This window comes from Nonomuraea sp. NPDC001831, from assembly GCF_042892035.1.
Classification (GTDB): Bacteria; Actinomycetota; Actinomycetes; order Streptosporangiales; family Streptosporangiaceae; genus Nonomuraea.
In genome coordinates this window covers 110,567-222,576 of record NZ_JBIATU010000010.1, presented here as the reverse complement: position 1 = coordinate 222,576, position 112,010 = coordinate 110,567, and the positions used below count along the sequence as shown (strand labels likewise).

The window sequence follows — 112,010 nt, the reverse complement described above, 5'->3', positions numbered from 1 at the left end:
CCCGCGAGGGCGCCGCCCGGCTGTCCACCACCGAGGACGGCGGCCTGTTCAACCGCCGCAAGGACGGCGCCGGCGACATCGGCGAGGGCGAGGGCCACATGCGCTGGCGGCGCCTGCTGAGCCGCTGGTTCACGGCCAGGAAGATGGAGGTCTGGCGCCCCCGCGTCCAGGCCATGGCCGAGGACCTCCTCGACTCCATGCTGGCCAAGGGCTCCCCGGGCAACCTGTCGTCCGGCCTGGCCCTGCCCCTGCCGGTACGGGTCATCTGCGCGCTGGTCGGCGCGCCGAGCTCGGACCAGGACAAGTTCGCGCACTGGTCGCGCACGATGCTGACCCTGACCCGCAACACGCAGGAGGAGGTCGACACGGCCTACCGGGAGTTCAACGCGTACGTGTCGGACCTGATCGACCGCAACCGCGCCGACCCCGGCGACGACCTGCTCAGCGAGCTGACCCAGATCACCGACGCCGAGGACGGCAGGCTCAGCCAGGACGAGCTCATCGCCACCGTGCGCGGGCTGCTGCTGGCCGGGCACGAGACCACGTCCAACATGATCGCCATCATGACGGCGATGCTGCTGTCCGACCGGCAGCGCTACGAGGCCGTGATCGACGACCCCGACCTGATCCCGGGCACCGTGGAGGAGGTCCTGCGGCTGGACAGCACGTTGTCGGCCATCGGCGGCGTGCCCCGGTTCATCACCGAGGACGTCGAGCTGAGCGAGATCACCGTGCCCGCCGGCAGCACGCTGATCCCCAACATCCCGGCCGCCAACCGCGACCCGGCCAAGTTCGCCGACCCCGACCGGTTCGACCCGCGCCGGGAGAACAGCAGCCAGCACCTCACCTTCGGCGCCGGCCGCCACTACTGCCTCGGCCAGCCGCTGGCCAGGCTGGAGCTGCAGGTCGTCCTGGGCCTGCTGGCGCGGCGGCTGCCCGGCCTGCGGCTCCGGGACGACCCCGCCGAGCTGCGGCTGCGCACGGGCGGCTTGTCCGGCGGCCTCCAGGACGTGTGGGTCACCTGGTGACCCCCTGACCTCGGCCGGCGGCATGGGATAGCGTTCGGGGACGGTGGTGGAAACGAGATCGAGGACCGGTCATGGACGTCAGTACGGCGGTCGCCGCGCCGTCTCCCCGCTCGATCCGGGCCAAGGACAGGATCATGCAGACCGCGGAGCGGCTCTACGCCGAGCACGGCTTCGCGCACGTGTCGATCAGGATGATCCGCGAGGCCGCGGGCCAGCGGAACAAGTCCGCCGTCCAATACCACTTCAGCACCCGTGACGAGCTGATCCACGCGATCCTGTCCCGTCACGCGGCCGCCGTCGACCGGCACCGCCTGCCGATGGTGGCCGCGCTGGAGACGTCGGGCGAGGTGTCGCTGCGCGACTGGATCACGTGCGCGATCGCGCCGAGCATCGAGCACCACATCGAGCTGGGCACCCCGTCCTGGTACGGGCGGTTCCTCGCCCAGGCCGTCGTGGAGCCGTCCCTGCGCGAGTACACGGCGCGGGTGACGTTGAGCACGCCCTCGTTCCGCCGGCTGGAGCTGCTGCGCCCGCCGTCGATGCGCGACCGGGAGCGCCAGCTGTCCGAGCGGCAGGCGGCGATGATCCGGCTGCTCGTCGTGCACATGAGCGCCGAGCTGGAGGCCGACCTGGCGGCCGGCCACGCCGCCGCCGGTTCAGTCGAAGAATCCTGGCGGGCCCTGGGCGAACATCTTGTCACCGCCGTCTGCGGACTCAGCGGGGCCCTGCTGCCTTAGCGCGTCCCTGTCCGGCACGCGTACGATCTCCCCGCCGGTGCCGCGAGGGGTGCCGTAGTGGCGGACCGCCTGGTAGTACAGCTTGGCCAGCGCGTTGCAGCTCGGCTGACGGAAGAGCGAGTACTGGGTGCACACCTGCTTGAGGTCGAAGTAGAACGCCTTGTCGATGTGCTCCTTGTTCGCCGGGAAGTCGCCGACGGCCTGGTAGTTCCGGTAGCCGAAGTCGTGTCGCCGGCACGGGATCGAGAAGTCGAAGCCGAGCGGCTGGTCGGGGCTGCTCGTACAGCCGTCGCTCGACCAGTCGAAGTCGAAGTCGGCCCACGACCCCTGGTCGGCCCAGGCGTCCCGCCAGGCCTCGGCGCTGGACGCGGTGGGCTGCGTGAACCCCGAGAGCGCGGCGAGCTTCTCCTCCAGCGTCACCGCCTGGGCCGGCGGCGCGACCGCGAGAACGGCGACCAGCGAGAGAGCGAGCGGGACCGGCGCCCCGAGAGCCCGTCTGACCATGGGAACCTGCCTGTTTCGACCGGGACGGGAACATGTCATGGTCAGGTTCGCCCGCCGGCCCGCCGCGGCCCGGGAATTCCGGGAAAACCAGTGGCAAAGGTCGTGTCCGGTTTCTGATGCGAGCCGCGCGGGCGGCCGTTCGGCCTTCAGGTGCGGACGTCAGCCCAGGCCGTCGGCGTGGTTCATCTCCTCCGCCCGGGCCAGCGCCTCGGCCAGGGGCGGGACGTCCCAGACCGTGCGTTCGGCGTCCGTGGTGACGGGGTCGACGCGGTAGAGGGACCAGCGGCCGCCGATGTCGACGTACTGGGTGCCGTACCGCTGGGGCAGGCCCATCTGCAGCAACCACCGGTCGAGGGCCGAGGCGGCCAGCCTGCGGGCGGGCCGGCAACCGGCGCCGGCCGCCCGCCGCGCCAGCTCGAAGGCCAGGTGGTAGTGCTCGGCCAGCCCGCCGTGCTGCATCACCGCGGCCAGGTGGTAGTAGTCGCCCGGCGAGCGCACCTCTCCGGCCGCGAACTTCTCCATGCAGCGTGCCCGCCGGGCCAGGCCGCGCTCGCCGCCGCTGCCGTCCCCGTCGCCGGGCACGCCGTCGCGCCGGTCGTCCTGGTCGCGTTCGAACAAGTCACGCAGCTCCGGGTCGCCGGGCGCCTCGACGTCGGGGTCGGCGATCTTGGCGAGGATTTCCGGAAGGCTGAACATTTGGCTGCGCGGCGCGGCCGACCATCTGCGCGCCGCTCGCGCGCGGCTCTTTCCAGTACGGTTATCCGCCACGTCTGCCAGCGTGCCGGGACAACCCGGGGCGCGCAAGACGGCGCCACGCCGCAATATAGGGAAAATGTAGGGCCGTCGCCCGTTGACGCTTTATTGGGCCGGGGCGATGATGGCCGCGAAAGGGGCGCTTGCGCCTCCGCCGGAAATGGGGGAATGCGTGACCCTGCTTAAGGATGCGAATACTCGACACCCCGGGGCGCCTGCCGGCGTACCCGCCGAGCGCCGGAACATGGCCGTGAACTGCGGATTCTTGGCGGGTGGTGGCAGGGGCTGAGCAGATGAGGCCAGCGCCCGGCGCCACGGCGCTCCTTCGCGCCGGCCGCCCCGAGTTCGCCGCCGATTTCCGGGCGCATGAATTCATGCCCTTCGGCCCGGAGGTCCCGTCCATTGACTCGGGGTGGTGCGGAATTCTAGAACGGTCATCGCCGGGAAGCGTTTCCGATGCGGTCGGCGATAACGCGCGGCGGATGCCGGTCGCGATATTACGCATAAGTCGCACAGGCAAATGGACCGGGGGCGAGGAAGCGCCTGGCATTCCGGGACCGCCGCCCGCCGGCGGCGCGGCATGAGTGATCTCGTCGCCTCCGCCGCGGAGGCCCTGCGCGCGCTCGACGAGGCGCTGCTCTGCCTGCTGAAGGCGCTCCCGCCCGAGGACCCCGGCGCGCGGGCGGAGCTGCGGGCCGAACTTGAACGGGCGGGCGTCACGGACGAGGTCGCCGGCCGCTGCCTGCGCGTCCTGCGGATGGTCCTTTCCGGCGAGCACGCGCGCCCGAGCGACTGGATCGGGGTGACGGCGGTGTTCCAGTGCGGATTCTGCGGCTCGACGCCCGACCCCGCCGATCTCGTCGTCGGCAAGTCGGTCTCGCTCTGCCTGGGCTGCGCGCTGCTGGCGACGGCCGGGGCGATGCGGGGCGAGCGGGAGCCGGTGGAGCGGCCGTGCGCGTTCTGCGGCGCGCGGGCCGTGCCCGCCCACCTGGGCGCCGACGGGGACAGGACGGTCTGCCGCGCCTGCGGCGAGCTGGTGCTCTACATCATCGCCAGCAAGAAGCGCGCCGACTGACGCCCGGGGGACGGCGGGGCGGCCGTCAGCCGCCCTGGGTGTAGATCGTCCGCCATCGTGAGCACCGGCCGACGGGCCGCGCGCCGTTGCCGCGGCACACCTGCGCCCGGATCTGCAGCGCGCCGCCGACGTTCTTGCGGAAGGAGCCGGTGCCCGGCAGGCAGTTGTAGACGCCGTGCGTGCGCCAGCGGCCGTTGCTCGCGCTCTGGTACCTGATCAGCACCCACGAGCAGTCCTTGCCGCGGTCGTCGTCGAGGGTGCCGGTCACGGCCAGCCCCGACTGGCCGGCCACGACCTTGCCCCGGGCGGTCGCCAGGCCGTCGGTGGAGTGCAGGGCGCCCCACCTCCAGCTCGCGGGATCGGCGGCGGTGTCGGCGGCGGCCGCCGTGCTCAGCGCGGTCAGCGTGAGGACGGCGGCGCCCAGGGCGGTCAGGACGCGGGTCGGAAGATGGTTCGTCACCGGTCCAGGACTACCGGCCGGTACTTGTGGCCGACTTGGAAGCGGGCTGAGGCGTCAGAGTGCGGGGCAGCGGGCGGGGGCGGTGCCGTAGGCGTACCGGAGGAAGTCGACCAGGTAGGCCGACCAGGCGTTCCAGTCGTGGCCGCCCCTGCTGTAGCAGTAGCGGTGGCCGACGCCGAGGCCGGTCAGCGTGGCGTCGAACTCGCTCGCGTACGCGCCGAGGATCGGCTCGCTGACGCCTGCGGCGTCGTCGCTCGCCCTGGTGTCGTAGCCGCACGCGGCGGGGGCGGGCTCGGTGCCGTCCGGGACGCGCGGGAGGCTCGCGCAGCCGCCGGCGTACAGGGCCAGCCGGCCGTCATAGGGGGCGTACCTGCCCTGGGTGACCAGGTCGGCGGGGTTGGCGGCGGGCCAGTCGTCGACCGTGCGGCCGTGGAAGACCGTGGTGGTGTGCGGGCCGAACAGCGTGTCCAGGCGGTAGCGGCGCTGCACCTCCTGGTCGAGGACGGGCAGCGGGCTGCCGTTGTCGTACTTGTTGACGCGGAACTCGCCCAGGTCGGTCAGCTCGATCGCGGCGCCCGACTGCCACATGGAGTCGGAGATCGTGCGCTGGGCGGGCCGGGCGCGCAGGTCGATGCCGGGCGAGAACGCGCCGATCACCGAGAAGACGTCGGGGTGCGCGGCCGCGTACCGCAGCGTGCCGTAGCCGCCCATGGACAGGCCCGCCAGGCCGCGTCCTGACCGGTCGGCGACGGTGTTGAAGTTGGCGTCGATCCACGGGATGAGCTGGTCGATGTGGTACGTCTCCCACTTCGGGGCGAAATATCCGTCCGTCCGGCCGGCCCAGTCCGCGTACCAGCCGGTCATCCCGCCGGTCGGCATCACCACGATGCCGTCGAAGGAGCCCGCGGTGCGGACGAGGGAGACCAGGTCGGCCTTGGTGGTCCACGAGTCGTAGTTGTCGCCGCCGCCGTTGAGCAGGTAGAGCGCCCGGTAGGGGGTGGCGCGCGAGGGGTCGTAGTCCTTCGGCAGGTAGACGCGGACGGTGATCGGGCGCGACAGCGGGTCGATGACCGGGGTGCCGCCGGACGCCTGGAAGATCGCCGTCGAGGTCATCGTGACGTCCCGCAGCTCCGAGCCGTCGCTCTGCGGGCGACGTCGTACGTCGACGCAGGTGATGCCATGGCCGTCGGGCCGGGGCAGCACGGCCGCGCACCCGGCCGACTGGGTGGCCGACTGGGTGGTCGCCGCCTGCGCCACCCCTGTGCCTGCGAACGTGCCTGCGAAGATCAGTAATCCGGCAAGGGCGGACGTGAACCGCATCGCTCTCCTTCGGTTCGGGCTCCCGACCGCCCCAACTTACGGGGGGACCGGCGGCCGGCGCGTCAACCGCCGGACCGAAGGAGGTCAACTTCTGCCGTACGTTCCCAGCTCCTGCCGTACGGCTCAGCTTCTGCTGTACCCCTCAGTGGAGGTGCGCGGCCGTCCAGCAGTCGGGCGTGCCCGATCTGCCGCACGTCGTCAGCCCGCGCAGGACCCCGGCCAGGTACGCCGTCCGGGCGTTGCCGGGGTCGTTGGACTCCTGGCGGGGGTCGGTGACGGTGTTGTAGTACTCGGGTTTCGGGTCGTTCGCGTACTCGACGTACAGCTCGCCCGCGGTCCGTACGGCGTTGTAGGTGGGCGGTTGCGCGTTGCCGTGCCTCAGCCGGTCGGCGTCGGGGTCGGGCCTGCCGGGCGTCCGGGGGTCGGGCTTGACGTGCTCGACCAGCGCCGCCTGCCGCCAGTCCGCGACCTGCCGGCCCTGGATGAGGGGGAGCAGGCTGCGGCCGTCCCGGCTGTCGCGGATCGCCGGGGCGATGCCGGCCATGTCGAGGAAGGTCGCGAACAGGTCCACGTTCTGGGCGATGGCGCCGCTCACCAGCCGGTTGCGCTCTCCGGTGACCGGCCGCCTGACCAGCAGCGGGACCCGTACGTCGTGGTCGTAGGCGGTGGACTTGCCGCGGACCAGGCGGTGCTGGCCGAGGTGGAAGCCGTTGTCGCTGGCGAACACGACGTAGGTGTTGCGGCGCTCCGGCTCGGTGAGCGTGGACAACACCCGTCCCACCATGTCGTCGACCGACTGGACCATGCGGATCCGGTCACGGAAGTCCTCGCGCAGCTCCTCGGCGCGCTTCGCCTCGATCGGGGCCCGGCGGACCCAGGAGGGCTTGTCGGCGGTGTCCTCGTCGAAGGAGGGCAGGGCGGTCACGTCGATGCCGGCGCAGTCGGGGCCGCCGCAGTCGCCGTGCGGGAACTCGCCGTCCGGGAAGCGGTCCTTCGGACGGTCGCGCGGCGCGGGCGGGAAACGCGGCTCGGTGTCGCCGGGCCTGACGTCCACCCGGTTGTGCGGGGAGAAGGGCGAGACCTGGAGGAAGAACGGCTTGCCGGGGGCGTGCTCGCGGGAGCGCTCGATGAAGCCGGTCGCCCGCTGGGCCAGCTCGTCGACCAGGTAGTCGCCCCTGGAGGGGGCGATCGGGCGCCGGTCGCCCGACTCCTCCCTGATGTAGCGGGTGAGCTGGTACCTGAACTCGTTGTAGCCGCCGCCCGCGGAGACGTGCCATTCGTCCCAGCCGTCCGGCACCTGGTAGCCGGGGCGGGCCGGGTACTCGTTGATGTACTTGCCCAGGTAGCCCGTGCGGTAGCCGACCTGGTGGAGGGGGACGGCGTAGGTGCGGCCCTCGTGCCGGGCGAACGCCTCGTAGCCGCCGCGGTCGTAGCCCTGGTTGGTCCGTACGCCGGTGTTGTGGGGGAACAGGCCGGTGAACATCGAGGCGCGGGAGGGGCAGCAGAGCGAGTCGGACACGTAGTAGTCGGTGAACGTGGTGCCGCCCTCGGCGAGCCCGCGGACCGTGTCCATGTAGGGCAGCAGGTCGGCGGACAGGTCGTCCACCAGGAAGAAGATGATGTTCGGCCGGGCCGGCGGGGTGTCGGCGGACGCCGGGGGCGTGGGGGAGGCGATGAGCAGAGCGAGGAGGGCGGCCACCGCCGCAGCCACACATCTCCTGATATTTCGGGACAACGACATGACTGCCTCGTAAGCGGTGGTAGGAGAGCAACGGCGCTGCCCACTAATACCAGACAAACTACCCACAAAGCACAAAACCTCCCACACCCACCCCACCCATCACCGCAGCTCAGCAGCCTCGGGCGCGAAGAGCGAAGGGGACGGAGGGGGAAAGGCCCGGAGGGCGCGGAGGGCGCGGAGGGCGCGGAGGGCGCGGAGGGCGCGGAGGGTGCGGAGGGCGCGGAGGGCGCGGAGGGCGCGGAGGGCGCGGAGGGCGCGGAGGGCGCCAAGGGTGCTGAGGGGGGAGGGGTGGATGAGCGCGGGAGGCGCAGAAGGCGGAGGGTGCAGAAGCCGAGGGTCGCCGAAGGCGAAGGGATGTGAGCGCGGGGATGTCAAGGTGGGCTCGCGAAGGGCGGGGGGTGCTTTCCGGTCCTCGGTCCCCGCCTTCGGCCCATGGTTCAGGCGCCCGGTCCTGGCTCTAGGCGTCCGACCTCGGGCTTCGGCTTCCGGCGCTGGCCTCGAATTCGCTGCGCGTCTGTGGTCGCCGTTCCGGGGTGGGGTGGGTCAGGGGGGAGGATGCGGGTCAGGGTTTCCTGGACGGTGGTGCGGACGGTGGCCGGGTCGTCCAGGTCGAAGCCCACCACGAGGCCGTCCCTGACCAGGAGGAGGATGTCGGCGGTGCGTTCGGCGTCGGCGTGGCCGTCGGCGGCCAGGAGGTCGCGGTACAGGTCGCGGTGCCAGCGCCGGTGCTCGGCGATGGCCTGCCGTACGGGATGCGCCGGGTCCGGGTACTCGGCCGCCGTGTTGACGAACGGGCAGCCGCGGTAACCCGGGCCGGACCCGAACTCGCACATGAACGCGAAGACGGCCGTCAGCGTCTCCCGGGGTGAGTCAGCGCGCAGCGTGTCGACCATGGCCCGCTGCATCGAGCCCTGCTCGACGATGTACGCCCGGACCAGCTCGTCCTTGCTCGGGAAGTGGTGGTAGAAGGTCGCCTTCGCGACGCCCGCCGCCGCGATGATCCGGTCGATCCCCACCGAGTGCACGCCCTCGGCGTAGAACAGCCGCGCCGCGGTCTCCAGGACCCGGGCGCGGGCCGGGCTCGGGCGGGGTTCCTTCACCGTCTCTGCGCTCACCCCTTGACGCTACCAGACAGACCTGTCTAGTCTCAGGCTCAACGAACTAGACAGACAGGTCTGTCTGGTAGAGCGAAGGGCAACCGGTCATGAGCATGTACACCGCCATCGCCACCTCGGCGGGCCGCGACGGGCGCGCGGTCTCCTCCGACGGCAGGCTGGACGTCAAGCTGGCCCTGCAGAAGGAGCTGGGCGGCGACGGCGAGGGCACCAACCCCGAGCAGCTCTTCGCCGCCGGCTACGCCGCCTGTTTCGCCTCGGCCATGCGGCTGGTGGCCGGGCGGAAGCGGATCGACGTCTCCGATGCCGCCGTCACGGCGGAGATCGGCCTGTCGCCCAACGGCGCGGGCGGGTTCCAGCTCGACGCCACGCTCCGCGTCGAGCTGCCCGACGACATCGCCCCAGAGGTCGCCCGCGAGCTGGTCGAGGCCACCCATCTGGTCTGTCCGTACTCCAACGCCACCCGCGGCAACATCCCGGTCAACCTGATCGTCGAGTGACGCAATCTGCCTCCCCGGAAGATCGGCCGGAGGTAGAGACGAGAGACTTGAAGTGTGACATGTTACATGCCATGCGAATCACTCTCTCCGCGGCGGCCGCCCTCCTGGCGATCGCCGCGCTCGGCGTCCCTTCCGTCTCCGCCGCGGCGGCGGAGACCGCGGCGCCGCCCGCGAAGAAGATGAGCAGGGAGATCTCCCCGCTCAGCCCGCAGCAACGCGAGCAGGCGGCGCTGCGCAGGCAGGCCGTCGAAGGCGTCTTATCCCCGGACGCGGCGGCGGCCAAGGCGCGGCCTGGCCGCTCGGCCAAGGTCGGCCACCGCTACGTCGAGCTCGCCCAGGAGCGCAAGGACCAGGTCTTCGTCGTCCTGGCCGAGTTCGGCGACAAGGTGGACAACGAGACGAAGATCGACGGCCAGATCAAGTACGGCGGTCAGCCCGGCCCCCGCCACAACACGATCCCCGACCCGCGCGGCACCGACGACAACCACACCCTCTGGCGTCCCGACTTCGACCGCGCCTCCTACACGAAGTCCTACTTCGCCACCGGCGGCAACTCCCTGCGCGACTACTACCGCCTCCAGTCCTCCGGCCGCTACGACCTCGACGGCTACGTCAGCGACTGGGTACGCGTGCCGTACAACGAGGCCCGCTACGGCAGCGACCGGTGCGCCCCCGAGGAGGGCGGCATCTGCTGGAACAACTGGGACCTGGTCCGCGACTCGGCCAACGCCTGGTACGAGGCCGAGAAGGCCAAGGGCAGGACGGTGGAGCAGATCCGCGCAGAACTGGCCAAGTACGACGTCTGGGACCGCTACGACCACGACAACGACGGCGACTTCGACGAGCCCGACGGCTACCTGGACCACTACCAGGTCGTGCACGCCGGCGTGGACGAGACCTGGGGCGGCGGCGCGCAGGGCGCCGACGCCGTCTGGGCCCACCGCTACTTCGCCTACTGGCCCGAGCGCGGCCAGGCCGGCCCCGAGGGCAACCGCAACGGCGGCACCCAGATCGGCGACACCGGCATCTGGGTCGGCGACTACCTGACGGTCGGCGAGAACAGCGGCGTCGGCCTGACCGCCCACGAGTTCGGCCACGACCTGGGCCTGCCCGACCTGTACGCGGGCGGCGGCGACAACTCGGTCAACTTCTGGTCGCTGATGTCGTCCGGCTCCTACCTGAGCTCGCGGACCGGCCCGCTCGGCGAGTACGCCGGCGACCTGGACGCCTGGAGCAAGCTCCAGCTCGGCTGGCTGGCCTACGACCGGGCCCGCGCCGCCACCCCCTCCACGCACACCCTCGGCGTCGGCTCCTACAACACCCGTGATCCGCAGGCGCTCGTGGTGGACCTGCCGGCGCGCGAGATCAGCACCCCCCTGGGCCGGCCGTACCAGGGGGAGTGGCAGTGGTGGAGCGGCAAGGGCGACAACCTCGAGCAGACGCTCACCCGGCAGATCGACCTCTCCCGGGCCACGGAGCCGACGCTCAGGGCGCACGCGGCCTACGCGATCGAGCAGGGCTACGACTTCCTGTACGCCGAGGTCTCCCGCGACGGCGCGGCCTGGACGCCGGTCGGGCAGCCGCTCACCGGCAGCTCGGACTGGCGGGAGATCGCCTACGATCTGAGCCCGTACGCGGGCGGCAGGATCTGGTTCCGCTTCCGCTACTCGACCGACTCCAACACCTCCGAGTCCGGCTTCCGGCTGGACGACGTCCAGGTGCCCGGCGTGTTCGCCGACGACGTCGAGCAGGGCGAGGGCGAGTGGACGGCGGTGGGCTTCGCCCGCAGCGGAGAGGTAGGCGTGCAGCGCTTCTCCCGGGCCTACCTCGCCGAGAACCGGCGGTACACCGGGTACAACGCCTACCTGCGGACCGGGCCGTACAACTTCGGGTGGACCGGCAGCCAGCGGGTCGAGCACTACCCGTACCAGCAGGGCGTGCTCATCTGGCTCTGGGACGCCTGGTACGGCGACAACACCACCCGCGACCACCCCGGCGAGGGCATGATCCTGCCCGTCGACGCCCGGCCCGAGCCGCTGCGCTGGGCCAGTGGGGCGGCGGCCGGGGCGCGGCTCCAGGTGTTCGACGCGCCGTTCGGCAATGCCCGCACGGACCGGCTGCGGCTGCACTCGGCGGGCGTTCCCGCCGTGTTCCCGGCGCGTCCGGGCGTCCCGGTGTTCGACGACCACCGGGGCGTCTACTGGCACCCCGATCTGCCGCAGCTCGGGGTGAAGGTGCCCGACACCGGCACCCGGATCGCCGTCCTGCGTGACGGGGAACGCGCGCTCGTGCGCGTCTCGGCCTCCTGACGGCGGCCGCGGCCCGCGCGCGGGGACGCGGGCCGCAGGTCGATGGGCGTTTACGACCGTTTTAGGCGGTTCGGGGCAGGGTTGTGGTGTTGTATCCCATGGAGAGGAAAGACCATGACCTCTGGGCCTGACGGATTCGGCAAGGCGGAGACCCTGGAGCACGAACCGCCCAGGCGCCGATTCCCCCGCTCCGTACTGCTCGCCGCGACCACCGCGGTCGTCCTGGCCACCGGCGCCGGCGTGGCCGCCGCCTCGGCGCTCTCGCCGGCGCCGTCGCCGTCGCCCACCGGCACGCCCCCGCCCGCGGCGAGCCCGTCGGCCGTCCCGTCGGGCTCGCCGTCCGACAAGGGACGCGGCTGGGGGCGCGGGTTCGGCGGCCCGCCCGTCCACGGCGAGTTCGTCGTGCCCGACGGGCAGGGCGCGTACGTGACGGTGGCCACCCAGTACGGCGACGTCACCGCCGTCGGCCAGAACTCCGTCACGGTCAAGAGCGCGGACGGCTACACCAAGGAGTACGCCGTCGACGCCGGCACCCGGATCAACCGCGACCAGGGCATCGACGCGATCAAGACCGGCCAGAAGGTCATGGTCAGCGCCAAGGTCACCGGCGGCACGGCCACCGCCGTCACCGTCCACGACGTGACCGCCCGCGACGGCCGCGGCCGGCACCCCCACGGCGACGACCGCTGGGACGACCGGAACGGCGACAGGAACGGCGACTGGCACGGCGACAAGGGCGGCCCCCGGCACGGCGACCACCGGCCCACGCCGTCACCCAGCGCCACCTCCTGAGGGACGCCGACCGAGCTCGTGCGATTATCCTCCCCGTATATACCCTCGGTATATAGTGCGGGAGCATGAGCGTTCCTCTTGCGCTGCTCGGACTCCTTGAGCGGGAGCCGAGCCACGGCTACGACCTGAAGCGCGACTACGACACCTATTTCGGCCGCGGCAAGTCCCTGCCCTTCGGCCAGGTGTACTCCACCCTCGGCCGGCTGGCCAGGGACGGCAAGGTCACCGCCGGGGAGAGCGAGCCCGGCGACGGCCCCGAGCGCAAGCGCTACGCGATCACCCCCGTCGGCGCGCGTGAGGTCGAGGCGTGGCTGAGCGAGCCGGTCGCGGCCGAGCCGTACCTGCAGACCGTGCTGTTCACCAAGGTCGTGCTGGCGCTGATGCTGGGCCGCGACGCGGCGGCCTACCTCGACCTCCAGCGCGCCACCCACCTGCGGCGCATGCGCGAGTTCGCGCAGATCAAGCGGGGGGACTCGCTCGCCGACGCGCTGCTCGCCGACCACGGCATGTTCCACCTGGAAGCCGACCTGCGCTGGATCGACGTCACGCAGGCGCGGCTGGACGCGCTGGCCGAGCTGGTGCGGGGGTCGTCGTGATCCTGGAGGCCCGCGGGATCAGCCGCTCCTTCGGCCGCACCCCGGCGCTGCGGGAGGCGAGCCTGGAGGTGGCGGCCGGCGAGATCGTGGCGGTCATGGGCCCGAGCGGCTCGGGCAAGTCGACGTTGCTGCACTGCCTGGCCGGGATCTTCACCCCCGACAGCGGCGAGGTGTGGTTCGACGGCAGCCGCCTGGACACCATGAGCGACGACCGCCGCACCCGGCTGCGGCGCACCGCGTTCGGCTTCGTGTTCCAGTTCGGGCAGCTCGTGCCGGAGCTCACCGCGGCCGACAACGTCGCCCTGCCGCTGCTGCTCGCGCGTACCGGGCGCAAGGAGGCGTACCGGCGGGCGGCGGGCTGGCTGGAGCGGCTGGAGCTGGCCGAGCTGGGCGGGCGGCGCATCGGCGAGCTGTCCGGCGGGCAGGCGCAGCGGGTGGCGATCGCCAGGGCGCTGGTGACCGGGCCGCGGGTGTTGTTCGCCGACGAGCCGACCGGCTCGCTCGACTCGCTGACCGGCGAGCACGTCATGGAACTGCTGGTCGGCCTGGCGCGCGAGGAGGGCACGACCGTGCTCGTGGTGACCCACGACGCCCGCGTCGCCTCCTGCGCCGACCGGGAGGTCATCGTCCGCGACGGCCGGCTCACCGACCCCTTCGCCGGTCAGGTCGTACGGTGATCGCCCTCGGCCTGCGGCTGTCGCTGGCCGGAGGCAGGGAGGCGGCCGCCCGGCTCGCGCTGATCGTCGCGGGCGTGGCGGTCGGCGTGACGGTGCTGCTGGCCACGCTCTCCCTGTTCAACGCCTTCCAGACGGCCGGCGAGCGCACCTGCTGGGAGTGCACCCGCGGCACCGCCCCCAGCGGCTGGGCCCTCGACGCCACCGCCACCGGCGCCCTGTGGAACTACCACGAGGACTACTACGCCGGACGCCCGATCAGGCGGCTCGACGCCGCCGCGCTCGGCGGTCAGGCTCCCGTCGTCCCCGGGCTGTCGCGCATGCCCGCGCCCGGCCAGTACTACGTCTCCCCGGCGCTGGCCGGGCTGCTGGACTCGGCGCCGCGCGCGCAGCTCGCCGACCGCTTCCCCGGCACGAGGGCAGGGACGATCGGCCGCGCCGCGCTCACCGGCCCCGACGACCTGACCATCGTGATCGGCCGCACGCCCGAGCAGGTCGCCGCCCTGCTCGGCACCCGGCAGGTCGACACGACGGCCGACGAGCCCGCCGTCGACGGCGACGCCGACGTCTACCACTTCGGGTTCGCGATCGCGGCCGTCGGGCTGCTGCTGCCGCTGCTGGTGCTGGTCAACACCGCCACCCGGCTGGCCGCCGCCCGCCGCGAGGCGCGCTTCGCCGCGATCCGGCTGGTGGGCGGCACGTCCCGGCAGGTCAACCTGTTCGCCGCGGTGGACTCCGCGCTCGGCGCGCTGACCGGCACGCTCGCCGGGATCGTGCTCTTCCTCCTGGTACGTCCCGCCGTCGCCGGCATCCGCGTCACCGGCTCCCGGTTCTTCCCCGACACGGTGACCCTGGCCGCCTGGCAGTACGCGGCCGTGCTCGCCGGCGTCCCGCTGCTGGCCGGGGTGAGCGCGCTGTGGTCGCTGCGCCGGGTCCGGATCTCGCCGCTGGGCGCGCTCAGGAAGGGCGCCCCACGGCCGCCGCGCGCCTGGCGGGCGATCCCGCTGCTGGCCGGGCTGGCGCTGTTCGCGGTGCCGATGTTCCAGACCGACGACCGCAAGCCGGACGCCGGGCCGGCCTCGGCGGGCCTGGCGCTGATCATGATCGGGCTCATCCTGGCCGGCCCCTGGCTGACGATGCTGGCCGCCCGCCTGGCTGCCCGGCTGACCGGCGGAGCGGCGACGCTGCTGGCCGCCCGGCGGCTGGCCGCCGACCCGAAGGCCGCCTTCAGGTCGGTGAGCGGGCTCGTCCTCGCGGTGTTCATCGGGACGGCGATCGCCGGGATCGTGCCCGCCGTGGTGGACGGCCAGCGGGCGGTGGCCGGCGGCACGCTGTCCGGCGTGCTGCGCGCCCCGCTCGGCGACCTCGGCGGCGGCGGGTTGTCGCCGCGGGCCGGGGCCGAGCTGGTGGCCCGGCTGCGCGCGTATCCGGGCGTCGGCGTGCTGCCGATCCACGCCGCGAAGGAGGAGGCGGAGAACCGGGTGATCGACCCCGAGCGGCCGCCGCCGCCCCGCGCGGTCGTCGAGTGCGCCGACCTGGCCCGCTTCCCGGCGCTCGGGCAGTGCCCACCGGGCGCGCGGGCGGTCGCCGGACGGTTCGACCGGGTGGTGGAGGCAGACAACCCGCTCACCATCGACAAGCTGATCCCCCTCGCCGGGCCCGACAGCGAGCCGGTCTCCGCCGACGGGCTCAACCTGGCCTCCGTGCTGGTCACCATGGCCGACCCGGCGACGCTGGAGGAGATCCGCACCCTGCTGGCCGGGCAGAGCACCGGCCCGCCGATGACGTTCGACGAGGTCGCCCAGGTCCGGGCGGCGCTCTACACGCAGGCCGAGAACGTCGCGCTGGCCATGGTCGCGCTGACGCTGCTCGCCGGCGGCTGCAGCCTGCTGGTGGCGGTCGGCGGCGGACTGGTGGAACGCCGCCAGCCGTTCACGCTGCTGCGGCTGGCCGGCACGCCCGGCCGCACCCTGGGCGCGGTCGTGCTGCTGGAGTCGGCGTTGCCGCTCGTCCTGGCGGCCGTCGTGGCGGCCGGGGCCGGGTTCGGGGTGGCGGCGCCGTTCATCGACGCCCTCGCCATGAAGGGGGCCTCCCTGGCGATGCCGGGGCCCGCCTACTTCGCCGGCGTCGGCGGCGGGCTGGTGGCCTCCCTGCTGGTGATCTCGACCGTCCTGCCGCTGCTGCGGCGCATGACCTCGCCCGACAACGCGCGTTTCGAATAGGAGCCCCATGAAGCTGCGAGCGTCCTGCGCGGCGATCGTGCTCGCCGTGCTCGCCGGCCTGCTCACGGCCCCGCCTGCCCGGCCGGCCGCGGCCGCCGCCGGCCGCTACTCGGCCGAGATCCGGCGCACCGAGTACGGCATCCCGCACGTGTCCGCCAAGGACCACGGCGGCCTCGGCTTCGGCTACGGGTACGCCTTCGCCCAGGACAACCTGTGCGTGCTGGCCTCGTGGGTGGTGACGTTGCGCGGCGAACGATCCCGCCACTTCGGCCCGCGGGCCCTGTCCGACGACCCGGTGCGCCCGGTCGCCAACCTCACCAGCGACCTCTACCACCGCAGCGTCGCCGACTCCGGCGTCGTCCGGCGGTTGCTGGCCAGGCCCGCCCCCGTCGGGCCGAGCGCGGAGCTGCGCGAGCTGGTCGACGGGTACGTGGCCGGCTACAACCGCTACCTCGACGACACCGGCGTGGCGAACCTGCCCGACCCCACCTGCCGCGGCAAGTCGTGGGTCGGCCCGATCACCGCCGACGACGTCTGGGCCAACCTCCTCGACCTCGGCCGCATGTCGGGCAGCTCGGCGCTCAAGGAGGCCATCGTCGGCGGCGGCGACGACGGGGACGACGGCCCGCGCCGCGCCCCCGGCAGCAACGGCTGGGCGCTGGGCCGCGAGGCCACCCGCGACGGCCACGGCATGCTGCTGGCCGACCCGCACTTCCCGTGGAACGGCGTCCGCCGTTTCTACCAGGTGCAGCTCACCATCCCCGGCGTGCTGGACGTCGCCGGCGGCAGCCTGTACGGCACCCCCGTCGTGCAGATCGGCCACAACAGGACCGTTGCCTGGACCCACACCGTCTCCCACGCCCAGCGGTTCACCCTCTACCGGCTCCGACTGGCGCAGGGCGACCCGACCACCTACCTGGTCGACGGCCGGCCCGAGCCGATGGGCCGCCAGGAGGTCGTGGTCCCGCTCCAGGACGGCACCCTCGTCTCGCGCACCCTGTTCACCTCCCGCTACGGCCCGGTGCTGGCCGCCGGGCGCGGCGAGGAGTACGCGTACGCGCTGGCCGACGTCAACGCCGCCAACCTGCGGGCGGCCGACGAGTGGCTGGCGATGGCCAAGGCCGGCGACCTGCGCGGGCTGCGCGCCGCCCAGGACGCCCACCAGGGCCTGCCGTTCGTCTACACGCTGGCCACGGACGTCGGGGGGACGGCGTCCTTCGCCGACGCCTCCGTCGTCCCGCACGTCACCGACGCCCAGGCCCGCCGGTGCGCCAAGCCGTCGCCCGACCCGTCGATCGACGCCTTCGTCCTGGACGGCTCGACCTCGGCGTGCCTGTGGGGCAAGGACGCCGACGCCGTCGTGCCGGGCATCTTCGGCCCCGGCAACCAGCCCGGCCTGACCCGCGCCGACTACGTCGCCAACTCCAACAACAGCCCGTGGATGACGAACCCGGCCGCGCCGCTGACCGGCTACGACCAGGTCTGGGGCACCGTACGGACCGACGTGGAGCTGCGGCCCCGGGTCAGCCTGGACATGATCGACCGGCGGCTCAAGGGCGCCGACGGGCTCGGCGCGCCCGGCTTCACCCTGGAGACGCTCCAAGCCACCGCGCGCAGCAAGCGCAACCTCGGCTTCGAGCTCATGCGCACGGACCTGAAGGCGTTGTGCCGGGAGCGACGCGAGCTGCGGGCCTCCTCGGGGGAGCGGGTCGACGTACGGGACGCCTGCCGGACCCTGACCCGCTGGGACGGGCGCGCCACCCTGGACGGCGAGGGGGCCGTGTTGTGGCGGCGGTTCTTCGACGGGCTGCAGGCCCCCGTCAAGCCCGGAGAGCCGCCGCAGAGCTGGTGGCGGGTGCCGTTCGACCCCGCCCGCCCGCTCACCACGCCGCGCGGGCTCAAGCGGGACGACCCCGCCGTGCGGCGCGCCCTGGCCGACGCCGTGCTGTTCTTCCGCGACAACCGCCTGCCCCTGACCCTGACCACCGGCCAGGCCCAGCACTACGCGTCGGTCCCGATCCCCGGCTGCACCGAGGGGGAGGGCTGCTTCGACCGCGTCCGCAACTCCGGCCCGCTCGGCAAGGACGGCCGCTACCCCGACGTGAACACCGGCTCCAGCTTCATGATGGCCGTCGAGCTCACCCCGGACGGGCCGCGCACCCGCACCGTCCTGACCTACTCCCTGTCCGCCGACCCGAGCTCCCCCCACCACACCGACCAGACCGCCCTGTTCTCCCGGGGAGGCTGGGTCACGGAACGCTTCACCGACGCCGAGATCCGCTCCGACCCGCAACTGAACGTCACCACCGTGACCGGCTGACCAGCTTGTGGCGGCGGGGTTCTGGCCCTATTGTCACCCTTCGTGAAACCCCTCATGATCTTGACGATGGCGGGCGTGCTCACGGCCTCCCTGGCCGGCACGGCCGCCGCCGAGAGTGCGGCCTACCCGGTCAAGCACCCCAAGCTGATCGCCAACCCCCTCTACGAGGCGGGCCCGCTGCCCACGACCACCTGCGCCGAGCCGCGGGTCAAGCGCCACAACGTCAAGCAGGCCCGCGCCTACGTGGACGCCGTCATCGCCTGCCTGGAGACCACCTGGCAGCAGCACCTGACCGCGGCGGGGCTGCCGTACGCGCCGGTGAAGGTGCGGCACATGGACCGCATCCCCAAGAGCTACTGCGGCATCGCGGGGAGCAACGAAGCGTCGCAGGCGTGGTACTGCGACAAGACCCGCACGCTGGCCTTCCAGATCGGCAAGGACTGGACCGACGACCCGAGCGACCTGTGGCTGCTCCACACGACCGCCTCGATGTACGGCTACCACGTGCAGAACCTCGTCGGGGTCGCCGACGCCTACGACGTGATCACGTACCGCGGCAAGGCCGAGGAGCGTGAGCAGGACCGGCGCAATCATCTTCAGGTGGCCTGCCTGTCCGGCGCGTTCATCAAGAGCGTCTGGCCCCTGGAGGGCAGGTCGAAGAAGGACTGGGGCTACTTCCTCACCCTTCCCAACGGGGACAAGGAGGGCAAGTACAGCTCGTACGGCAAGAGCGCCACCATCCGCTCCTGGATCAAGCAAGGCTTCGCCACCGGCGACCCGGGCTCCTGCAACACCTGGGCGGCTGCCTCCTCCAAGGTGCTCTGAGCGCCCTCCCGCAGTGCCCGTGACCAGGTGTCATGCCGGTGACCGGGGGCATGACCTGGGCAAGGGCATCTCGGGGGGTGGGGTGGGCGGACAGCGGCCGGAGGGCGGCGCGTACGGCGGAGACCTGGGGCCGTTCGGTGCCGAGAAGCTCCGGCGGCTGCAGGCGAGCCTGACGCAGATCGAGGATCTGCACGGCCGGATGGCGCGCCTGCTGGAGGCCGTCCTCGCGATCAGTTCCGAGCTGGAGCTGAACGCGGCCCTCCGCACCATCGTGGAGGTCTCGGCCGACCTGGTGGACGCTCAGTACGGCGCCCTCGGCGTGCTCAACGACGAGGGCGAGTTCGCCGACCTGTTCACCTACGGCGTCGCCGAAGACGTGCACGACGCCATCGGCCGCCTGCCGACCAGCCACGGCCTGCTCCAGGAGCTGATGGCCCGGCCGCGGCCGCTGCGCGTGGACGACGTGCTCGCCCACCCCAGCTTCCGCGAGTACCCTCCCGGCCATCCGGTGATGCACACCCTGCTCGGCACGCCGATCCTGGTCCGCGGCACCGTGTACGGCAACCTGTACTTCGCCGACAAACGGTCGGGCCTGCCGTTCACCGGCGACGACGAGCGGATCGTCGCGGCGCTGGCCAGCGCGGCCGGCGTCGCCATCGAGAACGCCCGCCTCTACGAGCGCATCCGCCGCAACACCGAGGAGTTCCAGCGCAGCCTGCTCCCGTCGCTGCCCGACCTGAACGGCCTGTGGGCCTGCGCCCGCTACCTGCCCTCCAGCACCGTCCCGCGCATCGGCGGCGACTGGTACGACGCGATCGTCCTGCCCGACGGCGTGCCCTGCCTGATGGTCGGCGACGTGATGGGCCACGACCTGCGCTCGGCCACCGTCATGAGCCAGATCAGCAACATGTTGCGGGTGCTCGCCTACGAGCACTGCGAGCCGCCGTCCCACATCCTGCGCCGCCTCGACGAGATCCTGCACGCCCTGCACGGCGGCCCGATGGCGACGGTGCTGCTGGCCCGCCTGGAGGAGTACGGCGGCACCGACTGGCGGCTGAGGTGGGCCACCGCCGGGCACCTGCCCCCGCTGCTGCTCCCCGTCGAGGGCCCCGCCCGCTACCTGCGGGCCGAGGGCGGCCACCCCCTCGGCGTCACCCCCGACCTGCCCCGGCCCGACCACGAGCAGGTCATCCCGGCCGGGTCCACGCTGCTGCTCTACACCGACGGGCTCGTCGAGGACCCCGCGCACGGCCTCGACCGGGGCATGGAGAGCCTGATCCGCACCGCCTCCCGGCTGCGCCACCTGCCCCTGGAGGAGATGTGCGAGCTGCTGCTCGTGCACCGGGGCGAGGGCTTCACCGACGACGTCGCGCTGCTGGCCCTGCGGCTCGGCGAACCGGCCGACCTGCACGTCGGCTGACCGGCCCGGCCGCCTGCCCGATGGCCAGATATGACAGATAACTGTCGTTGCGGACATTCCGCCAGTTCGGTGAGAATCGGGTCATGCCCGCTGCTCACCGCGTCGTCATCGCGCTCTTCCCGGACGTCGACCTGCTCGACGTCACCGGCCCGGCCGAGGTGTTCGCCCTGGCCAACCGGGTCGCCGGTCGCGCCCTGTACGACGTGCGGCTGGCCGGGCCCCAGGGCGGCCAGGTCACCACGTCCGCCGGGGTGCGGCTGGTCGCCGACCTGACGTTCGACGAGGTCGGCGACCAGGTGGACACCCTGGTGGTGCCCGGCGCGGTGACCGTCACGCCCGACGGGCCACGCGCCCTGACGGACGCCGAGGTGGTCGCCTGGGTACGGCGGACCGCTCCGGGCGCCCGCCGGGTGGCCTCGGTGTGCGTCGGCGCGCACATCCTGGCCGAGGCCGGCCTCCTGGACGGCCTGACCGCCACCACCCACTGGTCCACCGCCGGGCAACTGGCCGCCGACCACCCCCGGGTCACCGTCGATCCCGACCCGATCTTCCTGCGCTCCAGCGGCCGCATCTGGACGGGCGCGGGCATCAGCGCCTGCCTCGACCTGACCCTCGCGCTGGTGGCCGAGGACCACGGCGAGGAGACGGCCCTCGCGGTGGCCCGCGAACTGGTCGTCTACCTCAAGCGCCAGGGCGGCCAGAGCCAGTTCAGCGTCCCGCTGACCCGGGCCGCCTCGGGCCGCCGCGACATCGACGACCTGCGCCTGTGGATCGCCGAGCACCTCGCCGAGGAGCTGACGACGGTCGAGCTGGCGGCGCGGATGGGGCTGAGCCAGCGCCAGTTCACCCGGGTGTTCCGGCAGCAGACCGGCTTCACCCCGGCCGCGTACGTCGAATCGGCGCGTGTCGAGGTGGCGCGCCGGCTGCTGGAGACCACCGACCTGCCGCTGCCCCGGGTGGCCGCCGACAGCGGGCTCGGCTCGGTGGAGACCCTGCACCGCGCCTTCCGCCGCCGTCTGGGCACCGGCCCCGGCACCTACCGCCGCCGTTTCCACACGGTGGCCTGATCCCGCATCTGCCTGCGTGCGCCGTCCGAGCCGGGCGGCGGCGCGAGCCTGCCCGAAAGGAAATCCCTGCCATGAGCAGCACCGTCTCGCCCACTCTGCGCCAGGTCGTCGGACTGCCGGCCGAGCCCGCCCGGCTGGCCGACTCGACCCTCGTGCTTATCGACTACCAGAACACCTACCGCACCGGCGTCATGGCCCTGCCGGACGCCGACCGGGCCCTCGCGGCCGGCGCCCGCCTGCTGGAGCGCGCCCGCGCCGCCGGTGCCCGCGTCGTGCACGTCGTCAACGACGGCGGCCCCGGCAGCCCGTACGACGTCCGCGCCGAGATCGGGGCGATCAGCGCGCCGGTCGCGCCGCGCGACGGGGAGCCGGTGGTGGTCAAGACGTTCCCCGACGCCTTCCACCAGACCGGGCTTCAGGACGTCCTGGAGGGCCTGGCGGCCGGGCCCGACCTGGTCCTGGCGGGGTTCATGACCCACATGTGCGTCACCTTCACCGCCCAGGGGGCCTTCCGGCTGGGCTACCGCCCCACGGTCGTCGCCGACGCCTGCGCCACCCGAACCCTGGCCGGCCCCGGCGGCGCGCCGCTGGCCGCCGACGTGCTGCACGAGGCCGCCCTGACGACGATCGGCGACCTGTTCGGCCTGGTGGTCCCCACGACCGACGCCCTGCCCGCCTGACCGTCCCCGTTCTGGCCCGGTCCCGGCCCGGTCCTGGCCCGGTCCCGTGGCGGTTCGGGGCCGGGCGGGCGGTCGCGGAGTCAGCCGGTGGCCGGGCGGCGGCGGCCGGCGACCAGGCGGTCGGCCGGCGTCCGGTGACGCGCGGCGGGGGCGGAGTCGGGCTGCCGGTCGGCGGTGCGCCCAGTGGTTCGCCCAGTGGTGGGCCCAGCGGTGGGCCCGGTGGTGGGCCCGGTGGTGGGCCCGGTGGTGGCCGCCAGGCGGTCGGCGGGCTGGTCCGTCGTGCGGCGCTCGTCCTGGTCCGTGGCGGGCCGGTCGTCGGCCCGCTCGGCCAGCAGACGGCGCAGTTCGCGGCGGCGGGCCAGCCTGCGGCCGATCCCGGCGGCGATCAGGAAGGCGCCGAAGATGAACGCGGCGGCGGTGGCCGCCCCCGCGGCGAACAGCTCCAGGTCGCCCACCCGGAAGGTGACGCCCATCAGCGTCAGCGCGGCGGTGGCGGTGGTCGTCGTCTGGGTGAACAGGACGACCACGGCGGCCGACCCGGCGACCATGAGCAGCAGGCCGAGCAGGACCATGGTTCTCACTCTCCTCGAACGTCGGCGATCACGTTTCATTGCCGCTGCCCAGCATTTCTTTACTCATGTATGGGCATGCGTCCGGCGTCGAAGAAATGGCCGCGCATTCGCATCCGGAATGGCCGCGCGGAGCACCGCTAATTGCTTCGCGAAAAAATCCGCATTGAGCAGCGGCGCTGCGCCCGGCGGGCAGGTCACGGGGTTTGTCGGCCGGTGGGCAGGGGAGAGCGGACCAAGAAGGGAAGTGATAGCAGTGAAAGTGGACACTTTCCGGCTCCTGGCGAACTCCGCAGGAGAAACGGTCGTTCTGCATCCGGCCGGGGACCTTGACCTGCACACCGCCGGCGCCATCGAGGATTGGGCGACCGGCTATCTTGACGGCACGCCGGCCGCCGTCACTTTGATCGATCTGTCCGACGTCGGCTTCATGGATTCGGCCGGACTCGGCGCGCTGATCGGCGCGTGGAAACGCATCACCGCCACGGGACGGACGGTGATGGTCGCCGCGCCGACCCCGCAACCGGCCAGACTGATGCGGATCACCGGCCTGGAAGGGCGTCTCGGCGTACGCGCCACCGTCGCCGAGGCGCTGGAGGAGATCATTCCCAGACGGACGCACGCGCCCGCCTAGGCGGCGTCCGTCCGGAGCGTGCGCGGCGTCAGCCGTCACTCGCCTTGGCGTAGTCGGCGGCGCCGCCCGCGAAGTCGTACAGGACGACCTGTTCGTCCCCGACCACCCAGGCGTCGTGTCCGGGCGGGCAGACGAAGACCTCGCCCGGCCCCGCCTCGGCCTCGGTGCCGTCGTCCATGCGCAGGCGCATCCGGCCCGAGACCACGAAGCCGTTGTGGTGCACCTGGCAGGACGACGTGCCGGCGATCGGCCTGACGGACTCCGACCACCGCCATCCCGGCTCGAACGTGGCGACCCCGAACGTCAGGCCGCTCAGCTCGCAGATCTCCAGGTGGCCCTTCGGGAAGTCCCGCCGCTCGTCGGGCTTGTCGATGCTCTTGACCTCGATCACGTGGCTCACCCCCTCGTCAGCTACCTTCTTACGCTGAATTGTCCATACCGAGGGGTTGGCCAGGGCAAATATCCCTTTGTGGGGACGGGTACGGCCCGCGAACGGGGCCGTACCCGTGTCGTGCGGGCTATCCGGCCCAGGGCAGCGAGTCGGACGGCCACGCCCGCTTCGTCTGCTTCCTGAACGTCTCCTCAGGCGTGCCCACGGCGCAGCGGGTGCCCTGCGGCGGAACCTTCAGGTCGATGAGGTACTGGTCGATGATGTCGGTCTGGCACTTGTCCTTGCCGTAGATGCGGTGACCCCAGCCCTCGTACGTGAGCAGCACGGCCTTCGAGCCGAGCTGGCGGTTGACGTTGGCCGCCCAGATCCACGGCGTGGCCGGGTCGTGGATGGAGTTGCCGAGCAGCAGCGGGGCCTGGCCGGTGTACCGCAGCGAGTGCGGCGGGTTGACGGGGGCGCCCGAGTTCATGCAGATGGGCAGGTCGTCGGTCGGGTACGGGTGGTACTTCGTGTCCGGCGCCAGCAGGCCGGCGGTACGCATGAGTGCGGCGTACTCGGCGTAGCTGTTCACCTTGAGGTTGTAGTCCTGGCAGAGGATCCGGGTCGGCAGTTCGGCGACGTCGCCCTCCACCGGGCCCCGGCCGGGCAGCGGGGGCACCCATTCGGGGGCCGGGCCGCCGTTCAGCCAGTTGATCACTTCGCTCAGCGTGCGCCAGTCGGGACCCTCGTTGCCCAGCGCGGCGTTGTAGATGACCTGCAGCTCGGTCATCCGCTGACCGGTGCTGGGGTAGACCAGCTCGCCGCGGCGGGCCTTGTCCAGCAGGCTCTTCCAGATCGCGCGGATGTCGCGGCCGTTCAGCACGCAGCTGGTGTCCTGCTGGCACCAGCCGACGAACTGGTCGAAGCCGTCCTCGACGGCCAGGGCCTCGGTGGCGAAGAAGCCCTTCACGCCGAGGCTGTGGTCCATGTTGCTGTCGAGGGCGAGCGCCCGGATGCGGCCGGGGAACAGCTCGGCGTACATCTGGCCGATCAGGGTGCCGTACGAGATGCCGTAGTAGGTGAGCTTCTCCTCGCCGAGGGCGGCGCGGAGGGCGTCCATGTCACGGGCCACGGAGACGGAGTCCACGTGGTCGTAGAGCGGGCCGGTACGGGCCCGGCAGTCCGGGTGCAGCTTCTTGGTGAAGGCGTTCCAGGCGTCGAAGTCGGCCTGGCTGCGCATGACGGTCGGCGGCATCTGGTTGTAGACCGACGCCGAGCAGATGACCGGGTGGCTGCGGCCCACGCCGCGCGGGTCGAAGCCGACGATGTCGAACCGCTGCTGCAGTTCCTCGGTGTAGGACCCGGGAGCGCCGTAGACGGCCTCCACGCCGGACCCGCCAGGGCCGCCGGGGTTGATCACCAGCGAGCCGACCCTGGCGGCCGGGTCGGTGGCCTTGCGCCGGGCGACCGCGAGGTCGATCGAGGGCCCGCTCGGCTGGGCCCAGTCGATGGGCACGGTGAGCTTGCCGCACTCGGCGCTGGGCTCCTCCTCGCAGGGCGCCCAGGTGATGGCGTTCGTCGTGGTCGTGGCGGGTTTCGCGGTCGTCGCCGCGTTGGCCGCCGGAACCGGGATCAAGGTCGCCAGCGCAACGAAGGCGGTGGCGAACAGTGGGAGTCTTCTCCGCAAAATGGGGCTCCAATCAACGGCCGGTGCGCCCCCCGTGGGCATCCGGCCGAGCTTGATCATCGCGGTTTATGGATGGAAATGACGGCAAGATCGGAAATTTCCTCAAAGTCGCCCGAGTGCTCTGTGCGCTACGAGCCCTCCGCCGAACCGGCGGGTCACCCGATCCGGTAGGCGCGGATCACCGTCTGCTCCACGGTGTTGCCCCCGGTGTCGGCGGCGCGGGCGCGTAGGGAGACGAAGCCCGCCCCGGCCGGGTGGCGCAGCCGTACGGCGCCGCCCGCGACCTTCGCCGCCCGCCAGGTGCGGCCGTCGTCGTAGGAGACCTCCACGGCCAGTTCCCGCACCGCCCCCGCCTGCCCGCGCACGGACACCGGCACCGCGAACGCCCGGCCGGCGGGCGCGCCGCTCGCCGGGTCCAGCGCGGGCGAGAAGGCGACGACCGGCAGCGGCAGCGCGCCGTCCCGGCCACCGGCCGAGCGGAACGTCCAGGCGACCGCCGTACGGGTGGAGAGCAGCTCAGGGCCGCGCTCGGCCGCCGTCTCCAGCCGGTAGGCCGCCTCCCCGGCCGGCACGCCGAACCGCGCCCCCAGAGCGGGCTCCTCCGCCACCAGCTCGCCGTCGCGGTAGAGGGCGGTCCGCGCGCCGGACACGCTCGACATCCCCGGATGACCGGCCCCGTCGGCGTACAGCGCGGGGAATGCGGAGATCACGTCACCCGCGCGGGAGACGGGAGGAGTGCCGTCCTCGGTGACCGGCGCGGGACCGAAGACGCCGCGGTTCCAGGTCTCGTCGTAGGCGTGTCCCGCCTCGTACCTGCGGGGGGTCGAGATCAGGTCGCCTCCCCACGTCGAGCCCATCTCCGTGTAGACGTTCTGCCAGCGGAGGCCGCCGCCGGTGTTGACGTACTCGGTGTGCGTGAAGGGGGGCCGGAAGTCGGTCACGAACATGATGCCGAAGAACCGTCCCTCCGCGGGCCAGGCGGCGCTCGCGGCGCTCGCGTCCGTGCCGGCCGCCGGCGCGCCGTAGTCCCTGCGGATCGTGGCCAGGTCCGCGCGCCCGACCCGGCGGCTGAAGCCGGTCGGCACCTGGCCCTGGACGAACCACGCCAGCCGGTACGCCTGAGCGCTGCCCGCCAGGTCGCCGTCCGGGCCCGGCACCGCCCACTGGCCGGCGACCCTGGTCAGCAGGTCGTACCGGCCGGACCCGACCTGCGCGGTGCGGATGCCGGGCGCGGCGTCGAACATGGTGGCCTCCGCGCCCAGGTAGTAGGGGAAGCCGTCGAGCGTGCGGCCGCCGTAGGTCACCTCGGTCATCAGGTGCCTGGCCGCCGGGTCGGGCGGCGCGATGGACACCGGCCGCGCCCGAGCCGGGTCCAGCCGCAGGGACTGATCCCGGTCCAGGCGCAGGCCGGGATGGACGAGCATGGTCAGACCTTCGCCGTCGGTGGTCCGGCTGTCGACGACGTAGGTGCCCTTGGCCAGCCGCAGCGTGACCCTGCCGCCCGCCTGGACGGTGACCGGGTTCCAGTCCTTGCGGGCGACGTCGGTCCGGTAGAGGGTGGTCAGCGCGTCGGCGGCGCCCGGCCGGTCGAGGGTCAGGTCGTAGCTCTCGACCTCCTTGACCACGGCGAGCGGCGTGCTCACGGTCGTGCCGTCCTCGGCGGTGGCCTCCAGGTAGCCGCCGAGCGGCCCGTCGGCCGCGTCGCCGCGGGTGTCGGCGGTGACGGTCGCCTCCGCCCGGCCGCCGGCGGGGACGGTCAGCGTGCCGGGCGACACCGCGAACACGTCCGCGCCGGCCCGCGCCGACAGGCGCAGCGTCACCGGCTCAGGGCCGTCGTTGCGGTAGGCGAGCTTCCTGGTGACCGGCTGGTCGTCGTCGTGCGGCCAGGCGAGCACGCCGAAGCTGACCGACGCGGGGGAGGCGGTCACCGTCTGGCCGATCGCGCGGCCCACGTCGAGGCGGCCCGCACCCTGGGCGTAGATCCCGGTGCCGGGCTGCGGCCGGGCGGAGGCCATGAGGGCCGCCTTGAGCTGCTCGGGCGTCCAGTCCGGGCGCAGCCCGGCCAGGATCGCGGCCGATCCCGCCGCGTGCGGGGCCGCCATGGAGGTGCCCGACATCTCGACGTACGGGCCGTCGCCGGGGGAGTCCTCGCCACGCGCGGCGCGGATGGCGACGCCCGGCGCGGTGAGGTCGGGCTTCAACGCCGAGTCGCCCGCGCGGGGACCGGCGCTGGAGAAGACGGCCAGGCGGTCGGCACGGTCCACCGCGCCGACCGACAGGGCCGCGTCCGCGGTGGAGGGCGAGGAGACGGTGCCCGGCTTGCCGTAGTTCCCGGCGGCCACGACGAACAGCACGCCGTACCGCTCGGTCAGCGTCCGGACGGCCTCCTCCAACGGGTCCAGGCCGGGGACGTCCGGCGAGCCGAGGCTGAGGTTGGCCACCTTGGCCCCCTGCTCGGCGGCCCACTGCATGCCGGCCAGGATCGCCGACTCCGCGCACCAGCGGTCGGCGCACACCTTGGCGTCCAGGAGGGTGGCGCCCGGCGCGACACCGCGGTAACGCTCGCCGGTCCCGGCGATGGTCGAGGCCACATGGGTGCCGTGCCCGGTGAGGTCGGCCGCGGTGTCCGTGCCGGTGAAGTTCCGGCGGGCCGCCACCTTGCCGGCCAGGTCGGGATGGGTGTCGTCGATGCCGGAGTCCAGGACGGCGACCTTCACCCCGGCGCCCGTGTAGCCCTTCTCCCAGGCGGCGGGGGCGCCGATCTGCTTGACGCTGCCGTCCAGCGACAGGGTCGCCCGGCCGTCGAGCCAGATCTTCCCCGTGCCGGAGGTGAGCGAGGCCCTGAGGTCCGGCCAGGAGCCGGCGGCGGCGTCGAAGCGTACGGCGGCGCCGTTCACGGCGGGCAGGTCGCGGGTCACCGCCATGCCATGGGCGGCCAGGCCCGGCCGGCGGGCGGCGTCCGGGCCCGCGACGATGAGGGGCAGGGCGCCGGGGGCGTACTCCAGCAGGGTCGTCACGTCGAACAGGCGGGGGTCGAGCCGGCCGGCGGCCAGCAGGGGGACGGCGTCGCCCGGGACGACGCGGAGCCGGTCGCCGATCTTCTCCGTGCTGAAGACGACGCCCGCACGGCCCTTGCCCGGCGCGACGCGCACGCCGTCGGCGACGAGGCTCACCCGGTCTCCCGTGATCAGCGTCACGGTACGGGCGGGGCCGCCCGGCGGGGCCGGCAGGCCGGAGGGGACGGCTCCGAGGAGGGCGATGGTCAGCGAGACCGCTGTCGTTCTGAGGATCACATGTCTTCTTGGCGGAATGCCCGCCCCCTCTTCACGGGCTGAGAGGGCGTGAAGAAGGACGGGCGCTCCCGCCAAGTAGGGGTGTGACACAAACCATGACGGTCGAGGACGAGCAGGCGATCGCCGAGTCCCTGCGCCTCCCCGAGAGGTTCGGGGTGCTCTACGACCGCTACTTTCCCGAGATCCACCGGTACGTCGCCGGCCGCCTCGGCACCCAGGCCGCCGACGACCTCACGGCGGAGATCTTCCTGGCCGCCTTCCACGGCCGGGCCGGCTTCGACTCCGGCCGTGGGGTGGTCCGCGGCTGGCTGTACGGCATCGCCACCAACGTCGTCGCCCAGCACCGCCGGAGCGAGCTGCGCCGGTTGCAGGCGATGCAACGGGCCCCGGAAGGGACGCTCACCGGCGAACAGGCCGAGGACGGGCACGAGGACCTGGTCGCCGGACGGCTGGCGGCGGCGGGCGTCAAGGACGACCTGGTGGCGGCCCTGCAGGCGATGCCGGACGCCGACCGCGACGTCCTGCTGCTGCTGGCGCTGGCCGACCTGAGCTACCAGGAGATCGGCCAGGCCCTCGACATCCCCTCGGGAACGGTCGGTTCCCGGCTGAACCGCATCAGAAGGAAGCTTCGCGCCGCCCTGGGCGGCGTCAATCCCCTGCTTGGAGACTCCCGTGGCTGACCTGAACCAGGACCTGACCCTGATCCGCGACCTCTACGCGGCCCCGCCCCCCACCCCCGAGGTGCTGGCCGACGGCCGGGCCCGCCTCGCCGAGGCCTACGCCTCCTCCATGGACGCCGGCGTCCGCCGGGAGGAGCAGCGGCCCCCGCTGCGGGCGCTGCCGGACGGCGGGAGGGCCCGGCGGCGCTGGCCGCTCGTGGGGGCGAGCCTGGCCGGGGCGGCCGCCGTCACCGTGGCCGCCACCTTCCTCACCGCACCCTCGACGCCTTCGACACCCGCGACACCCGTGGCGTCCGCGGCGCCCGCCCGGCTCTCGGCCGGTGAGATCCTGCTGGCCGCCGCCGGCTCGGTCACCCCCGACGCGGGCGACGGCGCGTACTGGAGGCGCGACGGCGTCGCCGGCCGGTACGAACGCGCGCCCGGCGGCCACTACACCCTCAAGACCAGCCGCTCGATCGAGCTCTGGCTCCCCAAGGCGGCCGGCCGCCCCACCTGGGTGATCCGCCAGGACCTCGGCGCCGAGCCGGCGACGCCCGAGGACGAGACGGCCTGGCGCGCCGCCGGCTCACCCCGGACCTGGACCCTGAGCCGGGGCACGCCCCCGGTGAAGCTGCAGGCCGGCCCCGGGGAGCGCGACGCCGTACGCGACGACAGCGGCAAGACCCTCACCCTGCTCGGCACGCCCATGACGCCCGCCACCCTGAACGCCCTGCCGACCACCCCGGAGGCGCTGCGCGACACCCTCGAACGCCTCGTGTCCAAGGGGTACGGCAAGGAGCGGGTGGACATGAACGCCCAGCTGTTCGAGACCGGCGTGCGGCTCGTCATGAACTTCCCGACCTCTCCGGAGGTGCGGGCGGCGACGTACCGCATGCTGGCCGCGCTCCCGGGGGCGAGCGCGGAGAGCGAGGCCACCGACCCGCTCGGCCGCAAGGGCCAGGCGGTCAGCCGGCCGGCCGGGCCGGGCGAGCGGTACCGTTTCGTCGTGGACACCGCCACCGGCCTGCCGCTGGCCCTGGAGTCGACGATCGGCCAGGACCGCTCGTACGAGGCGATCAGGACGGCCGCCTGGACCGACGAGGAGCCCCGGCTCCCGGCCCTGCGCCGCGACATGAACCGCTGACCCCGCCGTTCAGCGGGCGCGCGGGGCCGGCGGGACCCCGGTCAGCGGGTGCACAGGGCGGTGTCGAAGGCGGCGATCAGGAGGTCGCGGGCCTTGCCGCCGTTGGCCGAGCCCGTGGTGTAGACGGTGACCGCGCGGCCCGCGCGGTCGCGGCCGCTGAAGGTGGACACGCCCGGGACGTCGCCGCCGTGCCCCCACAACTTCCCGCCGCAGCTCAGCGGGATCTCCATGACGCCGTAGCCGTACCGGGCGCCCTTGGGCCAGCCGGGCCGGTCGATGTCGACGTACGAACCGGACGTGACGGACTGCGCCCGCCAGAACGTGTTCAGGTCGCGCGGCGTCGAGACCAGCCCGCCGCTGGCGCCGAACGCGTGGCCGGGCAGCCGGGTCAGGTCGACGACGCCGTCCTTGGGACGCAGCGGGTGCACGCCGTAGGTGTGCGCGTGCGGCCCGCGGATGCCGGTCTCGCCCTCGGCCGGCCAGTACGTGTCCCGCATGCCCAGCGGTCTCAGCACCAGGTCGCGGCTGACCGCGCGGAAGTCGCGGCCGGTCACCGCCTGCGCGACCAGGCCGAGGACCAGGTAGTTGGTGTTGGAGTAGGCGAACCGGCCGCGGGGCGTCGGTTCGAGGGAGAGGGCCAGCTTGAGCAGGTCCTGCTTGCCGATCTTCGACCAGTCGGCGGCGGGGGTGAAGTCCGGCAGGCCGCTGGTCTGCTGCAGGAGCATCTTCACGGTGATGTCCCGTCCGTCGATGCCCTTGCCGCGGACGACCCCCGGCAGGTACGTCTCGACCGGCTCGTCCAGGTTCACCTTGCCCTGGCCGGCCAGCTTGAGCACGGTGGCCGCGATGATCGACTTGCTCACGCTGGCGATCCTGAACCGGCCGTCCGCGCCGGGCATGGGCTGCTTGGTGCCGCGCCGCGCGGTGCCGGAGACGACCGTCGTGGTCCGGCCGTCCGGGTGGCGGACGTAGGCCACGGCGCCGGGCACGTCGGGGGAGGCGGTGAGGGCGTCCAGCCGCGACTGCAACGACGGCGCGCGCTCGGCGGCGAACGCCGGGGCCACCGGTGCGAGCGCCAGCGGGACGATCACGAGCAGGGCGAGTGCGCGCCGGGCGGCGGAGGAAGGCATCGGGACTCCTTGTCGCGTCGATCAAGCTCTGTCCCGACTGTGGCGAATCAGCGGCTTCGGCACAGTCACGGCACCACCCACCCTCGTGCGGGGGTTGTCCCTACCGCCCGGCGCGTGCGTCGCCCGCTACCCGCCGGGGCGGGCGATGGCCAGGACGTGGCCGACGAGGGCGGCGTTGTCCTCGGCCGGGCCGCCGTCCGGGGCGAGCAGCGTGTCCTCCAGGCCGATCCGGGTCGCCAGGCCCCGCCGTACGGCCTCCGCCACGAGCGGCCACGTCGCCGGCCCCTCACCGTGCAGCAGGCGGGGGGCCGGCGACCCGTCCAGACGGTCGAGAATGGCCGCGGCCCGGGGGATCGCCTCCTCGGCCGGCGCGTCGATCACCTCGACGAGGATGCGCGTCATCCGCCCGGCCAGCCCCGAGGCGGTCAGCGTCGCGGCGTCGGCCGGCGTCCACACCCCCGCCTCGACCCCGATCCCCGCCGCCAGCAACGTCCGCGCCAGCTCGCCGAACCCCGGCTCCGACAGGTTCACCGACGCGAAGTCCGGACGGGCGCCGGCGGGCAGCTCCGCCCAGGCGGTCACCGCGTCCAGGCGGGCCGCGGCGTCGCCACCCGTGATCCACAGGCCGGTGGACACGCCCACGGGCAGCCCCGGCGCCGCCGCCCTGACGGCCGACGTCGCCGCCTCGACGTCGGCGGCGGCCAGCGACTCGCGTCCCGTCGCGTCCCGCGGATGGAGGTGCACCGCCCCCGCCCCCGCCCGCCGCACGGCTACGGCGTCGGCGGCCAGCTCGGCGGGCGTCAGGGGCAGCCGGGGGTGCTCGTCGGCCGCCCGGCTTCCGTTCAGACACGCTTTGATGAACATGAGCCCCATCCTTACCCGCGCGAACCGGGCTCAGGCGCGGCGTCGGGCGGGCCCGGTTCAGCAGGCGGAGCCGGGGCGGCGGCGGTTCAGTGGGCGGCGTCCAGGCGGGCGCGCTGGTCGTCGGTCAGCTCCAGGTCCACGGCGGCCAGGTTCTCCTCGAGCTGGGCCACCGACGACGCCCCGACCAGCGGGATCACCGGGAACGCCGAGCCGATCTGCCAGGCCAGCACGACCTGGTTCATGCTCGCCCCGCACTCCTTCGCGACCTCGCGCAGCACCGCCATGCGGGCCGGGGTGCCGGGGTGGTCGTAGTCCGGCGGCACCGGCTTGTCCTGCCGGGTGTAGGCCCCGCCGAGCAGCGGCGAGTAGGCGACCAGGGTGAGGGCGGGCTCGGCGCGCAGGTAGCTCAGCAGCTCGGCGCCGGCGTGGCCGAGGCTGCCGTCCTGGAAGATCGACTCCGGCATGTCGAAGCGCGGGCGCAGCAGGCTGTGCTGGTACTGCAGCACCTCGTAACCGGCCACCCCCGACGCGGCGGCCAGCGCGCGGGCCCGCTCCACCCGCCAGATCGCGTGGTTGCTCACCCCGAGCAGGCCGACCGTGCCCTCGGCCACCAGGGCGCCGAAGCCCTCGACGGTCTCGGCCACCTCCACCGAGCGGTCCTCGATGTGGGCGTAGAGCAGGTCGATGCGGTCCACGCCGAGGCGTTCGCGGCTGCGCTCGGCCGACTCCCTGATGATCTTGGCGGACAGGCCCTCGGCGTTGTCGACGTAGCTGGTGCCCGGCGTGAGCGGCCGCGCGCCCAGCTTGGTGGCGATCACGATCTCGTCCCCGGCGCCGCTGCTGCGCCGCCAGCGGCCGAGCAGCTCCTCGCTCTGCCCGCCCTGGCCGCCGTCCACCCAGAAGGCGTAGTTGTCGGACGTGTCGATGAACGTCCCGCCGGCCTCGGCGTAGCGGTCGAGGATGGCGAACGACGTCTTCTCGTCGGTCACCGAGCCGAACAACATCGCCCCGAGGGCGAGCACGCTCACCTCGCGGCGGGTGTCCGGGTTCGTGCCGATCGTCCGGTACTTCATGCTGTTCTCCCCAGTTCGTCACGTTCTGTACGAGGCCCCGGAACGGGAGTCTGGGGGCTGGAGCGAACTCCAGGTCAAGCCGGACCGGCTGTCTTCTTGAAATTAGATCATTTCTCTAGAAAAATGCTCTGATATGTCGATCATGGTGGTGACCGGCGGCAACCGGGGCATCGGGTACGCGGTGTGCGAACGGCTGGCCGGCGACGGGCACAAGGTGCTGCTGGTCGCGCGGGACGCGGAGCGGGGCCGGCAGGCCGCCGCGCGGATCGGGGGCGACGTCCAGGCCGTGGCGGGCGACCTCAGCACGGCCGAGTCGGTCCGGCGGCTGGCCGGCGACCTGCTGGACCGCTGCCCGCGCATCGACGTGCTGGTCCACAACGCCGGCCTGTGGCCCGCCCGCCGCGTCCTGACCGAGGACGGGCTGGAGGAGTCGTTCGCGGTCAACCACCTGGCGCCGTTTTTGCTCAACCACCTGCTGGAGGACCGGCTCGGACGCGTCGTGCAGGTCACCGCCGGCCTGTACGCCAAGGGCCGGGCCGAACCCGGACGCACGGCCGTGGGCGCCGCCTTCTCGCCGATGCGCACGTACGCGGACACCAAGCTGTGCAACCTGCTGACCGTGCCCCTGTTCGCCGACCGCTGGCGGACGGCCGGGATCACGATCGACGCCGTGCACCCCGGCGTCATCCGCACCGGGCTCGGCGACCGCCGCGGCCCGCTCGGCTGGCTGCTCAAGGCCGCCAAGCGCAGCTGGGCCGCGCCCGAGGAAGGCGCGCGGCACGTCGTCTCCCTGGCCGCGGCTCCCGGCACCGGCCGGTACTTCGACCAGGACCGCGAGGTCCCGTTGCAGGGCCCGGCGCTGGACGCCGGCCTGGCCCGGCGCGTCTGGGACGAGGCCGAGGCGCTGGCCGGGGTGCGATGACCCGGCACCGGCGCAGCGAGGAGACCGTGCGCAGGCTCCTGGACACCGCCCTGGAGGTCTACCCGGCCGACTTCACCCTCCGGGCGGTGACCACGCGCAGCGGCGTCAGCATGGGCAGCGTCTACCACCACTTCGGCAGCCTCGAAGGGCTGGCCGCCGCGCTGTACGGCCGGTGCATGGACGAGCTGCTCGACACGCTGGTCACCGTCACCGAGGAGACCGCCGACGCCCGTGACGGCGTGCGCCGCGCGGTGACGGCCTACCTCGGCTTCACCGCCTCGCACCCGGACAAGGCCCGCTTCATCCACGCGGCGCCGTACGCGCTGGACCTCGGCCCGTACGCCGAGCGCATCGCCGCGGCCAAGGCGTCCCGGCTGGCCCGGCTGAACGCCTGGATGGGCGCGCGCATGGCGGAGGGGGCGGTGGCGCGGCTGCCGGCGGCGCAGGTGGAGATGCTGCTGATCGGGCCGGTGGCCGAGGTGAGCAGACGGTGGCTGGCGGGCGCGCCGGACATCGACCTGGACGAGGCGGCCCGCGTCCTGCCCGACCGCATCTGGTTGTCGCTCAGCGGTTGAGCGGCCGGTCGCCTGTGGGGGGACGCCTCCCGGCGGCGGGGGGTTCGCGGCCCGAAGGAAGCAGCTCGGTGGGCGGCGTTCCGGGCCGCGTGGAGGCTCCTCGACGGTGGGCGATTCCGGGCCGGTGGAGGTTCCTCGGCGGTGGGCGATTCCGGGCCGCGTGGAGGCTCCTCGGCGGCAGGGTCTGAAGTGGTCGCCGGTATGATGGGGGCGGCTTCCCGTGCCGGGAGCCGCGGCGGTGGGGCCCGCCGCCTCCCGCCGTCCGGGGGTAACCGCGGTGTCGCCGCCAACCGTCCCTGCCAGAGATGTGCCACGCTCATGTGCTGGTAGGAGATGCCTCATGACCCAAGCCCGTCCCCACGACCCTGAACCCGGACCCGGCCTCGGACCCGGACCCGGCCGCGTGCACGCCGCCGAGGGGTTGGAGATCGCCGGCGCGCATGCCGCCGGCGGCGTCGGCGGCGTCGGGGGTGCGCAGGTCGATCCGCGGGCCGCGGTCGATCCCGACGTCGACCTCCACGTGCCCGCCCAGCGCGGCGAGCTGGCCCGCGCCCCGGTCGCCACGCTGGCCGTCATCGCGGCCGGCGGCGTGCTGGGCGCGCTCGCCCGCTACGCCGTCCTGACCGCCTTCCCGGTGCCGCCCGGCGGGTTCGCCTGGCCGACGCTGGCCGTCAACGTCACCGGCTGCCTGCTGATCGGGCTGCTGATGGTGGCCATCACCGAGGTCTGGCAGGCCCATCCGCTCACCCGGCCGTTCCTGGGGGTGGGGGTGCTGGGCGGGTTCACCACGTTCTCCACCTCCATCGCCGACGCCCAAGGGGCGCTGGCCGCGGGGCAGCCGCGCACGGCGCTCGCCTACCTGGCGGTCACGCTGGTCGCGGCCCTGGTGGCGGTCTTCCTGGGCCAGACGCTCGGCCGCGCACTGTTCAGCCGGTTCGCCACTGCCGCCGACACGATTCCCGCCGAGACCGCCCCCGACCAGGCCACTCGCGACCAGGGCGCTCCTGACCAGGGCGCTCCTGACCAGGGCGCTCCTGACCAGGGCGCTCCTGACCAGGGCGCTCCCGACCAGGCCGTTCCTGGCCAGGCCGGGCGGGCTCCGCGCGGTGGGAGGCGTCCGTGATGACGTTGCTGCTGGTGGTGGTGGGCGCCGCCGTGGGGGCGCCGGCCCGCTACCTGATCGACCGCGCCGTCCAGGCCCGGCACGACAGCCTGTTCCCGTGGGGCACCTTCACCGTGAACGTGACCGGGTCGGCGCTGCTCGGCTTCCTGCTGGCGCTGCCCGCCGCCGGCGGAGTCCAGGCGCTCCTGGGCACGGGCCTGTGCGGAGCGCTGACCACGTACTCCACCTTCGGTTACGAGACGTTGCGGCTGCTGCAGAACGGCGCCCGCACCTACGCCGTCCTCAACGCCGTGGCCGGCGTCGCGGCCGGCCTCGGAGCGGCCTGGTGCGGCATCGCCCTCGCCCAGGCGATCATCCCGTGATCCGCCCCGGGAGCTCGACGGCGAGCGGCCGGCGCGTTTGACGATCACTCGACAGGAAAGCTGAACGAGGCCGGCGTACCCCTTTCCGACCTCCGACAGACGAGACGATCATGCTTGTGGAGTTCGAGCTGCGCTGTCCCATCAGCGCTGATCTGGCCTTCATCCGCGACCTGGTGCGCATCCACGGCCACCACAGCGGATTGTCCGGCGAGCGGCTGGAGGACCTGGTGCTCGCGGTGAACGAGGCCGTCACCAATGTCCTCGACCATGGCGGTTCGGCCGGCCTGGTCACCGCGACCCGGGACCCGATCGGCGTCTGCGTGGAGATCCTGGACACCGCGGGCCGCCTGACCCCCGACCACCTCGGCGCCGCGGGCGTCGACCCGACCGCATCTCAGGGGTTCGGCCTGTGGGTGATCCAGCAGTTGTGCGACTCGGTCGCGCTGGAGTGCACCGGCCTCGGCTCGCGGCTGCGCCTGCGCATGCTGGTGCCCGCGGAGACCCCCGGCGCCGCCGATCGCCGTCTCAGCAGCACCATGGCCGGCGGCGCCTTCCCCTGGTCCTAGCCCGGACGGCGCCGGCCCGGCACGTTGCCGGGTACACGAAGTCGGCATGTCAGTAATCATCCGATAACGTAGTGTGATGATGGCTGATCGGGGCGACATCGGACACCGGCCGGACGGCTCCGGTTCCGGCGCCCAGCCGGCGGAGTGGCTGCTGCGGGCGGCCTTCGACGGCACGGGCATGGGCATCTACCTCACCGATCTCGCCGGCCGCATCACGTGGGTCAACCCGGGCGCGGCGGCCCTGCTCGGCTTCACCGCCGACGAGCTGCGCGGCGCCGACGCGCACCGGACGCTGCACCGCCGCCTCGACGGCAGCCTCCCGCCCCGCTCCGGCTGCGAGCTGGTGACGGTGTGCCGGGAGGACCGGCACGTACGCAGCGAGTTCGCCACCTTCGCCACCGCGGGCGGCCGGCTGCTCCCGGTCGCCTGGCTGGCCTCGCCCCTCCACCACGACGGCGAGCCGGCCGGCGTCGTGGTGGTCTTCATCGACGTCGTCGAACGCCTCGACGCGGCCGGCCGGCAGGCCGAAGAGCTCGTCCGCGCCCAGAAGCTGACCGAGCAGTTCCGCCTGCTGACCGAGATCAGCACCGTCCTCACCCAGACGCTGGACGTGCGCGAGGCGATGACGCGGCTCGGCCGGCTGCTGGTGCCGCGCCTGGCCGACTGGGCGGCGGTGGACATGTTCCTCGGGCCGCGCGAGCTGCGTCGCCTGGCCATGGCCTGCGCCGGGGCCGCGCCGGTTGACCCCTCGTGGTTCGCCGAGCTGCCGTCGTTGCCGAAGGGCCCCTCGCGGTCGGCGCTGGTCCGGGTGCTGCGCGGGGAGCAGGCTCTGCTGCTGGGCCCCGAGCAGATCGCCGCGCCGCCCGACGGGCCGCTGGCCGCCGCCCACGACTCCCTGTTCAACGTGCTGGGCGGCTCGTCGGCGATCGTGGCGCCGCTGCGTACGCCGCGCCGCGTGCTGGGCGCGCTGACGGTGGCGCGCACCGACCCGGCGCGGCCGTACACGGAGGCCGACGTGGAGCTGGTGGCCGACATCGCCCGCACCGCGGCGCTGGCCGCCGACAACGCCTGCCTGTTCGGCCAGCAGCGCGACATCGTCGACACCATGCAGCGCCACCTGCTGACCGCGCTGCCCCAGGTCGATCACCTCCAGCTCGCCGCCCGCTACCTGGCGGCCCCGGCCGGCTCTCAGGTGGGCGGCGACTGGTACGACGCGTTCGTGCTCCCCGACGGCGTCACCGCGCTGGCCATCGGCGACGTCGCCGGCCACGACCTGGAGGCCGCCGGGCAGATGGCCCAGCTCCGCAACATGCTGCGCGCCCTGGCCTGCGACCACAAGGAGTCGCCCAGCCTGATCCTCGACCGGCTCAACAAGGTCATGGCCGTGGCCGGCGACGCCCTCACGGCCTCGGCCATCCTGGCCAGGATCGAGCCGCCCCAGCCGGAAGGCGACCCGGACACGCGGATGCTGCGCTGGGCCAGCGCCGGCCACCTGCCGCCGCTGCTGGTCACCGCGCAGGGGCAGGCCCGCTACCTGGAGGAGGGCCAGTCGCTGCTGCTGGGCGTGCATCTCGACGACGTGACCCGCCACGACGCCCTGGCGCCGCTGCCGCCGGGCAGCACGCTGCTGCTCTACACCGACGGGCTGGTCGAGGTGCCCGGCGTCAACCTGGACAACAGCCTGGCCCGGCTGCGCCGGCACGCCGCGACGCTGGCCCGCCGCCCGCTCCAGGACTTCTGCGAGCAGGTGCTGGCGCTGGCGCCGTCGCCGCGTACAGACGACATCGCGCTGCTCGCCCTGCGTCTGCCGCCGCCCGGGCAGTAGGACGGAAGCCGCCTCCGGGGCGGGGCCGGTCAGGGGCGCTCAGGGAGCGGTGAGCGCGGCGTCGATCGCCGGGCCGTGGCGCTCCAGCCACGCCTCGCGCCGGTTGATCAGGTCGCCGACGCCCTCCTCCCACATCCGGGCCCAGCCGCCGCCCCGCTCCTCGGCGATCTGCCGCATCGAGAACCACGACCGCCGGGTACGCAGCACGGCCACCTCGACCAGGCGCGAACGGTCGACGCCGGACATCCCGTACGCGTCGGCGAGCAGCCGGCAGCGGCGCGGCACGTCCAGCCCGCGCAGCGGCGGGTCGGCGTCGGCGGGGTCGGCCAGCGGCGCCCAGTACACCATCGCGCTCATCAGCTCCTCCACCCGGGTGGACGGCCTGGCGATGTCGAAGTCGATCAGCGCGGCCGCCACACCGTCGCGGAACACGATGTTGTCCGGCGTGTAGTCCAGGTGCCCGACCAGTTCCGGCGGGTACGGCGGCGCGGGCGGCATGCCCGGCGGCTCGGTGAACCCGAAGTCCGCCCGCACGCCGTCGGGCGGGACGAACCCCGCCACGGCCTCGTGGTAGGCCCGGATCAGCCGGCCCACGGACGCCAGCCGCTCCTCGTCGGCCAGCCACGCGGGCCGCGGCTGCCCGGCGACCTCCCCGGGCACGAAGGTCAGCACCTCGCGGCCGGCGGCGTCGATGCCGAGGAACCGCGGCGCGCCCGCGAACCCGGCCTCCTCCAGGTGCCCCAGCAGGGCGTGGACCAGCGGGGCGTTGGGCCCCACGGTGCGGCGCACGGTGTCGCCGACGCGTACGACGCCTTCGGTGACGTCGCCGCCGGTGAGCGGGATCTCGGGTTGCGGGTCGGCGGGCTCGGCGTAGGTGACGGAGCTCATGACGTCCTGGGGTGGTGAGGAAGTGGGCCGGTCATGATGTCAGGCGTGGGCGGCGGAGGGAAATCGTCCACGCCGGGCCGGAGGAGGATCTGCCGCACGATCTCCGCGACGGCGGCCGGGTGGGTGAGGTGCGGGTGGTGCCCGGCCCCCGGGATGACCGTCGCGGGGACGGGGCTGTCGGTCAGCGGGTCCAGCTCGCCCGCCACGAGGTGCACGGGCACGGGCCCGCCGAGCAGCGTGCGGAGGGCGGCGCGCTCGGCGGGGCGGTGCGCGGCGCGCAGCACGCGGGCGGTGCGCCTGGCGACCCCGGGACGCCGGAGTCCGGCTGCGGCGCTCGCGACCGCCCGCCGCGCGTCCTCGGGCGGGGACGCCGGGCCGAGGAGGGTGGCCGCGAGCCGGTCGGGCCCCATCCTGCCGAGGACGGGGGCCGCGAGGAGCAGGGTGAGCGCGGACGGCCGGCGCTGGAGGAAGTACGGCGACAGCAGGATCAGGGCGGCGATCCGGCCGGGATGGGCGGCGGCGTACCGCAGCGCCGGGGCGGCGGCGGCCGAGTGCGCGACGATCACCGGACGGGTGCGCACGGGCGCCAGCAACTCGGCCAGCCAGTCCGACGCCGCGGCCCCGGCGGGCGAGGACCGCCCCAGCCCCGGCAGATCGGCGACGAGCGCGGGAAACCGATCCGAAGCGGGGAACCCGGCGACGAGCCCGGGGAAGTGGCCCGCGGCGGTTCCGGAGCGGGCCGCGGGCGGGGCGCTGTCCAGTTCGTCGAGCACGCCGTGCCAGGAGTCGCCGTCGAGCGGCAGCCCGTGCAGCAGCACCAGCCGCGGCGACGTACGCTCACCCGCCACGTACGTGCGCGACCCCGCCACGCTGTGGAAACCCCCGGGACGTGCGGCCGGAGCGGCCCCGAAGCGGTCGGCGACCAGCCGGTCGGCCCAGCGGCGCAACGCGTCCTCCACGGGTGGCCGCCGGAGCCCCGCGGACGCGGCGACCCGGTCGGCCGAGCCGGTGTCGTACCGGTCCTCGGTCAGGAAGCCCAGCGTCTCGGGCTCGGCGCCGGTCAGCGCGGACGGCAGGCGGCGGATCACGCCCACCGGCACGCGGATGCGCGGCGCGCGTACGCCGAGGTGGTCCGCGAGCAGCCGGATCAGGTCGTGCAGATCGGGCGTGGCGGGATCGAGCACCCAGTGCAGGCCGCCCGGCTCGGGATCGTGTTCGGGCACGGCGGCCATGAACCGGGCGAAATCGTCCACCGTCACCACCGGGACGAACGTACGGGCGCCGCCCGGCAGCGCGGGCAGCCGCCCCGCCCACAGGTCGCGGACCAGTGAGGCCGGCCCGACGTACTGGCCGGCCTCGCCGGTCAGCGAATGGCCGATGACGCTGCTCGGGTTCACCACGGTCAGCGGCACGCCGAGCCGGGCCGCGGCGACCCGTACGGCGGCGTCCCCCTCGGCCTTGGAGCCCTCGTACGCCCCTTTGTCCCGGTACAGGGCCGCCAGTTCGGCCGCCGGCAGCGGATGGCGCGGCCGCGGGTCCAGCCCGACGCGGTAGCCCGACACGTGCACCAGCCGGCGCAGCGCGGGCCGGGCGGCGGCCCAGTTCAGCACATTGAGCGCGCCTTCGACGTTGACCGTCCTGGCCTCCTCGCGTTCCATGCCGAAGCGGTAGACGCCGGCGGCGTTGAACACGTCCCGCACGCCCGCCGCCCCTTCGGCGGGCCCGCTCAGCCCCAGGCCGGGCCCGGGCGTGACGTCGCCCTCGACGACGGTGAGCCGCGTGCCGGGCACGCCGCGCTCGCGCAGCCAGCGGCCGAGCCCGCCGTCCGCGCGGCGGACGACGGCCGTCACGGCGCGGCCCTGTTCCAGCAGGTGCAGGACCGTCCATCTGCCGATGAAGCCGGTCGCGCCGAACACCACGGCGTCTTCCATGACTCTTCCTCTCTAGACCGATCTACATATTCTGCGGGCGTGAAAAACCGCCCGCTCAGGCCAGCAGCCTGACGACCTGGCGGCGGACCCGTTCGACGGGCAGCCGGGAACGGCTCGCGCGGGCCAGCAGCAGCGCGCCCTCGATCAGCGCGAGCACGGTCGCCGCCAGATCGTCGGCCGTGTCGCGCCGGTCGCCGGCCATGTCGTGCTCGTCGGCCTGCGGGGCGTCGGCCTGCGGGGCGTCGGGCTGCGGGACGTCGGGCTGCGGGGCGTCGGCCGCGGCAAGCGCGTCGGCGCGCAGGGCGTCGGCCAGTCTGCGCTGCCAGCCCTCGTAGATGCCGGCGCAGACGCGTTGGAGTTGCTCGTTGGAGGAGGAGACCTCCAGGGCCACGGTCGCCACCGGGCAGCCCTTGGCGTACCCGGCCGCCACCATCCTGTCGGCCAGCGCGTCGAGGACGGCCGGCACGAGGTCACGGGCGCTCGGCAGCGTGCCGGCCAGATCGTCGATCATGGCGTCGACCTCGCGCCCGGCGGCGGCGAGCGCCTCGCCCACCAGCTGGTCCTTGCCGCCGGGGAAGTGGTGGTAGAGCGACCCGCGCGGCGCGCCGGCCACCGCCAGCACCTCGTTGAGGCCGGTGCCGTGGCTGCCCTGGGCCTCCACCAGCGTGCGGGCCGCCGCGACGATGCGCGCCCGTGTCTCGTCCCCCTTGACCGCCATGCGGCACACACTAGACCGGTCTGCATATTCCTGTCCAACGGCCGCGGGCGGTGGACCGGCCGCCCGACGTCGCAAGGGGCGGCCGGTCCCGTGGGTCAGGCGGCTTCGTGCCTGCGCTGGCAGTTGATGCAGAACCGGGCCAGCGGCCGGATCTTGAGCCGTTCGAACGGGATGCCCGCCTCGCAGTGCGAGCAGCGGCCGTACGAGCCGGCCGTCAGCCGGTCGCGGGCCTCGGTGAGCTCGGCGATGGCCCGGTCGGCGGTGGCCAGGGAGGCCAGCAGCTCCTGCCAGGTGTCGTCCGCGCCGTTGCCGTCCTGGGCCGCGGCCTGCAGGCCCAGCAGGTGACGGCTGCGCCGCTCCAGCTGCTCGTCGATGTCCTGGCGCAGGGACTGGAGCTGCACGGTGCTCAGGTGGTCGGTCATGGTGGTTTCCTTTCCGCGCGGTGATTGCGGGGGTTCAGAGGGCGATGACGGGCGCCGCGGGGCGCAGGCACAGCCGCAGCAGGCCGCGGACGGTGGCGTGCTGCGGCTCAGGCGCGGCGTTGATCCGCGTGCGAAGGGCGGTGTGCAGGCGATCCAGCAGCCGCGTCTGGAGCGCGCCCCCGCCGGTGACGGTCAGGCCGTTGTCGCGGACGGCCGGGCGGAGGTGGGCCGGCTGGCGGCGCAGCAGGCCCGCGGTCATCTCCACGACGCCGTCCAGCGCGTCCGGCAGCAGGCCCTCGCTGGTCGTGGCGCTGAGCTGGAGCGCCGCCGCGTCGCTGACCGCGCCGCCGCTGACGACGACGGCCTCGACGATGCCCGCCCCGACGTCCAGCAGCAGGTACGGCCCCGGCCCCGCGACGTCCAGACCGGCGCCGGCGGCGGCGGCCAGCGGCGCCTCGACCAGCGTCACCTGGCAGCCGGCCGCCTCGGCGACGGTCGCGCGCACCGCCTGGCGGTCACTGCCCGTCGCGGCCCTCGGCACCGCGGCCATCACGTGCTCCAGCGGCCGGCCGCCGGCCAGCCAGGCGTCCTGCAGCACGAGATGCACCAGCCGCAGGCAGGCGCCCGGGTCGACGACCATGCCCCGGCGGATCGGGCGGACCGGGACCCCGGCCGCGCTCTCCGGCGACGGGACGACGACCGCCGAGGGACGGTCGGCGATGGCGAACCCGTCCAGGGACAGCGAACGGGTGCGTGAGGTGCCCAGATCGAGCACCACGTGGGCGCGGTGCACCGCGGATGTTCGCGGTGAGTGTTCGTGGACTGATCCGGCGTCGGACATGACGATGATCGGCTCCTTGCTCTGACGCGGAGAACTCGTACGCGAAAGACGAGAGAAAAGGGCGCATCCCGCACGCGGGCACGCCACGACGGCGGCCTCCGGCCGTACCGGAACGCGCGGAACCCGCGGGCGGCCGGGCAACGCGTGGACCCGGCCGTGCTGGGGCCGGGCGCGACGACCGGCCCCGCGGCGCGCAAGGCGGGCCGGGAGGCGGCGACTCGTGAAGAGGGAGGGAGCTAGATCAGCGGCGGGCTGCGCGAGCCCGCGGTGCGGTGCCCGACCTGCTGCGGGTCGCGGATCGCGGCCGCGTCGGAACCGGGCGCGGGAAGCAGCGCGAGGTGGGCGGCCTCGGCGTGCCGCGCGCCGCGCAGCGGCGGCCACAACGACAACACGTGGTGTTCACGGCCGCTGGACGCCTGGGGCGGCAGGCTCGGCATCCGGTCGCCGCTCTTGTCCGGGGTCCATTCGTGGCCGGCGGACAGAGGGCGCGGGGTCGTCTGGTCGTCGGCGTAGGAAGGGCTGGCGACCAGCAGGGACAGCAGAACCAGGCCCACCACGCAGCACAGCGCGATGGGGCCTCGTGGCGCTCTGCACGGTCCCGTCATAAGGCCGACCATAGCCCAGCCGGTGAGAAAAGGCATTACCGTCCGGTTTCCCGTCCCGACGGCACGGCGCGCGGTCGGCGGTGAGGCGGGGCAGGGGCGTCCGGAGGGACTTCCGGTGCTGGTGGGGGCCGCAGCGGCGGGGAAGTGCGGCACGTGCGGAGGCGGGGGCGTGCGGGGGAGTGCGGCACGTGCGGAGGCGTGGCGTGCGGGGCGGGGGCGTGCGGGGGAGTGCGGGGCGGGGGCTGCAGGGCGGGGTTCGCCGGGACAGGGGCGCGTGGCCGGTCGCCGGACCGGGAGCCGGTCTTCGTCCGGACGGCCGATGTGCGCATGTCGCCGGGAACCCCGCCGTTCAGCGTGCTGGTGTGTCAGCGGGAACTTCGCCGCGGGTCATTTAGAACCCGTCGAAGTTCTCGCCCCACTCGCCCCAGTCGTCGTCCTCGTTGTGGTCGTCGTCGTGGCCATGGTCGTCGCGGCCGTGGTCGTCGTCGTGGCGGTCCGGCTTGTGGACGGAGCGGCCGGGAGGGCCTTCCGGACCACGCGGGCCCTGGGGACCACGCGGGCCCACGCGGTGGTGGTGGTCGTGGTCGTGGTCGTGGTCGTGGTGGTGACCGCCGCCCCACCAGCCGCCCCAACGCGGGCCCCACCAGCGAGGACCGCAGTGACGCCAGCCGCAGCCGCCCCGGAGGACCGGCTTCTCATCGGCTGGGCTCTGATACGACGCCGTGCCGGCCGTGCTGGCCTGGGCGGCCGGCATCTGGCCGCCACCAAGCAGCAGGCACGCGCTCGTGGCGAGCACGGCCGCCGGCTTCTTCATCATTGATTTCATCGCGCTTTCCGTTCAGAAGTTTCCAGAACCGCCGCGGGACTTCTCGACTGCCGTCGGTCTCCGGCATGAGCAGTCTTACCCGCGCATTGAGTTCGGAGTTCTGACAAGACAGGCATGAGCTCCTAAAGCTTGACCAGATTTACCAGGCCCTTACAGCCGACTTGTCCAGTTTTATTGCGACAAGAAGCGGTGGTGTCGCTTTACTGTGACTCGATCATTCCCTAGCACTGTCGCCCCGAAAATGCGGCGCTGCCGGGAACATGCGCTCCGGGCGGCCGGCGCCGCGGGCGCGGGGGTGCCGGTTTGGCCGGACGTCCGCTATCGTCACTGTCGTACTTCAACTAGACAGTGAGGTTGAGTGTGACGGAACGTACGGACGTGCGGCTGGAACTGCTGACCGGCGAGCAGGCGCTCGCGCGCCGGGCGGAGCTGATCGACCTCTACCGCGAGGTGTTCACCGGGCCGCCGTGGAACGAGGGGGAGGGCGAGGTGGCCGAGTTCGGCGTCCGGTTCGCCGCCGACGCCGCCCGACCCCGTTTCCGCGCGGTGCTGGCCGTGGACGACGCGGGCCCGTGCGGGTTCGGGACGGCCTGGCCGACGGAGACCCCGCTGCCGCGGACCCGCAGCTACGGCAAGGTGCTCGCGGCGCTCGGCCCGGACGGGGTGGCCCGGATGCTGGCCGGCGCGCTCCAGGTGGACGAACTGGCGGTGGCTCCACGCGCCCGCGGCCGCGGTCTGGCGGGACGCATTCTGGACCTTCTGTGCGGCGAATCCCGAAGCTGGCTGCTGACCTCCGTGAACGCCCCCGACGCCATTCGCCTGTACGAGCGTCTGGGGTGGCGACGGGCGGGCGAGAACGAGGGAATTGTGGTATTCATCAAGCCCGAGTAACCACGAACTTTCACGCAATCTCTGGACTAGTACCGATATCCAGAACAAAACCACCCCGATATCGAATAAGCCAGACATCACCCCCAAGAAACCCGAACCACCCACCGCGCCCCAGCGACATAACCCCCAAACGCCCCCACCCCACCCGCCCTTCACGCCGCCTCCCGCCCCACCCCGATCCGGCCGTGACGGGGGCTGCCTCCCGGACGCCCGGTCTGTCATGATCGACTGGGATGAGCGTGCAGGCGTTACAGGCGACGGACCCACCCGAGATCGGCGGCCACCGGCTGCTCGGGCGCCTCGGCGCGGGCGGCATGGGCGTCGTGTACCTGGCCAGGAGCCGCCGCCTGGGCCTGGTGGCCATCAAGGTCATCAAGCACGACCCGGCCGACCCCGAGGCCATGGAACGGTTCCGCCGCGAGGCCGCCACCCTGCGCGGCCTGCGCAGCCCGTACGTGGCGCCGCTGGTGGACGCCCGGGTGACGGCGCCGCCGTACTGGCTGGCGACGGCGTACGTGCGAGGGCCGACGTTGTTGCGGGCGGTTGCGGAACGGGGGCCGTTGCCGGCGGAGCTGTGCCGTCGGTTGCTCGCCGGGCTGGCCGCCGCCCTGGCCGACGTGCACCGGCACGGCGTGCAGCACCGCGACCTCAAGCCGCACAACGTCATCCTGTCGCCGCAGGGCCCGCGGCTGATCGACTTCGGCATCGCGCGGGCCCCCGGTCAGAGCACGATCACGACGTCGGGGGAGATCGTCGGCACGCCCGGCTACATCGCTCCCGAGGCCGTACGTCAGGAGCCCGTCACGGCGGCGGCGGACGTCTTCGCACTGGCCGGCACGATCGCCTACGCCGCCACCGGCCGTCCGCCGTTCGGGCGCGGCGAGCCGATGGCGGTGCTCTACAGCAGCCTGAACGCCGACATCGACGTGGACGGCGTCGAGCCCGCGCTCGCCGGCCTGATCCGCTCGTGCGCCGCACGCGACCCGGCGGAGCGGATCACGTCCGACCGGGCGGCGGCCCTCGCCGGAAGCGCCATGGGCCCGCTGTCCTGGGCCGCGGACGCGGAGTACCAGGCCCTGGTCGCCGAAACCGGCCCCACCGAAGACGAACCGGCCGAGAGCGCCCCCAAGAGACACGACCCCGCTGAGGGCGACCCGTCCGAGGGCGACCCCGCCAAGCACAACCCGGCCGAGGGCGACCACGCCGAGGACAAGGCGGCCAAGGGCGACCCGGTCGAGGGCGGCCTCACTGGGGCGACGCGGCCCGCGCGGGCGGCCTGGCCGGGTCGCGCGCTGGCGGCCGGGGCCGTTCTGCTGGCCCTGGGCGTGACGGCCGCCGTCCTGTTGCCCCGGCTCACCACGCCCACGACCACCTCCACCTCCACCCCCACCCCCACCGCGAAGGGCGGCCCGGCGGCCGTCCGGGCGACCGTGGCGGAGGTTCCCGCAACCGTGGTGGTCACCCAGCCGCCGCCCGGCCCCGCCCCCACGGGCCCCGTCCGGTGGCAGGCGGTGCACGGCCCCCGGTGCGCGGCCGAGTGGTTCTACGCCGATCCCGCCTGGCGTCCCGTAACCGGCGGATGGAAGGGCGACGGCTGCGTGGGCGCGGCGCTGGCGCTGCGGGTCGGGAACGAGCCGGCCCACTTCAACCAGGTCGTCAACTGGTACTTCGACACCCGCGGCGGCGCCCGCTGCACGATCGACGTGCACATCCCCGACGACCCCCGCTCGTCCGGCCTGGCCTTCTACCACCTGGACGACGACGACACCGACCCGCCGCACCTCGGCCCGCCGGTGACCGTGGACCAGCGCGCCTTCCGGGGGCGCTGGGCCCCGCTCGGCACCTGGCGGGTGCCGGCCCCGGGCCGGCTCACCGTCCTGGTCGGCAACCAGCCCGTCACGGCCGACGACACCCACGAGGTGACGGTCTCCGCGGCCCGCGCCCGTTGTCACTGGTGACCCCGCGACGCGGGCCGACGGTTCAGCGCAGGGTTCAGCGCGGGGTCCAGCGCGGGGTCCAGCGCGGGGTCCAGCGCGGGGTCCAGCGCGGGGTCCAGCGCGGGGTCCAGCGCGGGGTCCAGCGCGGGGTTCAGCGCGGGGTCCAGCGCGGGGTTCAGCGCGGGGTCCAGCGCGGAGTTCAGCGCAGGGTTCTGCCGAGGGTGCCCTGCTCGGGGTAGGAGTACCGGACGCGCAGCACGAGCTTGGCCTTGCGCGGCTGGCTGCCGGCGTAGGCCAGCAGGCCCGAGAAGAAGTCGAGGCCGTCGGCGTTCACCCCGACCTCCACGCAGCCGTGGCTGTACCCCTTGTGCGAGTTGTGCAGGTAGAAGCCGCCACGCCCGTACATGTTCCCCTGGATCGGGGTGAGCCGGACGCGGAAGGTGCCCCAGTCGGGGAAGACCGGGCCGTTGCCGCCCACGGGCAGGAACTGGATGCCCTCCCCGGGATTGGAGACGGCCTTGTCGCCCCGCCGGTTCGCCGCCTCGACGGAGTTCTGCCGGGGATCGACGTGGGTGAAGAACGTGTACAGACCCTCCGGCAGCGGGCCGTGGTCCTTGCTGTTCTGCATGGTGCCGATCTGGTGTCCCACCAGGCCGGACGTGGCCGCGTACAGCAGCGTGCCGGAGCCCTGGAGTGAGGCGGGCATGGATCTGCGCCAGTACAGGAACTTGCCGGTGTAGACCAGGTCGGCCTGGTCGTCGGTGGGGTCGCGGACGTCGAGGTCGAACCGGCCGAGCGTGCGCAGGGCGCCCGTCCGGGGCACCTCTATGGCCTCGAACCGGCCCGATCCGGGCGTCCTGCCGGTCAGCGCGAACACCCGGTAGGAGCCCTGCGGGCCGTAGGAGGCCCGGGTCTCCTCCAGGAACACCAGGCCGGAGGTGTGGTGGAAGAGCACGCCGTGCACGTTGTCGTCGGGCTGCTCGCCCTTCCACATCATCGGCTGGGTCTCCTCGCCGACGGTGAGGGAGATCCGGGAGACCCGGTCGTTCTGGCTTCTCTGGAAGCAGAAGTACGTCATCGGGCCGTCCGCCGCCCTACGAGATCGTCGCGAGGTTGGACGTGAGCGCGATGTCGGTGCCGGACGACGGCGTGTACTCGTGCCACTCGGCGATGAGCGCCCCCTTCTCGCCCGGCTGCAGGATCGGCACGGGGGCCTGCGTGCCGCGGTGGGCGAAGCTCAGCCGCTCGACCGTGAGGTGGGTGGCGTCCGGGATGGCGACGACGAGCTGGGCCTCCTGGACGCGGCGGTCGTCCTCGGCGTCCAGCACGACCGGCAGGCCGACGACGAACGCCGAGCTGTTGCCGACCTTGATGTTCACCGGGTTCGGGCTCGGCGCCAGGTCCGACGAGGACGTGGTGAAGGCGGCGTCCTGGAGCCGGGCGGCCGCCCGTTCGGGGTTGGCGGGCGGGATGCCGGGATAGTTCCGGTCGTCGTAGGCCGCGATCTCCTGCGCGATCGTCAGGTACGGCGCCGGGATCGGCGCGCCGACCGCGCCCCCCTCGGCGAAGCGCATCCACTCCTCCTCCCAGCCCTTGCGCACGGTCAGGACGATCCGCGCGCTGCCGGCCCGCAGGAACGCCTGCCTGGTCGGGTCCGGGTGCCGCAACTGCCGGACGAACGGCCAGCTCGGCGGGACGTCCCAGAAGTAGGAGTAGAGGAACGTCACCACGTTCTCCCACTCGATCGCCTGGTTGATGAAGCGCACCAGGTCCTCGTGCCGGCGCAGCAGCGTCCACTGCTCGGCGCTGAGCCCGAGGCTCGGCCCGTCGAAGCCGATGCCGTGCTGGAGGTCGACGTGCGCGGCCAGGAAGGCGGCCAGGACGTCGGCGGGCATGAAGTCGAAGTCGCTGCCGAGGATGAACCGCAGGACGCACTTCATGATCTCGTCGCTCTCCTCGCGCCGCAGCGTCAGGGTGTCGACGTTCGCCAGCTTGTCCTCGATGGCCGCGATGCGCGCGGCGATGTCCTCCTGCTCGGCGAAGTACCTGGTCTGGGCGGCGTTGTAGAGGGTGTTCCAGACGTCGGTGCGCCACTGCTCGACGGCCTCGTCCGTGAGGTCGAGGCGCACGCCGAGCCCGACGAACACCCGCTCGGAGTGGTGGAAGAAGAACGTGATCTTGTGGCGGCCGGTGAAGCCGCGCATGTAGGGCGTGGCGCCGTCGAAGGACATGATCCGGTGGTCGCGGATGATGAGCGCGTCCGACAGGTTGCGCCACGTCGGCTCCGAGCGGGCCCCGATGACGTCGAAGTTCATCTTGTCGTCGGAGTCGTCCTTGCCGACCTGCGCGTCCAGCATGATCTCCCGGATGTGCGTGCCGCCGGGCACGTCGAACTCCAGGTCCAGGAACCACCAGTTCCCGTCGGTGTTGACGTGCGAGCTGACGGTCAGCGGCGTCGGCGCCTCGGGGTGCGGCCGGACGGTCACGCCGTGCCGGTCGGCCAGCCACTGGTACTTCGGGACGCCGGTCGGCGACGGGTGGCCGTCCTGGTCGACCAGTTCCGTGGTGATGTCGGCGTGCTTGACCGGGAACTCGAAGGGGCCCTGCTGCGAGCGCAGCAGTTCCAGCTCCGCGTACGCCCGCCGCATCGACGCCCCCGGCTCGGGGACCGCGATGTCGTACGTCAGGCGCAGCCCGTACCGGTAGAGCCGGACCCGCCACTTGCGCATCAGGCTGAAGTAGTCGATCCGGACGGGGTCGTTGCCGGTGTTCCTCAGCACCCGGGTCGAGGTCTCCTCCGACCCCGTCACGGTGGTGGTGGAGATGGTCACCTTGTGCTCGCGGCGGGAGCGCGAGGACGCCTTCTGCGTGGTGGCGCGGGCGTGCTTGATGCTCTCAGCGGCCGAGGCCGACTCCGAGCCCTGCGCGGTGAACCCGGTGGTGCTCGAACCGGAGATGATCGGGATGCCGCCCTGGACCGTGCCGGTGATGTTGAACTGGTTGGAGTGCTGGCTCTGCGACGACGTCGACTGCGACAGGTCGGTGTTGTCGGTCACGCCCGTCTCGCTGACCTCCTCCAGCGAGTCGGTGACGATGGTGGTGAACTCCTTCGAGGTGACCGACCACTCCTTGTGCGTGACCGCGGTCACCTCGCCGGGCGCGAGCGGGATGGTCGAGACGAGCTCGCCGCGCTGGATGCCGACCGGCACCATCTCGATGCGTTCCAGGTTGAGCATGCCGATGGGCGGCGCGGCGGTGTTGACCGCCAGGCCGCGCAGGGCCACCGCGGCGGTGTTGAGCGCCTGCGCGGCCCGGCCGGCCGCCTCCCGGGCGCCCGCGCCCTCCGCCTCGCGCAGGCGCTCGGCGCGCAGCTCGACGAGCGTCCCGGCGAACAGCGCCAGCTCGGCGGCCGGCACCCGCGCCAGCGCGGCGGGGTCGGGACGCAGCGCCGCGACGGGCTGCTCCTCGAAGCGCCTGAGCAGGTCGAACGCCTCGGCGGAGACGCCTTCCGGGTCGTCCCCGGCCCGGAGGCGGTCACGGACCGCGTCGGTGTCGCCGGGGGCCAGCGCGAGCTGCCGGACCGCCCCCAGCTTGACGATGCCCCCGCCCGCGCCCCCGCCGCCGGGTGCGTCGTCGTGCGCGCTGGGCACCCGCAGCGGGACGAGCGTGCCCTTCAGCACCTCCCGCGCCGAGTTGTCCAGCACCGGCGCGGCCGGCGGGGACGGCGGCCCCGCGGCCGCCGCGCTGTGGATGTCTGCCATGGTCGTCCCCCCTCGTGGATGAGCTGTGCCGCCATGGTGCGGGCGGGCGGCGGGGGACGGCATGAGTAAGGGCTACTCAGAAAAAGGCGGCCCGCGCCTCCGCCGAGATGGCCGTCGGGGGCGCGGGCCGTGCACCGGATCTTGTCAGGTGCGGCGCCCGCGCAGCAGGCGAATGGTGATCGCCGCGCCGAGCAGGACCACGGCGCCCACGACCCAGGGCAGGGGGGTGCCCTCGGGGCCGGGGACGCCGTAGCCGCCCGCGTAGCCGTCCCTGGCATAGGAGCTGCCGGGGAGCTTGGCGGCGTAGCGCTGCTGCGCCAGCCGCCGGTAGTCGGCCACGGGCACGCCCGCCCGGCCCACCGACTGCGCTGCCTCGTCGTTGAGCGGCACGACCGTGCCGTCGCGCAGGGCGTACCAGGCGTTGAGCTGCGGCTCGCGGAACACGGTGCCGGTCTGGCCCGCGTACCGCTGTTCGTCGCCGCCGCTGGCGATGTTGCTGACCACCCACGTTCCCCGGCGGTCGCGGGTGGTCCAGACGGAGGCGGTCTGCCCGTCCGGCGCGGTGGCGCCGGTGGCGAGGAAGGCGAAGCGGGCGATCTCCGCCGACCGTCCGCTCACGAAGTCCGGGTTGAGGTCGTTGACGGCGACCGTCGGGCCGTCGACCCGCGCCGCCACCGGCGCCAGGCTGGTCTGCCTGCCCTGGCCGGCGAAGAAGCGGCCGACCGTGTCGCCGGCGCCCGCGGCCGCGGCACGGGCGGCGTCGACGTCGGCCTGGGTGGGCGCGCCGGGGTCGGCCAGCGCCGGGCTCGGGACCCACAGGAACAGCGCGGTCAGGGCCGCGACCGCTGCGAAGAGCTTCATGTCGATGGCCTCCCTCACGCGCCGATGTAGTCGAGCGAGTGGGTCCAGAAGAACGAGGAGTTGGAGACGTAGTAGTTGTAGGTGGACCAGTTGTAGCGGGTGCTGGACGGCCACGGGTTGCTCCAGTACACGTACGACGAGGTCTTGTCGTAGCCGTAGATGACCTCCATGTGGCCGCCGCCGCTGGTCCACTGGATGCGGGCCATGATCGGGCGTTGGGCGTCGATCTCCCGGACGATGGCGGCGTAGGTCAGGTAGTCGTAGACGTACACGCCGGGGTTGATGCCGATCTGGCGGAAGGCGGTCTGGTCGTTGCCGAGGGTGGCCTGGTTGTTCGGGCAGCTGGTGTTGACGCCGCGGTTGAAGGCCAGGTTGCAGAACTGGTTCTGGCTGTAGGAGTACCCGTAGTAGGCGGCGACGGAGTTGCCCGTCGCGGCCCAGCACCAGTTGGAGTACTGCTGCGACTGCTGGGTGAAGTTCAGCTTGTACGAGGTCGCGGCCTCGGCCGGGGGGCTGCTCGCGATCCAGGTGGCCGCCGCTAGGGCGAGGGCCACGGCGAGGCGGAACATAGGCGCTCCTTCTGCTGGGGGGTGCTGCGAAGGATGTTCGACCTGCGGAGATGGCCGTACAAGGGGGAGCGGATTTCCCTGACAGATCACTGTGGAAGGTGACATTTCATGACGTTCATGAAGTGATGACGAATCTGTGGAAATCTGTGAACATTCACAACGTGGCGGATGAGCTCCAGGCCGCGCTGCGCGCCGGCCCCTTTCACGTCGCCCTGCGGGCCGCGGTCGGAGCGCGGGGGCTGACCCTCGAACGGCTGCGCCACCGGCTGGCGCAGCGCGGCCTGCACGTCGGGGTGAGCACGCTGAGCTACTGGCAGCAGGGCCTGCGCCGGCCGGAGCGCGAGGAGTCGTTGCGGGCCGTGGGAGCCCTGGAGGAGATCCTCGACCTGCCGCCGCGCGCGCTGGTCGGGCTGCTCGGGCCGCCGAGGCCGCGCGGCCGCGCGCCCGGGGTGGCGTACTCGACCCTGTTCCGGCCCGCCCAGGTGGTCTCCGCCATGCTGGACGAGCTCGACGCGGTGGCCGACGACCGCCGCCTGCACATCGCCGTGATGTACGAGTCGCTGCGCATCGGCCCCGACCGCAGCCTCACCACCCGCGAGACCACGCAGGTGGTGCAGGCCCACGAGGAGGGCGCCGACCGCTACATCATGATCTACCGCGGCGACGCCGGCTGCGACGTGGACCGGGTCACCGTCGCCGCCCTTGAGGACTGCCGCGTCGGCCGCGTCACCAGGGACGGCGAGACCGCCACGGTGGTCGCCGAGCTGCTGTTCGACCGGTCGCTGCGGGTCGGCGACACCCACGTGCTGCGGTACGAGATCACCGACCTCAGCGGCGCCGAGTCCTGCTTCTACGAGCGCGGCTTCCGCTTCCCGGCCGGCCAGTACGTGCTGCGCGTCGCCTTCGACCCGGTCGAGCTGCCGGTGCGCATCCACCGCTTCGCCCGCCGCGGACCGGGCGGCGGCGAGCTGACCGCCTCCGAGCTGACGCTGAACGCCCAGCACGCCGTCCACCTGATGGCCGCCGCCCTCCAGCCGGGCCTGGTCGGCATCCGGTGGGCCTGGCCCTGACCGGCGCGTCGCTGTCACACTCCGGGCCGCTGTCCCGTCCTGTCGCCGACAATGACGACGAACGGAGAGGCGATGACCATGAGAGCGATACGCGTTCACCGGCCCGGCGGCGACCTGACCCTGGAGGACGTGCCCGTGCCGCGCCCGGCCACCGGCGACGTGGTGGTGCGCGTGCACGCGGCCGGTTTCGTGCCCGACGAGCTGGACTGGCCGGGCACCTGGACCGACCGGGCCGGACGGGACCGGGCGCCGTCCGTGCCCGCCCACGAGGTGGCCGGCGTGGTGTCCGAGGTCGCCTACGGCACCACCGGCCTGTCCGTGGGCGACCGCGTCTTCGGACTGACCGACTGGCACCGCGACGGCGGCGCGGCGGAGTACGTCGCGGTCGAGGCGCGCGACCTGGCCCCGATCCCCGCGAACGTCACCTTCACCGAGGCGGCCGCGCTGCCCCTGGCCGGGCTGACCGCCTGGCAGGGCCTGTTCACGCACGGCGGCCTGGAGGCAGGCCGGACGGTCGTCGTCCACGGCGCGGGCGGCGGCACGGGCACGCTCGCCGTCCAGCTCGCCCGCCGGGCCGGCGCGCACGTCGTCGCCACCGGACGGGGACGGGTCGCGGGCCTGGCGGTGGAGCTGGGGGCGCACGAGTTCGTCGACCTGGAGCGGCAGTCGTTCGAGGAGGCGGTCGAGCCGGTGGACCTGATCTTCGACACGATCGGCGGCGACCTGCTCGCCCGTTCGGCGGCCAAGGTGAAGCCGGGCGGCGCGCTGGTCTCGATCACCGCGCCGCCGCCGGTCGTGCCCGAGGGCGGGCGGGCGGTGTTCTTCATCGTCGAGCCCGACCGCGCCCAGCTCGCCGAGCTGGCCGCGCGGGCCGGGGCGGGCCTGCTGCGCGCCCACGTCGGCGCGGTGTACCCGCTGGCCGAGACCGGGCGGGCGTTCCGTGACAAGCGCGGCGGGGTGCCGGGGAAGGCCGTGATCGAGATCTGACGCCCGGCGGCACATGTATGGATATTTCGGCCTATTGAGGAAAGCTTGACCGGCCTGCCGTATGACCGTCCGGGCCACGGGCACGCGCAGTTACGGAGCCAAGCGACCCGCTGACTCCGCGTATCGAAGAAAGGAACCGTCATGGCGCAGAGCAAGGCCCGCAAGACGAAGACGGGCGACAAGGACAAGGACAAGAGCCGGAGCTCCTCGAGCCAGAGCCGCACCGGCGCCGACAAGAAGTCCTCCGGCAACAAGCCCCAGGACGGCAAGAACCTCCCGGGGCACCAGAGCTGAGCCTGACCGGCACGACGGCGTGACACCCGGCCTTCGGGCCGCGGGTCACGCCGTCTCTCTTGTCGGGGTTGTTCCTTTCTGTAGGCAGATGACCAGAATGAGGAGACAGTTCCCCGCCCCTTCAGTCTCTCCATGCACAACGTTCACCCGTGCGCTCCAACGTGTCCGCTCGAAGGGCACGCCGCCTCATCGGCTGCCCGTGAACGTCATGGAAGGACCCGATGCAGCCGATGGCAGCACGACAGTTATCAGGCGGTTCGAGGAGCAGGGGACGGCTCGCCGTCACCGCCGCGCTCGCGGCGGTGCTGGTGGGCGGCTTCGTGACGGCGGCGTACGCCGACCCGGGTGAGCAGGGCCGCGGACGGCCGACCCCCACCCCCACGAGCACCCCCGCCCCGCCCGCGCTCACCCCCGCCACCGGCTCCTACCTGGAGGGCACCGCGAAGGTCGCCGCCGTCCCGGTCACGGCCGGCGACAGCGTCACGAGGCTCGACCTCGACGGCAACCCCGTCACCGCCACCGCGACGGTGGGCGTCTCCAAGCTGGCCTTCGACGTCGGCTCGAACTCCACCGAGGCGCAGTACCACAGCTACGTGCAGGTCAACGGCGCCTACAAGGCCGAGATCGGCAACTTCGCCAACCAGCGGGCCATCATCGAGATCCCGAACGAACACCTGGTCAAGGGCGAGAACACGGTCGAGATCGTGGTCGGCACGATCCAGTCGTCCTGCGGGCAGAACCATGACGACTTCGTGCTCTCGGACGTGGGCCTCGAACTGCTCGGCGAGGTGGCCGACGGCGAGGACAACCCGTACACGCTCAACTTCGGCGACGGCAACTGCGGCAGCAACCCCACGCTGCTCAAGCGCGCCACGCTCACGTTCTTCACCCAGTCCGACCCGCGGGGCACGACCGGCCTCGCCGCCGACCTGGACACCACCGAGCTGGCCAACGGCGAGCACGTCCTCAGCGCCGCCACCGCGGCGGGCGCGACCGTCCGGAACACCGTGACGGTGAACAACGCCCCGGCCGGCGCGCCGCGGCTGCTGCCCACCGACGGCACCCTCGTGGCCGGCGTCAAGACGGTGAACGCGACCGTCCCGGCGGCCGGCGCGGGCGGCGTCGAGTCGCTGACCGTGGACGGCGGCAAGCCGGTCACCAGGGCCACGCTCGGCAACGGCGCCGCCATGCTCGCCTTCGACGTCGGCGCGGACTCGATCGACGACAAGTACGACGACTTCCTGCTGGTCAACGGCAAGCGCATCGACCTGGGCGGCACCTGGGCGAGCCGGCGCGTGACCGTCGCTGTCCCGGCCAGGTTCCTGACGGCGGGCGAGAACACGATCAAGGTCGTCACCGGCGACTACAAGGACGCCTGCGGCGTCAACCGGGACGACTTCACGATCGCGAACCTCGCCCTGACCCTCGACGGCGCCACGGTGACCGGGAAGGACGTCAAGCCCTCGTACGCGCTGGGCGACGGCGACTGCGGCAGCGACCAGGCCCTCCCGCGCGAGGCCGAGCTGCGCTACACGATCGACGCCCCCGCCGTGCACGTCACCGAGACGCTCGGCGCGGGCCGGGCGACGCTCGGCTTCACGGTGGGCAGCAACTCGATCGAGGCCCGCTACCAGAACTTCGTGCTGGTCAACGGCCAGAAGGTGGTGCTCGACGGCGACTTCGCAAGCCGCCGGGTGGACCTGCCGATCCCGAACGAGTACCTCGTGCCCGGCTGGAACACGATCGACTTCGTGGCCGGCACGTACCCGACGTCGTGCGGCGCCAACCGGGACGACTTCGCGATCTCGAACATCGTCCTCACCCCGGCGCAGGGCACCGCGGCCGGGCAGATGGTCAAGCCGTCCTACAGCATGGGCGACGGCAACTGCGGCGACACGGCGAACCCGCTGACGGAGATCGACCTGGAGTTCCTGGTGGACGCCCCGGCTCGCGGCCTGCGCGCCGACCTGGACACCACCGCGATCAAGGACGGCCGGCACACCCTGGCGGCCAGGTCCACCTCCGGCCAGACCGCCGAGCGCGTCCTGATCACCGACAACTCCGCGCCGAAGGTCGCGCGGAGCGTCCCCGCCGCGGACGAGAAGATCACCGCGACGGTCGTCCTGGACGTCAGGCTCGAAGACGCCTCCGGCGTGGTGTCCGGGCCGGACGTCAAGCTCGACGGCCAGGCCGTGGAGCTGGGCGCCCGGATCGGCCCCGGGCTGAAGGCGGGCCGGCACACGCTGTCGGTCACCGGCGCCGACGGGCTCGGCAACACCGCGGCCCGGGAGATCGTCTTCGAGTCGGCCGGCATCCCGGACGCCCCCGCCGAGCTGACCCCGGCCTCCGGGACGGCCGACGTGACCGACCCCGTCACGCTGTCGGCCAAGGTCGGCGAGCCCGGCGGCGGCCCGGTGACGGCCACCTTCTCCGAGGCCAGGATCCTCACCCCGGACGAGGCGTACCAGGGCACGGCCACGACGCTGCCCACGACGCTCAAGGTGCCGGGCGAGCAGCGGATCAGGGCCGACGGGCTCGAACCCGGCGACGGCCGCACGCTCGACGCCCCCACCGGCCGCGACCTCGTCTACCAGCGCTTCGACGTCAAGGTGCAGGGCCACGTGGACGCGCCCGTGCTGCGCTGGGAGGGCGTCGTCGACCCCGAGCGGCTGGCCTCGCTGCGGGCCTGGAACACCGAGGCCAAGGCGTGGGACCTGCTGACCAGCGCCCGCGGCGGGGCCGACGGCAGGACCGTCCTGACCGCCGTCGTCGGGCCCGAGTACGTGGACCGGCAGCAGGTGCACGTCATGGTGACCGGCGAGGACCCGTTCGCCGACGACATCGACCCCGGCGACCCGAACGGCTTCGCCGACCCCGCCACGTACGACTTCTCGATCGTGCACTTCACCGACACCCAGTACATCTCCGAGGGCGCGGTGGAGCAGGAGACCCCGCAGGAGCGCGCGGTGTGGGAGTCGGCCTACGCCGGCATCGTCAACTGGATCACCGCCAACAAGGACCAGCGCAAGATCTCCTACGTCGCCCACACCGGCGACATCATCGAGAACAACATCCGCAAGCCCGCCGACGAGGCCACGCAGCGCGAGGTCGTCGGCGAGTTCGAGGTGTCGTCGAAGCAGCAGCGCGTGCTGGACCAGGCCAACATCCCGAACGGCGTCATCGCCGGCAACCACGACAACCAGTCGGGCACCGAGGACGGCCCCGGCGCGATCTACAACAAGTACTACGGCCCGTCCCGCTACCAGGACGCCTCCCAGGGCTGGCGGCACGCCAAGTACGGCGGCCCGTGGAAGGAGGGCGACAACCAGAACCACTACGACCTGTTCTCCGCGGGCGGCCTGGACTTCGTGGTCGTCGGCCTGTCGTACGGCGTGACCAGGGAGGAGGCCGAGTGGGCCGACTCGGTCTTCAAGAAGTTCCCGGGCCGCAACGGCATCCTGCTCTCCCACGACTACCTCGTGCCGAGCGCCAGCCCCGACGGCCGCGGCGCCGCCTTCTCCGCCCCCGACGGCTCGATGCTCTACAAGACGGTGGTGGAGAAGAACCCGAACGTCTTCCTCATCCTGGCCGGTCACGAGCACGGCGTGGGCACCAACGTGAAGCCGAAGGTCGGCCAGGTCGGCAACGGCGTGGTCGAGCTGCTGGCCGACTACCAGTTCTACACGGTCTCGGCCGACCGGCTCGGGCTCACCGAGGTCGGCGGCTACCAGCCGGAGGACCAGCTCCAGTTCGGGGCCAGCTACTTCCGGCTGCTGCAGTTCGACGTCAAGCGGGCCGAGCTGAGCGTGGACACCTACTCGCCGCTGCTCGGCGACTTCGGCGCCGGCGAGTTCGACCCGCTGCGCCGCTACGACGGGCGGGAGGACAACATGGTCCTGCCCGTGGACCTCACCACCCGGACGACGACCTTCAGGACCGACTCCCTGGCGCTCTACAAGCCGACGAAGATCATCGGCCGGAGCACCGCGGCCTCGGGTCAGGTCGCCTCGGTGACGTGGCGGCACCTCAAGGACGACACGGCCTACGCCTGGTTCGTCACGGCCCGTTCCGCGGGCGGCGGCGTCACCGCGTCCGAGCCCAGCGTCTTCGTCACCAAGGACGAGCACGGCCGTCCCGGCAAGTGGGACAAGGACTCGCCCATGTACCGCTGGTTCACCCGCTGATCCGTCCCTCTCGCCGCCCCGGGCCCGCGCCCGGGGCGGCGCCCTTCCCCCTGATCCTGGAGACCCGAGACATGCCTCGCTGGCGCTGGCCGTACGCCGTCGTCCTGGCCGTCATCCTCTGCGCGGCGCTGGCCGACCTGCTGCATCCCGCCCCGGCGGCGGCGCACGACGCGACCACGAAGGCCCACGCCGAGGTGACCGGCACGGCCACCGACGTCAGGGTCGTGCTCGACCTGGAGTACGACCTGCTGATGAAGTCCGCCTGGCTCTACGCCGAGGCGTACGAGGCCGGGGAGCGGGCCGAGCAGCTGCGGCAGCTCGCGGTCAACCGCGACGCCGTGTTCGGCTACGTCACCCGCCGCTTCGCCGTCGCCCGCGCCGGCCGGCCGTGCGTCCCCCGGCAGGTGGGCGGGGCGGACGTGCACCCGCGCGGCAAGGCCGCCTTCGCCACGCTGACCCTCGCCTACGCCTGCCCGGCGGTGGACGGCGGTGAGCACACGATCTCCAGCGCCCTGTTCCCCGACGCCGAGACCTTCGTCCACAGCACCCAGACGCTCCTGCGCTACGACCTCGCCGGCGAGCGGGGGTCGGCCGTCCTGACCGCCGCGAACCCGACCCTGCGCCTGGCCGAACGCGCGGCGGCCGGCCAGGTCGGGGAGTTCTTCCTGCTCGGCGCCGAGCACCTCGTGCTCGGGCTGGACCATGTCTTCTTCCTGCTCACCCTGATCATCGGCGCCCGCGGCGCGCGTGACGTCGTGGTCACCGCCTCGGCCTTCACGGTCGCCCACAGCATCACGTTCCTGCTGGCCGCCATGGGCGTGGTGGCCGTGCCGGCGGCGGTGGTCGAGCCGGTGATCGCCGCCTCGATCGTCGTCGTCGCGCTGGCGAACCTGCTGGGCCGCGACCGGCCGGGCGCCTGGCGGCTGCCCGTCGTCTTCGCCTTCGGACTGATGCACGGGCTGGGGTTCGCGGGCGCGCTCGACATCCGCGAGAGCGGGTCGTGGGAGCTGCTGCTGTCGCTGCTGAGCTTCAACGTCGGGATCGAGGTGACCCAGCTCGCGATCATCGCGGTGCTCTTCCCGCTGCTCGTGCTGCTGCGGCGGACGGCCGCGGCCCGCTGGACGGTGGCCGCGGTGTCGCTGTCCATCGTGGCGGTCAGCCTGTACTGGTTCCTCGACCGGATCCCGCTCCCGCTCTGAGCGCCCACAGGCGGCCGGCTCCCCAGGCGAGCAGGGCCAGCACGCCGGCCAGCAGGTATTCGATGGCCGGGATCCTGATCGCCTCGTTCGTGCCGGCCAGGTCGCCGCGCAGGGCGTACACGGCGAGCAGGGCCGCCGCGTAGCAGCCGGTCAGCGCCCAGCGGACGGCGCGGGACAGGCCCAGGCCGTGCATCTGGGTGATCACGAAGACGCCGAGGAAGCCGAACAGGAACATCGGCCACAATCCGTCCGGGCCCGAGGTCATGACGGCCACCAGGGTGCCGTGGACCACGACGGCCAGCTCCAGCGTCACCGTCCAGTAGCGGTTGGTGTGCGCCCTGGTGAGGAAGAGGCTGCCCTGGAGCAGCAGCAGGAACATGTAGAAGAAGCCGATCAGGTGGCCGGGCGTGGACTCGGCCGGGTGGTACCAGAAGGTGTAGACCGCCGCCCAGCTGAACAGGTAGCCGTGGTAGCGGCGGGCGAAGTCGACGATCTCCCGCCTGATGGGCGCGGGCCTGCCGAGGAACAGGCCGCGCCGCCGGTTCTCCATGATCAGGACGACGACCAGCAGGAGGACGACCGAGCCCTGGGAGCTGTAGATCGACACGTCCTGGGCCAGGCCGTCGTAGAACAGCTGGGTCTGCACGGTGTGCAGGGCGACGAACCCGGCGTTCACCGCCAGCGCGACGACGTTGACCGGGTGGAGACCGGCGGAGTAGCGGCGGACCCGCGTCTGGGCGTGGTGGATGAGCCACCAGAACACGAGCTGGTGGGCGGCGTAACCGGCCCAGGCCGACAGCCTGGTCCACACGGTGGGCTCGGGCAGTTTCCAGTAGTACCAGGACGCGCCCTGGTCGGGCAGCAGCACGACGTCGTCCAGCCAGCGGCCCAGGAACCAGATCAGGCCGGTCAGGACGGCGCTCGCGACCACCCCCGCGAGGAGTACCGTCTCGGGGCGGATCGCGGCTAACGTTTTCTTTCTACGATGGAATACTTCCACGATAGAAATATAAGGGGTGACATGACGGCCTACGACCTGATGGTCCTCATCCGCCGGCTCAATGTGGAGAGTGACCGGTTCGTGGAGGGCTTCGCGGTCGGGCACCGGCTGCACAGGACCGACATGAACGCCCTGGTGGTCATCCTCGACGCCCATCTCGCCGGCCGGCCGCTCTCGCCCGGCGGGCTGGGGGCCGCGCTGAACCTCTCGGCCCCCGCCACGACCGCCCTCCTCGGCCGGCTGGAGCAGGCCGGCCACGTCGTGCGGCGGCGCGACGAGGGCGACCGCCGCAGGGTCGAGGTCGTTCTGAACGAGCAGGCCGTCGAGCTGGCGGGCGCGTTCTTCGCGCCGCTCGTCCGGCGCCTCACCGCGGCGATCGACGCGTTCACCCCGGCGGAGCGGGAGGTCGTCGGCAGGTTCCTCGCGGACGCGATCGAGGCGACCGTGGCGGCCAGGAAGGAGCACGAGGCGTGAGCGCGTCCCGGTCGATCGTGATCACCGGCGGCACCCGCGGGCTCGGTCTCGGACTCGCCCGCTCGCTGGCCGCACTCGGCCACCGGGTCGCCGTGTGCGGCACCGACCCGGACCGCGTGGCCGCGGCGGGGGCCGAGCTCGGCGGGCCGGCCGTCGTGGCCGACGTCGCCGACCGCGCCCGCCTCCAGGAGCTCTGGGACGAGGCCGTACGGCGGCACGGCCGGGTGGACATCTGGGTCAACAACGCCGGCATCTCCCATGACCGCCTCCCGCTGTGGCGGCTGCCCGCCGCCGAGGCCCGCGCGGTGACCGAGGTCAACCTGCTGGGCACGGTCAACGGCTGCGCGGTGGCGGTGGCGGGCATGGCGGCGCAGGACGGCGGCGGCCACGTCTGGAACATGGAGGGGCTGGGCGGCGACGGCCGCACGGTGCCCGGACTCGCCGTCTACGGCGCCACCAAGCGGGCCGTGACGTACCTGACCAGGGCGCTGGCCAAGGAGGCCCCCGACGGGGTGACGGCGGGCCTGCTCAGCCCCGGCATGGTGCTCACCGACCTGCTGACGCACGGCTACTCGCAGGCCGAGCGGCAACGCTCGGCCCGCATCTTCGCGATCCTCGCCGACCCGGTGGAGACGGTGGCGCCGTGGCTGGCCGAACGGGTGGTCGGCCGGGCGCGGAACGGCGCCCACGTGCGCTGGCTGACCCCCGCCAAGATCGCCTACCGCTTCGCCACCCGCCGTCCCTGAGCCGGCGTCGGTTCAGCCGTCCTGTCTGCGGACGAGGAAGCCGCCGCGGCCGTCGAACTCCACCGCGTACACCGCGTCGAAGCCGTCGGTGGCGCGCGGCCGGCGCAGCCGTCTGAGCGTGGCGAAGACGCCCACCTCGGGGACCCGGGCCCGGCCCGTGCGTTCGGCGTTGCGCTGGAGCGAGGCCTTGACGTTGGGCGGGAACCAGTAGGCCACCACCCGCGCGCCGTGCTCGCGGCCGGCCACGATGAGCGGCTGCCACTCCTCGGGCGAGGCGTTGGTGTTGTCCACGGCCACGTTCCGGTCCTCCTCCAGCGCCTCGCGGATCAGCCGGAGCTGGCGGTGCTGACGGCGGCGCGCGTTGGGGAAGTCGTCCTTGCTCACGTGCGCGTGCGTGGTGGCCAGGCAGCGCCGGTAGAAGGTGGACTTGCCGGAGGCCTGCAGGCCGATGAGGACGGCCACCTCCCGATCGATCATGGTTCCACCCTATTTGCTCCTGGACAGGCTAACGTCGTTAGCCTAGAGTCTGGCTAACAGCGTTAGCTTCTGAGGAGGGCATCATGACCGTGGTGACCGTCAGGCGAGTGGCCGGCCGTTCGGGGTGGGCGGCGCTCGCCGCCTTCTGCCTGGCGTTCCTCGTCTTCGAGGTGGCCAAGCACGGCGGCGCCACGCCGGTCAGCTCGGCGTTGTTCGTGCTGGCGCCGTACGCGACCAGGTTCGGCGGGCCGGCCGTGGTGCACGACCTCGCCCACCGTCCGTGGATCCCGCTGGCCGTCCTGGTCGGCTACTCGGTCTCGCCGCTGGGCTGGGTGCCGGTCTTCACGGCGGGGCTGGCCTGGCTGACGTACGTCGCCGTCGCCCGTCTCCTCGGGCACGGTCCGCGGAGCGCGCGTGGCTGAGCTGTCGTCGCGCGCGGGGCAGATCGTCGCGGCGGCGCGGGAACTGGTCGAGGCGGGCGGGGCGGAGGCGCTGACCATGCGCGCGCTGGCCGCGCGGCTCGGGATCCGCGCGCCCTCGCTCTACAAGCACTTTCCCGACAAGTCCGCCGTGGAGGCCGAACTCATCGCCATCGCCCTCGGCGAACTGGCCGACGCCCTCGAACGCGCCGAGCACGACAGCGGCGGGGGCGGGCTGGCGGTGCTCGGGCGGGCCTATCGGGCGTACGCGCTGGGCCATCCGCATCTGTACCGGCTGATGAGCGCGGGGCCGCTGCCGCGGGACCTGCTGCCCGCCGGGGTGGAGGAGCGGGCGGCGCTGCCGCTGGTGCGGATCGTGCGGGGCGAGGCCGCCGCCCGCGCCGTCTGGGGGCTGGCCCACGGGCTGGTCATGCTCGAACTCGACGGCCGTTTCCCGCCCGGCGCCGACATCGAGGCCGCCTGGACCGCCGGGATGTCCGCGTTCACGACGGCGGCCCGCTGAGGGGCCGTACGGGGTTCAGGGGCGGGGGTGCAGGCCGTCCAGGGTGAGGGTGAGGAGGCGGTCGGCGCGGGCCGGGTCGGGGGTGGCCTGGGCGATGCCCGCCGCCAACTCGACCAGGTCGGCGACCTCGACGTCCGCCCGCACGGCCCCCGCCTCCTGGGCGGGCAGCAGCAGCCGGGTGGCGGCGGCGCGCAACATCGCCCAGCAGTCGACCCCCGCCCCGTCCTGCGTGAGCATCATCCGGGCCCCGAGCCCCCGGTCGGTCATGGCGTGCGCGACCAGCGAGCGCAGCCAGGCCACCAGCGCCTCGCCGGGCGGCAGCGTCCGGCCCGCCTCCTCCGCCCGCGCGCACAACCGGGTCAGCCGCCCCTCGAACACGGCCGCGAGCAGCGCCTCGCGGGTGGGGAAGTGCCGGTAGAGCGTGCCCGCCCCGACGCCGGCCCGTCTGGCGATCTCGTTGAGCGAGGCGTCGGGCCCCTCCTCGGCGACCACGGCGATGGCCGCCGTCACCAGTTGCTCGTAGTTGCGGCGCGCGTCGGCGCGCATGGCCCGTGCCGGCACTGGACACTCCCGCGGGTTGAATCGGAGAACGTCTCCGATTATAGTCCCCGACGTAACCGGAGAAGTTCTCCGTATAGACGGGACGGTGACCCATGACCGACGACGTCCACCACGACGACGGACCCCGCCTGGGCAAGGTGGGCCTGTGGACGTTCGCCCTCGAGGCCCACCCTGCCGGGGTGGCGCAAGAGGCCGCGGCCGAGATCGAGGAGCTGGGGTACGGCGCCCTGTGGTTCGGCGAGGGGTTCGGCCGCGACTCGGTGAGCCAGTCGTGGCTGCTGCTCTCGGCGACCAGCCGGATCACGGTGGCCGCCGGCATCGCCAACATCGCTCTGCGCGACCCGATCGCGATGGCCGCCGCCGAACGGGCGCTCAACGAGGCCCACCCCGGCCGGTATCTCCTGGGCCTCGGCGGCCACCGCATCAGCGACGAGCCGATCCAGATGGACGGCTACCAGATCCCCAGCCTGGGCCGGGCGGTGACCACGATGGGCGGCTACCTCGACGCCATGGACGCCGTCCCGCTGGAATCGGCGGCCCCGGCGCACGCGCCGCGCCGCGTGCTGGCCGCGCTCGGCCCGAAGATGCTGGGCCTGGCGGCGCGGCGGACGCTCGGCGCCCACACGTACTTCGTGCCCGTCGAGCACACCGCGCGGGCCAGGGAGGCGATGGGCCCCGGCGCGTTGCTGGCCGTCGAGCAGGCCGTCGTGCTGCACCGCGACCCGGCCAGGGCCCGCGAGCTGGCCGCGGAGCACGTCTCCTTCTACCGGACAGCGGCGCCCCACCAGGCCGCCAGCCTGCGCAGGCTCGGCTTCGGCGAGGACGAGATCGAGCACGGCAGCGACCGGCTGGTGGACGCGATCGTGGCCCACGGCGACGCCGCGGCGATCGAGAAGCGCGTACGGGCCCACCTCGACGCGGGCGCCGACCACGTGTGCCTCCAGGTCCTCACCGACGACCCCGGCGACCTGCCCCTCCCGGAGTGGCGCGAGCTCGCCGCCCTGACCTCCCTGTGACGACCACGCCCAGCCCCGGACGGCGGCCCGCCGTCGGCACGGCGGGAGAGGGTGTTCAGCCGGTCATGGAGGGCCGGTAGCGGATCCAGATGTCGCCTCGGCTGTGGCCGGAGAGGCGGAGGACCACCGCGTCGGCGGCGGGCGGTTCGACCGGTTTGTTGTGGACCCGCCCGAGCCCGGGGGAGACCACCTCGTCGGCGCGCACCCGCCAGCCGTGCGGCACCTTCAGATGCAGGTCGCCGAACCACGAGGTGATCGCCACCTGCACCAGCACCTCGGGATGGGGACACTCGGCGGCCAGGAAGTCGAGCTTCGCGGTGCCCCACACGCCGAGCCGGACGTCGATGCGCGGCGGCACCACCCACCGCCCGGTCCTGCTCACCCGCCAGTGTTCGGTGTGCATCGCCAGCACGTCGGAGGCGGAGGCGGAGGCGGGGACGGGGGAGAGGGCGGGCAGGTCGGCGACGAGGGCGCCGAGCTCGCCGACCGTCCTGGCGGCGTACGCGCGGTCGATGCGCTCGTGCAACTCGTCGAGGCTGATGCGGCCTTCGGCGACCGCCTGCCGCAGCCTGTCGGCCACCTGGTCGCGGTCGTGGTCGCCGGCCCGGATGTCGGCGTCGTCCGTCATGGCGACCACTCTAAGGATCATCGGGCGCGCGGGCCATGCGCGCGGGCTCGGTCAGTCCGCGGGGGCCCGGTAGCCGGTGGCGCGGAACAGGAACGAGGCCCAGGACCGGTAGGGCCGCCACGACTCGGCGAGCCTGCGGTAGGCGCCCGCGGGCGCGTCCTCGGGCAGCCCGTACGCCTCGCGCAGGATGCCGAACAGCCGGGGTTCGTCGCCGGGGAACGCGTCGGGCGCGCCGGCTCCGCGGATCAGGATCAGCCCGGCCGAGAACGGCCCCACGCCGGGCAGCGCGCGCAGTTCGGCCAGGGCGTCCTCGGGGGCGAGCGAGCGCAGGTGCTCGGTGGTGAGCACGCCGTCGAGCGCCGCCTGCGCCAGGCCGCGCAGCCACTCCTCCTTCTGCGCGGGCAGGCCGAGACCGCCCGCGTCCACCAGGCTCACGGGCGGCGGGAACGCCTGGTACGCCTGCCCGTCCACGGTGACGGCGGCGCCGTACCGGTCGGCGATGCGCTGCTTGACGCGCGAGGCAATGAGCATCGACGAGCGCTGCACGATCACCGCCCAGCAGGCCGCCTCCCACGGGCTCCAGAAGCACACCGGCCGCAGCCCCGGGCGGTCCCGCTGCACGTCGCCGAGCACCGGGTCGGCTTCGCCGAGTCGGGCGAAGCCGGTGCCGTCCACGTCGAGGGACAGGATGCGCGCGATCTCGCCCCGGATCGCCGGGCCGGGGGCGCGGGTGGCGGCGACGGCGACGCCGCCGGGCGCGGCGGTCACGCTCACCCCGATCGGCAGCCAGTCGGACTCGGCGCAGTAGGCGAAGCGCAGCGTCCGGCCGTCGGAGGGCAGCGCGCTGGTGGCCGGCCAGTCCTCGACGAAGCGCAGCGCGGCGCCGAAGTCGAACGGGCCCTTCGCGGTGAGCGTGAATCCGTGCGTGGTCATGGGCCGTATGGTAGGCGCCGCGGCGGCATGGTCCCTGGTGGGGCCGGGCTTTCGCATCACAGGGCCCGGTGGGGGCAGCGGGCGGGCATGAGGAAGTTCATGAAGATCTTCGTGGCGCGCTGGCTGGCCCGTACCCCGTGGGGGCTGGCGATCATGGCCGCCGCCTACCTGCTCGGACGGCGGAGGAGGCGGGCCGGGCGGCCCGCCGGACGGCCGACCGGCCGGCGGCGGGCGCGCCGCGAGCCCGCACACCACCGTCGCTAGTCCCGGACGGCGGCGGGACGCCGGCGGTCGCCCTCCGCGGCCGCCGGCCGTCGGTCCCAGGTGCGGTAGAGGATGGACCGCGCGGCCACCACCACGCAGAACACCCCGAGCAGCAGCCCCCACGTCACGTCCGAGAAGAAGTGCATGCCGCGGTAGAGCCGGGAGAAGGCGACGATCAGCGGGGCGGCGATCCCGATCGTCCAGATCACCACCTGCAGGGCCCGGTTGCGCACGTGCGTCGTCAGCACCAGCGCCAACCCGCAGTAGAACGCGACGGCGGCGCTGACGTGCCCCGAGGGGAAGCTGGACGTGGGCGGCGCCGGGTCAAGGTGGGGCACCGGCGGCCGGCTGCGGCCGACGGGCTCGGTGGTGGCCAGGAAGACCAGCGACTGGCCCCAGACCGCCGCGATCATGAAGATCGACTCCCGCCAGCGCTTGTAGACCAGCCGGAACAGGACCACCGCCACGGCCGTGAACGCCACGACGTAGGGCGTGTCCGACAGGCTGGTGCCGTAGTCGGTGAGCGTGTTCCACAGCGACGTGCGGATCGAGGCGAAGTCCTTGCTCACGGCCACGTCGCCGGGCTGCGGGACGCCGACGATGAGCAGCCCCATGCCGTACGTGACGGCGCCCATCAGCACCAGAGGTAACACCAGCGACAGCGCGTAGTACCGGACATGCTCAGCTTTGCTCATCGGGCACCTTCACCGGTTCGGGTTCCATACCTTCGGTCAGCGGCGCGGTGGGCCGGCGGCCCGTGTCGCGCCGCCACGTCTCGAACGCCGCCGCGGTCGCGGCGATCACCGCCACGCCCAGCACGATCCCCGCCACGACGTCGCTCACCCAGTGCACGCCGAGGGCGATCCTGGTGAAGCCCACCGAGACCACCACGAAACAGGCCAGCACCCAGGCGAGCCGGCGCCCCCACCGGGGCAGCATCGGCAGCAGGAGCAGGGTGACGACCCCGGCCCCGAGCGTCACGTTGACCGCGTGGCCGGAGGGGAAGGAGTCGCCGGGCGCCAGCGCGACGGGGTCGGGCAGGTGCGGCCGCACCCGCGCGACGAGGATCTTGAGGCCGAGCCCGATCAGGCCGCCCGCGGTCACGGTTGTGATCGCCCACAGGGCGAGCCTGCGCCTGCCGTGCACCAGCAGCCAGACCGTGAACGCCGCCACCGCGACGCGCCACGGCCACGGCCCGAACAGGTCGGTCCAGACGATCAGCACCCGGGTCACGCCGGGATGGGCGAGCGCGTACTCGTGCAGTTCGCGGGCCACCCCCGCGTCGAGCCGGTTGAGCGGCATCTTGGCCACGACGAGCAGCAGGGAGAAGGGGATCATGATGAGCGCGACGGCGAGCGCCGCGACCGTCATCCGTGGTCCCAGCCTGTCGAGCAGGAATGTCTTCATCAGAACCTCCGCGATCTGCGCAGCTCCGGCGGCCGGCCGTCGGGGTCGACGGCGAACCGGTAGAGCGGCATGGCCATCGCCCTGCGCACCCGGGACAGCGTGGGGGCCGGGTGGGGGCGTAACCGGCCGGACGGGCGCGGGCCCCGGCAGCCGGCCGAGTGCCAGGCCTCCAGCCGGGCCGCCGACTCGGCGAACGCGTCGAACGCGGCGACCGGGTCGCACAGCTCGTCCCGGCCGGACTCCGACTCCTCGTCCAGGTGCTCGGCCATGAGCGCCAGCCGCAGGTCGCGGGCGAACCGCAGGGCGCCGTGCGGCGGCCTCGGGTCCTCCCGCTCGTCCAGGACGGCGCAGCTCAGCTCCGAGTCGTAGGTCCACGAGCGCAGGTTGACGTTGTCCGACCCGACCGACGCCCACACGTCGTCCACCACGCACACCTTGGCGTGCACGTAGACGGGGGTGCCCTGGTGGTTCTCCAGGTCGTAGATCGCGACCCGGTCGCCGCCGGCCCGCATCAGCCGGTCCAGCGCCTCGACCCGGCCGATCAGGCTCGCCGGGCCGGCCAGCCAGCCGTCCTGGTCGGGGTGGCGCGGCACCACGATGATCATGCGCAGCTCCGGCTCGCGCTCCAGCGCCTGGGCGAACGGCTCGATCACGTCCGTGGACCACAGGTACTGGTCCTCCAGGTACACCAGCGACCTGGCCCTGCCGAGCACCTTGTGGTAGGCGTGCGCGATGCTGCGCTCGCCGTCCGGCGCGAACGGGTACGCGCTGTGCCGGGCCGGGTAGGTGCGCAGGAGCTGCACGTGGTGCGTGCCCGCGCGCGGGGGCGGCGGGCCCGGCTCGGGCAGCGGGGGAGCGTCGTCCAGCTTGCTGAAGTGGTCGCGCAGGCGGCGCAGCGGGTCCCTGGTCTCGGGGGCCGGGTCCTCCCAGCGTTCGCAGAAGGTCTTCTCCACCTCGGCGACCGCCGGTCCGTGGATGGCGAGCTGGATGTCGTGCCAGGGCGGGCGGGGGCCGTACACGTCGGGCATCGGGCAGGGCTGCGGGTCGCCCAGGTGCTCGGCGTCGTCGCGGCGGCTGTGGCACAGGTCGATGCCGCCGACGAAGGCCACGTCCGCCGAGGGGTCGCGGTCGTGGCGGAGGATGACGAACTTCTGGTGGTGGGAGCCGCCCGGCTTGGTCCGGGTGTCCAGCAGCGCCTGCCCGTGCGCGTTCTCGATCTTCTCGCCCAGGTGCCGGTTCTCGGCCGCGCTGAACCGCAGGCGGTCCAGGTGGGAGCGCCAGATGAGGCCCCTGACGATGGCGCCGCGCTCGGCCGCGGCCCCGAGGGCGGCGCTCACCGTGGGGCCGTCGTCGGTCAGCCGCTCGTCGGGGTCGCCGCGCCAGTCGGCGAACAGCAGCAGGTCGTCCTTGCCCAGCGCTTCCAGACAGGTCTTCAGCTCCGCGAAGTACGTGGCGCCGTGGATCAGCGGCCGTACGTCGTTGCCGCTGGACCACGCGTCGAGGCCGGTCGCCCGGTTGTCGCGTTCCTCCTCGGTGAGGAACCAGTCCTGGATGCGCATTCGGCCACCGCTACCCGCATGAAAGCCATTAATAACCCGGTCAAGGCCGGGTAGTGAGGGAGGAGTGTCCCCCACTATCGCGGTTGTCGCACATCAGAAGAAGATCCTCGGCGCCGGCCTGGACCGGCTGCGCGTGCTGCTCACCGAGCGGGACGTCGGCGAGCTGATCTGGCACGAGGTGCCCAAGAGCAAGAAGGCGCCCAAGAAGGTGCGCAAGGCGCTCAAGGCGGGCGCGGACCTGGTGTTCGTCTGGGGCGGTGACGGCATGGTGCAACGCTGCGCCGACGCCATGGCCGGCTCCGGCGTGCCGATGGCGATCCTGCCCGCCGGGACGGCGAACCTGTTCGCCGGCAACCTGGGCATCCCCACCGATCTGGAGGAGTCCGTACGGATCGGCTTCGAGGGCCGCCGTGCCGAGCTGGACCTCGGAGTGCTCAACGGCGAGCACTTCGCGGTCATGGCCGGCGCCGGCTTCGAGGCCGAGATGATCGCCGAGGCCGACGGCAAGGCCAAGCGGAAGTTCGGCAAGCTGAGCTACGTCAAGGCCGCCGTCCGGCACGTCGGCGGGCCGCTGGTGCCGATGACGGTCAAGGTCGACGGGTCCACCTGGTTCGAGGGGGAGGCGAGCTGCCTGCTGCTCGGCAACGTGGGCACGATCGCCGGCGGGGTCGAGGCGTTCGACGACGCCCGGCCCGACGACGGCTGGCTGGAGGTCGGGCTGTCCACGGCCAAGGGGCCGATCCAGTGGGCCCGGGTGATGGGCAAGATGGCCGCCGGACGGTCGGAGGACTCGCCGTTCGTGCGCATCACCCGGGCGCGCAAGGTGTCGGCCCGGTTCGGCTCGCCGATGACGTACGAGCTGGACGGCGGCGACCGCGAGGCCACCACCAAGATCAAGGCGAAGGTGGCCCCGGGGGCGCTGACCGTCTGCCTGCCGTCCTAGCCGGCGCGGGCGGCGTCCATGACCCGTCCGGCGTCGCGCTCGAAGGAGGCGCGGGCGCCGAGCGTCAGGAGGCCGCCCACGATCATGGGGACGACCAGCAGGTACATGCCGCCGATCAGCGAGCCGAACCGGTCGGAGGCGATGCCGACGACGAGCGAGCCGAACGCCCCGGCCGCCGTGATGAGCAGTTGCAGGACGGCGAAGCCGAGACCGCGCGCGGCGGCCGGGACGACGTCGGCCAGGCAGGCCGTCATGTTCGGGATCGCGATGGACATGAGCGAGCAGGCCAGCAGGACCAGCGCGGTCATCGGGCCGATCGAGTCCATGGCCAGCGCGCCGGCCAGCACGGCCGCGCCCGCCGTGATGCCGCCGCCGCCGGCCAGCAGCCTGCCGCCCTTGCGGGTGCCGTGCCACCTGCGGCCGAGCCAGGAGCCGACCAGGGTGCCGGCCAGCGTCCCGGCGATGGTGATCAGGCCGCTCAGCGAGCCGGCGGCGCCGACGCCGACGCCGTACTCGCGGACCATGAGCGTGGGCAGCCAGTAGAAGATCCCGGCCAGGCCGAGGGTGAGCAGGCCCAGCCCGACGCAGACGAACAGCAGCGTCGGGATGCGGATGACCTGCCCGAACTGCTGCCAGAAGGGCGCCTTGGGCGCCGCGGCGCCCGCGGACGATCCGGCGCTCTCGACGGGGGCTCCGGCGACCATCCGGTCCAGGTCGCCGCGGCCCGGCTCGCGCAGGAACCAGACGAGCACCGCCGTGAGCACGCCGGGCACCACCATCACCAGGAACGCGGTGCGCCAGGAGAACACCTCGGCCAGCACGCCGCCCAGCAGCGTGCCGATGCCGCCGAGGTAGGTCGTGACGCGGGTCAGCCCGTACGCCTTGGCCCGGCTGACCGGCGGGTAGTAGTCGGCGAGCAGGCTGCCGGCCGCCGGGTTGTCGATGTTCTCGGCCGCCGCGAGCAGCACCCGCATCAGGTAGAACATCACGAAGCCGGTGGCCAGGCCCGAGCCGAGCGTGGCGACGGCCCACAGCAGCACGACCACCGCGATGATCCGCGTGCGGCTGAACCGGTCGGCCAGGAAGCCCGCCGGCAGGGAGACGATCGCGGCGGCCAGCGCCGCGGCGGTCGGGATCGAGCCCGCGGCGGTGTCGCTGAAGCCCCACTCCTTCTGGACGAGCGGCAGCACCCCCGACAGCAGGTTGTACTCCATGCGGTCCACGAGCCCGACGATGAAGAGCACGACCAGCGGCGCCCAGCCGAACGGCGCCCTGGTCCCCGCGTCGATGACGCCGGCACGCGGCGAACCCAACGTCCTGACCATGCCCACCCTTCCCGTAGGAAAATCTAGAATGCTGTTCTAGGCGAACGTTCTAGCCAGAGTGGCAGAAGTCACACGATTCGTAAATGGGCGGTTTCTGGGAAATTTCGCAGTTTGGGGCTCATGTACGGTGATCGCATGAATGCTGGGCAGGTCACGGGCGCGATGCTGGTCGCCGGCACCACCTCCGACGCGGGCAAGAGCGTGGTCACCGCCGGGATCTGCCGCTGGCTGGCCCGCCAGGGCGTGCGCGTGGCGCCCTTCAAGGCCCAGAACATGTCGCTCAACTCCTACGTCACCGCCGGCGGCGCCGAGATCGGCCGCGCCCAGGCCATGCAGGCCCAGGCCGCCGGGCTGGAACCGGTCGCCGACATGAACCCCGTCCTGCTCAAGCCGGGCAGCGACCGCCGCAGCCAGGTCGTGCTCCTCGGCGAGCCCGTCGCGGACGTGGACGCCATGGAGTACGGCGCGCTGAAGGACCTCCTGCGGACCACCGCCCTGGCGTCCCTGGAACGGCTGCGGGCCCAGTACGACGTGGTGATCTGCGAGGGCGCCGGCAGCCCCGCGGAGATCAACCTGCGCCGCGGCGACATCGCGAACATGGGCCTGGCCAGGGCCGCCGGGCTGCCCGTCGTCGTGGTCGGCGACATCGACAGGGGCGGCGTGTTCGCCGCCTTCCACGGCACGGTCGCGCTGCTGGACGCGGCCGACCAGGCCCTCGTCTCGGGGTTCGTGGTCAACAAGTTCCGGGGCGCCCGCGAGCTGCTCGAACCCGGCCTCGACATGATCAGGAAGCTCACCGGCCGGTCGGTGTACGGCGTGCTGCCCTGGCTCGACGGCCTCTGGCTGGACGTCGAGGACTCCCTCGCGCTGGACAACCGCCGGGTCGCGACCGGCCGGCCGCTGGGCAGGCAGACGTTGCGCGTGGCGGTCGTCCGGCTGCCCCGGATCTCCAACTTCACCGACCTGGACGCCCTCGCCGCCGAGCCCGGCGTGCTGGTGCGCTTCGTGACCGACCCGGTCGAGCTGGACGACGCCGACCTGGTGGTGCTGCCGGGCTCGCGGGCCACGGTCGAGGACCTGGCCTGGCTGCGGCGCACCGGCCTGGCCGACGCCCTGGTCGCGCGGCGCGGGCCCGTCCTCGGGATCTGCGGCGGGTTCCAGATGCTCGGCCGGGAGATCGTGGACGAGGTCGAGTCGCGGGCGGGCCGGGTGGACGGGCTCGGGCTGCTGCCGGTGCGCGTCGAGTTCGCGCCGGACAAGCGGCTCGCCCGGCCGGTCGGACGGGCCTACGGGCAGCCGGTCAGCGCGTACGAGATCCACCACGGCCGGGCGACCGTCGAGGGCGGCGAGCCCTTCCTGGACGGCTGCCGCGCCGGCGACGTGTGGGGCACCACCTGGCACGGCGCCCTGGAGAACGACGCCTTCCGCCGGGCCTTCCTGGCCGACGTGGCCGAACGCGCCGGGCGTGCCTTCGTCCCCGCCCCGGACACCGACTTCGGCCGCCTGCGCGAGGCCCGCCTCGACGCCCTCGGCGACCTGGTCGAGCAGCACCTGGACACCGACGCCCTGCTCGGCCTGCTGCGCGACGGCCCCGCCCCCGTGCCCTACCTGCCGCCGGGCGCCCCCTCGGCCTGATCCCGCCGGGAACGCTCGGCCTCGGCGGTGATCCAGGCGTCGATCTCCTCCCATTGGGAGTACAGCCAGCGGACCTGGCTCTCCCGGTCGTCCCTGGGCACCTCGGCCGCCGGCACCCGCCACCACCTGGCCGTGATCCGCGCCGCGTACGGCAGCCTGCGCCACACGTCGCCGATCGTGACCAGGTCGTCCAGGCCGGTGTGCGCGACGAAGACCACGTCGGCCTCCGGGCAGGCGGTGATCGCGGCGATGGCCCCGCCCGGCTTGGGCGGCAGCAGGTGGGTCATGCCGCGTGCCCGCTCCGCCTCCTCGGCCAGGCCCTTGTCCTCCAGCCGGCGGATCGCCAGCCGCCGCCGGCGCGGGGTGAAGTTGCCGCCCTCGGGGAAGATCACCAGCGCGTCGCGGTCGTCCATGGTCGCCGACAGCCGCCGGATCTCCTCGATCACCCGCCCGCGGCCGGACCGCCGCGGCACGAAGGCGTTCGGCAGGCGGTTGACCACGACGTCGAGCGACGGGTCGTACTGCAGGGCGGCCTTCATGACGATCCGCGGGTGCCGCCGGTACACCGCCAGCAGGTGATGGATCAGCAGGAAGGAGTCGCCCGGCCCGGCGTGCCGGGACAACACCACGATCGGGCGGCTCAGCCGGGCGGCGCGCTCCTGCGGGGTCGGCGCGGGCTCCTCGACGTCCACGGTCAGCCGGAAGATCCGCACCGCCGCCGCGTACACCTTGGCCAGGAACCAGCGGATCAGCGCGTAGTGCCGCTCCTGGCGCCGGGCCCGCCCGAACGCCCCCGACAACCACAGCCCGAGGCAGGCGATGAGCACCGCCGACTCCAGCGTGAGCCAGGCCGCGCCGAACCAGACGAACCGCAGCCCCCTGCGCTGCGGCGGCGGCAGCCGCAAGGACGCCGCGAACGTGACCAGCAGCCACAGCGGCAACGTCACCAGCACCACCACCGTGACCACGACGACGAGCGGAGCCAGGACGATCCGGCGCACGATACGCGGTGGGAACAACGGCGCCTCCCCGAGGTCTGCCTTCCCTGAGGTCCTCCCTTCATCCTCCTCTTGTCCGCAGGTAGCGGGAAGAAGCCTGGTAGGCCCGCTCGATGTAGGCGGAGATCTGGGACAGGTCGCGGTAGCGCAGGGTGGACAGCGGCGCGGCGACCCCGGCCGGCAGCACGTGCACCTCCACCCCCGGCGGCAACGTGGCCATCTCCTCGGCGAACCGGTGGCGGCGCGCGATCTCGAACGCCACCATCCCCACCTCCCAGAACCGCCGGGGCGCGGTCAGCGGCCGCTCGATCCGGCCGACGTGCAGCACGTAGACCCGCCTGGCCCCCAGCTGCACGGCCCGGCCGACCGGGATGCTGTGCACCAGCCCGCCGTCGAAGAAGTGCTCCCCGCCGATCTTCACGGGCGGCAGCAGCCCCGGCACCGCGCACGACGCCAGCACCGCCTCCACCAGCGGCCCGCTGGCGAACCAGTGGGCCGCGGCGCGCTCGACCGAGGCCGCCACGCACTGGAACGGCACCGCCAGCTCCTCGATCAGCTCCGTGCGCACCGCCGCGGCCAGCACCTCCCGCAGGGGACCGTTGGGATGCAGGTGGGTGCCGGTCCTGGCCAGCGTGGACAGCCGCGTCACCCACGACCCGGCGAACGCCGTGCGCACGACGTCGGACCGCCACAACGAGGTCAGCCGGTCGACCGCCCGCGCCGGGTCGGCGGCGATGAGCGCGCCGTTGAGCGCGCCCACCGACGTGCCGACGACCACGTCGGGCCGGATGCCGAAGTCGTCGAGCGCCTGGAGCATGCCCACCTCGTGAGCACCCAGCACGCCACCGCCACCGAGCACGAACGCCGTCTCCACGTTCCTCACCCTGCCCAATTCACGGTGCCCATGTCACGGTGCCCATGTCACGGGCCCCTTGCCCGCGGCCCGCGGCCCGTTCTCGTTGCCGTGTCCCGGAAGGGAACCGGCCGGGACGCTGCCGACTTCGGCCAGTGACCCCGCCGCCGCCCCGGCGGGACGATTCCGGCATGACAGCAGTGGTACAGGCCGAAGGGCTGACCAAGTACTACGGCGGGCGGCGCGGGCTCGAAGACCTCACGCTGGAGATCCGGCCCGGCGAGATCTTCGGCTACCTCGGGCCCAACGGCGCCGGCAAGACCACCACGATCAGGCTGCTCCTCGACGTGATCAGGCCCACCCGCGGCACGGTCCGCGTGTTCGGCCACGACCCGCGCGCCGCCGCCACCCGAGCCCGCATCGGCTACCTGCCCGGCGAGCTGGCGCTCGAAGGCCGCGACCGGGCCCGCGACTACCTGGCCTTCCTCGGCCGCGTGCGCGGCGGGGTGCCGGGCAGCCGCATCGAGGAGCTGGCCGAACGGTTCGACGCCGACCTGTCGGTGCCGATGCGCAAGCTCTCCAAGGGCAACAAGCAGAAGGTCGGGCTGATCCAGGCGTTCATGCACGAGCCGGAGTTCCTCATCCTCGACGAGCCGACCAGCGGGCTCGACCCGCTCGTCCAGCAGGAGTTCCTGGCCATGGTCCGGGAGGTGCGGGCGGCCGGCCGGACCGTGCTCATGTCCTCGCACGTGCTGGCCGAGGTGGAGAGCGTCTCCGACCGGGTCGGCATCGTCCGCGCGGGCCGCCTGGTGACCGTGGAGAACGTGGCCGCGCTGCGCGAGAAGGCCGTACGCCGGATGGAGCTGCACTTCGACGCCCCGGTGCCGGCGTCGGCGTTCGAGGGCCTGCCGGGGGTGCGCGACCTGCGCGTGGAGGGCGCCAGCGTCCGGTGCACGATCGACGGCCGCCCGGACGCCCTGGTCAAGGCCGCCGCCCGGTTCACCGTCGTGCACCTGGTCAGCGCCGAGCCCGACCTGGAAGAGATCTTCCTGACCTACTACAGCGAGGAGGACCGGCACCATGATCACCAAGAGTCTGCGTGACCACCGCCGGGCCCTGATCTGGTGGACCGTCGGCATCAGCGCGTTCATGGCCCTCTACATCAGCATCTTCCGGAGCGTCAGCCAGGACCCGAGGACGTTCAACCAGCAGGCCCTGGCCAAGTACCCCGGCCCGCTCAGGGACCTCATGGGCGGCATGCCCGACCTGGCGCTCGGCGTCAACTTCCTGCAGACGGTCGTCTACCAGCTCTTCGTCCCGATGTTGTTCGTCGTGCTCGCCACCATGATGGCCAACCGGGCGATCGCCCAGCCGGAGGAGGCCGGGACGCTGGAGCTCGTCGTCACGCTGCCGGTGGACCGCAAGCGGCTGGTGCTCCAGCGGTTCTGCGCGCTGGCGCTGGCGCTGCTGGCGGTGTTCGCCGTGACGCTGGCCGTGGCGTGGGCGGCCGGTGACGCGGCCGAGCTCGGGGTGCCGTTCGACCGCGTCCTGGCCGCGCACGTCGGGGTGCTGCTGCTCGCGCTGTTCTTCGGGACCGTGGCCCTGACCGTGGGCGCGGTGACCGGCCGCAGGATGATCGCCTCGGCCGTCGTCGGCGTGTGGGTGGCGGCCGGGTACATCGTCGTCACGCTCGGCCGCGGCGTGGCGGCCATCGCCTGGCTGAAGTGGCTCTCGCCGTTCCACTACTACGCCGAGGGCCGGCCGCTCTATGAGGGCCTGCCGGTCGGGGACTACCTTGTGCTGGCGGGAGCGACGGCAGTGCTCGCGCTCACCGCGATCCTGTCCTTCGACAGGCGTGACGTAGGAGTGTGATGGTGCTCTCCAGGATGCCCGCCGACCTGCTCGGCGGGCATCGCCAGGTGCTGGCCGGGGCGGCCGCCGGGCGTCCGCCCTCGCGGGCGGCGCTCGACGCCTGCCGCGCCGACGGCACGCGCGCCGCCGAGCAGGGCGTCCCGCTGCGCACGCTGGTCGACGGCGCGCTCGCCGCCGCCGAGGGGCTGCCGGACGTGCTGCCCGCGCTGCGCAGGGCCGTCTCGGCGCTCATGGAGGGGTACGAGCTGGCCCAGCTCGCCGCCCTCAGAGGCGAGGAGACGGCCCGCAGGGAGTTCGTGGACGACCTGCTCCAGGGACGGGCCGAGCGGCTGGCCGAACGGGCCGAGCACTTCGGCCTCCGGCTGGCCGAGTCGTACGTGGTGGCCGCCGCCCGCGGGCTGCGCGACGGGGACCAGGACCGCATCGAGCGCGACCTGATCGCCCGGTTCGGCTCGCACAACGTGCTGGTGGCCGTGCGCGAGGGGCTGCTGGTGTGCGTCGTGCCCGCCACGCTGCCCGCCGCCGTGGGGGAGTTCACCCATCACGTACGCGCCCGCTTCCCGGCCGGGTGGCGGGTCGGCGTGGGACGGCCGCACCGCGGGCCGGGCGGCGTCGTGACCTCCTTCAGGGAGGCGGCCGGCGCACTGGAGCTGGCCGACGCGCTGCGGCTCACGCTCGACGTGGTCAAGGCCGCCGACCTGCTGGTCTTCCCCGTGCTGCTGCGCGACCGCGGCGCGATCGAGGACCTGGTGACCAGCGTGCTGAGCCCGCTGCTGCACGCCAGGGGCGGACACGAGCCGCTGGTCGAGACGCTGGAGGCGGTCTTCGCCGCGCACGGCAACCAGGCGGCGGCCGCCCGCAGGCTGCGGATCAGCCCGCGGGCGGTGACGTACCGGCTGGAACGCATCCGCCGGCTGACCGGCTTCTCACCCGACGACCCCACCCAGCGCTTCACCCTGGAGACCGCGGTCCTGGGCGCGCGGCTGCTGGACTGGCCGTGGGATCAGTCGTGAAGGGCGAGCCGGAGCCCGAACCCGACGATGACCACGCCGGTCACCCGGTCGAGGATCCGCCGTACCCGGGCCGACCGCAGGACGTCGCTCATCAGCGAGGCGAACCCGATCAGCACCGCGCTCCACGCCAGCCCCTCGGCCACGTGCACCCCGGCCAGCAGCAGCCCCATCGCCGCGTGCGGCGCGCCGGCCGGGATGAAGTGCGGCAACATCGCCACGTAGAACGCCCCGACCTTGGGATTGAGCAGGTTCGTGAGCAGGCCGCGCCGGAACCCCTTCCCGAAGCCGAACGCCCGCTGCCCGTCCTCCTCCTCGCCCGCCCGCGCCTTGGCGAGGAGCATGCGCACCCCCATCCACACCAGGTACGCCGCGCCCGCCCAGCGCAGGACGTCGTAGGCGAACCGCGAGGCCGCCAGCAGCGCCGACAGCCCCGCCGCGGTGAGCACGCCCCAGACCAGCGTGCCGAGCTGGATGCCCAGCACCACCCCCCAGGCCGCCCGCCTGCCGGTGAGCAGCGACGTGCGCAGGGTGAGAGCCGTGTCGAGCCCCGGCGTGATCGTCAGGAGCGCGACGACGGCAGCGAACGACCAGACCGCCGCAGTGATGTCCACAAGGGGCGAGCGTAGCGCTAGGGAATCAACAGCAACTTTCCGGTCGTACGCCGGGCGGCCAGGTCCTCGTGGGCCCGTCGCGCCTCGGCCAGCGGGTAACGCTCGGACACGCTGATCCTGAGCTGCCCCGAGGAGATCCAGCCGAACAGGTCGGCGGCCCGCCAGAGCAGTTCCTCACGCTCGGCGACGTAATGGACGAGCGTGGGCCTGGTCAGGAAGAGCGAGCCGGCGCGGTTGAGCACCTGCGGATCGAACGGCGGGACCGGGCCGCTGGCCGCGCCGTAGAGGGCCATGAGCCCGCGCGGGCGCAGCGCCTCCAGGCCGCCGTCGAACGTCGTTTTGCCGACGCCGTCGTAGACGACGTGGATCCGGCCGCGCAACGCGTCGGCGAACTCGTCGTAGCCCAGCACCTCGTCCGCTCCGGCTGCGCGGGCCAGCTTCTCCTTCTCCGGCGTGGAGACCGTGCTGTAGACCTTGGCGCCGCGCAGCTTGGCGACCTGGATCAGCAGCTGGCCCATGCCGCCGGCGCCGGCGTGCACCAGCACCTGGTCGCCCTCCTTGACCTGGTACGTCGAGTGGGTGAGGTAGTGGGCGGTCATGCCCTGGAGCATCGCCGCCGCCGCCAGCTCGGCGGACACACCGTCGGGCACCGGCACCAGCCGGTCGGCCGGCACCACGGCCTTCTCCGCGTAGCTTCCCAGCACGCCGGCCCACGCCACGGTGTCGCCGACGGTCAGCCCGTCCACCCCCGGGCCGACGGCCGAGACCACCCCGGCGCCCTCGGACCCGATCGGGGTCGGCACCGGGAGCGGGTAGGCGCCGGAACGGTGGTAGATGTCGAGGAAGTTGACCCCGCTGGCCGCGACGTCGACCACGACCTCCCCGTCACCCGGCGCCGGATCGGGACGCTCGACGTATTCGAGAACCTCTGGACCGCCCTGGGCGGAGACGATGATGGCATGCATACCCCCAGTCAACTCCGCCCCGGCCGCCCCCCGCCACCCCGCCCCCACCACACCGCCAGCAGGCCCCGGGGGCCGGCAGCCCCCGTCACGCTCACGGGCCCCCACCCCCGCAGCTCACCGGCTGGTGTAGCTGTCGCTGGTTGCGGGCGGCCGTCACTGGTCGGGTGTGGTTGAGGCGGGGAGGATGCGGGCCAGGGCGCCGGCTTCGAGGGCCACCCAGATCGCGCCGTCGGGCCCGACCGTCAGCCCGTGCGGCTCGCTGCCCCCGGCGGCGCCCGGCTCGCCCTGCCCAGCGGCCTCCGGCTCGTCCTGCCCGGCGGTCGCGGACGGCGGCACCGCGGACGGCGGCACCGCGGACGGCGGCAGCGGCACCGAGGGCAGCGGGTGCTCCTCGATCGCGCCGTCGACCGTGATGCGGCCGAGACGCCCGGCGGCCCACTCGGTGAACCAGAGCGCGCCGTCGGGACCGGCCACGATGGCGTGCGGACGGCAGGCCCGATCGGGCAGCGGGAACTCGGTGATCTTGCCGGCCGGATCGATCCGGCCCACCTGCCCCGCGCCGATCTCCACGAACCACACCGCCCCGTCGGGCCCGAGCGTGATGCCCACGGGGCCGGCCCCCTCGGTGGGCAGCGGATGCACGGTGACCTCCCCGGACATCGAGATCCGGCCGACGGCGTGACCCTGGTTGATCGAGAACCAGAGCGCGTCGTCGCCGCCCACCGTGATGAAGGCGGGCATGCCGCCCTCCACCGGCACGTCGAAGTCGGAGCGCGCGCCGTCGGCGCCGATGCGCCCGATGCGCCCGATGCGCCCGCTGCCCATCTGGGTGAACCACATCGCCCCGTCCGGCCCGGCGACGATCCCGTACGGCGAGTCGGCCGGGTACGCGGTGACCTGGCCGTCGCCGGTGATGCGGCAGACCCGGCCGCCCTTGCCCTCGGTGAACCACATCGCGCCGTCGTGGCCGGGCACGATCACGCCGGGCTGCCCGTCGGCCGGGTCAAGCTGGTGGATCACCGGTTCTTGCCCCGGCACCAGCCTGCCGACACGGCCCTGATGGACGAGCGTGAACCACAGCGCGCCGTCGGCGGCCGTGGCCACGCCGTAGGGCGAGCCTGCGGAAATCATGGTCAACATAGGTGTCCCCCTGTCAGTCGGATCTCGGTGCCCGTGAAACGGCGCCTCAGCGCCCGGTCGTGCGTGACCATGACCACCGCCCCCTGGTAGGCGGCGAGCGCGTGGTCGAGCTCGTCGGCCAGGACGGGCGACAGATGGTTGGTCGGCTCGTCGAGCAGCAGCAGGTCGTGCTCCCCGATGAGCAGCCTGGCCAGCGACAGCCGGCGCCGCTGGCCGACCGAGAGCTCGCCCACCCGCCGGTCGAGCGCGTGCGCGGGGAAGAGGCCGGTGTCCAGCAGGGCCGCGCGCCGCTCGTCGGCGTAGCCGTCGTGCCCGAACGCGGCGAGCACGGGCAGGCCGGGGTCGAGGTCGTCGTCCTGGGCGAGGTGGCCGGCCCGGCACTCGGCGCGCTCGGCCAGCACCTGCAGCAAGGTGGACTTGCCCGCCCCGTTGGGCCCGCTCACCAGCACCCGCTCGCCCGGCCGGACGGTCAGCGACTCGACGTGGAGCCGGTCGCCGACGTGCACGTCACGCAGCTCCACCAGAGGCGCGGGCGTGACCGGCCCGCCGCCCGCCGGATTGGCGCCCGTTGGATTGGCGCCCGCCGGACCACCGCCCGCCGGACCACCGCCCGTCGGATTGGCGCCCGCCGGGCCGCCGCCCGTCGGGCGGTTGGTCGTCGGAGCGGGAGCGCGGAAGGCGGCCCGGAAGCGGAGCGGGGCCGGCGGGCGGGGGACGGGATCCTCCTCCAGGCGGCGCAGCCGCTCGTGGGCGTTGCGCACGCGGGTGGCCACCGAGCTCTGGACGCGGCCCGCGTTGCGGTCGTAGGCCATCTTGTTGTTGTCCTTCATGGCCCGCCCGGCCGCCACGCGGTGGGCGGTGGTGGCGGCGTGCTCCCGCACCTGCCGGACCTCCTCGCACCAGGCCGCGTACGCCTGCTCCCACCGCGCCCGCGCCGCCGCCTTGGCGGCCAGGTAGCCGCTGTACCCGCCACCGAACCGGGTGACGGCCCCCTCCTCGACCTCCAGGACGGCGGTGGCCACCCGGTCGAGGAAGACCCGGTCGTGGGAGACCACGACCACCGGCCCCCGGTGACCGCGCAGCCGCTCTTCGAGCCAGGTCAACGCCGGCTCGTCGAGGTGGTTGGTCGGCTCGTCGAGCAGCAGCGTGGCGGGGTCGGCGGCCAGCACACAGGCCAGGCCCAGCCGGGCGCGCTCGCCGCCCGACAGGCTCGACAGCACCCGGTCGCGGGCGACGTGCGCCAGGCCGAGGCCGTGGAGGGCCTTGTCGACGCGCGCGTCGGCCGCGTAGCCGCCGCGGGCCTCGTAGGCGGTCAGCAGCTCGCCGTATTCGCCCATGACGTCGTCGGTGAGCGCCGACTCCAGCTCGCGCAGCCTTCGCTCCATGGCCCGCAGGCCGGCCAGCGCGTGGTCGACCGCCTGCTGGACGGTGTGACCGGGCGGCAGACCGAGCGTCTGGCCGAGGTGACCGACATCGCAGACATCGCCGGTGACGCCGATGCCGCCGGCGGTCACGCCGCCGGTGGCCTCGCCCGGGACGCCGCCGGTGACGGTGATCTCGCCGTCGTCGGGCTGTTCGACGCCCGCCAGCAGGCGGAGCAGGGTGGACTTGCCGGAGCCGTTCTCGCCGACGACGGCCAAGCGCTCGCCGGGACCCACGGACAGGGACACATCGGTGAGCACGACGCGGTCGCCGTACGACTTGCTGAGCCTTCGAACGTTGATCAGGATGGAACTCCAATCGCAACTGTTGTAGCGTTAGTCTGACACAAGCGAAGCCGCAAACGCAACTGGAGTAGTTTTTGGAAACTGGCAGACGTCCGGGAGGGCGCAGCGCGCGAGTTCGCGACGCCGTGCGCCAGGCGACCCTGGCCGAGCTGGCGGCCCATGGATTCCGCGGCCTGACGGTCGAGAACGTGGCCGAGCGGTCAGGCGTGCACAAGACCACCGTCTACCGGCGGTGGGGCAATGTGGAGGGCCTCATCTCCGACGCCCTGGAGCTGGCCAGGGACGAGCCGTGGCCGATCCCCGACACCGGCAGCGTCGAGGGCGACCTGCGGGCGGTCGTCCAGCTCGTGCGCGGCGGGTTCGCCGACCCGGAGCTGGGGCCGGTGTCGTCGGCGTTCGTGGCGGCGGCCGTCCAGAGCCCGGAGGCGGCGCGGGCCCTGCACGAGTTCTTCGCCGCCCGGCACGACCAGTCGGCCGAGGTGGTGCGGCGCGCGATCGCCCGCGGCGAGCTGCCGGACGTCGTCGACGTCCGGGAGGTGATCAGGGTGGCCGTCGCCCCGGTCTACTACCGGCTGTTCGTCGCGCACGAGCCGGTGAGCGAGCGGGACGCCGACCGCGCCGCCGACGCCGCCCTGGCCGCCGCCCGCGCCGGAATCCTCTGAGCCCCCCGATCAGAACAACGCTCGGAAAAGGCACCCGACCGACGGAAGCGCCCGCGAAGAGACAGCCGCGAAGGGACGCTCGCGGAAGCGGCCGCGGGAAGCAGCCGATGCGAGCGACCGACGGGGGCGGCCGCCTGGAAGGGGCGGCCGCAGGGCTGGTCAGGGGCGCCGGGTGCGGAACCGGTCGAGGAAACGCCGGGCCTTCTCCTGGTTCTGCGGGTCTCGGGCCATGCGCTTGGCCTTCTCGACGGTCTGCCTGCCTTCAGGGCTGCGCAGGTACGCGCGCACCCGGTCCATGAGCTTCGCCATGCACATCCCCTACCCCGATGACCGCCGGGAACGCGGGCCCGCCGGTCTAGGGCTCCTTCTGCCCCCGCAGCTCGAAGTCGTCGAACGTCATCTTCAGCAGCGACTGGGTGTCCTTGGGCGTACGCGCGAACAGCCCGACGTACCCGTTGCCGAGCCCGTTGGGGTCGTCGGCCTGCTGCACCCGCTTGTCGTTCACCCACATCGTCAGCCGCACCCCGGCGCCGCGCTGCTCGCACGAGGCCACGATGCGCATCCGGCCCTCCGGCTTGGCCACCTTGGCGGGCTGGGTCAGCGTGCCGCCCGCGCCGTCGTACACGCGGCGGATCCGCGCGTTCCCCTCGGTGTCGAGGCCGAACTCGTAGTAGGTGTCGTCGTCGTCGGAGTTGTGGCAGTACAGGCCGTACTCGCCGTTGCCCGCGTACTCCCCGACCTCGGCGGTGACGCCGACGACCACCGACGACGGCAACATCGGCGTGGGCGTGGCCGAGGGGTCGGGGGTGGTCGTGGGCGTGGCGACGAGGAAGGGGATGGGGGCCTTGGCCCGCTGTTCCTCGCGGCCGTCCTCCACGTCGAGCCCGTACGTGCCGTCCGCGCGGTAGCCCTTGCTGCCCGTGGCGTCGGGGTCGTACGTGCCCGGCCAGCCACCGGAGGTCTGCGTGAAGTCCTCCCGGTACAGGACGCCCAGGTCGTCGGGCGGCCCGCCCGGGGTGAGCACCGCCCACGCCGTCGCCGCGCCGGCCACCAGCACCGCCGCGGCGGCCGCGCCGATCCCGATCAGCCTGCCGCGCCGCTTCGCCGCCGTGCCGGCCGCTGTGTTGGCCGCTGTGCCAGCCGTGGTGTTGGCCGCCGTGGGCGCGACGTCGGTGAACGGCGTGGTGGCGTGCTGCCAGGCCACCTGCACGGTGTGCGCCGCCTGCTCGGGCGCCGCCGAGCGGCCCACGAGGTGGTCGAGGAGCTGCTGAGCGGTGGGCCGCGCGGCCGGGTCCTTGCGCAGCGCGGCCCCGACCAGCTCGCGCAGGCCGGGATCGACGTCGTCGAGGCGGGGCTCGGCGTTGAGCACCTGGTAGACGATGGAGGGCAGCGTGTCGCCGCCGAACGGCGCCCGCCCGCTCGCCGCGAACGCGATCAGGCAGCCCCACGAGAACACGTCGCAGGCGGGCGAGACCGGCTCGCCGCGCAGCACCTCGGGGGCCATGTACCGGGGCGTGCCGACCAGCTCGCCGGTGCCGGTGACGCCGCCCAGCGTGTCGAGCGCCCGCGCGATGCCGAAGTCGATCACGCGCGGCCCGACGGGGGACAGCAGCACGTTCGACGGCTTGAGGTCGCGGTGGACCACCGCGGCGCCGTGGATGGCGGTGAGAGCGGTGGCCACGCTGACCGCCAGCGCGTCGAGGCTGGACCCGCGCAGCGGCCCCGACCGGCGGACGGCCTCCTCCAGGTTGGGGCCGGGCACGTACTCGGTGACCACGTAGAGCAGGTCGCCGTCGAGCGCGGCCTCGAGCACCGCGGCGGTGCAGAACCTGCGGACGCGGCGAGCGGCGTCGGCCTCCCGGCGGAAGCGCATCCGGAACTGCTCGTGCTGACTGAGCTCCGGATTGATCACCTTGATGGCGACCTGCTGCCCGGCGGGATCCTCGGCGAGGTGGACCGTGCCCATGCCACCCCGTCCGAGCACGCTCAGCAGCCGGTAGCGCCCGATCTGGGATATTTCACCGCTCACGGCGGCCCAGCTTACCGATTGGCGGCTATCGCCCGCAGGACGCGCACGCGACGCGCGTACGCCGCGCGTACGACCAGGCCGCCACGGCCATCCCGGCGCCCCACACCACGTACCCGGGCACGGCCACCCAGAAGAACGCCTCGGGCAGATCGCCGCCGGAGAACGGCACGCCCCCGCTGAGCCGTTCGGCGGCCATCTGCCCGAGCGCCACCCCGAAGTAGGCCAGCAGCCCGCCGGACACCCCCACCCCGGGCCACAACACCAGCCGGCGCGGCACCGGACGCCCGGCCAGCCACGGCACCCATCCCGGCCACACCCGCCCGAACCGGTGGACGAGCGCCAGCGGCAGCAACGTCCCGGCGAGCAGGAACTCGATCTCGAACGCCACCGCCCCGGCCCGGTACGGCACGACGTCGAACCCGACGGCCGCCTGCGCCGCGATCCGCGCCAGGCAGCCGGCCACGGAGACGTAGGCCGCGGCGAAGGCCCACCCCGGCGTACGCGCGAGCACCCGGGACGAACGCCGCCCGCACGCCGCGCAGGCCCCCGTGGCCCGCCGCCGGTAGGCCGCGGCGGACCGCCAGAGCAGCACCCCCGAGCCCACGCAGGCCGCCTTGCTGAGCGCCCCCGCCCACGAGAACGGCATGCCCAGCCCCGGGACGACCGCGGACACCACGTCGAGCAGCAGCAGCGCCCCCGACACGATGAGCGCGCCGCCCACCGCCCACGCCAGCGCCGGTGGCGCCCATCCCAGCGGGCCGTCCGGGCGCGCGGCCATCAGGACGACCAGTGCCGCCGCGGCCGCCGCGCACAGGCCCACCGCGGCCCAGCCGGTGAACACGATCAGGTCCGACCCGATCGGCGACATCCGCTCGGGCATGTGGCCGAGCTCCCAGTAGACGCGCAGGCCGCCGTAGAGGACGACCAGCGCGAGCGCGACGGCGGGCGTCCTGACAATTTTCACGTGCGGGCTCATGCACGAGATCCTGCCGACGCCCGCGGGCCCGTCCCTCCCCTGCGGGAGGCGGGCTCATCCCCCGTGCGGGGGAGCGCCGCGCAGCCCGGCCCGCACCCGGGCCAGCCCGTGTGCGGGGTCCACCACCAGCACGCGGCAGCCCGCGGCGGTGGCCGCGGCCACGCCCGCCGGGCTGTCCTCGACGGCCACGCACCGCGCCGGGGCCACCCGCAGCCTGCGGGCCGCCTCCAGGTACGGGTCCGGGTGCGGCTTGCCCCGGACGGTGTCCTCGTCGGCGATCACCAGGTCGAACGCGTGCCCGAGCCGGGGCAGCACGAGCTCCGCGATGCTGCGGGGGGAGGCGGTCACCAGAGCGGTCGGGACGCCCGCCGCGGCCAGCTCGGCCAGCAGCTCCGGCGCCCCCGGCACGACCGTCAGCCCGGTCCTGACCCGCTCGGCGAACGCCTCGGTGAGCGCGCCCGCCACCCCTTCCGCGCTCGTCCCGCCGCTCGCTCCACTGACCCCGTCCACCAGGTACGCGGCCGTGTCGCCCACCGTGCGGCCCGTCACGTGCGGCGCGTCGGCGGCCGTCAGCGCCCGGCCCAGCGACCGGGCCACCGACGCCGCGGCCTGCCACCAGAGCCCTTCGGTGTCCACCAGCGTGCCGTCCATGTCGAACAGAACCGCGTCCGGCGTGCCGTCCGCACAGGACAGGGCCGCGTCCGGCGTGCCGTCCGCAGAGGACAGGGCCGCGTCGGCGGGCCTGTCAGGCATCGGCCGACAACACCGGCGCGGGCGTCGTCACCGTACGGGCGGCCACCAGCACCGGACGCTCCACCAGCCGGACCGTGACGCGGGCCCCCGCCCCCATCCGGGCCGCCTCGTGCCCGGGCACGTCGGCCAGCACCTCGCCGCCCTCCAGCGACAGCCGCAGCCGCACCGAGGCGCCCCGGAAGGACGCGGCCAGCACCTCGGCGCCGCCGTCCGGGTCGGGCGTGACCCGGACGGCCTCGGGCCGGATCAGCACGTCCACGTCGGGCTCGGCGGGCGCCGGGCCGTCCACGGGGAGGAGCTGGCCGAGCACGGTGACGCCGTCCCCGGACAGCCGCCCGGCCAGGTGGTTCATGGCCCCGACGAACTCGGCGACGAACGGCGTGGCCGGCCGGTCGTAGACCTCGGCGGGCGGCCCGCACTGCTCCAGCCGTCCCTCACGCAGCACCGCGACCCGGTCGGCGATCGACAGGGCCTCCTCCTGGTCGTGGGTGACGAAGACGGTGGTGATGCCGAGGTCGAGCTGCAAGCGGCGGATCTCCTCGCGCAACGTCACCCGCACCTTGGCGTCGAGCGCCGACAGCGGCTCGTCCAGCAGCAGCACGCGCGGCTCCAGCGCGAGCGCGCGGGCCAGGGCGACGCGCTGCTGCTGGCCGCCGGAGAGCTGGTGCGGGAAACGGTCGGCGTGGGTGGGGAGGCCGACGAGTTCGAGCAGCTCGGCGGCCCTGGCGTGCCGGACGGCCGCGGGCGCCTTGCGGACGCGCAGGCCGAAGGCCACGTTGTCGCGGGCGTTGAGGTTGGGGAAGAGCGAGTAGGACTGGAAGACCATCCCGGCGTCGCGCTTGTTGGCGGGCACGTTCGTGATGTCCTTGCCGTCCAGCAGCACCGCGCCGGAGTCGGGCCGCTCGAACCCGGCCACGCAGCGCAGCGCCGTCGTCTTGCCGCAGCCCGACGGCCCCAGCAGGGCGACGAACTCGCCGGGGGCGATGGTCAGGTCGAACCCGTCGAGCGCGACCGTCCTGCCGAACACCCGGCGCAGCCCGCGGAACTCCACCGCAGCGGTCATGATTTCTTCCTTCCACTGAAGACGGTGGAGACGGCGAGCAGCAACGCCCAGATGAGCAGCAGGCTGAGGATCGAGACCGCGACGGACAGCTGCCCCTTGGAGCCGGAGACGGTCACGATCCAGACCGCGAACGGCTCGTAGCCGAGCAGGCTGGCCACCGTGTACTCGCCCAGCACCAGCGCGAGCGTCAGGAACGACGCGCTGGCCAGGGCCGAGCGCAGGTTCGGCACCACGACCCGCAGCAGCACGTGCGGCCAGGACGCGCCCAGGTTCCGGGCGGCCTCGACCAGCGTGCGCACGTCCATGGTGCGCAGCCCGGCGTCCAGCGAGCGGTAGACGAACGGCAGCACCAGCACGACGTACGCGAGCACGAGCACGACGGGGAACCCCGGGTCCTGGATCGCGATCAGCGTGCCCCAGAACGGCGTCGGCGCCAGGATGTCGGCCCCGTCACGCAACGAGGTCGTCAGCCCGGCCACGAACGTGATCGGCGGCACCACCAGCGGCAGCGTGCACAGCACCTCCATCACCGGCCGCAGCCGCGGCGCGAACAGCCGTACGGCCAGCATCGCCGGCAGCGCCAGCAGCAGGACCAGCACGATCGTCGCGGCGGCCAGCGACAGCGACAGCAGCAGTGAGCGCGCGAAGCCCTCGGCCGTCAGCAGCTCGCCGTAGGCGGAGAACGACACCCCGGTGGCCGGGTTGTGCACCGTGTACCAGAGCGAGGCGCCGAGCGGGATCAGGAAGTAGGCCGCGGCCAGGGCGAACACCAGGCCGCGCCACCAGCGGGGCCGGGCGGGCGCCTTCGCCGCCGCCGCGGCGACGGGCTCCAGCCCGGTCAGCGCAGCCATCGGGAGCTCCTCCTCTGCAGCGGCAGGTAGATCGCCATCACCAGCCCGGCCACCACGATCATGTCCAGGCTGAGCGCCAGCGCGATGTTCTCGTAGCCGACCAGCACGTCACCGGTCAGCGCGCTGGCGATCTTCAGGGTGACCAGCGGCACGACGGTGCCCACCATGGCGTTGGCGGTCGCGTACGCCGAGAACGCCGACCCGAACAGCAGCACCACCCCGCCCAGCATCGCGGGCGCGAGCACCGGCAGCGCGACGAGACGCCAGTAGTGCCAGGCGGTCGCGCCGCTGTTGGCGGCGGCCTCGCGCCACTGGGGCCTCAGCCCGTCCAGCGCGGGCGCCATGACCAGCACCATCAGCGGGATCGCGAAGTACAGGTAGACGATCACCAGCCCCCAGAACGTGTACAACGACCCCGAGGGCAGCCCCACCAGGCCGCTGATCACGCCCGAGTTGCCCAGCGTGGCGATCCAGAAGAACGCCAGCGGCACCCCGCCGAAGTTGGCCAGCACGCCCGAGGCGGTCAGCACGGCCTCGCGCAGCAGCGTGAAGCGCGAGGTCACCACGGCGTAGGCGAGGAACGTGCCGAGGACGGCCCCGGCCAGCGCCACCACGGCCGACAGCTTGACGCTCCCGGCCATGGCGACCAGGTAGCCGCCCTGGAGGCTCTGCGCGAGGTTGGCCAGGCTCGGCCGTCCCTGGACGGTGAAGGCCCCCGCGACCAGCGCGACCGCCGGGACCCCGAAGACGAGGGCGAAGAAGGCCAGCAGGGGCAGGGCGCCGGCCCAGCCCCTGGAACGCGGGCGGGTCATCCCGAGATCGCGGCGTCCCAGCCGCTGGCCAGCTTGGCCTTGGCCGCGTCGACCTGCTCGGGCGTGGGGAACTCGGGCGTGCCCTCGACCTGGGGCAGCTTCGCGGCCAGCGCCTTGTCCACCGTGCCGTCGGAGGTCATGGACGGCAGCAGCACCGGACGGGCGAAGCCCTTGAGGTAGAGGTTCTGGCCCTCGGCGCTGTAGAGGTACTCCTGCCACAGCCTGGCCGCCGCCGGGTGCGGGGCGTCCTTGTTGATCGCCTGGGCGTACATCTGGAAGTACTTGCCGTCGGTCGGCACGTTCACCTTCCAGTCGAGGCCCTTGGCGGCCATCTGGGGGGCGTAGGCGGCGTTGTTGTAGTCCCAGTCGATGCTGATCTGGGTCTCGCCCTTCTCGATGGTCGCCGGGGTCGTCTCGACCGGGTTGTAGTTGCCGGCGTCCTTGAGCTTCTTGAAGAAGTCGATGCCGGGCTGGATGTCGTCGAAGGAGCCGCCGCTGGCGATCGCGGCGGCGTACACGCCGGCGAAGGCCGAGCCGGACTTGGTGGGGTTGCCGTTCATCGCGACCTTGCCCTTGTACTCGGGCTTGAGCAGGTCGGCGTAGCTGGTCGGGCAGTTGGCGATCTTCTTGGCGTCGCAGCCGATCGAGACGTAGCCGCCGTAGTCGTTGGTCCAGAGCCCGGTCGGCTCCTTCTGACCCTCGGGGATCTTGTCGAACGACTGCACCTTGTACGGCGCGAACAGCCCTTCCTTGGCGCCGCTGATCGCGAACGACTGGCCGAGGTCGAGCACGTCGGGCGCGCGGTCCTGGCCCTTGCGGGTCTTGACGGCGTTGATCTCGTCCGCGCTGGCCGCGTCGGGCGTCTCGCTCTCGATCTTGATGCCGTACTTGGCCTCGAACGACTTGATGATCTCGCCGTAGTTGGCCCAGTCGGGCGGCAGTGCGATGACGTGGAGGTTGCCCTCCTTCTTGGCGGCCTCGACGAGCTTGTCGAAGCCGCCGAAGTCGGCGGCGGAGGCGGCGGTCGCCGCGTTCGTCCCGCCTTCGGCCGTCTTGGTGGTCTGCTGGCTGCTCGGGGCGGCGCCACACGCCGCGGTGACAACGGTAAGGGCCGCGATGACGCCGGCCGCACGGGCGCGAGGTGTGAACACGTCGCCTCCACTCTCCGGGGGGTGTGGAAAGAACTTAGGGGAACTTGTACAAACAAGCGAGCACCAGTAAGTCGCATAAACATTGCTCTTTCGTGAATGGAGAAGGTCGCGAATGGTTGCGCGCTATGAACGGATAGCCGCTGAGCTGCGTGATGACATCCTGGCGGGCGCGTACCCGGTCGGCTCCCAGCTTCCGAGCGAGGCCGAGCTGGCCACCCGGCACCGGGCGGCGCGCGGGACCGTGCGGCAGGCGGTGGCCGTGCTGGTCGCCGAGGGGCTGGTGGGATCGAGGCAGGGCGCCAGGCGCATCGTGCTCGGCAACGCGCGCAGCCAGAGCTTCGCCGAGCTGCACAGCTTCGCCCAGTGGGCCAGGGCCAACGGCTACCGCATCGGCGGCCAGGTGATCTCCCAGCGCCGCCGGGCCGCCACCGCGCCCGAGTCGGCCAGGTTCGGCGGGGACGAGGTGCTGGAGGTGCTGCGCCTGCGCTCGCTGGAGGGCGAGCCGGTCCTGGTCGAGCGGACCGTCTATGCCGAGTGGGTGGCTCCCGCCGTCGAGGCGCTGGCCGCCGACTGCGCGTCCGTCACCGAGGCCCTGTACGAGTCCGTCGGCCTGATCTTCGCCTACGGCGAGCACCTCATCGACGCCGTGCCCGCCGGCGCCGGGGACGCCCGGCTGCTGGGCGTGCGGCGCGGCAGCCCGCTCCTGCGCCAGCGCCGCGTCACCACCACGCACGAGGGCCGCCCGGTGGAGTCCTCCGACGACCGCTACCGGGCGGGCAGCGTCACCTTCAGCATCCGCAACTCGATCGGCGCCAACCCCCTGACGCGGCGGGCGGGCGACTTGCGCTTCGGGCCGTAAGAACATATGTTCGATACATAAGCGCCCGTCTTCCCCCGGGTGGCTCAGCAAAGGAACCAGAGCCGCGGGGAGAAGCGTCTTGAGCAGACTCTATGGCGATCCGATAGAGGTGTGGACCAGAGACGGCGAGCCGACCCAGTTCGTCTGGCGCGACCGGCTCTACCTCGTCCGCAACGTGCTCGACCACTGGGTCGTGGCGCGCGAGTGGTGGAAGACCGGCGAGGGCGACCCCGGCGAGCGCCGCTTCTGGCGGGTGGAGGCGAGCCCGGGGCGCGAGGTCGGCTCGTACGAGCTGCGCTACGACACCGCCGGCGACGGCTGGCTGCTGCTGCGGGCGTGGGACTGATGGCGCCCCCGTTCCCGCACCTCGACGTGGCCTCGGCCTACTCCATGAGGTACGGCACCGCCTTCCCGCACGCCCTGGTGGAACGGGCCGCAGAACACGGCATGGACATCCTCGCGCTGACCGACCGCGACGGGCTCTACGGCGCGGTCAAGCACGTCCAGGCGTGCGCCGACGCCGGGATCGCCCCCGTGGTCGGCGTGAACCTGGCGCTCGACGTCCCGGCCGTCCCGGCGGCGCCCGGCATGCGCGCGCCGCGGCCCAGGACCGGGCCGGACGCCGAGGACCGGATCACCGTGCTCGCGCGCTCCGGCGGCTGGTCGCGGCTGTGCCGCCTGGTCACCGCCGCGCACGCCGCCGGTGAGCGCGGCGCGCCCAAGGTGACCCGCGAGCTGGTCGGCGCCTGGGCCGGCCCGGCGGGCGGCGACCACGGGTTCGGCGCCGAGGACGGGCTCGTGGTGCTGCTCGGGCCGCGCTCCGACGTCGGCCGCGCGATCGCCGAACGCCGCGACGAGCAGGCCAGGACGCTGCTCGGCCGGTGGCGCGCCGCCGTCCCCGGCGTGGTGATCGAACTGGTCGACCAGTACGGCTTCCGCGACGCCACCACGGCCGTCCGCATGCTCGGCCTGGCCGAGTCCGCCGGCGTGCCGGCCGTGCTGACCAACGCCGCCCGCTACCTCGACCCGGCCGACCACCAGGTCGGCGACGTGCTCGACGCGGCCCGCCGGCTCGTCCCGCTGCACCCGCGGCACCTGGAGAGCACCACCTCGCACGCCTACCTCAAGAGCACCAAGGAGATGTGGCAGGTGGCGGCCAAGGTCTGCGGCGCCGACCGGGAGCGGGTGGCCCGGCTGCTGTTCACCACCAGGCGCCTGGCCGAGGCGTGCTCGATGGACCCGCTGCGGCTGCTCGCGCTCAGGAACGACCCGCCCGACCTCAACCTGCCCGAGGTCGGCCGCGACCCGGTGCCGCTGCTGCGCAACCGCGTCGAGGACGGCCTGGTCAGGCGCGGCCTCGACCGTTCGGGGGAGGCCAGGGAACGCCTGCGGGCCGAGCTGGACGTCATCGAGCGCAAGCGCCTGTCGGGGTACTTCATCGCCGTGGCCGGCATCACCGACATGATCCGCGGCATGGACATCCGCTGCGCCATCCGCGGCTCGGGCGCCGGCAGCCTGGTCAACTACCTCATCGGCATCGGCGAGGTGAACCCGCTCGAACACGGCCTGCTCATGGAGCGTTTCCTGTCGGAGGGCCGCGTCGGCCTGCCCGACATCGACGTGGACGTGGAGTCGGCCCGCCGGCTCGACTGCTACAAGGCCATCTTCGAACGCTACGGCGAGGCCCGCGTGGCCTGCGTGTCCATGATGGAGACCTACCGCGCGCGCAGCGCCATCAGGGACGTCGCCGGCGCGATGGGCCTGCCGCCGCACGAGATCGACGCCATCGCCAAGGCGTTCCCGCACATCAGGGCCAGGCAGATCACCGCGTCCCTGGCCGACCTGCCCGAACTGCGCGAGAGCCGGCTCGGCGAGGCCGGGCTCGACCGGGTGTTCCGGCTGGCCGAGAAGCTCGACGGCCTGCCCAGGCACATCGCGCTGCACCCGTGCGGCGTGCTGGTCGGCAACTCGGGCCTGCGCGACAGGACGCCGGTGGAACGCAGCCTGCTGGAGTTCCCGATGTCCCAGTTCGACAAGGACGACGTGGAGGAGGCCGGCCTGCTCAAGCTGGACGTGCTGGGCGTGCGGATGCAGTCGGCCATGGCGTACACGCTGAGCGAGATCAAACGCGTGGACGACATCGAGGTCAGGCTGGACGAGCAGGCCGGCGACGACCCCGGCGTCGAGTACGTCCCGCACGACGACCAGGAGACCTACGACATGATCTGCGCCAGCCGCACGCTCGGCTGCTTCCAGATCGAGTCGCCGGGTCAGCGGGAGCTGGTGGCCAAGCTGGAGCCGCGCCGGATGCACGACCTGATCGTGGACATCTCCCTGTTCCGGCCGGGGCCGGTCAACTCCGACATGGTCACCCCCTACCTGGAGGCCAGGCACGGATGGCGGCAGCCGTACTACCCGCACGCCCGGCTGCGCGAGGCGCTGAAGGAGACGCACGGCGTGGTCGTCTTCCACGAACAGGTGCTGAAGATCATCTCGGTGATGACGGGACGCGACCTGTCCTTCGCCGAGACCCTGCGGCGCACCCTCGGCACGCCGGAGGGCCGGGAGCGGGTGCGCAAGGCGTTCGTGCCGCTGGCCAGGGCCAACGGGTTCGGCGACGCGGCGGTGGAGCGGGCCTGGAAGGTGCTCGACGCGTTCGGCGCCTTCGGGTTCTGCAAGGCGCACGCGGCGGCGTTCGCGCTGCCCACCTACCAGTCGGCCTGGCTCAAGCGGCACCACGCGGCGGCGTTCTTCGCCGGGGTGCTCACCCACGAGCCCGGCATGTACCCGCCGCGCGTCATCATCGACGAGGCCCGGCAGTGCGGGGTCGAGATCCTGCCGCTCGACGTCAACGGGTCCGGCAAGGACTGGCGGGTGGAACGGCTCGGCCCGCGCCCGCCGCTGCGGCTCCGGGTGAGCCCGTCGGAGCTGGGGGAGGAGCGGCGTCCGGTACGGCAGGAGTTCAGGATCGGGGAGATCGGCCGCGGTTACGCGCTGCGGGTGCCGTTCTCGGCGATCAAGGGGGTGAGCGAGGCCGAGGTCGAACGCATGGTGGCCGGGCAGCCGTACACGTCGCTGGCCGACTTCTGGGACCGGGCCAGGCCCTCGCGGCCGACCATCGAGCGCATCGTCCAGGTCGGCGGCCTCGACGCGCTGCACGGCCTGCGTCCCGGCGGCCCCCGCTGGCGTCCGGGCGAGCTGACCAGGCGCGACCTGATCGCCCAGGTGGGGGCGCTGGAGCGGGCGTCGTCGATCGGCGTGCGCTCGGCCGCGCCCCGGTCCAGGCGCTACACCGCGGCGCCGCCGCGCCCCCGGGCCGAGCCGCCGTCCACGCAGCTGCCGCTCGGCTTCGGCGAGCACCTGCCGCCGGGCGAGCTGCCCGAGATGACGGAGACGGAGATGGTCGAGGCCGAGCTGGAGATCCTCGGCATCGACGTCAGCCGGCACGTCATCAGCTTCCACGACGAGCTGCTCGACGCGCTCGGGGTGGTGCGCTCCAAGGACCTGCTCGCCCAGCGCAACGGCGCGGAGGTGCTGGTCGCGGGGGTGAAGGTGGCCACCCAGACGCCCGCCGTGCGCTCGGGGCAGCGGGTCATCTTCACCACCCTCGACGACTCGACGGGGCCGGTCGACCTGACCTTCTTCGAGTCGGTGCAGGGCAGGTGCGCGGCGACGGTGTTCGGCTCGTGGCTCATGCTGGCCAGGGGAGTGGTCCGCCGTACGGGGGCCCGCGCGGTCTCCATGCGCGCCGTCGACTGCTGGAACCTGACCGACCTGGACGCGCTGTGGCGGGCGGAGGGCGTGGAGGCCGTCCGCGCCCTGCTCGACCGGGCCCCGGAAGAGCGGCCCGGCGTCGGCGGACGCAGGATCGAGTACGCCAACGGCTTCCGGCTCTCGCCCTACTCCGACCTCGGCCCCGCCATCGCCGCCCCGCCCCGGCAGCTCTGGCACGCCAGCCCCGGCAGCTCCGGCCCGACGGCGGCCTGACCCCGTACCCGGGCGCGCGGCGGTCGTCAGCCGGTGTGGCCGAACGGGGCCGAGCCCTGGGCGGGCCGGCTGGTCAGCCGGGTCACGACCTCGGGGCCGGGCGCGGACTCGGCGACCGACGCGCGCAGCCGTCCGGCCACGTCGAGCCGCTGGACGCGGGTGACCTCGCGGACGGTGGCGGCGCACAGCAGGGCCGCCACCACCGCGCCGCCCAGCTCCAGCAACCCCACCCCGGTCAGCCCGTCGGAGGCGGACTCCAGCGGGAGGCGGACCGTGACCAGCGTCAGCATGCCCAGCCAGCTCAGCCACCACGCCGTCAGCAGCACCAGCCACCGCCCGCGCCGCCCGGACGGCGGCTTGGCCCGCCGCCAGATGTCGTCGACCAGCAGCGCGGGTGCGACCAGGTTGACGACGGGGATCAGCCAGGCGGCCGCGACCGGCCCGGTGGGGCTGGAACGGTCCTTCACCTGACGGGCGCGCACCAGCCAGGTGACGTAGGCGGCCCCGGCGGCGACGGAGGTGCCCGCGACCAGCATCATCAGCACCGCGAACGTCGTCACCGCCCCCACGACCGCCTCCGCCTGCGCCCCGTGGGGACGGCCGCCGAACGCGGCGAGCTGGACGGCGAGATGACGGCCGCGGGACCGCTCGAAGACCACGAGGGCGCCCAGGGAGAGGACCTGCGCGGCAAGCGTCACATATACGGCGGAAGCAGCTTTGGTTGGCGGTGCCTGGGCGTAGCGCACGATGTTCTCCCCCCGGGCCATGCGCTGAGGTTCTGACTCACTTGTATCCCGTCAGCACCGCTGTTAATCAGCTCACCACGCCGGATTCCCACGCCCAAGCCGCGATTCCCACCCGATTGCGGACACCGAGTTTCGCCTGGATGCTGCCCAGGTGCGTCTTCACCGTCGACAGCGACACGAACAGCTCGGCGGCCACCTCCTGGTTGGTGCGTCCCCTGGCCACCAGGCGCACGACGTCGAGCTCGCGGTCGGTCAGCGGGCCGTTCGGCGGCTCGGCCGCTCGCCTGGGCTGGGTCAGGTGCTGCAGCAGCCGTACGGTGACCGACGGCGACACCAGCGCGTCGCCCCCGGCGGCGGCCCTGACCGCCTCGATGAGCAGCGTGGGGCCGCTGTCCTTGAGCAGGAAGCCGGTGGCCCCGGCGCGCAGTGCGCCGTAGACGTACTCGTCGAGGTCGAAGGTGGTGACGATGACCACCCGCATCGGGTTCTCCACGCCCGGCCCGGCCAGTACGCGGGTCACCTCCAGCCCGTCGAGCTTGGGCATCCTGATGTCGAGCAGGCACACGTCCGGCCGCAGCCGCCTGGCCTCGGCCACGGCCTCGGCGCCGTCGGCCACGGCGGCCACGACCTCCATGTCCGGTTGAGCGTCCAAGATCATTTGAAAGCCGGTGCGCACCAGCTGCTGGTCGTCGGCGATGAGAACCCGAATAGTCACGGCTCAACTCTAAGGATCAGCCGTTCGGCCGAGGCCGAAATGGACGCACGGCCGATCCGCCGCCACCCCCCGCCGCGGAAGGGTGGAGCCCATGAACGACGTGCTTGTTGGACGAGCCCTGGCCAAGCGGTTCGGGCAGACGGTCGCCCTGGGCGGCGTGGACATCACGGTACGGGCGGGAGAGGCCGTGGCCATCATGGGCCCGAGCGGTTCCGGCAAGTCGACCCTCCTCCACTGCCTGGCCGGGATCATGAAGCCGGACGACGGCGAGGTCCACCTGCTGGGCCAGCGCATCGACGCCATGGGCGAGCGGCAGCGCAGCGCCCTGCGCCGCACCCGCTTCGGCTTCGTCTTCCAGTTCGGCCAGCTCCTGCCCGAGCTGCCCGCCGAGGAGAACGTGGCGCTGCCGCTCATGCTGGGCGGCGTGCCGCGCGCCCAGGCCGTACGGCAGGCCCGCGAGTGGTTCCCGCTGCTCGGCCTGCACCAGATGGAGACCCGGCGGCCCGGCGAGCTGTCCGGCGGCCAGGCCCAGCGCGTGGCCATCGCCAGGGCGCTGGTGAGCAAGCCCGCCGTGGTCTTCGCCGACGAGCCGACCGGCGCGCTCGACCAGCAGACCGGCCAGGACACCATGCGCCTGCTCACCGAGGCGACCAGGCACAACGGGGCCTGCCTGATCGTCGTCACGCACGACCCCAACGTGGCCGCCTGGTGCGACCGCACGGTCGAGGTCCGCGACGGCCGCCTGCTCGCCCACGGGGTGACCGCGTGAACCTCGACCTGACCTGGCGGCTGCTCAAGGGCGGCGGCCGCAGGGGCATGCTGGGCACCTGGCTCACCTTCGGCGCGGTCGCGGTGGCCACGGCGCTGCTGCTGTTCGCCGTCGCCGCGAACGTCGCCTTCGGCGCCAGGGCCGACCGCAGCGCCTGGCGCAACCCCGTGGCGGCGGCCCAGAAGGACGCGGTGGCCGTCGAGGCGAGCCGCTTCGACTACGTGGACGGCAAGACGATCACCGTCGTCGACCTGGCCGCGCTCAAGCCGGGAGCGCCCGCCCCGCCCGGCATGCCGCACTTCCCGGCCCCCGGCGAGGTGTGGCTGTCGCCCGCCCTGTCCCGGCTGGCCGCCGACCTGCCCGCCGACCGGCTGGCCAAGCGTTACCCAGCGCCGAAGGGCGTGCTCGGCGAGGAGGCGCTGGTCCAGCCCGAGGAGCTGGTCGCGGTGGTCGGCCACGCGCCGGACGCGCCCGCGATGACCGCCGAGCGCAGCGACGACTGGATCCTCGGCAAGCCGCCGGTGAAGGTCGCGACCCTGGCCGGCACGCCCAGCGAGGACGCCGAGGCCTACCAGGTGCTGGCGCTGATCGCCAGTGTGCTCATGGTGGTGCCGCTGCTGGTGTTCGGCGGCGCGGCGGCCAGGCTCACGGTCGCCCGGCGCGACCAGCGGCTGGCCGCGCTCAGGCTGGTCGGCGCCACGCCGGGCCAGGTGGTCGGCATGACGGTGGCCGAGGCCGTGCTGGTGGCCTTCGCCGGCGCCCTGGCCGGGGCCGTCGCGTTCGGGGCGGCCGTGCCGCTGCTGGCGCGCATCCCGATCCAGGGCGGCACCTGGTTCGTCGCCGACCTGTTCCCGAACCTGCTGATCCTGGCCGGCGTGCTGGTCGCGGTGCCGCTGCTGGTGGGGCTGTCGGCGGTGGTCGGGCTGCGCCGGGTCGTGGTCAGCCCGCTCGGCGTGGCCAAGCGGGAGACGCCGCCCGGCATGCGGTTCGTCCGCGTGCTCGCGCTGCTCGCGGTGCTGGCCGTGTTCCCGCTGCTCACCAGGGGGACCAGCGTGGCGATCGTGGCCGTGGCGCTCGGGCTGGCGTTCCTCTGCCTGAACCTGGCCGGACCGTGGGTGGTCGGCCTCATCGGCAAGGTCGCGGCCGGGACCGCGCGCCGGCCCGCGCGGCTGCTGGCGGCCCGCAGGCTGGTGGACGACCCGCGCTCGGCCTGGCGGACCGTCAGCGGCGTGGCCCTGACCGGCTTCGTGGCCGGGTTCCTCGGCCTGCTCAGCCCCGGCGCGTTCGGCGGGGACGCCGGGCCCGCCCAGCTCAGCGTCGTGGCACCGGCGGGCGAGGCGTCGAAGGTGGCCGACCAGGCCCGCGACCGGCTCGCGGGAGCGGGCATCACGGCCACGGTGAAGACCGTCAAGCACACCGTGGTCGCGGCGCTCGGCAGCGGCGCCGACGACGTCGTGGTCGACCGGGCGCGCACCGCGCTGAGCGACCTCGTGCCGGGTCGCACCCCGACGACGAAGGCCGACGACCAGCGCTTCGGCCTGCAGATCCTGGCCGACGTGCGGGTGGGCACGATCGTGGTGCTGTCGGTGTCGTTCCTGGTGGCCATCGCCAGCGCGGGCATCACCGCGGCGTCGTCGGTGCTGGACCGGCGGCAGACGTACGCGCTGCTGCGGCTGGCGGGCACGCCCCTGGAGGTCCTGGACCGGGCCCGGCGGGCCGAGACGCTGATCCCGATGGCCGTGATGGGCGGCGGCGCGATCCTGGTGGGCGCGTTCTGCGCGATGCCGTTCATGATCGGCGGGGTGAGCACGAGCGGCGTGGTCACGCTGCTGGTCTGCGTGGGCGCCGGCTTCGCGGGCGTGATCGGCGCGGGCGCGCTGAGCCGGCCGCTGCTGCGCTCGGTGACCGACGACCCGGCGCCCCGGCCGGACTGACCGCCCGGCCGGGCCCGGCCCGGCACGGGTCAGCTCGGCACGGGTCAGCCGAGCACGAGGTCGCGGACCGTGCGCAGCGACTGCTCGTCGCGCGGTCCCATCACCAGCAGGCTGGTGACCGGGCTCTTGTGCCACAGGTCGAGCCGTTCCCTGATCCGGCCGGGCGGGCCGACGAGCGAGATGCCGTCGGCCAGCTCGTCGGGGATCGCCCGGAACGCCTCGTCCTTACGGCCGGCCAGGTAGAGCGCCTGGATGTGCTCGGCCGCCGCGGCGAAGCCCATGCGGCCGATGATGTCGGCGTGGAAGTTGCGCTGCTTGGCGCCCATGCCGCCGATGTAGAGCGTGAGCATCATCTTGACGCCGTCGAGGGCGGCCCTGACGTCGTCGGAGATGACGACCATCACCATGGCGGCGATCTCGAAGCCGGGGTCGCGGCCGGCCAGCGCGTCGCCGTACATCTCCTCGATCTTGCCGGGGAAGGCGAACAGCGGCAGCCAGCCCTGCGCGACCTCGGCGGCCAGGGCGACGTTCTTGGGGCCCTCCGCGCCGAGGTAGACGGGGATGTCGCGGCGCAGCGGGTGGGTGATGAGCTTGAGCGGCTTGCCCAGGCCGCCCGGCAGGGGCAGCGGGTAGTGGTCGCCGTCGCTGGTCACAGGCTCCTCGCGGCGCCACACGCGGCGCATGATCTCGACGTACTCGCGGGTTCTGGCCAGGGGCCTGGCGAACGGCTGCCCGTACCAGCCCTCCACGACCTGCGGGCCGGAGGCGCCGATGCCGAGCAGCAGCCGGCCGCCGGTCAGGTGGTCGAGCGTCATCGCGGTCATCGCGGTCGTGACCGGCGGGCGGGCCGAGATCTGCGCCACCGACGTGCCCAGCTTGATCCGGCTCGTACGCGCCCCGTACCAGGCCAGTGGGGTGAACACGTCGCTGCCGTACGCCTCGGCGGTCCACACCGAGTCGTAGCCGAGGCGTTCGGCGGCGAGGACGGTCTCCGTGGCGTCGTCGGCGTCGCGCTGCCAGTAGCCGAGGTTCAGGCCGAGCTTCATACGCACCTCCGGAATAAAGTTCCATTACCGAGGCCGCAGTGTCAATGCGTGATCTCCCGGGGAGATCAGACATTGTGCTCAAGAGTCTCTGCCGTCTCTTCTGCCTGCTGCTCCTGCTGTCGCCGGCGACCGAGCCGACGATGGCCGTGAGCGCCTCGCGGCCGAACATCGTGTTCGTGATGGCCGACGACCTGGAGAGCGGCACGCTGCCCCACTTCCCGGCCATCAGTTCGGAGCTGGTGGCGAAGGGCACCTCCTTCAGCCGCTTCTTCGTGACGAACTCCTGGTGCTGCCCGTCGCGCACGTCGATCCTGCGCTCCCAGTACGTCCACAGCCACGGCGTCCTGACCAACACCGCCCCCGAAGGGGGGTTCGACCGCTTCCACTCCCTCGATCTGGAACGTTCCACGATCGGCACCTGGATGCAGCAGGCCGGCTACCGCACCGCGCTGATGGGCAAGTTCCTCAACCACTATCCCGGCGCCACCGCCGACGCCTCCTACGTGCCGCCCGGCTGGGACGAATGGGACGTCCCGGTCCGCAAGCTCTACGAGGAGTACGGCTACCGCCTCAACGAGAACGGCGACCTGTACGACTACGGGTGGTCGGAGGAGGACTACCTGTCCGACGTGCTGGCCGACAAGGCCCGCGACTTCATCACCGGCGCCGACGAGCCGTTCTTCCTCTACCTGACGCCCATCGGCCCGCACAACCCGGCCAACCCGGCGGTCCGGCACGTCGCCGACCTGCCCGAGGTCACCGCGCCGCGCACGCCTTCGTTCAACCAGGCCGACGTGAGCAAGGAGCCGCTGTGGCTGAGCTCCCTGCCCTCGCTGACGCAGGAGGACATCGACCGGGTCGACGAGCGCCACCGCAGGCGGCTGCGGTCGATGCTGGGCGTCGACGACCTGGTCCGCTCGGTGATCGAGGCGCTGCAGGCGTCCGGCAAGCTCGACAACACCTACATCATCTTCACCTCCGACAACGGCTTCCATCTCGGCACCCACCGGCTGGCCCAGGGCAAGACGACGCCGTTCGAGGAGGCGATCAAGGTTCCGTTCGTGGTGCGCGGGCCGGGGATCCGGGCGGGGGCCACGATCGGGCAGCTCGGCGCGACGGTCGACATCGCGCCGACGATCGCCGAGCTGGGCGGGGCCGTCGTGCCGGCGTTCAGCGAGGGGCGCTCGCTGGTGCCGCTGCTGCGCGGCAGCCCGCCCGCCCAGTGGCGCAAGAACGTGCTGGTCGAGTTCAACAGGCCGGTCAACCGGTCGTCGGCGGCCCAGACCCCGGTGCCCTCCTACCAGGCGCTGCGCACCGAGCGTTACACCTACGTCAGGTACGACACGGGGGAGCGGCAGCTCTACGACCTGGCCGCCGACCCGTACCAGCTCGACAACCTCGCGGCCACCGCCGACCCGGCGCTGCTGGCCGGCCTCGACGCCCGGCTCCAGGCGATGCGGGCCTGCTCGGGGGCGGGCTGCCGGGAGGCCGACACGCGTCAGTGACCGGGGAACAGGGCGGGGTAGGCGTGCGCCAGGTGGTCGGTCACCGCCTGCTGGGCCTCCTCCGGGTCGCCCGCCGCGACGGCCGCGCGGATGCGCTCGTGGTCGGCGCGCAGCACGGAAAGGTCGCCGAGGCGTTCGACCGCTTCGATGGCGTTCCTGCGCATCGCGTCCCGGAGTGAGCGCATGATGGCGGCGATGAGCCGGTTGCCCGAGGCGTCCGCGATCGCGCAGTGGAAGGCGGTGTCGTGCTCCACGAACTCCTCCGCCGTGGCCGCCCGGTCCATGCCCTCGATCGCGGCGGCCAGCTCCGCCGTGCCGGCCCGGGTCGCCGCCGCGTGCGCGGCCGACCAGCGTTCGATCATCAGCCGGGCGTCGACGACCTCGCGCTGCTCCAGGGTGGCCAGGCCCAGGTTGAGCCGGAGCAGGTCGGTGAGCGCCGTGTCGGGCCGTGAGGTCAGTACGGCTCCCGCGTCCGGCCCCCGTCCCACCTGCGAGGACACCACGCCCAGGGTCTCCAGGACGCGCAGCGCCTCCCGTACGGACGAGCGGCCGACGCCCAGTTGCTCGGCGAGCTGACGTTCGCCGGGCAGCCGGTCGCCCACGGTCAGGCCGTCCTCGGCGATGCGCCGTTCGATCTGGGCGAGCACGTCCTCGAACGCCCGTGTGCGTTTCACCGATGCCTCCCCGGTGCTGGCCCGGAACTGTGTGGTTAGGTATGGTCTGACCATACAGTGGTCGGACCATTCGTTGGGAGAGTCGTGCGAGTCGCCCTGTTCATCACGTGCGTGAACGACACGCTCTTCCCGGGCACCGGCAAGGCCGTCGTGTCGCTGCTGCGCAGGCTGGGCTGCGACGTGGACTTCCCCGTCGCCCAGACGTGCTGCGGGCAGATGCACGTCAACACCGGTTACCGGGCGGAGGGCGTGCGGCTGGCCAGGAAGTTCACCGAGGTGTTCGCCGGGTACGACGCCGTCGTGGCGCCGTCCGGGTCGTGCGCGGCCATGGTGCGCGAGCAGTACCCGAAGCTGGTGCGGCCGGGCAGCAGGGGCGCGGCGGCCGTGGCCGAGGTCGTGCCCAAGGTGTACGAGCTGAGCGAGTTCCTGCTGGACGTCCTGAAAGTCGACGACGTTGGCGCATATTTCCCGCACCGGGTGACATATCACCCGACGTGCCATTCGCTGCGCGGGCTGCATCTGGGCGACCGGCCCACCCGGCTGCTGCGGAAGGTCCGAGGTCTGGAGCTCGTGCCGCTGCCGGGCGCGGAGGAGTGCTGCGGCTTCGGCGGCACGTTCGCGGTCAAGAACCCGGCGGTGTCGGCCGCCATGGGGGCCGACAAGGTGCGCGGCATCCTCGACACGGGCGCCGAGGTGATCTGCGCGGCCGACAACTCCTGCCTGATGCACATCGGCGGCACCCTGAGCCGCCAGAAGACGGGGGTCAGGACGATGCACCTGGCGGAGATCCTCGCAGCCACGGAGGAGACCCGATGAGCGCGACATTCCTCGGCATGCCCGGAAATTTCCCGAAAAATGCGGCGAAAGCCGTGGAGGATTCGCAACTGCGGTTCAACCTCCGGAAAGCCACCCACACCATTCGCGGCAAGCGCGCCGGCGTCGTCGGCGAGCTGCCCGACTGGGCCGAGCTGCGCGCGGCCGGCAAGGCCGTCAAGGATCACACGCTCCGCCACCTCGACCGTTACCTCCTCCAACTGGAGGAGGCCGTGCGGCGGGCCGGCGGCACCGTCCACTGGGCCAGGGACGCCGAGGAGGCCAACCGCATCGTCGGCGACCTGGTCGCGGCCACCGGCGAGACCGAGGTGGTCAAGGTCAAGTCGATGGCCACCCAGGAGATCGGGCTCAACGAGGCGCTGGCCCGGCGCGGCATCACCGCGTACGAGACGGACCTGGCCGAGCTGATCGTGCAGCTCGGGGACGACTTCCCCAGCCACATCCTGGTGCCCGCGATCCACCGCAACCGGTCGGAGATCCGCGAGATCTTCCTCGACCGCATGCCCGGCGTGCCCGACGGCCTGACCGACGAGCCGCCCGCCCTCGCCGAGGCCGCCCGGCTCCACCTGCGCGAACGTTTCCTCAGGAGCAAGGTCGCCGTCTCCGGGGCGAACTTCATGATCGCCGAGACCGGCACGCTGGTCGTGCTGGAGTCGGAGGGCAACGGCCGTATGTGCCTGACCCTCCCCGAGACGCTCATCAGCGTCGTCGGCATCGAGAAGCTGCTGCCGACCTGGCGGGATCTGGAGGTCTTCCTCCAGCTTCTTCCGCGCAGCTCCACAGGTGAGCGGATGAACCCGTACACCAGCACGTGGACCGGCGCCACCGAGGGCCAGGACTTCCACCTGGTGCTGCTCGACAACGGCCGCACCGACGTGCTCGCCGACGAGGTGGGCCGCCAGGCGCTGCGCTGCATCCGCTGCTCGGCCTGCCTGAACGTGTGCCCGGTCTACGAACGCGCGGGCGGCCACGCGTACGGCTCGGTCTACCCCGGGCCGATCGGGGCCATCCTCACCCCGCAGCTCAGGGGCATGTCCTCGGACCTGGACGCCTCGCTGCCGTTCGCCTCCAGCCTGTGCGGGGCCTGCCTGGAGGTCTGCCCGGTGGCCATCGACATCCCCGAGGTGCTGGTGGACCTGCGGGCCAGGGCGCCGCACGCGGCGGCCGAGCGCGCGGGCATGAAGGCCGCCGGCTGGGTGCTGGACGACCAGGCCCGGCTGGCCAGGGCCCAGCGGCTGGCCGCCCGGCTGCGCAGGCTGGTGCCCAGACGGCGGCTGCCCGGCCCGCTGGCGGCCTGGACCGACACCCGGGACGTGCCCGACATCCCGGAAGAATCCTTCAGAGACTGGTGGGAGCGGAACGATGGGCGCGCGTGAGGAGATCCTGGCCAAGGTCAGGAAGGCGGTGGCGGGCGCGCCCGAGACGGAGGTCGCCCGGCACTACCGCACCCACCCGGACGTGGACGACGTGGTGGGCCTGTTCGCCGAGCGGGTGCGCGACTACCGGGCCGTCGTGCACGTGCTGCCCGACGCGGACGTGCCCGGCAAGCTGGCCGAGCTGGCCGCCGGCCGCCGCATGATCGTCCCGGACGGCTTCGCCTGGGCGGCCCCGAGCAGCCCGGACGCCGGCGCCGACCGGCGCTGGGACACCCTCGACGCCGCCGACGGGGTGATCACCGCCTGCGCGGTGGCCATAGCCGAGACCGGGACCATCGTCCTGGACCACGGGCCCGGCCAGGGCGCCAGGGCGCAGACGCTGATCCCCGACCACCACGTGTGCGTCGTGCGGGCCGACCAGATCGTGGCGGGCGTGCCCGAGGCGGTGGCCAGGCTCGACCCGGCCCGCCCGCTCACCTGGATCAGCGGCCCGTCGGCGACCAGCGACATCGAGCTGAACCGGGTCGAGGGCGTGCACGGCCCCCGCACCCTCGAAGTGATCATCAGCACGTCCCGGGTGGTCAGTACCTGAGGACGGCCGCCACGTCCTGCACGTCGTCGGTGAACCACAGTTCGGCGTCCGTCATGGCGGCGGCCCTGACCACGGCCGAGTCCGCGCGTTCCTCGACGGGCTGCTCGACGCCCCAGCGCCGCAGCTCGCCCTGGTCGGTGGAGAGCTGGGTCCCGCCTTCGCCGGTCCACACGGTCCGGTCGAGCTGAGCGGGCATGAGCACCGCGTGCACCCTGCCCTCGCGCAGGGCGTGCGCGACCTGGGACAGGCCGGCCGGGCCCGAGGACTCGCGGTGGCGGTCGAGCAGCTCGGCGCGGCGGCGTTCGAGCCAGTCGTCCAGCGCGCGCTCGACGTCGGCCTCGAACTGGCCGTGGTCGGAGCGGCTGCCGTGCTCGACCATCATCACCCGGTCGGCGGACTTGGTGCTGAGATGTTGCAGCAGGTAGGAGCGTGACTTCGGTTCGCCGGCCACGATGATCAGCTCGGCGCCGATCCTGCGTACCTGCTCGTCGATCTCGCGGGCGACGGCGACCGCGTTCTTCTCCCACGTCTCCTCGGCGCCCCGCTCGTACCGCTTCTGCGACCAGCCGCCCTGGGCGGTCTTCTGCAGCGGCCAGTCGGCCGCCGCCACGGTGGTCGTGCGCGGCGCGCCGCCGCCGAACACCGACAGCTCGGCCCCGGCGTGGTCCACGATGACCCGCAGGTGCGGCACGTTCTCGCCGCGCTGCCTCAGCATCGGCGTGACGTGCGGCAGCGGCGACACGGTCGCCATCTCGTACGGCGCCCGCGCCAGCGGCTCGGCCAGCACCACCGCGCCGTGCGTGGCGAACAGCGCCTGGCCCGGAGCCGGCCGGTTGGCGGCCACCTCCAGGGCGTCGATGGTCTCGGGATCGGTCCCGTCGAGCTGGTCACGCACGCTGTGCCAGTGCGTCTCCCGCTGCGGCTCGGTGAGCGCGCCCAGGTAGACCGAGGCGTACGGGCCGCGCCGCTCGTACAGCGGCCTGATGAAGTCGAGACGCACAGGTCACCACCTCCGCTCTTCCATGCCGAGGCCGAGCGCCTTGGCCACGTCGGCGATGTTCACAAAACGGCGGTCGGGAAGTGATCGCACCATGTCGGCCACCTGGTCGGGGGCGTCCACGTCCTCGGCGTGCTGGAGCAGGTCGTCCTTGGAGGCGGGCCAAGGGGTGTCGCTGAGCCATTTGGCCAGGTCGCTGCGGATGTCGACGCCGCGCTGGGTGATGCCCTGGGGGGTGCCGGGCTCGTGTCCCGGGGGGTACGACTGCCCTGACTCCTCGCCGGGCCCGGGCATGGACTCGGTCTCCTTCCACTCCTCGGCGTGCGTGCTGCCGCCGCCGCGGACCATGCCCTCGGTCTCGTGCTTCTGCTGATCGTCCAGGCGCGGACCGTGCTTGTCGCTCCCACGTTCCATAGTTCCCTCACTCCTCTCGAATCGGCCCCTACCCCCGCTTTCGTGGGCAAACATCGTGAGTGTGTAGGGTGCGCACGTGTTCGATCCCGATGCGCACATCGCCGCCGCACGGCTCGTGCTGCGGCCGTTCGACCCCCGTGACGCCGCCCGCGTGCGGTCGGTGGTGGAGACGGTGGAGCCCGGCGACCGCTTCCTCCCGCCGGGCGCGCCCGTCCACGCCTCCGGCGTCGGCCAGTGGCTCGCGCACGGCGTGCACGAGCTGTACCGCTCGCAGCAGGGCCTGCACCTGGCCATGACCGAGGCCGACGACCGCATCGTGGGCGCCATCAGCCTGTTCAGGACGTCGTGGACGGCGGGCACCACCGAGGTCGGCTACGGCGTCCACCCGGCGTACCGGGGCCGCGGCTACGCCACCGAGGCCGTCCGCGCCCTGACCGCCTGGGTGTTCGCCACCACCGCCCTGCGCAGGGTGGACCTCACCGCGAACCTGGACAACCCGGCCTCCCTGCGCGTCGCGCTGAAAGCGGGCTTCACCTGGGAAGGCGTGCTGCGCGCCGCCGTGCTGGAGGAGGACGGCCCGCACGACCTGGTCGTCCTCGGACTGCTGCGCGAGGACTCCGGCGAGCCCGCGCCCGCCCTGCCGAAGACCGAGCTGCGCACGCCCCGGCTGCTGCTGCGACAGCCCGTCCCCGCCGACGTGCCCGGCCTGGCCGCCACCGGCGCCGACCCGCTCACCCAGGCCAGGACCGGCGTCCCGCGCGACTACACCGAGGCGCACGCCCGCGCGTTCGTCGACCTCTGCGAACGGATGCGGATGAGGGGCGCGGGCATCGCGTTCACCGTGGAGGAGTTCACCACCACCCGTTTCGTGGCCAACGTGGACCTCAGGGACCTCGACTGGCGCAACGGCACGGCCGAGGTCGGCTACATGACCGCCCCCTGGGCCCGCGGCCGGGGCTACGCGGGCGAGGCCGTGACCGCGATCGCCCGCTGGCTGTTCGAGCGCCACGGCTTCCGCCGGCTGCAACTGCGGGCCACGGTGTCGAACCCGGCCTCGCAACGCGTGGCGGAGAAGGCCGGCTTCACCCGCGAGGGCGTGGCCCGCGCCGCCCTCGACGGCGAGGACCTGATCGTCTACAGCCTGGTCCCGTCCGACCTGGCCTGAGGGCACAGCGGACTGGCCTCGACGGCCCATGGTGAAACCCGGCGGGAACCGTCACCCTGGGGATGAGGACGGTGAGGCTGAATGATCACGGTTGTCGGCTGGGACGGGGTCGAGCTGCCGGCCGGGGCCGCGGGCAGGCTGCGTGAGGCGGAGCTCGTCGTGGGCCCCGCCGCCATTCTCGGCCGGCTCGGGGTCGACGGACGCGCCGCGGACGACGGCGACCTGCTCCAGGCGCTCGACGGCCATCTCGGGCCGGACCGGGGCCCGGCCGTCGTGGTCGCCGAGGGCGATCCCGGCTTCTTCGGAGTCGTCCGCACCTTACGGGCACACGGCCTGCGGCCGGACGTCCTGCCGGCCACCTCGCTGATCAGCCGCGCCTTCGCCTGCGCCGGGCTCAACTGGGAGGACGCCCTCGTCGTCGCCCCCTCCGGCCCCGGCCGGCTCGCCCGCGTGGTGAACGCCTGCCGCGCCCACCCCAAAGTCGCGCTGCTCGTCGCGCCCGGCGTCGGCCCCGCCGAGATCGCCAGGGAGCTGGCGCCGACCACGCCGCGCGCCCTGATCGTCTTCGAGGACCTCGGCGGCCCCGGACAGCGCGTCACGCACAGCCGCATGGGCGAGGCCACCACCCGGCCCTGGAAGGACCCCGACGTGGTCCTCGTCATCGACCCGCTGCACCGGCCAGGGAAGCCCGGCTGGGTGGCCGGGGCGCAACCCGGCCCGGCGGAGTGGGCGCTGCCGTGGGAGAGCGGGATGCCCGCCGAGGTGCGGGCGTTCGTCCTGGCCAAGCTGGGCCCCCGGCTCGGCGACCTGGTCTGGGACGTCGGCGCGGGCGAGGGCGGGATCGCCGTCGAGTGCGCCAGGCTGGGCGCGGCCGTCGTGGCGGTCGAAGGCGACCAGGCCGCCTGCGCGCGGCTGCGGGCCAACGTGCTGGCCCACGGCGTCAAGGTCGCCCTGACCAGGGGACAGGCGCCGGCCGCGCTCGAACCGCTGCCCGACCCCGACGCCGTCTTCGTCGGCGGGGGCGGCGACGAGGTGGTCGCGGCGTGCGCCGCCCGCCGCCCCCGCGCGCTGGTGTGCGCGCTCGGCACGGCCGAGCGGGCGGTGGCCGTGCTGGAGGTGCTGCGCGAGCTCGGTTACCGCGGCGAGGGCACGCGGATCCAGGCGTCCGCGCTGACGTCCGGCGCCGGCGGTTCCCCCCGCCTGACCGCCGCGGATCCCGTCTTCGTCGTGCACGCCAGACCCGCGCACGCAGCGTGACCTGTCCCCCACGGGCACGTATCGGTTATCCTCGCGTGACTTTGTCTACGCACCGGAGAATCCCTCAATGAAGCCGCCGCTCCTGCTGATCGGGCAGGGCTCGAACGATGACGCCTACGCCGCGGAGTTCGGAAGGTTCGTACACCGGCTGCGCTGCCGTCTCGACCACACGGCCGTCGACGTCTCCGGCGGCTACCTGGAACGCGCCACGCCGCGCCTGAGCGACTCCGTGGCGTCCCTGATGGCCCGCGGCCATCACCGTCTCGTCGCGCTGCCGCTCAGCCTCAGCAGGGTGGATGAGGAGTTCCCGGCCGCGATGGCGCTCGAACAGCAGCGCCACCCCACCCTCATGTACGACTACGGCCGCCCCCTCGGCCCCGACCCGCGCGTGCTGGCGCTGCTGGCCGACCGGCTCGGCGAGGCCGCCGCCGAGATGGCCAGGCCCCGCCCCCTGGAGCTGGTCGGCGCCCGGCCCCGGCTGCGCGCCGTCGACACCCCGGCCCTCGACGACGTCCCCGGCCAGGTCGAGCCGGGTGAGACGGCGGTCGTGCTGGTCGGCGAGGGCTCGACCGACGCCGCCGCCAACGCCGAGGTCCACCGGGTGTCGCGGCTGTTCTGGGAGACGCACGCCTACGACTACATGACCGTCGAGACCGCGTTCGTCTCGGTGACGCCGCCCGGCGTGCCCGGCGGGCTCGAACGCTGCCGCCGGCTGGGCGCCAAGCGGGTGATCGTGGTGCCGTACCTGCTGTTCGCGGGCGGCCTGCTGGAGCGCGTGTGGGCGCAGGCCCTGGCGTACGGCGCGGGCCATCCCGACCTCGACATCCGCTGCGCCG

Annotated in this window: 107 protein-coding genes (2 of these 107 running past the window's edge); 54 read left to right on the top strand and 53 right to left on the bottom strand. The window is 73.3% G+C overall.

Annotated features, from left to right (window positions below; all coding sequences use genetic code 11):
- Positions 1–1,028 carry the 3' portion of a cytochrome P450 gene (locus tag ACFYYW_RS30270; RefSeq protein ID WP_387653496.1) on the top strand. It extends 196 nt beyond the left edge of the window, so 1,028 of the gene's 1,224 nt are visible here — the last part of the coding sequence; the start codon falls outside the window, past its left edge; the stop codon is at positions 1,026–1,028.
- A gap of 71 nt (positions 1,029–1,099) precedes the next feature.
- On the top strand, positions 1,100–1,765 hold the full coding sequence (locus tag ACFYYW_RS30265; protein ID WP_352326617.1) for a helix-turn-helix domain-containing protein: 666 nt from the start codon (positions 1,100–1,102) through the stop codon (positions 1,763–1,765).
- Here ACFYYW_RS30265 and ACFYYW_RS30260 read toward each other — a convergent pair.
- Together ACFYYW_RS30260 and ACFYYW_RS30255 are read right to left on the bottom strand one after the other, a co-directional pair.
- On the bottom strand, positions 1,685–2,269 hold the full coding sequence (locus tag ACFYYW_RS30260; protein ID WP_387653493.1) for a phospholipase: 585 nt from the start codon (positions 2,267–2,269) through the stop codon (positions 1,685–1,687). The two genes, ACFYYW_RS30265 and ACFYYW_RS30260, sit on opposite strands and share 81 nt — an antisense overlap.
- A gap of 159 nt (positions 2,270–2,428) precedes the next feature.
- Positions 2,429–2,965, bottom strand: a complete 537-nt coding sequence (locus ACFYYW_RS30255; protein WP_387653490.1) for a hypothetical protein — start codon at positions 2,963–2,965, stop codon at positions 2,429–2,431.
- Positions 2,966–3,602: 637 nt separating this feature from the next.
- On the opposite strand from ACFYYW_RS30255, the gene ACFYYW_RS30250 reads away from it, so the two are divergent.
- Positions 3,603–4,097, top strand: a complete 495-nt coding sequence (locus ACFYYW_RS30250) for a hypothetical protein (RefSeq protein WP_387653488.1) — start codon at positions 3,603–3,605, stop codon at positions 4,095–4,097.
- A gap of 25 nt (positions 4,098–4,122) precedes the next feature.
- On the opposite strand, the gene ACFYYW_RS30245 is transcribed toward ACFYYW_RS30250, so the two are convergent.
- The 4 genes from ACFYYW_RS30245 to ACFYYW_RS30230 form a co-directional block, all read right to left on the bottom strand.
- Positions 4,123–4,557: a hypothetical protein gene (locus ACFYYW_RS30245; protein WP_387653485.1), complete on the bottom strand. Its 435-nt coding sequence runs from the start codon at positions 4,555–4,557 to the stop codon at positions 4,123–4,125.
- A 54-nt stretch (positions 4,558–4,611) separates the two neighbouring features.
- Entirely contained in the window at positions 4,612–5,877 is a 1,266-nt protein-coding gene (locus tag ACFYYW_RS30240; protein ID WP_387653482.1) for an alpha/beta hydrolase, read from the bottom strand.
- Between the two features lie 142 nt (positions 5,878–6,019).
- Positions 6,020–7,588, bottom strand: a complete 1,569-nt coding sequence (locus ACFYYW_RS30235; RefSeq protein WP_387653479.1) for a sulfatase — start codon at positions 7,586–7,588, stop codon at positions 6,020–6,022.
- A 467-nt stretch (positions 7,589–8,055) separates the two neighbouring features.
- Positions 8,056–8,733 (bottom strand): TetR/AcrR family transcriptional regulator, encoded by a 678-nt coding sequence (locus ACFYYW_RS30230; protein WP_387653477.1) that lies wholly within the window; start codon positions 8,731–8,733, stop codon positions 8,056–8,058.
- Between the two features lie 89 nt (positions 8,734–8,822).
- Between ACFYYW_RS30230 and ACFYYW_RS30225 the strand changes: the two genes are divergently transcribed.
- From ACFYYW_RS30225 to ACFYYW_RS30175, 11 genes are all read left to right on the top strand, one after another.
- Entirely contained in the window at positions 8,823–9,233 is a 411-nt protein-coding gene (locus ACFYYW_RS30225) for an organic hydroperoxide resistance protein (protein ID WP_387653474.1), read from the top strand.
- Between the two features lie 71 nt (positions 9,234–9,304).
- Complete coding sequence (locus ACFYYW_RS30220) at positions 9,305–11,542, top strand: immune inhibitor A domain-containing protein (RefSeq protein ID WP_387653471.1); 2,238 nt, start codon at positions 9,305–9,307, stop codon at positions 11,540–11,542.
- Positions 11,543–11,656: 114 nt separating this feature from the next.
- Positions 11,657–12,334 carry a hypothetical protein gene (locus ACFYYW_RS30215; RefSeq protein WP_387653468.1) on the top strand — a complete coding sequence of 226 codons (678 nt, stop codon included), beginning with the start codon at positions 11,657–11,659 and terminating at the stop codon, positions 12,332–12,334.
- 65 nt (positions 12,335–12,399) lie between these two features.
- Positions 12,400–12,930 (top strand): PadR family transcriptional regulator, encoded by a 531-nt coding sequence (locus ACFYYW_RS30210; protein ID WP_352328448.1) that lies wholly within the window; start codon positions 12,400–12,402, stop codon positions 12,928–12,930.
- Positions 12,927–13,607: an ABC transporter ATP-binding protein gene (locus ACFYYW_RS30205; RefSeq protein ID WP_352328447.1), complete on the top strand. Its 681-nt coding sequence runs from the start codon at positions 12,927–12,929 to the stop codon at positions 13,605–13,607. Before ACFYYW_RS30210 ends, ACFYYW_RS30205 begins: the two co-directional genes overlap by 4 nt.
- Complete coding sequence (locus tag ACFYYW_RS30200; protein ID WP_387653464.1) at positions 13,604–15,826, top strand: FtsX-like permease family protein; 2,223 nt, start codon at positions 13,604–13,606, stop codon at positions 15,824–15,826. The genes ACFYYW_RS30205 and ACFYYW_RS30200 overlap by 4 nt, the downstream gene beginning before the upstream one ends.
- Before the next feature lie 7 nt (positions 15,827–15,833).
- On the top strand, positions 15,834–18,146 hold the full coding sequence (locus ACFYYW_RS30195; protein ID WP_387653461.1) for a penicillin acylase family protein: 2,313 nt from the start codon (positions 15,834–15,836) through the stop codon (positions 18,144–18,146).
- 42 nt (positions 18,147–18,188) lie between these two features.
- Positions 18,189–18,971 carry a neutral zinc metallopeptidase gene (locus tag ACFYYW_RS30190; RefSeq protein ID WP_387653458.1) on the top strand — a complete coding sequence of 261 codons (783 nt, stop codon included), beginning with the start codon at positions 18,189–18,191 and terminating at the stop codon, positions 18,969–18,971.
- A gap of 82 nt (positions 18,972–19,053) precedes the next feature.
- Complete coding sequence (locus ACFYYW_RS30185; protein WP_387653455.1) at positions 19,054–20,391, top strand: PP2C family protein-serine/threonine phosphatase; 1,338 nt, start codon at positions 19,054–19,056, stop codon at positions 20,389–20,391.
- Between the two features lie 83 nt (positions 20,392–20,474).
- The gene (locus ACFYYW_RS30180; protein ID WP_387653452.1) at positions 20,475–21,458 is read left to right on the top strand and encodes a GlxA family transcriptional regulator; all 984 of its coding nucleotides are present in this window, start codon (positions 20,475–20,477) and stop codon (positions 21,456–21,458) included.
- Between the two features lie 71 nt (positions 21,459–21,529).
- Complete coding sequence (locus ACFYYW_RS30175; protein WP_387653450.1) at positions 21,530–22,138, top strand: cysteine hydrolase family protein; 609 nt, start codon at positions 21,530–21,532, stop codon at positions 22,136–22,138.
- Positions 22,139–22,218: 80 nt separating this feature from the next.
- Here the strand turns inward: ACFYYW_RS30175 and ACFYYW_RS30170 are convergent, their stop codons facing one another.
- The gene (locus ACFYYW_RS30170) at positions 22,219–22,719 is read right to left on the bottom strand and encodes a hypothetical protein (RefSeq protein WP_387653447.1); all 501 of its coding nucleotides are present in this window, start codon (positions 22,717–22,719) and stop codon (positions 22,219–22,221) included.
- A 250-nt stretch (positions 22,720–22,969) separates the two neighbouring features.
- Here ACFYYW_RS30170 and ACFYYW_RS30165 point away from each other — a divergent pair, with 250 nt between their 5' ends.
- A complete protein-coding gene (locus ACFYYW_RS30165) occupies positions 22,970–23,341 on the top strand; it encodes an STAS domain-containing protein (protein ID WP_352330347.1) in 372 nt (123 codons plus the stop codon).
- A 28-nt stretch (positions 23,342–23,369) separates the two neighbouring features.
- On the opposite strand, the gene ACFYYW_RS30160 is transcribed toward ACFYYW_RS30165, so the two are convergent.
- The 3 genes from ACFYYW_RS30160 to ACFYYW_RS30150 all read right to left on the bottom strand — a co-directional run bounded on the left by ACFYYW_RS30160 (position 23,370) and on the right by ACFYYW_RS30150 (position 28,691).
- The gene (locus tag ACFYYW_RS30160) at positions 23,370–23,732 is read right to left on the bottom strand and encodes a cupin domain-containing protein (protein ID WP_352330345.1); all 363 of its coding nucleotides are present in this window, start codon (positions 23,730–23,732) and stop codon (positions 23,370–23,372) included.
- Positions 23,733–23,859: 127 nt separating this feature from the next.
- Positions 23,860–25,347 (bottom strand): alpha/beta fold hydrolase, encoded by a 1,488-nt coding sequence (locus ACFYYW_RS30155; RefSeq protein WP_387653443.1) that lies wholly within the window; start codon positions 25,345–25,347, stop codon positions 23,860–23,862.
- A 206-nt stretch (positions 25,348–25,553) separates the two neighbouring features.
- Complete coding sequence (locus ACFYYW_RS30150) at positions 25,554–28,691, bottom strand: S8 family serine peptidase (RefSeq protein WP_387653440.1); 3,138 nt, start codon at positions 28,689–28,691, stop codon at positions 25,554–25,556.
- 83 nt (positions 28,692–28,774) lie between these two features.
- Here ACFYYW_RS30150 and ACFYYW_RS30145 point away from each other — a divergent pair, with 83 nt between their 5' ends.
- Both ACFYYW_RS30145 and ACFYYW_RS30140 read left to right on the top strand, forming a co-directional pair.
- The gene (locus ACFYYW_RS30145) at positions 28,775–29,371 is read left to right on the top strand and encodes an RNA polymerase sigma factor (RefSeq protein WP_352329914.1); all 597 of its coding nucleotides are present in this window, start codon (positions 28,775–28,777) and stop codon (positions 29,369–29,371) included.
- Positions 29,364–30,494, top strand: coding sequence for a CU044_5270 family protein (locus ACFYYW_RS30140; RefSeq protein WP_387653436.1), 1,131 nt, complete (start codon positions 29,364–29,366; stop codon positions 30,492–30,494). The genes ACFYYW_RS30145 and ACFYYW_RS30140 overlap by 8 nt, the downstream gene beginning before the upstream one ends.
- Before the next feature lie 41 nt (positions 30,495–30,535).
- On the opposite strand, the gene ACFYYW_RS30135 is transcribed toward ACFYYW_RS30140, so the two are convergent.
- The 3 genes from ACFYYW_RS30135 to ACFYYW_RS30125 form a co-directional block, all read right to left on the bottom strand.
- Entirely contained in the window at positions 30,536–31,624 is a 1,089-nt protein-coding gene (locus ACFYYW_RS30135) for a serine hydrolase domain-containing protein (RefSeq protein WP_387653433.1), read from the bottom strand.
- 126 nt (positions 31,625–31,750) lie between these two features.
- Positions 31,751–32,488: a 3-keto-5-aminohexanoate cleavage protein gene (locus ACFYYW_RS30130; RefSeq protein ID WP_387653430.1), complete on the bottom strand. Its 738-nt coding sequence runs from the start codon at positions 32,486–32,488 to the stop codon at positions 31,751–31,753.
- Positions 32,489–32,574: 86 nt separating this feature from the next.
- Complete coding sequence (locus tag ACFYYW_RS30125) at positions 32,575–33,561, bottom strand: aldo/keto reductase (protein WP_387653427.1); 987 nt, start codon at positions 33,559–33,561, stop codon at positions 32,575–32,577.
- Positions 33,562–33,694: 133 nt separating this feature from the next.
- Here ACFYYW_RS30125 and ACFYYW_RS30120 point away from each other — a divergent pair, with 133 nt between their 5' ends.
- The 6 genes from ACFYYW_RS30120 (at position 33,695) to ACFYYW_RS30095 (ending at position 38,934) form a co-directional block, all read left to right on the top strand.
- Complete coding sequence (locus ACFYYW_RS30120; protein WP_352325718.1) at positions 33,695–34,483, top strand: SDR family NAD(P)-dependent oxidoreductase; 789 nt, start codon at positions 33,695–33,697, stop codon at positions 34,481–34,483.
- Positions 34,480–35,058 carry a TetR/AcrR family transcriptional regulator gene (locus tag ACFYYW_RS30115; RefSeq protein ID WP_352325717.1) on the top strand — a complete coding sequence of 193 codons (579 nt, stop codon included), beginning with the start codon at positions 34,480–34,482 and terminating at the stop codon, positions 35,056–35,058. Before ACFYYW_RS30120 ends, ACFYYW_RS30115 begins: the two co-directional genes overlap by 4 nt.
- A 340-nt stretch (positions 35,059–35,398) precedes the next feature.
- Entirely contained in the window at positions 35,399–36,181 is a 783-nt protein-coding gene (locus tag ACFYYW_RS30110; RefSeq protein ID WP_387653423.1) for a CrcB family protein, read from the top strand.
- The gene (gene crcB / locus ACFYYW_RS30105; RefSeq protein ID WP_387653818.1) at positions 36,181–36,543 is read left to right on the top strand and encodes a fluoride efflux transporter CrcB; all 363 of its coding nucleotides are present in this window, start codon (positions 36,181–36,183) and stop codon (positions 36,541–36,543) included. Before ACFYYW_RS30110 ends, crcB begins: the two co-directional genes overlap by 1 nt.
- Before the next feature lie 110 nt (positions 36,544–36,653).
- Positions 36,654–37,109 carry an ATP-binding protein gene (locus tag ACFYYW_RS30100; protein ID WP_352325714.1) on the top strand — a complete coding sequence of 152 codons (456 nt, stop codon included), beginning with the start codon at positions 36,654–36,656 and terminating at the stop codon, positions 37,107–37,109.
- Positions 37,110–37,185: 76 nt separating this feature from the next.
- Positions 37,186–38,934, top strand: coding sequence for a SpoIIE family protein phosphatase (locus ACFYYW_RS30095; RefSeq protein ID WP_387653419.1), 1,749 nt, complete (start codon positions 37,186–37,188; stop codon positions 38,932–38,934).
- A gap of 39 nt (positions 38,935–38,973) precedes the next feature.
- Here the strand turns inward: ACFYYW_RS30095 and ACFYYW_RS30090 are convergent, their stop codons facing one another.
- The 7 genes from ACFYYW_RS30090 to ACFYYW_RS30060 form a co-directional block, all read right to left on the bottom strand.
- A complete protein-coding gene (locus ACFYYW_RS30090; protein ID WP_387653416.1) occupies positions 38,974–39,822 on the bottom strand; it encodes a phosphotransferase in 849 nt (282 codons plus the stop codon).
- The gene (locus tag ACFYYW_RS30085; RefSeq protein WP_387653414.1) at positions 39,819–41,753 is read right to left on the bottom strand and encodes an alpha/beta fold hydrolase; all 1,935 of its coding nucleotides are present in this window, start codon (positions 41,751–41,753) and stop codon (positions 39,819–39,821) included. The genes ACFYYW_RS30090 and ACFYYW_RS30085 overlap by 4 nt, the downstream gene beginning before the upstream one ends.
- A gap of 55 nt (positions 41,754–41,808) precedes the next feature.
- The gene (locus tag ACFYYW_RS30080; protein WP_387653411.1) at positions 41,809–42,471 is read right to left on the bottom strand and encodes a TetR/AcrR family transcriptional regulator; all 663 of its coding nucleotides are present in this window, start codon (positions 42,469–42,471) and stop codon (positions 41,809–41,811) included.
- 95 nt (positions 42,472–42,566) lie between these two features.
- Entirely contained in the window at positions 42,567–42,893 is a 327-nt protein-coding gene (locus ACFYYW_RS30075; RefSeq protein WP_352325707.1) for a TraR/DksA C4-type zinc finger protein, read from the bottom strand.
- A gap of 34 nt (positions 42,894–42,927) precedes the next feature.
- Entirely contained in the window at positions 42,928–43,671 is a 744-nt protein-coding gene (locus ACFYYW_RS30070) for a rod shape-determining protein (RefSeq protein WP_387653408.1), read from the bottom strand.
- A gap of 299 nt (positions 43,672–43,970) precedes the next feature.
- Complete coding sequence (locus tag ACFYYW_RS30065; RefSeq protein WP_387653405.1) at positions 43,971–44,291, bottom strand: hypothetical protein; 321 nt, start codon at positions 44,289–44,291, stop codon at positions 43,971–43,973.
- A gap of 439 nt (positions 44,292–44,730) precedes the next feature.
- Complete coding sequence (locus ACFYYW_RS30060; RefSeq protein ID WP_387653402.1) at positions 44,731–45,165, bottom strand: hypothetical protein; 435 nt, start codon at positions 45,163–45,165, stop codon at positions 44,731–44,733.
- Positions 45,166–45,525: 360 nt separating this feature from the next.
- Between ACFYYW_RS30060 and ACFYYW_RS30055 the strand changes: the two genes are divergently transcribed.
- Complete coding sequence (locus ACFYYW_RS30055; RefSeq protein WP_387653399.1) at positions 45,526–46,056, top strand: GNAT family N-acetyltransferase; 531 nt, start codon at positions 45,526–45,528, stop codon at positions 46,054–46,056.
- Between the two features lie 233 nt (positions 46,057–46,289).
- Entirely contained in the window at positions 46,290–48,014 is a 1,725-nt protein-coding gene (locus tag ACFYYW_RS30050) for a serine/threonine-protein kinase (RefSeq protein ID WP_387653396.1), read from the top strand.
- A gap of 178 nt (positions 48,015–48,192) precedes the next feature.
- On the opposite strand, the gene ACFYYW_RS30045 is transcribed toward ACFYYW_RS30050, so the two are convergent.
- From ACFYYW_RS30045 to ACFYYW_RS30030, 4 genes are all read right to left on the bottom strand, one after another.
- Positions 48,193–49,071 (bottom strand): hypothetical protein, encoded by an 879-nt coding sequence (locus tag ACFYYW_RS30045; RefSeq protein ID WP_387653394.1) that lies wholly within the window; start codon positions 49,069–49,071, stop codon positions 48,193–48,195.
- A gap of 16 nt (positions 49,072–49,087) precedes the next feature.
- Positions 49,088–51,754 (bottom strand): hypothetical protein, encoded by a 2,667-nt coding sequence (locus tag ACFYYW_RS30040; RefSeq protein WP_387653391.1) that lies wholly within the window; start codon positions 51,752–51,754, stop codon positions 49,088–49,090.
- Between the two features lie 144 nt (positions 51,755–51,898).
- Positions 51,899–52,615 carry a hypothetical protein gene (locus tag ACFYYW_RS30035; RefSeq protein WP_387653388.1) on the bottom strand — a complete coding sequence of 239 codons (717 nt, stop codon included), beginning with the start codon at positions 52,613–52,615 and terminating at the stop codon, positions 51,899–51,901.
- Positions 52,616–52,629: 14 nt separating this feature from the next.
- Positions 52,630–53,184 carry a papain-like cysteine protease family protein gene (locus ACFYYW_RS30030; RefSeq protein WP_352326082.1) on the bottom strand — a complete coding sequence of 185 codons (555 nt, stop codon included), beginning with the start codon at positions 53,182–53,184 and terminating at the stop codon, positions 52,630–52,632.
- A 161-nt stretch (positions 53,185–53,345) separates the two neighbouring features.
- On the opposite strand from ACFYYW_RS30030, the gene ACFYYW_RS30025 reads away from it, so the two are divergent.
- The 5 genes from ACFYYW_RS30025 (at position 53,346) to ACFYYW_RS30005 (ending at position 60,918) form a co-directional block, all read left to right on the top strand.
- Positions 53,346–54,254, top strand: a complete 909-nt coding sequence (locus ACFYYW_RS30025; RefSeq protein WP_387653386.1) for a hypothetical protein — start codon at positions 53,346–53,348, stop codon at positions 54,252–54,254.
- A 78-nt stretch (positions 54,255–54,332) separates the two neighbouring features.
- A complete protein-coding gene (locus ACFYYW_RS30020; protein WP_352326078.1) occupies positions 54,333–55,241 on the top strand; it encodes an NADP-dependent oxidoreductase in 909 nt (302 codons plus the stop codon).
- Between the two features lie 141 nt (positions 55,242–55,382).
- Positions 55,383–55,535 carry a hypothetical protein gene (locus ACFYYW_RS30015; protein ID WP_352326077.1) on the top strand — a complete coding sequence of 51 codons (153 nt, stop codon included), beginning with the start codon at positions 55,383–55,385 and terminating at the stop codon, positions 55,533–55,535.
- 230 nt (positions 55,536–55,765) lie between these two features.
- Positions 55,766–59,719, top strand: a complete 3,954-nt coding sequence (locus ACFYYW_RS30010) for a metallophosphoesterase (protein ID WP_387653382.1) — start codon at positions 55,766–55,768, stop codon at positions 59,717–59,719.
- Between the two features lie 71 nt (positions 59,720–59,790).
- Positions 59,791–60,918, top strand: a complete 1,128-nt coding sequence (locus tag ACFYYW_RS30005) for a HupE/UreJ family protein (protein WP_387653379.1) — start codon at positions 59,791–59,793, stop codon at positions 60,916–60,918.
- Here ACFYYW_RS30005 and ACFYYW_RS30000 read toward each other — a convergent pair.
- Positions 60,875–61,849, bottom strand: a complete 975-nt coding sequence (locus ACFYYW_RS30000; RefSeq protein ID WP_352326074.1) for a hypothetical protein — start codon at positions 61,847–61,849, stop codon at positions 60,875–60,877. The two genes, ACFYYW_RS30005 and ACFYYW_RS30000, sit on opposite strands and share 44 nt — an antisense overlap.
- Before the next feature lie 90 nt (positions 61,850–61,939).
- On the opposite strand from ACFYYW_RS30000, the gene ACFYYW_RS29995 reads away from it, so the two are divergent.
- Positions 61,940–62,392, top strand: a complete 453-nt coding sequence (locus ACFYYW_RS29995; protein WP_352326073.1) for a MarR family transcriptional regulator — start codon at positions 61,940–61,942, stop codon at positions 62,390–62,392.
- Positions 62,389–63,138 (top strand): SDR family oxidoreductase, encoded by a 750-nt coding sequence (locus tag ACFYYW_RS29990; protein ID WP_387653376.1) that lies wholly within the window; start codon positions 62,389–62,391, stop codon positions 63,136–63,138. Before ACFYYW_RS29995 ends, ACFYYW_RS29990 begins: the two co-directional genes overlap by 4 nt.
- 12 nt (positions 63,139–63,150) lie before the next feature.
- Here the strand turns inward: ACFYYW_RS29990 and ACFYYW_RS29985 are convergent, their stop codons facing one another.
- Positions 63,151–63,615: an AAA family ATPase gene (locus ACFYYW_RS29985; RefSeq protein WP_387653373.1), complete on the bottom strand. Its 465-nt coding sequence runs from the start codon at positions 63,613–63,615 to the stop codon at positions 63,151–63,153.
- An 83-nt stretch (positions 63,616–63,698) separates the two neighbouring features.
- Between ACFYYW_RS29985 and ACFYYW_RS29980 the strand changes: the two genes are divergently transcribed.
- Both ACFYYW_RS29980 and ACFYYW_RS29975 read left to right on the top strand, forming a co-directional pair.
- The gene (locus tag ACFYYW_RS29980) at positions 63,699–64,037 is read left to right on the top strand and encodes a hypothetical protein (protein WP_387653371.1); all 339 of its coding nucleotides are present in this window, start codon (positions 63,699–63,701) and stop codon (positions 64,035–64,037) included.
- Entirely contained in the window at positions 64,030–64,557 is a 528-nt protein-coding gene (locus ACFYYW_RS29975) for a TetR/AcrR family transcriptional regulator (RefSeq protein ID WP_387653368.1), read from the top strand. Before ACFYYW_RS29980 ends, ACFYYW_RS29975 begins: the two co-directional genes overlap by 8 nt.
- Positions 64,558–64,572: 15 nt before the next feature.
- Here ACFYYW_RS29975 and ACFYYW_RS29970 read toward each other — a convergent pair whose 3' ends face one another.
- Complete coding sequence (locus ACFYYW_RS29970; RefSeq protein ID WP_352326068.1) at positions 64,573–65,118, bottom strand: helix-turn-helix domain-containing protein; 546 nt, start codon at positions 65,116–65,118, stop codon at positions 64,573–64,575.
- A gap of 92 nt (positions 65,119–65,210) precedes the next feature.
- Here ACFYYW_RS29970 and ACFYYW_RS29965 point away from each other — a divergent pair, with 92 nt between their 5' ends.
- Entirely contained in the window at positions 65,211–66,134 is a 924-nt protein-coding gene (locus tag ACFYYW_RS29965) for a TIGR03620 family F420-dependent LLM class oxidoreductase (RefSeq protein ID WP_387653365.1), read from the top strand.
- A gap of 55 nt (positions 66,135–66,189) precedes the next feature.
- Here the strand turns inward: ACFYYW_RS29965 and ACFYYW_RS29960 are convergent, their stop codons facing one another.
- The gene (locus tag ACFYYW_RS29960) at positions 66,190–66,762 is read right to left on the bottom strand and encodes a DUF1707 domain-containing protein (protein WP_387653362.1); all 573 of its coding nucleotides are present in this window, start codon (positions 66,760–66,762) and stop codon (positions 66,190–66,192) included.
- 51 nt (positions 66,763–66,813) lie between these two features.
- Positions 66,814–67,695 (bottom strand): DNA-3-methyladenine glycosylase family protein, encoded by an 882-nt coding sequence (locus ACFYYW_RS29955; RefSeq protein WP_387653359.1) that lies wholly within the window; start codon positions 67,693–67,695, stop codon positions 66,814–66,816.
- A gap of 87 nt (positions 67,696–67,782) precedes the next feature.
- On the opposite strand from ACFYYW_RS29955, the gene ACFYYW_RS29950 reads away from it, so the two are divergent.
- Complete coding sequence (locus ACFYYW_RS29950) at positions 67,783–67,959, top strand: DUF6203 family protein (RefSeq protein ID WP_352326064.1); 177 nt, start codon at positions 67,783–67,785, stop codon at positions 67,957–67,959.
- Here ACFYYW_RS29950 and ACFYYW_RS29945 read toward each other — a convergent pair.
- Genes ACFYYW_RS29945 through ACFYYW_RS29935 form a run of 3 tightly spaced genes read right to left on the bottom strand, consistent with a single transcriptional unit; the run spans position 67,956 to position 70,925 of the window.
- Entirely contained in the window at positions 67,956–68,654 is a 699-nt protein-coding gene (locus tag ACFYYW_RS29945) for a phosphatase PAP2 family protein (protein ID WP_387653355.1), read from the bottom strand. The two genes, ACFYYW_RS29950 and ACFYYW_RS29945, sit on opposite strands and share 4 nt — an antisense overlap.
- Positions 68,641–69,366: a phosphatase PAP2 family protein gene (locus ACFYYW_RS29940; protein ID WP_387653352.1), complete on the bottom strand. Its 726-nt coding sequence runs from the start codon at positions 69,364–69,366 to the stop codon at positions 68,641–68,643. Before ACFYYW_RS29940 ends, ACFYYW_RS29945 begins: the two co-directional genes overlap by 14 nt.
- Positions 69,366–70,925 carry a phospholipase D family protein gene (locus tag ACFYYW_RS29935; RefSeq protein WP_364414361.1) on the bottom strand — a complete coding sequence of 520 codons (1,560 nt, stop codon included), beginning with the start codon at positions 70,923–70,925 and terminating at the stop codon, positions 69,366–69,368. The genes ACFYYW_RS29940 and ACFYYW_RS29935 overlap by 1 nt, the downstream gene beginning before the upstream one ends.
- A 64-nt stretch (positions 70,926–70,989) precedes the next feature.
- Here ACFYYW_RS29935 and ACFYYW_RS29930 point away from each other — a divergent pair, with 64 nt between their 5' ends.
- Complete coding sequence (locus ACFYYW_RS29930; protein ID WP_387653349.1) at positions 70,990–71,868, top strand: diacylglycerol/lipid kinase family protein; 879 nt, start codon at positions 70,990–70,992, stop codon at positions 71,866–71,868.
- Here ACFYYW_RS29930 and ACFYYW_RS29925 read toward each other — a convergent pair.
- A complete protein-coding gene (locus ACFYYW_RS29925; protein WP_352323513.1) occupies positions 71,865–73,193 on the bottom strand; it encodes an MFS transporter in 1,329 nt (442 codons plus the stop codon). The two genes, ACFYYW_RS29930 and ACFYYW_RS29925, sit on opposite strands and share 4 nt — an antisense overlap.
- A gap of 135 nt (positions 73,194–73,328) precedes the next feature.
- Between ACFYYW_RS29925 and ACFYYW_RS29920 the strand changes: the two genes are divergently transcribed.
- The gene (locus ACFYYW_RS29920) at positions 73,329–74,828 is read left to right on the top strand and encodes a cobyric acid synthase (protein WP_387653346.1); all 1,500 of its coding nucleotides are present in this window, start codon (positions 73,329–73,331) and stop codon (positions 74,826–74,828) included.
- Here ACFYYW_RS29920 and ACFYYW_RS29915 read toward each other — a convergent pair.
- Positions 74,798–75,847 carry a 1-acyl-sn-glycerol-3-phosphate acyltransferase gene (locus ACFYYW_RS29915; RefSeq protein ID WP_387653343.1) on the bottom strand — a complete coding sequence of 350 codons (1,050 nt, stop codon included), beginning with the start codon at positions 75,845–75,847 and terminating at the stop codon, positions 74,798–74,800. The genes ACFYYW_RS29920 and ACFYYW_RS29915 overlap by 31 nt on opposite strands.
- Before the next feature lie 40 nt (positions 75,848–75,887).
- Positions 75,888–76,700, bottom strand: a complete 813-nt coding sequence (locus tag ACFYYW_RS29910; RefSeq protein WP_352323510.1) for a patatin-like phospholipase family protein — start codon at positions 76,698–76,700, stop codon at positions 75,888–75,890.
- Between the two features lie 170 nt (positions 76,701–76,870).
- Between ACFYYW_RS29910 and ACFYYW_RS29905 the strand changes: the two genes are divergently transcribed.
- From ACFYYW_RS29905 to ACFYYW_RS29895, 3 genes are read left to right on the top strand one after another with little or no spacing between them, the layout of a single operon-like run.
- Entirely contained in the window at positions 76,871–77,782 is a 912-nt protein-coding gene (locus tag ACFYYW_RS29905) for an ATP-binding cassette domain-containing protein (RefSeq protein ID WP_387653340.1), read from the top strand.
- The gene (locus ACFYYW_RS29900; RefSeq protein WP_387653337.1) at positions 77,760–78,551 is read left to right on the top strand and encodes an ABC transporter permease subunit; all 792 of its coding nucleotides are present in this window, start codon (positions 77,760–77,762) and stop codon (positions 78,549–78,551) included. Before ACFYYW_RS29905 ends, ACFYYW_RS29900 begins: the two co-directional genes overlap by 23 nt.
- Entirely contained in the window at positions 78,551–79,564 is a 1,014-nt protein-coding gene (locus ACFYYW_RS29895) for a helix-turn-helix domain-containing protein (RefSeq protein ID WP_352323507.1), read from the top strand. The genes ACFYYW_RS29900 and ACFYYW_RS29895 overlap by 1 nt, the downstream gene beginning before the upstream one ends.
- Here ACFYYW_RS29895 and ACFYYW_RS29890 read toward each other — a convergent pair.
- The 4 genes from ACFYYW_RS29890 to ACFYYW_RS29875 all read right to left on the bottom strand — a co-directional run bounded on the left by ACFYYW_RS29890 (position 79,555) and on the right by ACFYYW_RS29875 (position 83,962).
- Positions 79,555–80,175, bottom strand: a complete 621-nt coding sequence (locus ACFYYW_RS29890) for a LysE family translocator (protein WP_387653333.1) — start codon at positions 80,173–80,175, stop codon at positions 79,555–79,557. The genes ACFYYW_RS29895 and ACFYYW_RS29890 overlap by 10 nt on opposite strands.
- Before the next feature lie 17 nt (positions 80,176–80,192).
- Positions 80,193–81,140: a quinone oxidoreductase family protein gene (locus ACFYYW_RS29885; protein ID WP_387653331.1), complete on the bottom strand. Its 948-nt coding sequence runs from the start codon at positions 81,138–81,140 to the stop codon at positions 80,193–80,195.
- Between the two features lie 153 nt (positions 81,141–81,293).
- Positions 81,294–82,277, bottom strand: coding sequence for a virginiamycin B lyase (locus ACFYYW_RS29880; RefSeq protein ID WP_387653815.1), 984 nt, complete (start codon positions 82,275–82,277; stop codon positions 81,294–81,296).
- Positions 82,274–83,962, bottom strand: a complete 1,689-nt coding sequence (locus ACFYYW_RS29875) for an ABC-F family ATP-binding cassette domain-containing protein (RefSeq protein ID WP_387653328.1) — start codon at positions 83,960–83,962, stop codon at positions 82,274–82,276. The genes ACFYYW_RS29880 and ACFYYW_RS29875 overlap by 4 nt, the downstream gene beginning before the upstream one ends.
- A 170-nt stretch (positions 83,963–84,132) precedes the next feature.
- Here ACFYYW_RS29875 and ACFYYW_RS29870 point away from each other — a divergent pair, with 170 nt between their 5' ends.
- Positions 84,133–84,669, top strand: coding sequence for a TetR/AcrR family transcriptional regulator (locus tag ACFYYW_RS29870; RefSeq protein ID WP_352323502.1), 537 nt, complete (start codon positions 84,133–84,135; stop codon positions 84,667–84,669).
- Positions 84,670–84,828: 159 nt separating this feature from the next.
- Here ACFYYW_RS29870 and ACFYYW_RS29865 read toward each other — a convergent pair whose 3' ends face one another.
- The 8 genes from ACFYYW_RS29865 to ACFYYW_RS29830 are packed head-to-tail and all read right to left on the bottom strand — an operon-like array spanning position 84,829 to position 92,304.
- Positions 84,829–84,978, bottom strand: a complete 150-nt coding sequence (locus tag ACFYYW_RS29865; protein WP_352323501.1) for a hypothetical protein — start codon at positions 84,976–84,978, stop codon at positions 84,829–84,831.
- A gap of 46 nt (positions 84,979–85,024) precedes the next feature.
- Positions 85,025–86,698, bottom strand: a complete 1,674-nt coding sequence (locus ACFYYW_RS29860) for a serine/threonine-protein kinase (RefSeq protein WP_387653325.1) — start codon at positions 86,696–86,698, stop codon at positions 85,025–85,027.
- Positions 86,699–86,723: 25 nt separating this feature from the next.
- On the bottom strand, positions 86,724–87,674 hold the full coding sequence (locus ACFYYW_RS29855) for a hypothetical protein (RefSeq protein WP_387653322.1): 951 nt from the start codon (positions 87,672–87,674) through the stop codon (positions 86,724–86,726).
- Between the two features lie 54 nt (positions 87,675–87,728).
- Positions 87,729–88,427: an HAD family hydrolase gene (locus ACFYYW_RS29850; RefSeq protein ID WP_387653320.1), complete on the bottom strand. Its 699-nt coding sequence runs from the start codon at positions 88,425–88,427 to the stop codon at positions 87,729–87,731.
- Positions 88,420–89,490 (bottom strand): ABC transporter ATP-binding protein, encoded by a 1,071-nt coding sequence (locus tag ACFYYW_RS29845; protein WP_387653317.1) that lies wholly within the window; start codon positions 89,488–89,490, stop codon positions 88,420–88,422. Before ACFYYW_RS29845 ends, ACFYYW_RS29850 begins: the two co-directional genes overlap by 8 nt.
- Complete coding sequence (locus tag ACFYYW_RS29840; RefSeq protein ID WP_352323496.1) at positions 89,487–90,341, bottom strand: ABC transporter permease subunit; 855 nt, start codon at positions 90,339–90,341, stop codon at positions 89,487–89,489. Before ACFYYW_RS29840 ends, ACFYYW_RS29845 begins: the two co-directional genes overlap by 4 nt.
- Positions 90,329–91,153 carry an ABC transporter permease subunit gene (locus tag ACFYYW_RS29835; RefSeq protein ID WP_352323495.1) on the bottom strand — a complete coding sequence of 275 codons (825 nt, stop codon included), beginning with the start codon at positions 91,151–91,153 and terminating at the stop codon, positions 90,329–90,331. Before ACFYYW_RS29835 ends, ACFYYW_RS29840 begins: the two co-directional genes overlap by 13 nt.
- Positions 91,150–92,304: an ABC transporter substrate-binding protein gene (locus ACFYYW_RS29830; protein WP_387653313.1), complete on the bottom strand. Its 1,155-nt coding sequence runs from the start codon at positions 92,302–92,304 to the stop codon at positions 91,150–91,152. Before ACFYYW_RS29830 ends, ACFYYW_RS29835 begins: the two co-directional genes overlap by 4 nt.
- Positions 92,305–92,416: 112 nt before the next feature.
- Here ACFYYW_RS29830 and ACFYYW_RS29825 point away from each other — a divergent pair, with 112 nt between their 5' ends.
- From ACFYYW_RS29825 to ACFYYW_RS29815, 3 genes are all read left to right on the top strand, one after another.
- On the top strand, positions 92,417–93,163 hold the full coding sequence (locus ACFYYW_RS29825; protein ID WP_352323493.1) for a GntR family transcriptional regulator: 747 nt from the start codon (positions 92,417–92,419) through the stop codon (positions 93,161–93,163).
- Between the two features lie 79 nt (positions 93,164–93,242).
- A complete protein-coding gene (locus ACFYYW_RS29820) occupies positions 93,243–93,509 on the top strand; it encodes a DUF6504 family protein (protein ID WP_352323492.1) in 267 nt (88 codons plus the stop codon).
- Positions 93,509–97,150: a DNA polymerase III subunit alpha gene (locus tag ACFYYW_RS29815; RefSeq protein WP_387653310.1), complete on the top strand. Its 3,642-nt coding sequence runs from the start codon at positions 93,509–93,511 to the stop codon at positions 97,148–97,150. Before ACFYYW_RS29820 ends, ACFYYW_RS29815 begins: the two co-directional genes overlap by 1 nt.
- 26 nt (positions 97,151–97,176) lie before the next feature.
- Here the strand turns inward: ACFYYW_RS29815 and ACFYYW_RS29810 are convergent, their stop codons facing one another.
- Both ACFYYW_RS29810 and ACFYYW_RS29805 read right to left on the bottom strand, forming a co-directional pair.
- Complete coding sequence (locus ACFYYW_RS29810; protein WP_364414337.1) at positions 97,177–97,848, bottom strand: DUF4328 domain-containing protein; 672 nt, start codon at positions 97,846–97,848, stop codon at positions 97,177–97,179.
- 115 nt (positions 97,849–97,963) lie between these two features.
- The gene (locus ACFYYW_RS29805) at positions 97,964–98,611 is read right to left on the bottom strand and encodes a response regulator transcription factor (protein WP_352323489.1); all 648 of its coding nucleotides are present in this window, start codon (positions 98,609–98,611) and stop codon (positions 97,964–97,966) included.
- Between the two features lie 91 nt (positions 98,612–98,702).
- On the opposite strand from ACFYYW_RS29805, the gene ACFYYW_RS29800 reads away from it, so the two are divergent.
- Together ACFYYW_RS29800 and ACFYYW_RS29795 are read left to right on the top strand one after the other, a co-directional pair.
- The gene (locus ACFYYW_RS29800) at positions 98,703–99,380 is read left to right on the top strand and encodes an ABC transporter ATP-binding protein (protein ID WP_352323488.1); all 678 of its coding nucleotides are present in this window, start codon (positions 98,703–98,705) and stop codon (positions 99,378–99,380) included.
- Positions 99,377–101,314, top strand: coding sequence for an FtsX-like permease family protein (locus ACFYYW_RS29795; protein ID WP_387653306.1), 1,938 nt, complete (start codon positions 99,377–99,379; stop codon positions 101,312–101,314). The genes ACFYYW_RS29800 and ACFYYW_RS29795 overlap by 4 nt, the downstream gene beginning before the upstream one ends.
- Positions 101,315–101,358: 44 nt before the next feature.
- Here ACFYYW_RS29795 and ACFYYW_RS29790 read toward each other — a convergent pair whose 3' ends face one another.
- Entirely contained in the window at positions 101,359–102,360 is a 1,002-nt protein-coding gene (locus tag ACFYYW_RS29790; protein WP_352322458.1) for an LLM class F420-dependent oxidoreductase, read from the bottom strand.
- A 74-nt stretch (positions 102,361–102,434) separates the two neighbouring features.
- On the opposite strand from ACFYYW_RS29790, the gene ACFYYW_RS29785 reads away from it, so the two are divergent.
- Positions 102,435–103,865 carry a sulfatase gene (locus ACFYYW_RS29785; RefSeq protein ID WP_387653303.1) on the top strand — a complete coding sequence of 477 codons (1,431 nt, stop codon included), beginning with the start codon at positions 102,435–102,437 and terminating at the stop codon, positions 103,863–103,865.
- Here the strand turns inward: ACFYYW_RS29785 and ACFYYW_RS29780 are convergent.
- On the bottom strand, positions 103,859–104,539 hold the full coding sequence (locus tag ACFYYW_RS29780; RefSeq protein ID WP_352322456.1) for an FCD domain-containing protein: 681 nt from the start codon (positions 104,537–104,539) through the stop codon (positions 103,859–103,861). The genes ACFYYW_RS29785 and ACFYYW_RS29780 overlap by 7 nt on opposite strands.
- 84 nt (positions 104,540–104,623) lie before the next feature.
- Here ACFYYW_RS29780 and ACFYYW_RS29775 point away from each other — a divergent pair, with 84 nt between their 5' ends.
- From ACFYYW_RS29775 to ACFYYW_RS29765, 3 genes are read left to right on the top strand one after another with little or no spacing between them, the layout of a single operon-like run.
- Entirely contained in the window at positions 104,624–105,355 is a 732-nt protein-coding gene (locus tag ACFYYW_RS29775; protein ID WP_352322455.1) for a (Fe-S)-binding protein, read from the top strand.
- A complete protein-coding gene (locus tag ACFYYW_RS29770; protein ID WP_352322454.1) occupies positions 105,352–106,749 on the top strand; it encodes a lactate utilization protein B in 1,398 nt (465 codons plus the stop codon). The genes ACFYYW_RS29775 and ACFYYW_RS29770 overlap by 4 nt, the downstream gene beginning before the upstream one ends.
- Positions 106,736–107,341, top strand: coding sequence for a lactate utilization protein C (locus ACFYYW_RS29765; RefSeq protein ID WP_387653299.1), 606 nt, complete (start codon positions 106,736–106,738; stop codon positions 107,339–107,341). Before ACFYYW_RS29770 ends, ACFYYW_RS29765 begins: the two co-directional genes overlap by 14 nt.
- Here ACFYYW_RS29765 and ACFYYW_RS29760 read toward each other — a convergent pair.
- A complete protein-coding gene (locus ACFYYW_RS29760; protein ID WP_352322452.1) occupies positions 107,331–108,341 on the bottom strand; it encodes a Vms1/Ankzf1 family peptidyl-tRNA hydrolase in 1,011 nt (336 codons plus the stop codon). The genes ACFYYW_RS29765 and ACFYYW_RS29760 overlap by 11 nt on opposite strands.
- A 3-nt stretch (positions 108,342–108,344) precedes the next feature.
- A complete protein-coding gene (locus ACFYYW_RS29755) occupies positions 108,345–108,752 on the bottom strand; it encodes a DUF2795 domain-containing protein (protein ID WP_352322451.1) in 408 nt (135 codons plus the stop codon).
- A gap of 76 nt (positions 108,753–108,828) precedes the next feature.
- Between ACFYYW_RS29755 and ACFYYW_RS29750 the strand changes: the two genes are divergently transcribed.
- The 3 genes from ACFYYW_RS29750 to ACFYYW_RS29740 form a co-directional block, all read left to right on the top strand.
- Positions 108,829–109,917 carry a GNAT family N-acetyltransferase gene (locus tag ACFYYW_RS29750; protein ID WP_387653296.1) on the top strand — a complete coding sequence of 363 codons (1,089 nt, stop codon included), beginning with the start codon at positions 108,829–108,831 and terminating at the stop codon, positions 109,915–109,917.
- Positions 109,918–109,998: 81 nt separating this feature from the next.
- Complete coding sequence (locus ACFYYW_RS29745; RefSeq protein WP_387653293.1) at positions 109,999–111,174, top strand: precorrin-6Y C5,15-methyltransferase (decarboxylating) subunit CbiT; 1,176 nt, start codon at positions 109,999–110,001, stop codon at positions 111,172–111,174.
- Positions 111,175–111,241: 67 nt separating this feature from the next.
- Positions 111,242–112,010 carry the 5' portion of a sirohydrochlorin chelatase gene (locus ACFYYW_RS29740; protein ID WP_352322449.1) on the top strand. It continues 77 nt past the right edge of the window, so only the first 769 of its 846 coding nucleotides appear in the window; the start codon lies at positions 111,242–111,244; the stop codon falls past the right edge of the window.

Excerpts from the sequence above, each read along its gene's own strand:
- ACFYYW_RS30265 (WP_352326617.1), top strand. The coding sequence starts at position 1,100 with ATGGACGTCAGTACGGCGGTCGCCGCGCCGTCTCCCCGCTCGATCCGG.
- ACFYYW_RS30260 (WP_387653493.1), bottom strand. The coding sequence starts at position 2,269 with ATGGTCAGACGGGCTCTCGGGGCGCCGGTCCCGCTCGCTCTCTCGCTG.
- ACFYYW_RS30255 (WP_387653490.1), bottom strand. The coding sequence starts at position 2,965 with ATGTTCAGCCTTCCGGAAATCCTCGCCAAGATCGCCGACCCCGACGTC.
- ACFYYW_RS30250 (WP_387653488.1), top strand. The coding sequence starts at position 3,603 with ATGAGTGATCTCGTCGCCTCCGCCGCGGAGGCCCTGCGCGCGCTCGAC.
- ACFYYW_RS30240 (WP_387653482.1), bottom strand. The coding sequence starts at position 5,877 with ATGCGGTTCACGTCCGCCCTTGCCGGATTACTGATCTTCGCAGGCACG.
- ACFYYW_RS30225 (WP_387653474.1), top strand. The coding sequence starts at position 8,823 with ATGAGCATGTACACCGCCATCGCCACCTCGGCGGGCCGCGACGGGCGC.
- ACFYYW_RS30220 (WP_387653471.1), top strand. The coding sequence starts at position 9,305 with ATGCGAATCACTCTCTCCGCGGCGGCCGCCCTCCTGGCGATCGCCGCG.
- ACFYYW_RS30215 (WP_387653468.1), top strand. The coding sequence starts at position 11,657 with ATGACCTCTGGGCCTGACGGATTCGGCAAGGCGGAGACCCTGGAGCAC.
- ACFYYW_RS30210 (WP_352328448.1), top strand. The coding sequence starts at position 12,400 with ATGAGCGTTCCTCTTGCGCTGCTCGGACTCCTTGAGCGGGAGCCGAGC.
- ACFYYW_RS30195 (WP_387653461.1), top strand. The coding sequence starts at position 15,834 with ATGAAGCTGCGAGCGTCCTGCGCGGCGATCGTGCTCGCCGTGCTCGCC.
- ACFYYW_RS30180 (WP_387653452.1), top strand. The coding sequence starts at position 20,475 with ATGCCCGCTGCTCACCGCGTCGTCATCGCGCTCTTCCCGGACGTCGAC.
- ACFYYW_RS30175 (WP_387653450.1), top strand. The coding sequence starts at position 21,530 with ATGAGCAGCACCGTCTCGCCCACTCTGCGCCAGGTCGTCGGACTGCCG.
- ACFYYW_RS30135 (WP_387653433.1), bottom strand. The coding sequence starts at position 31,624 with ATGCCTTCCTCCGCCGCCCGGCGCGCACTCGCCCTGCTCGTGATCGTC.
- ACFYYW_RS30130 (WP_387653430.1), bottom strand. The coding sequence starts at position 32,488 with ATGTTCATCAAAGCGTGTCTGAACGGAAGCCGGGCGGCCGACGAGCAC.
- ACFYYW_RS30125 (WP_387653427.1), bottom strand. The coding sequence starts at position 33,561 with ATGAAGTACCGGACGATCGGCACGAACCCGGACACCCGCCGCGAGGTG.
- ACFYYW_RS30120 (WP_352325718.1), top strand. The coding sequence starts at position 33,695 with ATGTCGATCATGGTGGTGACCGGCGGCAACCGGGGCATCGGGTACGCG.
- ACFYYW_RS30115 (WP_352325717.1), top strand. The coding sequence starts at position 34,480 with ATGACCCGGCACCGGCGCAGCGAGGAGACCGTGCGCAGGCTCCTGGAC.
- ACFYYW_RS30110 (WP_387653423.1), top strand. The coding sequence starts at position 35,399 with ATGACCCAAGCCCGTCCCCACGACCCTGAACCCGGACCCGGCCTCGGA.
- crcB (WP_387653818.1), top strand. The coding sequence starts at position 36,181 with ATGACGTTGCTGCTGGTGGTGGTGGGCGCCGCCGTGGGGGCGCCGGCC.
- ACFYYW_RS30100 (WP_352325714.1), top strand. The coding sequence starts at position 36,654 with ATGCTTGTGGAGTTCGAGCTGCGCTGTCCCATCAGCGCTGATCTGGCC.
- ACFYYW_RS30095 (WP_387653419.1), top strand. The coding sequence starts at position 37,186 with ATGATGGCTGATCGGGGCGACATCGGACACCGGCCGGACGGCTCCGGT.
- ACFYYW_RS30090 (WP_387653416.1), bottom strand. The coding sequence starts at position 39,822 with ATGAGCTCCGTCACCTACGCCGAGCCCGCCGACCCGCAACCCGAGATC.
- ACFYYW_RS30085 (WP_387653414.1), bottom strand. The coding sequence starts at position 41,753 with ATGGAAGACGCCGTGGTGTTCGGCGCGACCGGCTTCATCGGCAGATGG.
- ACFYYW_RS30080 (WP_387653411.1), bottom strand. The coding sequence starts at position 42,471 with ATGGCGGTCAAGGGGGACGAGACACGGGCGCGCATCGTCGCGGCGGCC.
- ACFYYW_RS30075 (WP_352325707.1), bottom strand. The coding sequence starts at position 42,893 with ATGACCGACCACCTGAGCACCGTGCAGCTCCAGTCCCTGCGCCAGGAC.
- ACFYYW_RS30060 (WP_387653402.1), bottom strand. The coding sequence starts at position 45,165 with ATGAAATCAATGATGAAGAAGCCGGCGGCCGTGCTCGCCACGAGCGCG.
- ACFYYW_RS30050 (WP_387653396.1), top strand. The coding sequence starts at position 46,290 with ATGAGCGTGCAGGCGTTACAGGCGACGGACCCACCCGAGATCGGCGGC.
- ACFYYW_RS30045 (WP_387653394.1), bottom strand. The coding sequence starts at position 49,071 with ATGACGTACTTCTGCTTCCAGAGAAGCCAGAACGACCGGGTCTCCCGG.
- ACFYYW_RS30040 (WP_387653391.1), bottom strand. The coding sequence starts at position 51,754 with ATGGCAGACATCCACAGCGCGGCGGCCGCGGGGCCGCCGTCCCCGCCG.
- ACFYYW_RS30035 (WP_387653388.1), bottom strand. The coding sequence starts at position 52,615 with ATGAAGCTCTTCGCAGCGGTCGCGGCCCTGACCGCGCTGTTCCTGTGG.
- ACFYYW_RS30030 (WP_352326082.1), bottom strand. The coding sequence starts at position 53,184 with ATGTTCCGCCTCGCCGTGGCCCTCGCCCTAGCGGCGGCCACCTGGATC.
- ACFYYW_RS30020 (WP_352326078.1), top strand. The coding sequence starts at position 54,333 with ATGAGAGCGATACGCGTTCACCGGCCCGGCGGCGACCTGACCCTGGAG.
- ACFYYW_RS30015 (WP_352326077.1), top strand. The coding sequence starts at position 55,383 with ATGGCGCAGAGCAAGGCCCGCAAGACGAAGACGGGCGACAAGGACAAG.
- ACFYYW_RS30010 (WP_387653382.1), top strand. The coding sequence starts at position 55,766 with ATGGCAGCACGACAGTTATCAGGCGGTTCGAGGAGCAGGGGACGGCTC.
- ACFYYW_RS30005 (WP_387653379.1), top strand. The coding sequence starts at position 59,791 with ATGCCTCGCTGGCGCTGGCCGTACGCCGTCGTCCTGGCCGTCATCCTC.
- ACFYYW_RS29995 (WP_352326073.1), top strand. The coding sequence starts at position 61,940 with ATGACGGCCTACGACCTGATGGTCCTCATCCGCCGGCTCAATGTGGAG.
- ACFYYW_RS29985 (WP_387653373.1), bottom strand. The coding sequence starts at position 63,615 with ATGATCGATCGGGAGGTGGCCGTCCTCATCGGCCTGCAGGCCTCCGGC.
- ACFYYW_RS29980 (WP_387653371.1), top strand. The coding sequence starts at position 63,699 with ATGACCGTGGTGACCGTCAGGCGAGTGGCCGGCCGTTCGGGGTGGGCG.
- ACFYYW_RS29965 (WP_387653365.1), top strand. The coding sequence starts at position 65,211 with ATGACCGACGACGTCCACCACGACGACGGACCCCGCCTGGGCAAGGTG.
- ACFYYW_RS29960 (WP_387653362.1), bottom strand. The coding sequence starts at position 66,762 with ATGACGGACGACGCCGACATCCGGGCCGGCGACCACGACCGCGACCAG.
- ACFYYW_RS29955 (WP_387653359.1), bottom strand. The coding sequence starts at position 67,695 with ATGACCACGCACGGATTCACGCTCACCGCGAAGGGCCCGTTCGACTTC.
- ACFYYW_RS29950 (WP_352326064.1), top strand. The coding sequence starts at position 67,783 with ATGAGGAAGTTCATGAAGATCTTCGTGGCGCGCTGGCTGGCCCGTACC.
- ACFYYW_RS29945 (WP_387653355.1), bottom strand. The coding sequence starts at position 68,654 with ATGAGCAAAGCTGAGCATGTCCGGTACTACGCGCTGTCGCTGGTGTTA.
- ACFYYW_RS29940 (WP_387653352.1), bottom strand. The coding sequence starts at position 69,366 with ATGAAGACATTCCTGCTCGACAGGCTGGGACCACGGATGACGGTCGCG.
- ACFYYW_RS29935 (WP_364414361.1), bottom strand. The coding sequence starts at position 70,925 with ATGCGCATCCAGGACTGGTTCCTCACCGAGGAGGAACGCGACAACCGG.
- ACFYYW_RS29925 (WP_352323513.1), bottom strand. The coding sequence starts at position 73,193 with ATGGTCAGGACGTTGGGTTCGCCGCGTGCCGGCGTCATCGACGCGGGG.
- ACFYYW_RS29920 (WP_387653346.1), top strand. The coding sequence starts at position 73,329 with ATGAATGCTGGGCAGGTCACGGGCGCGATGCTGGTCGCCGGCACCACC.
- ACFYYW_RS29905 (WP_387653340.1), top strand. The coding sequence starts at position 76,871 with ATGACAGCAGTGGTACAGGCCGAAGGGCTGACCAAGTACTACGGCGGG.
- ACFYYW_RS29900 (WP_387653337.1), top strand. The coding sequence starts at position 77,760 with ATGATCACCAAGAGTCTGCGTGACCACCGCCGGGCCCTGATCTGGTGG.
- ACFYYW_RS29895 (WP_352323507.1), top strand. The coding sequence starts at position 78,551 with ATGGTGCTCTCCAGGATGCCCGCCGACCTGCTCGGCGGGCATCGCCAG.
- ACFYYW_RS29885 (WP_387653331.1), bottom strand. The coding sequence starts at position 81,140 with ATGCATGCCATCATCGTCTCCGCCCAGGGCGGTCCAGAGGTTCTCGAA.
- ACFYYW_RS29865 (WP_352323501.1), bottom strand. The coding sequence starts at position 84,978 with ATGGCGAAGCTCATGGACCGGGTGCGCGCGTACCTGCGCAGCCCTGAA.
- ACFYYW_RS29855 (WP_387653322.1), bottom strand. The coding sequence starts at position 87,674 with ATGAGCCCGCACGTGAAAATTGTCAGGACGCCCGCCGTCGCGCTCGCG.
- ACFYYW_RS29850 (WP_387653320.1), bottom strand. The coding sequence starts at position 88,427 with ATGCCTGACAGGCCCGCCGACGCGGCCCTGTCCTCTGCGGACGGCACG.
- ACFYYW_RS29845 (WP_387653317.1), bottom strand. The coding sequence starts at position 89,490 with ATGACCGCTGCGGTGGAGTTCCGCGGGCTGCGCCGGGTGTTCGGCAGG.
- ACFYYW_RS29840 (WP_352323496.1), bottom strand. The coding sequence starts at position 90,341 with ATGGCTGCGCTGACCGGGCTGGAGCCCGTCGCCGCGGCGGCGGCGAAG.
- ACFYYW_RS29835 (WP_352323495.1), bottom strand. The coding sequence starts at position 91,153 with ATGACCCGCCCGCGTTCCAGGGGCTGGGCCGGCGCCCTGCCCCTGCTG.
- ACFYYW_RS29825 (WP_352323493.1), top strand. The coding sequence starts at position 92,417 with ATGGTTGCGCGCTATGAACGGATAGCCGCTGAGCTGCGTGATGACATC.
- ACFYYW_RS29815 (WP_387653310.1), top strand. The coding sequence starts at position 93,509 with ATGGCGCCCCCGTTCCCGCACCTCGACGTGGCCTCGGCCTACTCCATG.
- ACFYYW_RS29800 (WP_352323488.1), top strand. The coding sequence starts at position 98,703 with ATGAACGACGTGCTTGTTGGACGAGCCCTGGCCAAGCGGTTCGGGCAG.
- ACFYYW_RS29790 (WP_352322458.1), bottom strand. The coding sequence starts at position 102,360 with ATGAAGCTCGGCCTGAACCTCGGCTACTGGCAGCGCGACGCCGACGAC.
- ACFYYW_RS29770 (WP_352322454.1), top strand. The coding sequence starts at position 105,352 with ATGAGCGCGACATTCCTCGGCATGCCCGGAAATTTCCCGAAAAATGCG.
- ACFYYW_RS29765 (WP_387653299.1), top strand. The coding sequence starts at position 106,736 with ATGGGCGCGCGTGAGGAGATCCTGGCCAAGGTCAGGAAGGCGGTGGCG.
- ACFYYW_RS29755 (WP_352322451.1), bottom strand. The coding sequence starts at position 108,752 with ATGGAACGTGGGAGCGACAAGCACGGTCCGCGCCTGGACGATCAGCAG.
- ACFYYW_RS29745 (WP_387653293.1), top strand. The coding sequence starts at position 109,999 with ATGATCACGGTTGTCGGCTGGGACGGGGTCGAGCTGCCGGCCGGGGCC.